General features: G+C 45.6%; 89 protein-coding genes and 1 pseudogene (2 of these 90 only partly in view). 44 read left to right on the top strand and 46 right to left on the bottom strand.

From position 1 onward, the window contains the following. A protein-coding gene (locus L5M51_RS06565) for a lipoprotein-releasing ABC transporter permease subunit (RefSeq protein WP_219234114.1) crosses the window boundary here: on the bottom strand, positions 1 to 472 show its start. The gene continues 761 nt to the left of window position 1, outside the view; the window shows 472 of its 1,233 coding nt (coding positions 1-472); the start codon lies at positions 470 to 472; the stop codon falls past the left edge of the window. Positions 473 to 566: 94 nt separating this feature from the next. Here L5M51_RS06565 and L5M51_RS06560 point away from each other — a divergent pair, with 94 nt between their 5' ends. From L5M51_RS06560 to L5M51_RS06550, 3 genes are all read left to right on the top strand, one after another. Further along, positions 567 to 1,208: a hypothetical protein gene (locus L5M51_RS06560; protein ID WP_263172021.1), complete on the top strand. Its 642-nt coding sequence runs from the start codon at positions 567 to 569 to the stop codon at positions 1,206 to 1,208. A gap of 85 nt (positions 1,209 to 1,293) precedes the next feature. After that, positions 1,294 to 4,779 carry a transcription-repair coupling factor gene (gene mfd / locus L5M51_RS06555; RefSeq protein ID WP_263172141.1) on the top strand — a complete coding sequence of 1,162 codons (3,486 nt, stop codon included), beginning with the start codon at positions 1,294 to 1,296 and terminating at the stop codon, positions 4,777 to 4,779. Next, positions 4,779 to 5,780, top strand: a complete 1,002-nt coding sequence (locus L5M51_RS06550; protein ID WP_263172020.1) for a peptidoglycan binding protein CsiV — start codon at positions 4,779 to 4,781, stop codon at positions 5,778 to 5,780. The genes mfd and L5M51_RS06550 overlap by 1 nt, the downstream gene beginning before the upstream one ends. A 48-nt stretch (positions 5,781 to 5,828) precedes the next feature. Here the strand turns inward: L5M51_RS06550 and L5M51_RS06545 are convergent, their stop codons facing one another. The 3 genes from L5M51_RS06545 to L5M51_RS06535 all read right to left on the bottom strand — a co-directional run bounded on the left by L5M51_RS06545 (position 5,829) and on the right by L5M51_RS06535 (position 10,651). Beyond that, positions 5,829 to 6,104 carry an acylphosphatase gene (locus tag L5M51_RS06545; RefSeq protein ID WP_028759808.1) on the bottom strand — a complete coding sequence of 92 codons (276 nt, stop codon included), beginning with the start codon at positions 6,102 to 6,104 and terminating at the stop codon, positions 5,829 to 5,831. Positions 6,105 to 6,702: 598 nt separating this feature from the next. Then, positions 6,703 to 8,403: a toxin-antitoxin system YwqK family antitoxin gene (locus L5M51_RS06540; RefSeq protein WP_263172019.1), complete on the bottom strand. Its 1,701-nt coding sequence runs from the start codon at positions 8,401 to 8,403 to the stop codon at positions 6,703 to 6,705. Between the two features lie 10 nt (positions 8,404 to 8,413). Beyond that, on the bottom strand, positions 8,414 to 10,651 hold the full coding sequence (locus L5M51_RS06535; protein WP_263172018.1) for a hypothetical protein: 2,238 nt from the start codon (positions 10,649 to 10,651) through the stop codon (positions 8,414 to 8,416). A gap of 873 nt (positions 10,652 to 11,524) precedes the next feature. Between L5M51_RS06535 and L5M51_RS06530 the strand changes: the two genes are divergently transcribed. Beyond that, positions 11,525 to 13,294: a hypothetical protein gene (locus L5M51_RS06530; protein WP_263172017.1), complete on the top strand. Its 1,770-nt coding sequence runs from the start codon at positions 11,525 to 11,527 to the stop codon at positions 13,292 to 13,294. 403 nt (positions 13,295 to 13,697) lie between these two features. After that, on the top strand, positions 13,698 to 14,213 hold the full coding sequence (locus tag L5M51_RS06525) for a hypothetical protein (protein WP_263172016.1): 516 nt from the start codon (positions 13,698 to 13,700) through the stop codon (positions 14,211 to 14,213). A 229-nt stretch (positions 14,214 to 14,442) separates the two neighbouring features. Here the strand turns inward: L5M51_RS06525 and L5M51_RS06520 are convergent, their stop codons facing one another. Beyond that, on the bottom strand, positions 14,443 to 15,033 hold the full coding sequence (locus L5M51_RS06520; RefSeq protein ID WP_263172015.1) for a hypothetical protein: 591 nt from the start codon (positions 15,031 to 15,033) through the stop codon (positions 14,443 to 14,445). Between the two features lie 27 nt (positions 15,034 to 15,060). On the opposite strand from L5M51_RS06520, the pseudogene L5M51_RS22825 reads away from it, so the two are divergent. Next, positions 15,061 to 15,819 (top strand): annotated as a pseudogene (locus L5M51_RS22825) (EAL domain-containing protein); the annotation flags it as partial. A 490-nt stretch (positions 15,820 to 16,309) separates the two neighbouring features. Here the strand turns inward: L5M51_RS22825 and ycfP are convergent. Both ycfP and nagZ read right to left on the bottom strand, forming a co-directional pair. Further along, a complete protein-coding gene (ycfP, locus tag L5M51_RS06510; protein ID WP_105252628.1) occupies positions 16,310 to 16,849 on the bottom strand; it encodes an alpha/beta hydrolase YcfP in 540 nt (179 codons plus the stop codon). Between the two features lie 79 nt (positions 16,850 to 16,928). After that, positions 16,929 to 17,957, bottom strand: coding sequence for a beta-N-acetylhexosaminidase (gene nagZ, locus L5M51_RS06505; RefSeq protein WP_263172013.1), 1,029 nt, complete (start codon positions 17,955 to 17,957; stop codon positions 16,929 to 16,931). Positions 17,958 to 18,342: 385 nt separating this feature from the next. Here nagZ and L5M51_RS06500 point away from each other — a divergent pair, with 385 nt between their 5' ends. Further along, positions 18,343 to 19,719, top strand: a complete 1,377-nt coding sequence (locus L5M51_RS06500) for an L-serine ammonia-lyase (RefSeq protein WP_131524458.1) — start codon at positions 18,343 to 18,345, stop codon at positions 19,717 to 19,719. A gap of 138 nt (positions 19,720 to 19,857) precedes the next feature. On the opposite strand, the gene L5M51_RS06495 is transcribed toward L5M51_RS06500, so the two are convergent. The 3 genes from L5M51_RS06495 to L5M51_RS06485 all read right to left on the bottom strand — a co-directional run bounded on the left by L5M51_RS06495 (position 19,858) and on the right by L5M51_RS06485 (position 22,933). Next, the gene (locus L5M51_RS06495) at positions 19,858 to 20,583 is read right to left on the bottom strand and encodes a hypothetical protein (protein ID WP_263172011.1); all 726 of its coding nucleotides are present in this window, start codon (positions 20,581 to 20,583) and stop codon (positions 19,858 to 19,860) included. 201 nt (positions 20,584 to 20,784) lie between these two features. Beyond that, positions 20,785 to 21,627, bottom strand: coding sequence for an S-formylglutathione hydrolase (fghA, locus tag L5M51_RS06490; RefSeq protein ID WP_131524459.1), 843 nt, complete (start codon positions 21,625 to 21,627; stop codon positions 20,785 to 20,787). Between the two features lie 166 nt (positions 21,628 to 21,793). Then, positions 21,794 to 22,933 carry an S-(hydroxymethyl)glutathione dehydrogenase/class III alcohol dehydrogenase gene (locus tag L5M51_RS06485; protein WP_006081880.1) on the bottom strand — a complete coding sequence of 380 codons (1,140 nt, stop codon included), beginning with the start codon at positions 22,931 to 22,933 and terminating at the stop codon, positions 21,794 to 21,796. Between the two features lie 176 nt (positions 22,934 to 23,109). On the opposite strand from L5M51_RS06485, the gene L5M51_RS06480 reads away from it, so the two are divergent. After that, positions 23,110 to 23,988, top strand: a complete 879-nt coding sequence (locus tag L5M51_RS06480; protein ID WP_219252648.1) for a LysR family transcriptional regulator — start codon at positions 23,110 to 23,112, stop codon at positions 23,986 to 23,988. 45 nt (positions 23,989 to 24,033) lie between these two features. Here L5M51_RS06480 and L5M51_RS06475 read toward each other — a convergent pair whose 3' ends face one another. Beyond that, the gene (locus L5M51_RS06475; protein ID WP_263148093.1) at positions 24,034 to 25,323 is read right to left on the bottom strand and encodes an NAD(P)/FAD-dependent oxidoreductase; all 1,290 of its coding nucleotides are present in this window, start codon (positions 25,321 to 25,323) and stop codon (positions 24,034 to 24,036) included. A 490-nt stretch (positions 25,324 to 25,813) separates the two neighbouring features. On the opposite strand from L5M51_RS06475, the gene L5M51_RS06470 reads away from it, so the two are divergent. Beyond that, positions 25,814 to 26,461 (top strand): class I SAM-dependent methyltransferase, encoded by a 648-nt coding sequence (locus L5M51_RS06470; protein WP_263172009.1) that lies wholly within the window; start codon positions 25,814 to 25,816, stop codon positions 26,459 to 26,461. 33 nt (positions 26,462 to 26,494) lie between these two features. Here L5M51_RS06470 and L5M51_RS06465 read toward each other — a convergent pair whose 3' ends face one another. Continuing rightward, the gene (locus tag L5M51_RS06465; protein ID WP_263148089.1) at positions 26,495 to 27,073 is read right to left on the bottom strand and encodes a nuclear transport factor 2 family protein; all 579 of its coding nucleotides are present in this window, start codon (positions 27,071 to 27,073) and stop codon (positions 26,495 to 26,497) included. A gap of 432 nt (positions 27,074 to 27,505) precedes the next feature. Here L5M51_RS06465 and L5M51_RS06460 point away from each other — a divergent pair, with 432 nt between their 5' ends. Both L5M51_RS06460 and L5M51_RS06455 read left to right on the top strand, forming a co-directional pair. Then, complete coding sequence (locus L5M51_RS06460) at positions 27,506 to 29,494, top strand: TonB-dependent receptor domain-containing protein (protein ID WP_263172008.1); 1,989 nt, start codon at positions 27,506 to 27,508, stop codon at positions 29,492 to 29,494. A 536-nt stretch (positions 29,495 to 30,030) separates the two neighbouring features. Beyond that, positions 30,031 to 30,321, top strand: coding sequence for a cytochrome c3 family protein (locus L5M51_RS06455; protein WP_028759787.1), 291 nt, complete (start codon positions 30,031 to 30,033; stop codon positions 30,319 to 30,321). Positions 30,322 to 30,558: 237 nt separating this feature from the next. On the opposite strand, the gene L5M51_RS06450 is transcribed toward L5M51_RS06455, so the two are convergent. Then, positions 30,559 to 32,568 (bottom strand): ATP-dependent DNA helicase, encoded by a 2,010-nt coding sequence (locus L5M51_RS06450; RefSeq protein ID WP_263149268.1) that lies wholly within the window; start codon positions 32,566 to 32,568, stop codon positions 30,559 to 30,561. Positions 32,569 to 33,000: 432 nt separating this feature from the next. On the opposite strand from L5M51_RS06450, the gene L5M51_RS06445 reads away from it, so the two are divergent. The 13 genes from L5M51_RS06445 to L5M51_RS06385 all read left to right on the top strand — a co-directional run bounded on the left by L5M51_RS06445 (position 33,001) and on the right by L5M51_RS06385 (position 48,639). Then, a complete protein-coding gene (locus L5M51_RS06445; protein ID WP_158683085.1) occupies positions 33,001 to 33,501 on the top strand; it encodes a GNAT family N-acetyltransferase in 501 nt (166 codons plus the stop codon). A 976-nt stretch (positions 33,502 to 34,477) separates the two neighbouring features. Then, the gene (hisG, locus tag L5M51_RS06440; protein WP_263148440.1) at positions 34,478 to 35,377 is read left to right on the top strand and encodes an ATP phosphoribosyltransferase; all 900 of its coding nucleotides are present in this window, start codon (positions 34,478 to 34,480) and stop codon (positions 35,375 to 35,377) included. Positions 35,378 to 35,380: 3 nt separating this feature from the next. Further along, the gene (hisD, locus tag L5M51_RS06435; RefSeq protein ID WP_263172007.1) at positions 35,381 to 36,703 is read left to right on the top strand and encodes a histidinol dehydrogenase; all 1,323 of its coding nucleotides are present in this window, start codon (positions 35,381 to 35,383) and stop codon (positions 36,701 to 36,703) included. Between the two features lie 60 nt (positions 36,704 to 36,763). Further along, a complete protein-coding gene (gene hisC / locus L5M51_RS06430) occupies positions 36,764 to 37,960 on the top strand; it encodes a histidinol-phosphate transaminase (RefSeq protein WP_263148436.1) in 1,197 nt (398 codons plus the stop codon). Between the two features lie 113 nt (positions 37,961 to 38,073). Beyond that, positions 38,074 to 39,165 (top strand): bifunctional histidinol-phosphatase/imidazoleglycerol-phosphate dehydratase HisB, encoded by a 1,092-nt coding sequence (hisB, locus tag L5M51_RS06425; RefSeq protein ID WP_263148434.1) that lies wholly within the window; start codon positions 38,074 to 38,076, stop codon positions 39,163 to 39,165. A 31-nt stretch (positions 39,166 to 39,196) separates the two neighbouring features. Further along, positions 39,197 to 40,006 (top strand): imidazole glycerol phosphate synthase subunit HisH, encoded by an 810-nt coding sequence (hisH, locus tag L5M51_RS06420; protein ID WP_263172005.1) that lies wholly within the window; start codon positions 39,197 to 39,199, stop codon positions 40,004 to 40,006. Positions 40,007 to 40,076: 70 nt separating this feature from the next. Then, on the top strand, positions 40,077 to 40,814 hold the full coding sequence (gene hisA, locus L5M51_RS06415; RefSeq protein ID WP_173244593.1) for a 1-(5-phosphoribosyl)-5-[(5-phosphoribosylamino)methylideneamino]imidazole-4-carboxamide isomerase: 738 nt from the start codon (positions 40,077 to 40,079) through the stop codon (positions 40,812 to 40,814). Then, positions 40,796 to 41,569, top strand: a complete 774-nt coding sequence (gene hisF / locus L5M51_RS06410) for an imidazole glycerol phosphate synthase subunit HisF (RefSeq protein WP_006081894.1) — start codon at positions 40,796 to 40,798, stop codon at positions 41,567 to 41,569. The genes hisA and hisF overlap by 19 nt, the downstream gene beginning before the upstream one ends. 134 nt (positions 41,570 to 41,703) lie before the next feature. Then, on the top strand, positions 41,704 to 42,345 hold the full coding sequence (gene hisIE / locus L5M51_RS06405) for a bifunctional phosphoribosyl-AMP cyclohydrolase/phosphoribosyl-ATP diphosphatase HisIE (RefSeq protein WP_173244587.1): 642 nt from the start codon (positions 41,704 to 41,706) through the stop codon (positions 42,343 to 42,345). 777 nt (positions 42,346 to 43,122) lie between these two features. Continuing rightward, the gene (locus tag L5M51_RS06400; RefSeq protein WP_263168988.1) at positions 43,123 to 44,310 is read left to right on the top strand and encodes an aromatic amino acid transport family protein; all 1,188 of its coding nucleotides are present in this window, start codon (positions 43,123 to 43,125) and stop codon (positions 44,308 to 44,310) included. A 305-nt stretch (positions 44,311 to 44,615) separates the two neighbouring features. Next, complete coding sequence (locus L5M51_RS06395) at positions 44,616 to 48,047, top strand: YdbH domain-containing protein (RefSeq protein WP_263172003.1); 3,432 nt, start codon at positions 44,616 to 44,618, stop codon at positions 48,045 to 48,047. 13 nt (positions 48,048 to 48,060) lie between these two features. Then, on the top strand, positions 48,061 to 48,279 hold the full coding sequence (locus L5M51_RS06390) for a YnbE family lipoprotein (RefSeq protein ID WP_028759774.1): 219 nt from the start codon (positions 48,061 to 48,063) through the stop codon (positions 48,277 to 48,279). A 24-nt stretch (positions 48,280 to 48,303) separates the two neighbouring features. Further along, positions 48,304 to 48,639 (top strand): YdbL family protein, encoded by a 336-nt coding sequence (locus L5M51_RS06385; protein ID WP_173244577.1) that lies wholly within the window; start codon positions 48,304 to 48,306, stop codon positions 48,637 to 48,639. A gap of 1,539 nt (positions 48,640 to 50,178) precedes the next feature. On the opposite strand, the gene L5M51_RS06380 is transcribed toward L5M51_RS06385, so the two are convergent. The 13 genes from L5M51_RS06380 to L5M51_RS06320 all read right to left on the bottom strand — a co-directional run bounded on the left by L5M51_RS06380 (position 50,179) and on the right by L5M51_RS06320 (position 70,941). Beyond that, the gene (locus L5M51_RS06380) at positions 50,179 to 50,712 is read right to left on the bottom strand and encodes a cell division protein ZapC (protein WP_263162720.1); all 534 of its coding nucleotides are present in this window, start codon (positions 50,710 to 50,712) and stop codon (positions 50,179 to 50,181) included. A 200-nt stretch (positions 50,713 to 50,912) separates the two neighbouring features. Beyond that, positions 50,913 to 51,932, bottom strand: coding sequence for a quinone-dependent dihydroorotate dehydrogenase (pyrD, locus tag L5M51_RS06375; RefSeq protein ID WP_113940562.1), 1,020 nt, complete (start codon positions 51,930 to 51,932; stop codon positions 50,913 to 50,915). Between the two features lie 63 nt (positions 51,933 to 51,995). Continuing rightward, positions 51,996 to 56,840, bottom strand: coding sequence for an NAD-glutamate dehydrogenase (locus L5M51_RS06370; RefSeq protein WP_263172002.1), 4,845 nt, complete (start codon positions 56,838 to 56,840; stop codon positions 51,996 to 51,998). A gap of 264 nt (positions 56,841 to 57,104) precedes the next feature. Next, positions 57,105 to 59,420 carry an efflux RND transporter permease subunit gene (locus L5M51_RS06365; protein WP_113940560.1) on the bottom strand — a complete coding sequence of 772 codons (2,316 nt, stop codon included), beginning with the start codon at positions 59,418 to 59,420 and terminating at the stop codon, positions 57,105 to 57,107. A 36-nt stretch (positions 59,421 to 59,456) separates the two neighbouring features. Further along, positions 59,457 to 60,473 (bottom strand): WD40/YVTN/BNR-like repeat-containing protein, encoded by a 1,017-nt coding sequence (locus L5M51_RS06360; protein WP_263172001.1) that lies wholly within the window; start codon positions 60,471 to 60,473, stop codon positions 59,457 to 59,459. A 54-nt stretch (positions 60,474 to 60,527) separates the two neighbouring features. Continuing rightward, complete coding sequence (locus L5M51_RS06355) at positions 60,528 to 61,892, bottom strand: DUF1329 domain-containing protein (RefSeq protein ID WP_105252650.1); 1,365 nt, start codon at positions 61,890 to 61,892, stop codon at positions 60,528 to 60,530. Between the two features lie 13 nt (positions 61,893 to 61,905). Next, positions 61,906 to 63,948, bottom strand: a complete 2,043-nt coding sequence (locus tag L5M51_RS06350) for a DUF1302 domain-containing protein (protein WP_263172000.1) — start codon at positions 63,946 to 63,948, stop codon at positions 61,906 to 61,908. A gap of 338 nt (positions 63,949 to 64,286) precedes the next feature. Next, positions 64,287 to 64,502 (bottom strand): DUF2835 domain-containing protein, encoded by a 216-nt coding sequence (locus tag L5M51_RS06345; RefSeq protein ID WP_028759764.1) that lies wholly within the window; start codon positions 64,500 to 64,502, stop codon positions 64,287 to 64,289. A 43-nt stretch (positions 64,503 to 64,545) separates the two neighbouring features. Then, on the bottom strand, positions 64,546 to 67,095 hold the full coding sequence (pepN, locus tag L5M51_RS06340) for an aminopeptidase N (RefSeq protein ID WP_263171999.1): 2,550 nt from the start codon (positions 67,093 to 67,095) through the stop codon (positions 64,546 to 64,548). Between the two features lie 86 nt (positions 67,096 to 67,181). Then, a complete protein-coding gene (gene prc, locus L5M51_RS06335) occupies positions 67,182 to 69,227 on the bottom strand; it encodes a carboxy terminal-processing peptidase (protein ID WP_263171998.1) in 2,046 nt (681 codons plus the stop codon). Between the two features lie 28 nt (positions 69,228 to 69,255). Beyond that, on the bottom strand, positions 69,256 to 69,885 hold the full coding sequence (proQ, locus tag L5M51_RS06330; protein ID WP_028759761.1) for an RNA chaperone ProQ: 630 nt from the start codon (positions 69,883 to 69,885) through the stop codon (positions 69,256 to 69,258). A gap of 280 nt (positions 69,886 to 70,165) precedes the next feature. After that, complete coding sequence (locus L5M51_RS06325; protein WP_028759760.1) at positions 70,166 to 70,624, bottom strand: GAF domain-containing protein; 459 nt, start codon at positions 70,622 to 70,624, stop codon at positions 70,166 to 70,168. A gap of 17 nt (positions 70,625 to 70,641) precedes the next feature. After that, on the bottom strand, positions 70,642 to 70,941 hold the full coding sequence (locus tag L5M51_RS06320; RefSeq protein ID WP_105252655.1) for a YebG family protein: 300 nt from the start codon (positions 70,939 to 70,941) through the stop codon (positions 70,642 to 70,644). Positions 70,942 to 71,148: 207 nt separating this feature from the next. On the opposite strand from L5M51_RS06320, the gene L5M51_RS06315 reads away from it, so the two are divergent. From L5M51_RS06315 to L5M51_RS06305, 3 genes are read left to right on the top strand one after another with little or no spacing between them, the layout of a single operon-like run. After that, positions 71,149 to 71,781, top strand: coding sequence for a paraquat-inducible protein A (locus L5M51_RS06315; protein WP_131523341.1), 633 nt, complete (start codon positions 71,149 to 71,151; stop codon positions 71,779 to 71,781). Between the two features lies 1 nt (position 71,782). Further along, entirely contained in the window at positions 71,783 to 72,400 is a 618-nt protein-coding gene (locus tag L5M51_RS06310) for a paraquat-inducible protein A (RefSeq protein WP_263171996.1), read from the top strand. Continuing rightward, positions 72,387 to 75,026 carry a PqiB family protein gene (locus tag L5M51_RS06305; protein ID WP_263171994.1) on the top strand — a complete coding sequence of 880 codons (2,640 nt, stop codon included), beginning with the start codon at positions 72,387 to 72,389 and terminating at the stop codon, positions 75,024 to 75,026. Before L5M51_RS06310 ends, L5M51_RS06305 begins: the two co-directional genes overlap by 14 nt. Positions 75,027 to 75,168: 142 nt before the next feature. Here L5M51_RS06305 and L5M51_RS06300 read toward each other — a convergent pair whose 3' ends face one another. Continuing rightward, on the bottom strand, positions 75,169 to 76,395 hold the full coding sequence (locus tag L5M51_RS06300) for a nucleoside recognition domain-containing protein (RefSeq protein ID WP_263171992.1): 1,227 nt from the start codon (positions 76,393 to 76,395) through the stop codon (positions 75,169 to 75,171). A 223-nt stretch (positions 76,396 to 76,618) separates the two neighbouring features. Between L5M51_RS06300 and rsmF the strand changes: the two genes are divergently transcribed. Further along, positions 76,619 to 78,064 carry a 16S rRNA (cytosine(1407)-C(5))-methyltransferase RsmF gene (rsmF, locus tag L5M51_RS06295; protein WP_263171990.1) on the top strand — a complete coding sequence of 482 codons (1,446 nt, stop codon included), beginning with the start codon at positions 76,619 to 76,621 and terminating at the stop codon, positions 78,062 to 78,064. Positions 78,065 to 78,333: 269 nt separating this feature from the next. Here rsmF and L5M51_RS06290 read toward each other — a convergent pair whose 3' ends face one another. The 9 genes from L5M51_RS06290 to apbC form a co-directional block, all read right to left on the bottom strand. Continuing rightward, positions 78,334 to 79,122: a TatD family hydrolase gene (locus L5M51_RS06290; protein WP_263171989.1), complete on the bottom strand. Its 789-nt coding sequence runs from the start codon at positions 79,120 to 79,122 to the stop codon at positions 78,334 to 78,336. Between the two features lie 133 nt (positions 79,123 to 79,255). Then, positions 79,256 to 79,582 carry a PilZ domain-containing protein gene (locus L5M51_RS06285; protein ID WP_028759752.1) on the bottom strand — a complete coding sequence of 109 codons (327 nt, stop codon included), beginning with the start codon at positions 79,580 to 79,582 and terminating at the stop codon, positions 79,256 to 79,258. A 6-nt stretch (positions 79,583 to 79,588) separates the two neighbouring features. Beyond that, complete coding sequence (holB, locus tag L5M51_RS06280; RefSeq protein ID WP_263171988.1) at positions 79,589 to 80,545, bottom strand: DNA polymerase III subunit delta'; 957 nt, start codon at positions 80,543 to 80,545, stop codon at positions 79,589 to 79,591. Next, positions 80,539 to 81,165 (bottom strand): dTMP kinase, encoded by a 627-nt coding sequence (gene tmk / locus L5M51_RS06275; protein ID WP_263171986.1) that lies wholly within the window; start codon positions 81,163 to 81,165, stop codon positions 80,539 to 80,541. Before tmk ends, holB begins: the two co-directional genes overlap by 7 nt. A gap of 22 nt (positions 81,166 to 81,187) precedes the next feature. Continuing rightward, positions 81,188 to 82,225, bottom strand: a complete 1,038-nt coding sequence (gene mltG, locus L5M51_RS06270; RefSeq protein ID WP_263171984.1) for an endolytic transglycosylase MltG — start codon at positions 82,223 to 82,225, stop codon at positions 81,188 to 81,190. Beyond that, positions 82,222 to 83,031, bottom strand: coding sequence for an aminodeoxychorismate lyase (gene pabC / locus L5M51_RS06265; RefSeq protein WP_263171982.1), 810 nt, complete (start codon positions 83,029 to 83,031; stop codon positions 82,222 to 82,224). The genes mltG and pabC overlap by 4 nt, the downstream gene beginning before the upstream one ends. 5 nt (positions 83,032 to 83,036) lie before the next feature. Beyond that, positions 83,037 to 83,618, bottom strand: coding sequence for a dCTP deaminase (gene dcd / locus L5M51_RS06260; protein WP_006081925.1), 582 nt, complete (start codon positions 83,616 to 83,618; stop codon positions 83,037 to 83,039). 31 nt (positions 83,619 to 83,649) lie between these two features. Next, positions 83,650 to 84,288, bottom strand: a complete 639-nt coding sequence (gene udk / locus L5M51_RS06255; protein WP_011846994.1) for a uridine kinase — start codon at positions 84,286 to 84,288, stop codon at positions 83,650 to 83,652. An 11-nt stretch (positions 84,289 to 84,299) separates the two neighbouring features. Beyond that, the gene (gene apbC / locus L5M51_RS06250) at positions 84,300 to 85,415 is read right to left on the bottom strand and encodes an iron-sulfur cluster carrier protein ApbC (RefSeq protein WP_263171979.1); all 1,116 of its coding nucleotides are present in this window, start codon (positions 85,413 to 85,415) and stop codon (positions 84,300 to 84,302) included. A 160-nt stretch (positions 85,416 to 85,575) separates the two neighbouring features. Between apbC and metG the strand changes: the two genes are divergently transcribed. Together metG and L5M51_RS06240 are read left to right on the top strand one after the other, a co-directional pair. Next, positions 85,576 to 87,645, top strand: a complete 2,070-nt coding sequence (gene metG, locus L5M51_RS06245) for a methionine--tRNA ligase (RefSeq protein ID WP_263171978.1) — start codon at positions 85,576 to 85,578, stop codon at positions 87,643 to 87,645. Positions 87,646 to 87,916: 271 nt separating this feature from the next. Continuing rightward, positions 87,917 to 88,873 (top strand): AEC family transporter, encoded by a 957-nt coding sequence (locus tag L5M51_RS06240; protein ID WP_263171976.1) that lies wholly within the window; start codon positions 87,917 to 87,919, stop codon positions 88,871 to 88,873. A 153-nt stretch (positions 88,874 to 89,026) separates the two neighbouring features. On the opposite strand, the gene L5M51_RS06235 is transcribed toward L5M51_RS06240, so the two are convergent. Continuing rightward, a complete protein-coding gene (locus L5M51_RS06235) occupies positions 89,027 to 89,779 on the bottom strand; it encodes a Nif3-like dinuclear metal center hexameric protein (RefSeq protein ID WP_263171975.1) in 753 nt (250 codons plus the stop codon). Positions 89,780 to 89,849: 70 nt separating this feature from the next. Next, a complete protein-coding gene (locus tag L5M51_RS06230; RefSeq protein ID WP_028759742.1) occupies positions 89,850 to 90,320 on the bottom strand; it encodes a glycine zipper 2TM domain-containing protein in 471 nt (156 codons plus the stop codon). Positions 90,321 to 90,374: 54 nt separating this feature from the next. On the opposite strand from L5M51_RS06230, the gene aat reads away from it, so the two are divergent. The 3 genes from aat (at position 90,375) to infA (ending at position 92,086) form a co-directional block, all read left to right on the top strand. Continuing rightward, the gene (gene aat, locus L5M51_RS06225; protein WP_113940541.1) at positions 90,375 to 91,088 is read left to right on the top strand and encodes a leucyl/phenylalanyl-tRNA--protein transferase; all 714 of its coding nucleotides are present in this window, start codon (positions 90,375 to 90,377) and stop codon (positions 91,086 to 91,088) included. After that, a complete protein-coding gene (locus L5M51_RS06220; RefSeq protein WP_263171974.1) occupies positions 91,075 to 91,785 on the top strand; it encodes an arginyltransferase in 711 nt (236 codons plus the stop codon). The genes aat and L5M51_RS06220 overlap by 14 nt, the downstream gene beginning before the upstream one ends. An 82-nt stretch (positions 91,786 to 91,867) precedes the next feature. Further along, positions 91,868 to 92,086, top strand: coding sequence for a translation initiation factor IF-1 (infA, locus tag L5M51_RS06215; RefSeq protein WP_006081934.1), 219 nt, complete (start codon positions 91,868 to 91,870; stop codon positions 92,084 to 92,086). Between the two features lie 116 nt (positions 92,087 to 92,202). On the opposite strand, the gene clpA is transcribed toward infA, so the two are convergent. Together clpA and clpS are read right to left on the bottom strand one after the other, a co-directional pair. Further along, a complete protein-coding gene (gene clpA, locus L5M51_RS06210) occupies positions 92,203 to 94,470 on the bottom strand; it encodes an ATP-dependent Clp protease ATP-binding subunit ClpA (RefSeq protein ID WP_105252671.1) in 2,268 nt (755 codons plus the stop codon). Between the two features lie 43 nt (positions 94,471 to 94,513). Further along, positions 94,514 to 94,822 (bottom strand): ATP-dependent Clp protease adapter ClpS, encoded by a 309-nt coding sequence (clpS, locus tag L5M51_RS06205; protein ID WP_263171973.1) that lies wholly within the window; start codon positions 94,820 to 94,822, stop codon positions 94,514 to 94,516. Positions 94,823 to 95,016: 194 nt separating this feature from the next. On the opposite strand from clpS, the gene cspD reads away from it, so the two are divergent. Further along, positions 95,017 to 95,223: a cold shock domain-containing protein CspD gene (gene cspD, locus L5M51_RS06200; protein ID WP_006081937.1), complete on the top strand. Its 207-nt coding sequence runs from the start codon at positions 95,017 to 95,019 to the stop codon at positions 95,221 to 95,223. Positions 95,224 to 95,540: 317 nt separating this feature from the next. On the opposite strand, the gene L5M51_RS06195 is transcribed toward cspD, so the two are convergent. Continuing rightward, positions 95,541 to 97,766, bottom strand: coding sequence for an NADP-dependent isocitrate dehydrogenase (locus L5M51_RS06195; RefSeq protein WP_263148400.1), 2,226 nt, complete (start codon positions 97,764 to 97,766; stop codon positions 95,541 to 95,543). A gap of 343 nt (positions 97,767 to 98,109) precedes the next feature. On the opposite strand from L5M51_RS06195, the gene rluE reads away from it, so the two are divergent. From rluE to L5M51_RS06165, 6 genes are all read left to right on the top strand, one after another. Next, on the top strand, positions 98,110 to 98,895 hold the full coding sequence (rluE, locus tag L5M51_RS06190; protein WP_263171972.1) for a 23S rRNA pseudouridine(2457) synthase RluE: 786 nt from the start codon (positions 98,110 to 98,112) through the stop codon (positions 98,893 to 98,895). A 45-nt stretch (positions 98,896 to 98,940) separates the two neighbouring features. After that, positions 98,941 to 99,435 (top strand): NUDIX hydrolase, encoded by a 495-nt coding sequence (locus tag L5M51_RS06185; protein WP_212600198.1) that lies wholly within the window; start codon positions 98,941 to 98,943, stop codon positions 99,433 to 99,435. 324 nt (positions 99,436 to 99,759) lie between these two features. Then, entirely contained in the window at positions 99,760 to 100,878 is a 1,119-nt protein-coding gene (mnmA, locus tag L5M51_RS06180) for a tRNA 2-thiouridine(34) synthase MnmA (RefSeq protein ID WP_263148399.1), read from the top strand. 3 nt (positions 100,879 to 100,881) lie between these two features. After that, complete coding sequence (hflD, locus tag L5M51_RS06175) at positions 100,882 to 101,499, top strand: high frequency lysogenization protein HflD (protein WP_113940535.1); 618 nt, start codon at positions 100,882 to 100,884, stop codon at positions 101,497 to 101,499. A 29-nt stretch (positions 101,500 to 101,528) separates the two neighbouring features. Further along, complete coding sequence (gene purB, locus L5M51_RS06170; RefSeq protein WP_113940534.1) at positions 101,529 to 102,899, top strand: adenylosuccinate lyase; 1,371 nt, start codon at positions 101,529 to 101,531, stop codon at positions 102,897 to 102,899. A 152-nt stretch (positions 102,900 to 103,051) separates the two neighbouring features. After that, on the top strand, positions 103,052 to 104,191 hold the full coding sequence (locus L5M51_RS06165) for a cupin domain-containing protein (protein ID WP_263148398.1): 1,140 nt from the start codon (positions 103,052 to 103,054) through the stop codon (positions 104,189 to 104,191). Positions 104,192 to 104,369: 178 nt separating this feature from the next. On the opposite strand, the gene L5M51_RS06160 is transcribed toward L5M51_RS06165, so the two are convergent. Next, complete coding sequence (locus L5M51_RS06160; protein WP_263148397.1) at positions 104,370 to 104,819, bottom strand: DUF4826 family protein; 450 nt, start codon at positions 104,817 to 104,819, stop codon at positions 104,370 to 104,372. A gap of 280 nt (positions 104,820 to 105,099) precedes the next feature. Here L5M51_RS06160 and L5M51_RS06155 point away from each other — a divergent pair, with 280 nt between their 5' ends. Next, positions 105,100 to 106,134, top strand: coding sequence for a Glu/Leu/Phe/Val dehydrogenase dimerization domain-containing protein (locus L5M51_RS06155; protein ID WP_028759730.1), 1,035 nt, complete (start codon positions 105,100 to 105,102; stop codon positions 106,132 to 106,134). 211 nt (positions 106,135 to 106,345) lie between these two features. Beyond that, positions 106,346 to 106,690: a hypothetical protein gene (locus tag L5M51_RS06150; RefSeq protein ID WP_011789104.1), complete on the top strand. Its 345-nt coding sequence runs from the start codon at positions 106,346 to 106,348 to the stop codon at positions 106,688 to 106,690. 136 nt (positions 106,691 to 106,826) lie between these two features. Here L5M51_RS06150 and L5M51_RS06145 read toward each other — a convergent pair whose 3' ends face one another. The 4 genes from L5M51_RS06145 to ppsA form a co-directional block, all read right to left on the bottom strand. After that, positions 106,827 to 107,243 (bottom strand): MarR family winged helix-turn-helix transcriptional regulator, encoded by a 417-nt coding sequence (locus L5M51_RS06145; RefSeq protein WP_028759729.1) that lies wholly within the window; start codon positions 107,241 to 107,243, stop codon positions 106,827 to 106,829. 144 nt (positions 107,244 to 107,387) lie between these two features. Continuing rightward, the gene (locus L5M51_RS06140) at positions 107,388 to 107,861 is read right to left on the bottom strand and encodes a DUF1285 domain-containing protein (protein WP_113940533.1); all 474 of its coding nucleotides are present in this window, start codon (positions 107,859 to 107,861) and stop codon (positions 107,388 to 107,390) included. A 123-nt stretch (positions 107,862 to 107,984) separates the two neighbouring features. Next, positions 107,985 to 111,026 carry an FAD-binding and (Fe-S)-binding domain-containing protein gene (locus L5M51_RS06135; protein ID WP_113940532.1) on the bottom strand — a complete coding sequence of 1,014 codons (3,042 nt, stop codon included), beginning with the start codon at positions 111,024 to 111,026 and terminating at the stop codon, positions 107,985 to 107,987. Between the two features lie 98 nt (positions 111,027 to 111,124). Continuing rightward, positions 111,125 to 113,494 carry a phosphoenolpyruvate synthase gene (ppsA, locus tag L5M51_RS06130; protein WP_028759726.1) on the bottom strand — a complete coding sequence of 790 codons (2,370 nt, stop codon included), beginning with the start codon at positions 113,492 to 113,494 and terminating at the stop codon, positions 111,125 to 111,127. Positions 113,495 to 113,618: 124 nt separating this feature from the next. Between ppsA and L5M51_RS06125 the strand changes: the two genes are divergently transcribed. Together L5M51_RS06125 and L5M51_RS06120 are read left to right on the top strand one after the other, a co-directional pair. Next, entirely contained in the window at positions 113,619 to 114,431 is an 813-nt protein-coding gene (locus L5M51_RS06125) for a pyruvate, water dikinase regulatory protein (RefSeq protein WP_028759725.1), read from the top strand. Positions 114,432 to 114,613: 182 nt separating this feature from the next. Beyond that, positions 114,614 to 115,343: the 5' portion of a 3-deoxy-7-phosphoheptulonate synthase gene (locus tag L5M51_RS06120; RefSeq protein WP_028759724.1), read on the top strand. 335 nt of this gene lie beyond the right edge of the window; the window shows 730 of its 1,065 coding nt (coding positions 1-730); the start codon lies at positions 114,614 to 114,616; the stop codon falls past the right edge of the window.

Genomic DNA, 115,343 nt, shown 5'->3' with positions numbered 1-115,343 from the left:
TGAGTTGCCGTGCGAGCTCAGATCCTAAAATCACCTTGAAGTCGCCACTCGCCAACTGTTCAAATGCACCTGAGTAAGTGTGCTGCGCAACGGAGGATAACTTTTGCGCTAATTCGGGAAACACCCCATAAACCTGCACAGCACGAATATTCGACGCAGATTGCACCATGGCCTGCGTCGATACGCTCGGTGTCACGCCTAACACACCCGGTAAGGCTTTAAGCGCACTCGCCTGCTCAGTCCAATCGACTAACGGCGCTTCGCTATAAATAGTTAATTGCGGTACTGCACCTAAGATACGTTGCTTAAGTTGGCCTTCAAGGCCATTCATCACTGAGCTGACAACGATCAGGGCTGCAACGCCTAAAAAAATGCCCGAAACGGCAAATAAGGTAATGAACGACGCGAACGCGTTCGCTTTTTTGGCCCGCCAATAACGGTAACCAATATAGAAAGGGAATCCTGGATTCATTGAAAGAGGGTTGCGTCCTGTGTGCTGAACTTGCTAAATCATGAAGATGGGCACGATAATAGGGGTATTGGTCCTATAAATAAAGAGGCAAGCCTTGTTCACTGACACCAATCCGTATTTTAGTGTGCCTCACCACTTTACCGCCTACCTAAGCCAATGGCCGAGTTCCCAGCCATTACCCTCAGAAATGGCTCTGAGATCAATGCAATCATTAGGCATTCAACTGCTCAGCGAAGTCAAAACACTCGAAGCTAACTGCTTGCTACAGCTGCGCCATTTAGATAACGAGGCAAAAGTTGTCGTGGATTTTTTAAAGCTGCAATCCCGCAAAGTAGATCTAGTGCTGCAACATGTATTAGAAAAAGAAACCCAAGAGGGCGAAAAATGCTTTGGTAACCAATTTGGTGGCAGTGGCCTGAGATTACTCACCCCAACAGCCTTAGACATTGGCTCCCACTATAAAATTACTCTGTTTATTCACGACGAATTAGTTGCCATTCTCTGTTTTGGCAAAGTCATTGCCACTCAAGCACAAAAAATAGCACAAGCCGAAGGCAATATGAGTCGTAATGACAGTACAGAGCAACATACTCAACCTGAACATCTACAATGGCAAACCGACTTTGAATTCAGTCAAATTCTTGAATCTGACGTGGAGCAATTAGTCAAAGCCAGCCTCAATGTGCAACAGAAACAACTCAAGTTACGCAAACTCGCCAGAGACGAGCGTCAATAGCCGCTGACTTTTCTCTGGCACCTACGCCATCAAGTCTCTACAATGTCTGCAACTCTTTGTGAATGAATCAGTTTATCGCACGCCAATGACTCACATATCAGCCCTAACGCCGCCAGCCGTCAAAAATGGCACTCAAATTCAGACTCTGTCCACCGTGGGCGGCGTTTGCCAAGCCGTTACACTCGCCAATTTAGCGCGTCAACATAAGGGAACGACCTTAGTCGTCACCAGTGACACGCCAAGTGCCTTAAGCTTAGAGTTAGAGCTGAGTTATTTGCTCAGTAAAACAGGCATTAAGGTCAGATTATTCCCTGACCGCGAAACCTTGCCCTACGACAGTTTTTCGCCCCACCAGGATTTAATTTCCCAGCGACTCGAAACGCTATCGCAGTTGTCTCAGATTGAGCAAAATATCGTTATCGTGCCCGTCACCACCTTAATGATACGCCTGCCACCTAAGGCCTATTTAAGCGCCAACGTGTTTGTGCTCAAAAAGGGGGATAGCTACAAGTTACACGATGTACGCCAGCATTTAACCGACACTGGCTACCATTCGGTGGAGCAAGTGTATGAACATGGCGAGTTTGCCATTCGCGGTTCGATTCTGGATATCTTCCCAACCGGGATGAATATGCCACTGCGCATCGAGCTATTCGATGAAGAAGTGGAAACCATTCGCCATTTTGATCCCGAAACCCAACGCTCATTGCAACCTGTCGACTCGATTCGCCTATTGCCCGCAAAGGAATTCCCCACCGACAGTTCGGCCATCGAAGGTTTTAGGCAAAGATACCGCCGCCGTTTCGAGGTCATAGTCAAAGAGCCGGAATCGGTTTATCAGCTAGTGAGCCGTAACTTGATGCCGGCGGGGATCGAAAACTACCTGCCGCTATTTTTTGATGACACCGCCACCCTATTCGATTACTTGCCCAAGGACACTCAACTCGTCACCTTAGGCGATATCGAAAAGTCGGCGCGCGCCCATCTGCAAGAAGTCGAACATCGCTATCAAGACAGACGCGTCGATCCGCTGCGGCCATTACTGGCACCTAAAGAGCTGTATTTACTCATAGAAGAGTTATTTGCCGCCTTTAAACCGCTGCCACGTTATCAAATGCAAGTGCCAACAGATGGCACTGAAACAACGAAAGCGGTTGTTATTGCCGCCAGTACCCTGCCCGACATCAGCGCCAATCATAAATTAAAGCAACCGCTGCTAGCGTTGCAAGATTATGCCAGCAACGCCAAACGCATGTTGTTTAGCGCCGAGTCCGAGGGTCGCCGTGAAGCGCTGCTTGAATTACTCGCTAAAATTCAGTTAAAACCTGCACTGTTTAACCATTTTGATGAATTTATTCAAAGTGATGCCAAGTTAGGCCTTATCGTGTCGCCGCTGTCACGCGGTTGTTTGCTGCATATCAGCGCCAAAGAAAGTATCAGTATCATTTGTGAGACTGAACTCTTCGGCCATCGTATTTCCCAGCAACGTCGCCGTGAAAAACAGCGTCAGATCAGTAATGATGCCCTGATTAAAAACTTGGCCGAACTCAAAGTTGGCCAGCCCATAGTGCATTTAGAGCACGGCGTTGCACTTTATAGGGGCTTAGTCACCCTAGATACGGGTGGACTGGTCGCAGAATACTTACAATTAGAATACGCTGGCGGTGACAAACTGTATGTGCCAGTGTCTTCATTGCATCTCATCAGCCGTTACAGTGTTGGCGCCGATGAAGACGCCCACTTAAATAAACTCGGCAACGAGACGTGGGCTAAAGCCAAGAAAAAGGCGATTGAAAAAATCCGCGACGTCGCAGCCGAGCTGCTCGATGTCTATGCCCGTCGCCAAGCGCGTCCCGGCGAAAGCTGCGCAATTGACGAAGAAGAATACGCTCAATTCGCCCGCGGCTTCCCCTTCGAAGAAACCGTTGATCAAGAAAGCGCCATCATTGCCGTGTTAGCCGATATGCAATCGCCGACCGCAATGGACAGATTAGTCTGTGGCGATGTGGGCTTTGGTAAAACCGAAGTCGCTATGCGCGCCGCCTTTGTGGCCGTCAACGCTGGTAAACAAGTGGTCGTGCTAGTTCCGACCACATTGCTTGCCCAGCAACACTATGAAAACTTTAAAGACAGATTTGCCGACTGGCCCGTGGTTACTGAAGTGATGTCACGCTTTCGTACCGCCAAAGAGCAGACTCAAGTGCTGCAGCAATTGGAAGAAGGCAAAGTCGATATCGTGATCGGTACCCACAAGTTACTGCAATCTGAGGCTAAGTTTGAAAACTTAGGCCTGTTGATCATAGACGAAGAACACAGATTCGGTGTGCGTCAAAAAGAGAAAATCAAGGCGCTGCGCGCCAACGTGGATATCTTAACCCTGACCGCGACGCCCATTCCGCGCACCTTAAACATGGCCATGTCGGGCATGCGCGATTTGTCGATTATCGCCACCCCGCCCGCCAAACGTTTAGCAGTGAAAACCTTTGTACGGGAATCAGATCCCGCGACTGTGCGCGAAGCCATTTTGCGGGAAATTCTCCGTGGCGGCCAAGTGTATTACCTGCACAATAATGTTGAAAGTATTGAGAAATGTGCCCAAGGCATTATCGATTTATTGCCTGAAGCGCGAGTCGTCGTTGCCCACGGTCAAATGCGTGAGCGCGATCTAGAACGGGTAATGTCAGACTTTTACCATCAAAGATTCAACGTGTTAGTCTGTACCACTATTATCGAAACCGGTATCGACGTTCCGAGTGCCAACACCATTATTATTGAGCGCGCCGATACCTTTGGTCTGGCACAGTTACACCAATTACGCGGCCGCGTCGGACGCTCGCACCATCAGGCCTATGCCTATTTGATGACGCCGCATCCCAAACGTATGACCCCAGATGCGCGCAAACGTTTAGAAGCCATTGATGCTCTTGAAGATCTCGGTGCGGGCTTTATGCTGGCGACCCAAGATTTAGAGATCCGCGGCGCAGGTGAACTCTTGGGCGATGAACAGAGTGGCCATATTTCGAAAATTGGTTTTAGCTTGTACATGGAAATGCTCGAAGCGGCAGTCAAAGCCTTAAAACAAGGCAAAGAACCGTCACTGGCGCAAATGCTCAATCAGCAATGCGAAATTGAACTGCGTATCCCCGCCCTACTGCCTGAATCCTATGTGAGCGACGTAAATATTCGTCTGTCGCTCTATAAACGCATCGCAGGGTGCGAAACACAGGCGGCGCTGGATGAGTTAAAAGTCGAATTAATCGACCGTTTTGGCTTATTACCTGAACCGACGCGTAACTTAATGGAAATGACCCTCTATAAACATGAGGCGACTCGCTTAGGTGCGACTAAAATAGAAGTGCACAGTAAAGGTGGCAGCATCGAATTTAGTGATGATCATGTCATAGATCCTGTGTTTATTATTGGATTACTCCAAAGCCAGCCACAAATCTATCGAATGGAAGGACCGAATAAGTTAAAGTTCAGCCTTGCAGCCGAAACCAGTAAAGACAGGCTCGCTTTAGTGAAACTCTTGCTAGAACAATTATCGCAACATCGTCTTGGAGATAAATAGTGTTACGTAAACTCGCGGTCTCTATCGCTACACTCATTGCACTATCACACAGTCAGGTCGTCCAAGCAGAAGCTTGGTTCGAGGTTGAAGTCTATGTGTTTGAACGCCAAAGTCAGTCAAGTGAACAATGGCCTGATACGCCGAACAAGACGAAAACCGATAACGCAATAGACTTAATCTCCCCCGCTATCGCGCAAGCAATCACGCCGATACCCAGCGCATCTGCGCCTTGCACACTGGTCTTTGATGCCGATGCAAATAGCCACTGCGCTGAAACCTTAAACGGTACCTCGACGTCAGAACCTATGCCTGCTGTGCCTGCGAGTGTGGAATATCGTTACCCGCCGGTGATCCCATCAGAAATCAGCAGCGCACAGATCAGTTATCCTACAGCCAATGGCAACCCAGTATTGTTAACCCGCAGCCAAAGTCAGTTCGCGAGCATTATCAATAGTATTTCCCGCGAACGTGGTACGCGCAGTTTACTGCACATGGCTTGGCAACAACCTATGCGTGGTAAGAGTGGCTCAGTACCCATACGCTTATTTGCGGGTAAAGATTTCTCAGGTACTTATCACTTCGATGGCAGAAAAATCATTAAGCAAGCTCAAGCAGAGCCTATGACTAATGCCGATGGCACGCCAATGCTTGCACCTGCTGTATCACCGGTATGGGAATTAGATGGCACGCTGAATATCTATTTAAGCCATTATTTGTATATTGAAACCGCATTGCACTTGCGCAAAGAAGGCAGAAAATTAATGCCAGCCGTACCCAGTGATGCGGCCGATACCAGCGCAACACTCACGGCGCCCAAAGTCATGACACCATTTTTAATGTCTGTGCCTTTGGAGCAAAACCGCCGCGTGAAGAGTGAAGAAATCCATTATTTAGATCATCCCGAAATGGGCATGGTTATCCAAATCCGCAAGATGGCGCAACCCAGTGCAATGCAAAATAATCAGAATGCCGAATCAATACAGACTGTTGGCCAATACTGAACAAACGCACAACCCGCACAATTCTTAAGTTAACACGGTATGTTTAAATTAAGACTGAACGATGGAGAAATCGAGGTAGATATCATCAGCCTCGTCTTCTCCTACCGTTACTGTTAATCCCTCGGTACAAGGCACACCTACTTCGCACCAAGCAATTAAAGCATTAACGGCGATGTCACTGCCTTGGGCGAGTACTTCAACACTGCCATCACGGCAATTGGTTACATATCCTGTCACACCAAGGGCTCTGGCCTTAGTCAAGGTCGCATGACGGCAACCAACACCTTGCACTTTTCCCGTCAAATTAATTAATACTCGCTTCATCTCACGCTCCTTTTTCACGGAACCTTGTTATAGAAATAAGCATAGCCGCAATTATCCAAAGGCTAAGTGTTAACCTATGGATTTGTAGAACAAAAAACAAACAATATTTAAATTTAGGCAAAAAAAACAGCTAACAAGACTGCTGCTAGCTGTGTCGGGCGACATACGCAAAGGGATATCCAATAAATGGACAAATAAAACAGCAACTCTGTATCATTTTGTTACAAAATAGCAAGGGTCGCTACTTTACACAATAAATAATTATTTTCAAGAGTTTGAAAAGTAAAACTATCCATCACGAATGAATATAATGCTTTTAGCTGAAAATCAGCTCGTACACCCATCTACATTGTTCATGTTTAAAAACATCCCCTGTGATAGCCGAAGAAGTATAAAGGCGTGTTGACGTTTAACGCTGAGATTGTGTTTGTTCTGGCAAGTTAGTAAACGCGAAACGAGGGTTTGAGAAGTGAGCCCTCTAATGACAAGCGGTGCGTATGCCTGACGATAAAGCAAGGCAGCAAACTAGATGCAAAAAAGCAAAAAACCGACCTAATTAGTCGGTTTTTGCTTGATTGTGTGGTTAGGTGATGAAGTGCTACTCGCTGATCATCTGACCATTTTGATAGCGATACTCGGATGACGGTTCACCATTAAAGTAGTACACCGACCTGCCGTGCAGTTGATTATCAAGATACTCATCACTTTGCAGCAGGCTGCCATCTTCATTAAAACTATAGCCTTTACCTTGCAATTGACCTTTATCATCATACTGGGCCTGCCCTAATAAATGGCCATTGACGGAAAAGGCCTGCCAGTGACCCACTTCGTGTCCAGCTTTATAGTTGCCATGCCAGAGCTTAACCATGCTGTAGCTGCTTTCATCTTGCAGCAGCCATTGGCCTTCGCGCTGACCGTTAACATACTGACCTTGGGCTTGAAGTTGTTTATCAAAGCCACGCAGTAAATACGCGCCATGTAACTTAGCGTTTTTATAAAACTCTCGACGCATTATCGTGCCATCGGCTGCGATTTCTGTTTGTTCACCACTCAGCTCACCTTGTTGGTTAAACTGCTCATTGCGCGTCGTATCCACGTTTTTTGTGACCCACTTGCCGGACTTTAACCCTAAGTGATATTGGCCGCTGACAAAACCGCCGTCCTCGGCCTTATCTTCTCGATATGCACCGTGCATTTGACCTTTGCGGTAGTTTATCCGCCTGATATAACCATTCCAGCCAGCACCGATATACAAGCCATCGTATCGCCCCTTGAGTTGTTCATCACGTTCAATCAGCTCACCTGCTGCATCAAAACGTTGACGTAAGCTCCAGTCTTTTACAGTATCTTGCTGATATTGATAAGTTAACTTTCCCGCAGAATCGAAGCGCTGTTCAGTGCTAGTCTGACCTTTAGCGAGGTATTGCGTGTCGGTTTGGGTCGCAACGTTACTGGCATTATCATAGGTAATATGTTGAATTTCACGACCATCCTTATCATACTTTTGCAGCTCTGCTAACCGCCCTTGTTCATCAAAACGCTGCTGGTTTCCCACCTGCTTATCATGCTCATAGTGTTTAATCTCTTGCAGCACATCGGCAGCTCGGTAAATCAACACTTCGCCGTGTATTTTCCCCTTAAGATAAAACTCTTTGGTGTATAACCAGCCGTCTTTTGTCCAATACAGTCGCTCGCCTTCTCTTTTTCCCGCCACCATATTAACGGTTTGCTCCGGCTGACCATTGTTATGAAAGCTTTCATATAGCCCTTCCATACCGTTAGCGCCGTAGGTTACGCGTGTTTGCAACTGGCCATTGTTAAAATAACTTTGCGATAATCCTAATTCAGCGCCATTCACACGATGCTGAAGCTCCCTTAATTGACCATTAGTATGGTAACTTTTCTGATCTCCATGCAACTGGCCATGCTGGTAGTGGTACTCTCCCGAGAGCGCTCCGTCTTCCCAATAATGCAGATGCGTGCCCTGATAACGCCCTTGTGCATCGCTACTGCCCTTGCGAGACAGTTGACCATCGGGGTAGAAAAACTCGAAATCACCAACGATAAAACTCTCGGCTAAATTGGGACTGTTGACGCTGCCCTTAAAAACGGTTTTATCCGTCTCCAGATAAAAGAGTTGTAGCGGCCACACGCCATCTTTCTCTGTTGGTGCTTGCTCCTGATAATAAATGGCTTCACCTGGCACATCGCTAAGCCGCCATAGTTCGTCGAGTAAAATTCGCTCAGCCGACAGATTAAACGACATAAGTAGCGCAGATAATAGTAATAAGACTCTCATATTCTGCTCCTTAAGGTAACGCAGGGAATGTATTAACCCACTGTTTATTGACCGGTTCGCCGCTTATCGTCAGCTGCTCTATCTGTGCTGCGCGCCCCGCCAGTACAAACCAGCGTTCCTCACGTAATACTTGCTGCAACGGACGCTGATAAAAATCACTGCTGTCACCTTGAATAGCAGGAGCTAGCTGTAAATTTTGCGCATTTAAAAAACGATAGCGCCGCATAAAGTCGGCCACGGTTTGATGGGTATCAACATTCGGCAACTGAGTGATATCAATCAACCAGCTTTGCTCGGGTTGATACGCTAGCGCTTGCCATTTGGGCGTACCGGTACAGGCCAAAGTGCTGCTGACATTGATGTCGTAAAAATTGCGGCGGATCCCATCGGCGCTAGTCAGTTGGTACAGCACAAACTTATCCAGCCCTCCACCAAAACCCGTGTTGTTAGTGCTTGTGTTTGTCCATTGCAGTGTGTGCCCGTTGACCTTAGGTGCATCGACAACACTGAGCGTGCACACTGCTGCTTGCTCGGAAGTTAACAGCAAACTGACGCCGTATTTGGCCACGACTTGCGGCTCAAGTAAGGCGGGGTCTTCAGGTGCAGTAACTTGCGGCTGATTAACATAGGACGCATACATATCATCACTATAAAGCAGTTGTTGCTGCGCCGGCGGATAGGCGACATTTTGCGCGTAATCTTGAGTCGGAATAAAACGAATGTTCTTAGTCAGTTCACCACTGTCAACCACAGTATTCACATAGAGTGTCAGCGTCGGCGGCGCTGCGGGAAAGGTAAACAGTGTGATCGATTCATATTGTGCCGCTGAGGCCAACGCCACCATATTTTGCTCTGCCGGGGTTAACCAATCCGGCCCAGTGGGCGGCGGTGAAAGATATTTCACCATAGCGCCTTCGGCACCGTCAAAGCGCCGGTATAACCAAGATTTGTCAGTGCTGCCTCGCGATTTCAGCAAATAACTGAATGATTTATCTGGGATTGGCGAGAGTTCCAGCTGTATATCTTCATACTGCAAGACCACAGTTTTGCTGGGATCGGGGGTCAGGTTAAGTTTGACTAATTTCGCGCCGCGATAATGGGCAGTCGCGCGAAACTCAGCAACCTGAGCTAAGAGGTCATTCGGCGCATTCCAACCGATAAGCAAATTCTGCTGCTCAGACTGATGGAAACCATCCTGTTCTGGATAACTATAACTGCCTACCTTGCTCAATTGCAGCGGCAGTACTGTGCCATCCGCACTGTGTGCTGTGATATCGGTTAAGCTAAACCCGCCTTCGGGTTTAAAACCTGAAAAGTCATACTGATAAGTCAGCTTTAATAAATCATCTTGCTGGTAAAAGTAGCCCGCATCATAGGCAAATACAGCATCTTGGGTTAAGGTCTTATTGACGTTATCCAACACAACGTCAGGTTGTTTTTGATACTCAAATACTGGGAAATCATAAAAACCTAAATACTGCGTCAGATCGCCCAACTGGCGCTCCTGCGGCAACATAATAACGTTGCTGCGCACAGTGCCCTTATAGCCGTAGCGCTCAAACGGCGCTTCCGCCACTAAGGCTAACTGCGCTAACCAACCCCGCTCACGCTCTAACATCAACTGACCGTATATTTTGGCTTGTTCGCCGCCACTTTCAACTTTGGCTAACACATGCGTATCAGTGACTTGCAATACAGTAAGCTTGGCATTGGCGTGGTCTTGATAGGCAGGAAGCGCGACGACCGCCCCTGCTTTGGCGGGTATGGTGCTAAGGAAGGCCGATGAGCTAAAGAGCTTTTTCAGTTCCTGCTCAAGCTCTGCGCCGCGTTCAGCCAGCAGGGCCTGCCATACCGGTTTGTTCAATGCACTGAATTCTTTAACGCTGCCATCGTCTAGATTTAACGTAAATTCAAACCCCTGCGAGAAAATAGCGTGCATTTCTGGATTACGATCGGCCCGCTGGCCACTACTGACGCCGCTCCCTTGGCCATCGCGCATGTTCATATAATCGACATGCACTTGAAACCGACTGTTTTTGCCTGTTTCGAGGACCTTATAACGCAGCAATTGATGTGACGTGGCGTTAACCGTTTCGGTACGCTGACCATTGTCTACAGTGATGTTAGTTGTGCTATACAGCTGATACGAGCGCTCTTCCCCTTTTTCAGGCGTAAACTCAACATCAGCATCCCCAAAAGAACAGGCCGATAATAAACAGCATGCAACTACGCTAACCAAGTACTTCATGGTTATTCCTTGTATCTCAAATAGTAAGCGCCGCATTATGCCCTTTCATGCCCAGTAAATAAAATGCTTTGGCTATTTATGCCAGTTCAGCACAACACCTTAATGCGCGACTAAAGCATCCTTTTTAGATAGTCACAGGTACTGCAATACCAATCTTAGGTAAGTTTTTAATGACAAATTCCGGCATCAATAACTGATGCAAAAAGCTAGCTGTGCGGCATTAATTGTCATTGTTTCCCAGTGACTCGCCGATTTTTTATTTAATAAGAAGTATCCCTATAGGCTCGACGGCGACACCCATCATGTCAACTATCACTGTAGCTGCAATGCCAATCCTAACTATCACTTTCGCAGTTCGTTTAGCTAAAAAGCTATTGCCCCAAAGCTTGCTAGCATTTATTTAGTGAATCGAAAATTGACGAACTATTTGCCCTAACAGTTCTTATCGATGAACCTTATTTTTAGTGAGTCTTCATGAATGAGCGGAACTGGATGGGTATACAGTCATATTTAAATTTAGATGCTTTTGAGTGTTTTTACACTCATTAGTTTGCGCGTTTATCCAGCCTAAAATTAACAAAACTCTTTAAAATCATTTGTATATACTTTTCCAAAATTAGTTAATAGGTTTGGAAAACGCGCATGCGCGTTTTTCCAGGTGGTGTATTTGATAGAAAGCTGATAAGTTCTTTGTATACAGCTAGTTAACTGTGCGCGTTTTCACTGGTCTAATGAGGTAAACGCGCATGCGCACTAATAAAATGTTATGTCACAAGGTTCACTGCAATAGTCGTAATTATTGATTGTTCTCATATATGAAACAGTGTGAACTGTTGTATAGTTCCGATGCATTATTCAATTCGGGTGTCAAATATGAGTATAGATGATTTGTGTATCAGTAAGAATGCACAGTTTTATAAACTAAATAAAAGCTTATCGGCAGCATCGGTTAGAAAGGCGTTTCGAAGTCTTTCTGAAGATAGAGTGGGAAATTACCTGTTCAACATAGTTAGGCAGCAGCATACAACTATAACAGGGAATGATGCGACATATTCTTTAGTTGCTTATAAAGTGCAAGCTGAACCATCTTTCTTATCCGGTAGTGGTGTTACAGAGGATAAGTATGCTTACTTATTGTTGTTAGAGTGTGATGATGCATTAGTCATACTAAAGAAATATGTAGACTTGCCTGAAAAGCTATTTGAAAAATGTATTAAAGAGTACGAGTACGATAAATTTTGTCATTTTTTTGGTAGTCAGCATCCTGAATATGAACGCGTTGCAATGAAAAACATGAGTATATCTAATGCTGTAATACGTTCTAGATCCCTCGAAGCAAAAAGCTTAAACGGTATTATTCCTATCGCATCTTCAAGTCGCTCCATACCGACTAACTTCAGAATGAAAATTGGCACAGAGGTATATACGTTAACACCTAGCACCTCTCGTGTGAGCCATCGAGATAAGAAATCGTCTTTAGATGGTTTAATCGATTGGGCAATTGAAACTAAAAATGAACTCAATATAACTACTAACGCAAGTGAGTTTTTGAATAATTTTGCATCTCCGATTTGCTTAGAGGACATCATAAAGTCAGGGCATGTTGTGGTTGGCTTATTTCTCGACGTAAGTGAAATTGAAGAGAAAGTTACTACTGGGACCGCCACTTTAAAAACTACAGATGGCACAGCTCTTACTAACATACAAATTAAGAGACTATTCAATCAACTGAGATCACCTATTCGAATCATAAATAATGAAGCTGATTTTCGTTGGGTAAAAATTCCTCTAAGCATTACTTGCGCAAAAACTGTAATCACAGTGAGAAGTTCTTTGTTGAATTCAATTATTGTTGAAGATTCAAATGAAGAATATACTTTGACTGGTTATCTGAATAAGGAAAAAACGTTCTCTGCAATATTCGATACTCCTACCTATTCGTACTACTCACGTTCATGTTTTGAAGATGGTAGCTTGCTAGATAGCATTGATTATATACTTAATGTGTTCGACGACAGTTTTAATTTTGGTAGTGTCGCTAGCGAGAAAGAAAAACCACATTCAAACACGCTGGATCGTTTTCCTACCTCATCTTTGTTTAGAGCTGTTGAGGACGGGTATTGCCAAAGTTACGACATCACTATTTGTGACGATATGAATGACGAGTGGGCTGATCATATAGCAATTAAAAATAATGGAGCGGTATCAGAAATTGCTTTTATTCACTCAAAATTTGTCAAAAAAGATACTTATGGAGCAAGTGCATTTCATGAAGTAGTTGCTCAAGCTTTAAAAAATATCGGTCGAACTCAAGCTGATAAGAAGCTTTTTAAAACTAAGTATGAGAATGAATGGGACCAATGCTATGAGTCTACACAGATCCCTAGGGTGATGGGTGCTACTAACTGGAGTGACCTCGAAAATGCGTTAGATAATTTAAATCAAAACCCAAATGCGATAAAGAAAATAGTTCTTGCTACTCCATTTTTGAGGAAAAGTAAGCTTACACCAGAGCTAAGGAAAATCGGTAACCCTAACTATAAATGTAAGCCTCATTACGTACAGTTAATCTGGCTTATTAATACATTTGTTAGTTCGTGTAGAGAGTACGGCGTTCAAGCTCATATTCTATGTAAACCGTAATGTGACATAACAAAGCATTTAAGAGTGATTCGCAACGCTTGGCAGTTTCGCTTCGCTCAAGTATAACCAAGAGTCGCTCACACCTTAATGCAGCGTTAAACCCATAAAAATTTTAATCCGAAACTCACAAATTAGAGTTAATAACCTAACTCATTTTTGTCCAAAAATTAGCTAGTGAATCAGACTTTCCTAGTCTGGTTCATAGGGTAACATCCAGTCATAGATATCAACTAATTACCTTTCAAACGGAATAAAAACCGCTACCGCAAAAAAGCAAATTCCTATAGCATCATTTATACCAATTGACACGGATGTGGCAGCGGCCATGTCCGACAAGCGATTTATGCCCTGCAAACAGCGCAGCGCATAAATACTAAGACGTTAGCTTTTTGTAGGGATAACAATGTCAGCAACAGCATCATTAAAGTGTAAGTATTGTGAAAAATATAATGAAGTCGACGCGTGTTTTTTTGATGGCTTTATGACCAGTAATGAAATTAATCTTTCATTTCATTGCGGAATATGTGGTAAAAATAACATTTATAGCAATCTCACACAGTCAGAACTGGAAGAAATAATTAATCCTTCAAGTGAATTAGAAAGACAGGCGGAATTCTTAGGTATCTCTGCTGCAAAACTTAGTGCATATGTTTATCCTCCGGATGTAATGAAGGAGGCAGACTTAGATAGAAGAAAAATTCGTGGTTTGTCTATAAAAGAGTACCTAAAATCATGTCGTCAGAGCTACCCAAAAAAGGAAGGGCAGAATTGGTGGCTCGTTTATCAATTAAAGACATTAGATGCTGTTGTGTTCTTTCGTAGAGATTTTAAGTCATATAGGCTTCTAGATGGGAAAGGTATATATCTTGAATTTGGAAACATCATAGAATTAGGAGATTACGTACGTGAAAGAATCTAAAAGCACTGCGGGGGCTGGCTGTCTAGGAGCTGTTCACCGTGGTTCTAGACAGTTGCTATGATATTACCAAGTCATCAGCATTGTAATGGTCAATAATCTGTGGGTATTGACCTGCACACCAAGAACCTTGCCCAATATGTGTCCCGCATCAATATGCGCCTACAAAGTTGAGGGATGGATATACAAACAAAATTATGCCGAGGATGTTTAATAACCTCTTCGGCATTTATTATTTAAGAGATAGTGGTTTAAAATCAAGAAGGGAACTATCAAACTCCACAGACAACAATTTATCTTTGAAAGCTTCGGATATTATTATATTAAATGCACCACCCCACTCATACAAACGAAAGGCGTCTAAGTTTTCAGGTATTTTGTCCTTATAGACAACTGGTTCAATAAAAAATCGCCCACGCTTTGATTCCCAAACTTCTGGAATGTAGCCCAGAGGCCAGCGTTCAATTTTAGAATATTCCCAATCAACGCAGTCAATATAATTAAATACATGCATCAACACATACTTTAAATTGTTATGCCTATTTATAAATGGTATTAACTGGACACCACTAACATTAATATCGCCCTCAAAAAAGACATCCTCATTAAACGCCAACAACCTGGTTCCAACCGAGACAACCGGAGGTGATTTACCTTCGTTTAAGGCATTGAAATATAAAACACCTTTGAATCCAGATTGAATCGCAGATAGTTTCACATCACTTAATTCATTTCCTTCGCCATCTATAAAAAATGAACTAGGATTCATATAATTCATCCATTTTTTACTTTCCGAATTTATACCTAATTTATAGTAATTCATTACTTGTTAACCTTCGTCAATATGTCAGTGCCAGCAGTAGTATCATTAAACTAGGATCCTATCTCTAAGCGCGGCGCCGCCTTCATTAAAGAAGGGAGATATTTATTAGACTCCTTTGTACAGCCGAATGTGTTTCCCAGCGCTGTTATCAATGTCGCTTTATCCATAACTGGCAACACGATCCCTGAATCACTCGAGTTTATAAAAAATAAGGTGATAACACTAGATTCTGAAGAGAACAATTTTTCAGTGTTATTAGAAATGTCCCCCGCATTTTTCTGGCATTTCTTATGGATATTTCTGGCCATTTCATGGCCAGTTAGCATCGTCTTACTTACGGGCTCTATCCTATTTGTACTCGATTCAAGAGTTACTCGCCATTCCCTCACCGATGACATTGTAGTGGAATAGAGAAAGAAGAGTTTTTCTTAGTTTATCAGCCAGTGATGTGCCGAGAAAGGTAAAGCTAAGGGAGTCGAGGCATTAGTACGTTGGCAGCACCCGCAAATGGGCTAGTGCGACCTGATTTGTTGATTCCCATTGCCGAAGAGGACAAATTAATTGTTCCATTAACTAACTATATTTTTGAGCAGGCATTAAAAGATTTTGCCGATATGAAGGTTGACTCGGGCTTTAGGATTGCGTTTAACGTGGCGCCAGCGTATTGAAAGCTTATGCCAGTTGCGGATTTTAGTGGCTATCGATGACTTTGGTACTGGGCAAACAACCTTATCTTTGTTACAAACCATGCCATTGTATTACTTGAAAATCGATAAGACGTTACTCCAAGAATAGCTAATCCGAATTTGGCTAAAAAGAGCCAATTATCTAACAAGGTTTTGTCCAAAAGTGTGTTGCGTATGTCTTTTAAATCTACAGGTTACGTGAATGCACAAAAGGTGCGCCATGGTGATTAGCGAGACGACCGTCCGCCCCATGGACGGGGCGGTCGAGCATCCAAGGATGGACTAGCTGCGCGTCGGTGAGTCAATGCCATGGCAAGCCTGTGCAAGTAGATACCAGCCAACGCTAATCCCCTAAAAACAAAACCAAAAGTCGCAGCCACCCTAGACTACTTTCCTACACATTTAAGTCCAAAACCAATACAGTCGATTTTATAATCTAGAGCCCTCAATATGCCCTACTGAAATATATACCCATAGTCACAATGTGCGCGGTTTGAAGTATTAAAAGCCAAAACCATAAGGCGAAATAGCCGATGAGATAAATCCACTCCCCTCTTAAATATAAAAAGAGGAGTGATACTTTTATTCAATCAAGCCAACTTAAAGGCTTTTATTTTGGGCAGATGGGCAGCGAGTTGGGGGAATTTGTGGGGCTGAACGTCATCCCAATCAATCGAATAATAGGCGCTTAATTCACTGGCGAGTTGCTGATTATCGAACATCTCATCATTCACAGAAAATATGCACATGGCCTTGTGAGTATTCTTTTCACGAAATTGCGACACGCACTTATTGGCAATATCGGCATATTCTTCTGGGCGATCAATCTTGCCCTGCATATTATTTTCTGGGTGCAAATTAGGATTAATCAGTACTGATTTAAGACCATTCAAAAATCCAATCCGTTCGGCCCAATAAGCGCCGAGTCCCACGCCAACCATTAACGGCGCGGGATCGTCGCAATGCTGCATTTGCTTAGCGACTTCCTTGAGCAAGTGTTGCATGTCGTGCTTAGGGTGCAAAGTGCTGTAACTGATCAAACGCACATCAGGGTCAATAAATTGCAACTGACGCATTTTTTCGTGATTACCTGGGCTAGTAGCATCAAATCCATGAAGATAGAAAATCATATCAAGGCCTTTTAATCATTTTTAATCACAGTGAATTAACTAACCCTAGCAAAAGAGTGATCTCACACCTTGCGCTACATCAAACTTTCGCCTGTTGGGCCAAACAAATTTGCTCGGCAAGCTGTTTGGCATTTTCCCAACGGGCCGTATTATCGAGCGCCGCTGCCGTTTGCGAGGCATTGGGTTTAAGTAAACTCGCAGGATACTGTGGCGCGCTCGCAGGCCAAGTAAAGCCATCGAGTAGCGACATTACGCCCGCATTGTCATTACACACTAAAATCATGTCGCAACCTGCGGCTAAGGCGGCGCTGGCCCTTGCACGGTAATCGCCCGCAAATCCTGCGCCTTGCATGCCGAGATCGTCAGAGAAAATCACCCCGTTAAAGCCAAGTTCTTTACGCAGCACTTGTTTTAGCCAATATTCAGAGAAGCCAGCAGAGTTGGGGTCGACTTTAGGGTAAACCACGTGCGCGGGCATCACGCCTAATAACTTTTCTTTTGCGATCAATTCTTTAAACGGCAGGATATCCTTTGCAAAAATCGCCTCGGCATCACGTTCATCAATGGGTTTCTCGTAGTGCGAATCCGCCACTACACTGCCGTGCCCGGGGAAATGTTTACCCACGGCGCCCATGCCAGCTGCGGCCATGCCAGCAATAAAGCTTTCGGCCAATGTAATCACCTCGGCGGGCTCTGGGCTAAAGCTGCGTTTACCTATGACTTGGCTCACGCCGTTTAAGTCCAATACGGGCGCGAAACTTAAGTCGATATCGCAAGCCAGTAATTCGATTGCCATCAAGAAACCGAGCTCACAGACCCAACGCTTGGCCAATACCATATCGCCCTTTGCTGCGGGTAAAATGTCGCCCATGGCGGGAATAACGGTAAAGCCATCGCGGAAGCGTTGTACTCGGCCACCCTCGTGATCTACGGCAATTAATATTTCTGGGCGGATTTGGCGTATCTGTTGTACCAGACGGATCAACTGATCACGGCTCGAAAAATTGCGGGAAAATAGGATTAAACCGCCCACCTGTGGATGGCGTAGCATCTCAGATTCAGCCTCACTGACGTCCAACGACAGTAAATCCAACATTAAATAGCTCATACTTCTCCCTAAAAATATTCATTAATACTCAAAAAATAACCACTCAAGCCATAAGTAGTCCACGCTCACAAAAAAGCTAAAAAAAGCGAGCCACCTACCCTTGTAGCGCTATCGAAGCCTGTATTCTTGGCCATAAAATGGCCTGTAAAAAAGTCCCAATTAAGTTCAGCTTATCCGAACTATTACGAATAAAAAAAACTAATGTGAATTGTCACACTAATCTATGGGATACTGGCGTTAGAGTATCACACAAGCAGATTTCGCATGAAAGAACGCCGCCACTGACCAGAGTACACGCGCAAGATTAGCGTGCTTCAATCTGCAGAGCGAGCAATCCCATGCACTCAGACTAAAATAATAAACAAGACACAACAGGACTTCTATCATGATTAGCGTATTTGACATGTTCAAGATCGGCATAGGTCCATCGAGTTCACATACCGTCGGCCCAATGAAAGCGGGCAAAATCTTTATGCAAAACCTGACTGACTCAGGACTCGTGACCCAGATTGATGAATTAAGAGCCGAACTCTTTGGCTCCCTCGGCCAAACAGGCAAAGGCCACGGCACGGGCAAAGCAGTGATTTTAGGCTTAATGGGCGAAGATCCCGAAACCGTGGACACTGACAGTATCGACGGTATTTTAGAACACGTCTCCAAGGACGAAACCTTAACGCTGCACTGTGGCAAAGTAGTTAAGTTTACCCGTGAGCAAGGCATTACCTATCACAGACGCAAAACGCTACCCGCACATGCTAACGCCATGACCTTGTACGCTTACTGTAAAGGAGAATGCATTTTTGATCGCACTTACTACTCAGTGGGTGGCGGCTTTATTTTAGATGAAGATGAAATTAGCCAACGTAATGCATCGCCAGCCTCACAAATTGAATCGGCTCCTTTTGATTTTGTGAGTGCGGCTCATTTACTGGAATTATGCGGCGAGCAAGGTCTCAGCATTTCTTCTTTAATGATGGCGAACGAACTGAGTTTAGCCACTGAAGATGAAGTCAAAGCCAAGCTGTGGAATATTTGGCAGACGATGAAAACCTGTATCGAACGCGGTTATCAGAAGGAAGGTATTTTACCTGGCGGCCTAAAACTGCGTCGTCGTGCTCCTGCACTGTACCGCCGTTTGAAAGCCGAAGGCCGTAACAATGTCGATCCATTAACCGCTATGGATTGGGTCGATTTATTCGCCCTGTCGGTCAACGAGCAAAATGCGGCCGGTGATCGCGTCGTCACTGCGCCAACAAACGGTGCTGCGGGAATTATTCCTGCCGTATTATGCTATTACGATACCTTCGTACAAGAAGTGGATATCGATGTCTGCGCCCGTTATCTATTAACTGCCGCTGCGATTGGTATTTTGTACAAGAAAAATGCCTCAATTTCGGGCGCCGAAGTCGGTTGCCAAGGTGAAGTGGGCGTGGCCTGTTCTATGGCAGCTGGCGCACTGACTGAGATCATGGGCGGTACGGTTGAGCACGTTGAAAACGCGGCTGAAATCGGCATGGAACATAACTTAGGTCTAACCTGCGATCCTGTGGGCGGCCTAGTGCAAGTGCCTTGTATCGAACGTAATGCCATGGGCGCGATCAAAGCCATTAACGCTTCTCGTATGGCCCTACGCGGTGACGGTAACCATAAGGTTTCACTAGATAAAGTGATCAAAACCATGATGGATACAGGCAAAGATATGCGCAGCAAATACAAAGAAACTGCCAAAGGTGGTTTAGCGGTTAACATTGTTGAGTGCTAAGTGCTGAGTGCTGAGTGCTGAGTGCTGAGTATTAATTCACTCCCGCTAATTGCTTAAATTGCACCATAAAAAATGCCGCAACTCAGTGAGTTGCGGCATTTTTTAGTCAGTATTTGAATTCTTATTGCATTAACTGGATTACGATTTTTTCTGGGAATACTGCGAAATAATACCCGCCCAAGCTTTTTCTATTTCAGGGATTAACTGCGTAAATGCCGTTTTTTCGGTAATCACCCGCAAATCATCTACCGCTTCAGACGTTCCCCATACGCTAGCATTTCCCGTCTCTTTCGCGGTAGATTCGGCAAGTCCATAAAGATATTCAGTCCGAACATCAAAAAATGCAGCAGAAACAGTCGTCGTTACACTGATCTCTTTATTCTTTAAGAAACCCAAAGACACCACATTGAGTGGAGCAAACTGTTGTTCACCCGCATGGAATGAAGTATCGAAGGTATAGATAAGTAAGATATCCGCTTTTAATCTCGCAGCGGCTTCTCGTAAGGATTTTATCGAGTCCAAATTCTCAGGGAGTAAAATGCGATTTAATGGCGCAATACCTGACACTTGTGGCATTTTAGCTAACCGAGCAAAGTCAGCTTCCGTCTCAACTTCGCGGGTCGTCACCACGCTATAACGACCTGTACCAAAACTGCTTACTCGATAGGATAAATAACCGGGAGCTTGAATACGCGCTACCGAAATATTTGCAGGAAACACCGCAGCAGGCTCTTTGGACATAAGTAAGTTGATATCCGATTCAGCTAACGAACTCAGCTGCACACTACCACCAGGGGTGGTGTACGATGCACATCCCCCTAATATCAACAATGTGCCTAACATGGCAAGTTTAACGATCCTCATCAAATCTCCTGTAAATACGTTTCAAATTCCTAAATATTGAATACTAACTTACTGTTGATAAATGTTTTATTCAACCAAATTAATGTTCAAGCGTGACATGTTTCTAAGCTATCCAACGACCAAGAGACAGTATTGGGTAAACAAAAGGCGCAGTGATAAAACAATATCACTGCGCCTTTTGTATCAATATCTTAAATGGGTTTAAGGCTTAAAGTACAAGCTATGGAACTTAAGGTGCTCTTCAATAAAGCTCGCGATGAAGTAGTAGCTGTGATCGTACCCCGCTTGCATCCGCACATCCAAGGGATAACCCTTGGTATGGGCGATATCCACCAGCGATTGTGGCATCAATTGGGTATCTAAAAAGCTATCGGCTTCACCTTGGTCAATCAGTACTGGCACTTCGCTAATCGCGAGCTTAAGCAACTCACAGGCATCATACTGGCGCCAATGTTCACGATTTTCACCTAAGTACTCGCTAAAGGCTTTAATACCCCAAGGTACATTACTTGGATTCGAAATCGGGCTAAAGGCCGAAATTGAGCTGTATCTGTGTGGATTACTCAGACCAATCACCAAAGCACCATGACCGCCCATTGAATGGCCGGAGATGGCGCGCTGGGTAGTGACAGGAAAATGCGCTTCAATCAAGGTAGGTAGCTCATGGACTATGTAATCGTACATTTTGTAATGACGATTCCAAGGTGCTTTTGTCGCATTGAGGTAAAACCCCGCGCCTAAGCCTAAATCGTAAGCTTTATCTGCTGCATCGGGCACATCGTCACCGCGAGGACTGGTATCAGGGGCGACAATCGCCATCCCAAGTACCGCTGCCATGCGCTGTGCACCCGCCTTCTGCATAAAGTTTTCATCGGTACAGGTTAGACCTGAAAGCCAATACAGCACAGGCACTGGTTTATTCACCGCCTCAGGCGGCAGATAAATGGCAAAGCGCATCTCGCAGTTTAATGACTGAGATTGATGGCGATACTGCTTATGCCAACCGCCAAAACTCTTGTTACAACTGATATTTTCTATGGTCATACAAGTCCTTTTAAGCTCAATCTGTTAGCACTTAGTCATAGCGTTTGTCTTAGCATTAAGTCATGACGCTTATCGTCTGCTCAGTTGGCAACACAGCAGACAGATTTGCACCTGTCTGCCGGTTTGTCACATCAAGCTGAAGCATCAACTTAGCGTGCAAAATCGCTTATTTATCAAAATGGATCACGCTACGGATGCTCTTACCTTCGTGCATCAGCTCGAACGCTTCATTGATTTGCTCCAGCCCCATAGTATGGGTGATAAAATCATCGAGCTTAAACTCACCCGCCATGTAACGCTCAACAATGTGTGGCAGTTCAGAACGCCCTTTCACACCGCCAAAGGCAGAACCGCGCCATACTCGGCCAGTAACTAATTGGAATGGACGGGTTGAAATCTCTTGACCAGCACCGGCAACACCGATGATCACCGACTCTCCCCACCCTTTATGGCAACACTCTAAGGCGCTGCGCATCACGTTGACGTTGCCGATACACTCGAATGAGTAATCTACGCCGCCATCAGTCATTTCAACGATCACCTCTTGGATAGGCTTATCGAGTAATTTAGGGTTGATGCAATCGGTCGCGCCGAGTTTTTTGGCTAACTCGAACTTAGATTCGTTGATATCAATCGCGATAATGCGACTGGCTTTGGCCATAGTAGCACCGATAATCGCCGATAAACCGATACCGCCGAGGCCGAAAATCGCCACGGTCGCACCTTCTTCCACTTTGGCCGTGTTCATCACAGCGCCCATACCAGTGGTCACGCCGCAACCCAGCAGACAAATTTCTTCTAATGGCGCGCTCTTATTGACTTTCGCCAATGAGATTTCAGGCAGCACAGTATATTCAGAGAAGGTCGAGCAGCCCATATAATGGAAAATAGGCTTGCCATCAAGATAAAAACGCGTGGTGCCATCGGGCATTAAGCCTTTACCTTGGGTCGCACGGATTTTTTGGCATAGGTTAGTTTTGCCCGATAGGCAGAACTTACACTCGCCGCACTCTGGGGTATAAAGTGGGATCACATGATCGCCCACTTGTACACTGGTCACACCCTCGCCAACTTGCTCAACGATACCGCCGCCTTCGTGGCCTAGAATCGCCGGAAATACCCCTTCTGGATCATCACCGCTCAGGGTAAAGGCATCCGTGTGGCAAACACCCGTAGCCACAATGCGCACTAAGACTTCGCCCGCTTTAGGTAACATCACATCCACTTCTTCAATCTTAAGTGGTTGTCCTGGCCCCCAAGCAACAGCGGCCTTTGATTTAATAAACTGCGGTTTTTCGTTCGACATTGTTACGTCCCTTGAATAGGTAATAGGAGTAAGTCATTGGTGTATCATAAATTCAATTCAGGCCAAGCAAATTCTTGCACCCATTGTACTGATGCTACTGAATAGGAGGATTGTATTTGTTTCTCAGCGAGAGACAATCTAGTATTCAAGCAATTCATTTTTACCGAGTAACAACAATGTATCTCTGGGATGGCATTTCTGAATTTGTCGCCGTGGCCGAGGCCGAAAGTTTTACCCTAGCGGCGCAGCGGCTAAATATCTCCACCGCCCACGTTAGCCGCCAAGTGAGCACCTTAGAAAATCGCCTCGGCACAAAACTCTTTTACCGCACCACCCGCAAAGTGTCGTTAACCGAAGAAGGCACGATTTATTATCGTCATTGCCGCCAATTACAAACTGGGTTAGAAGAAGCCGAGCGCGCCATCTCAAACCTAAAGGACTCACCCCAAGGCTTAGTCAAGCTCACGGCGCCAGTCGCCTATGGCGAGAAATTTATCATGCCGTTACTCAATGATTTTATGGTGCAATATCCCAGTGTTGAATTTAGCGTCGACTTGACCAATCGCACCTTGGACTTGATTGAAGGCGGTTATGATCTGGCGATTCGCCTCGGAAAACTCGCCGATTCGAGTTTGATGGCCAAACCGCTCAGCAGCCGTACCCACTATGTCGCCGCCTCACCAAGCTATGTGGAAAAATACGGCCAGCCCCATACCTTATCTGAACTTAGCCAGCACAATTGCTTGATTGGTAATCATAATTACTGGCGCTTTGTAGAAAATGGCCGCGAGCGCAATATTAAAGTCCGCGGCAATCTTAATTGTAACAGCGGCTACGCATTAAGGGATGCGGCACTAAAAGGCATAGGGATAGTTCAACTGCCTGATTATTATATTGAAGAAGATATTCAAGCCGGACGGTTGCTCTCCTTCCTTGACACTCACCGCGAAGCCAAAGAAGGCATTTGGGCACTCTATCCGCAAAATCGCCACCTGTCGGCCAAGATCCGCGTATTGGTTGATTATCTTGCCGAAAAACTCGCCGAGCAGGATTAAATACTGTTTGAGCAAATTGATTGGTAGCAGACAACACGGCGCAAACTAGCGCCAGTTTTCTCGCAAAGTGTAATACAACATGCCTAATGCAAGCGCTTGATTGCCGAACCATTCATTTAACGGAATGCGGATATGGCGCATGGCCGCAAACAAATCAAACTCACGCAATTCCCCGTCCATCGCATTGGCCATTATCTCGGCCATAATGTGCGATGTCGCTACTCCGTGCCCAGAATATCCTTGGCAATAGAATACATTAGGCGACACTTTGCCGAGCTGCGGGATACGGTTAATCACAATTCCCGCCATTCCCGCCCAGGCAAATTCGATATCAACGCCCTTTAATTGTGGAAACGTACGCTCAATCGCAGGCCGTAATTCTGCAGCCACATTTTTAGGATCGCGGCCGCTGTAATTAGTGCCGCCGCCGAACATCAGCCGTTTATCCGCGGTCAGGCGATAGTAATCCAGTACAAAGCGGCAATCGTACACGGCTAAATCCTGCGGATTGATTTGCAAAGCGACATCATCGGGCAGAATCGCAGTGGCGCAATTGCCTAAGGACGCCGGAAATAACATACCGCGCAGTTTTGGACGGGCGAGTTTATGGTAAGCATTACCCGCGATCAGCACACTATTGGCGCGCACTTTTCCCTTGGCAGTGACAACAGTCACCACATCGCCTTCTTCAATATCAAGTACGGGTGAGTGTTCAAAGATTAACGCCCCAAGACCTGCTGCCGCGCGGGCTTCACCAAGGCATAAATTAACTGAGTGCAAATGCATATTGCGCCGATTGACTAAGCCGCCGTGATACAAGGGCGAGCCTAAATAGGCGGGCATTTCATCGGCGGATACCAGCGTCATAAATTCACCCATGCCGCGGCGCTGCGCTTCATCATGCATAGCCCTAAGCTCTTGCATGTGCTTTGGCTGGTAGGCGGTTTGGATATGACCAAACTTTAAATCACAGTCTATGCCGTACTTGGCCACCCGGTTTTTAATAATGTCATGACCGCGCCAACGTAAATTCCACACATAATCTTCAGCTTCATTGCCAATTTGGCGGCGCAGCTGTTTTGTCATCGCAACATCGCCGGACAAACTGCCCGTCACCTGCCCACCGTTGCGTCCGGTCGCGCCCCACCCAATTTTATTGGCCTCAATAAGCGCCACTTTGTAGCCCTTCTCAGATAATTCCAACGCCGTTGCCACGCCGGTAAAACCGCCACCCACAATCGCCACATCGACTCGAATGTCGCCTTCAAGCGCAGGATAATCTGACTCTTGGTCAATGGTGGCATTGTAGTAGGAGGCGCAACGCTCTGCTGGCATGGTCATTCCTTGATGTTGAAAGTTAACTGTTGAAAGTTGATAGCTGAAAGTGAGTGTTAAGTCTTAGTTCTGGGCTCTCAGTTCTTCTGGACACTCAGTTTTGGAGACTCGTTTTAACACGGCATCATACCGACGTTGTTTTATATTTTTTACAAGCGTTCAGAATTTGTGAGTATATCTAAGTTGAGATCGAGGTCAACAGTGAATTGCGATAACTATTTTTGCAGGACATGACAAAGGAAGTTGAGCTGGCTGCTGACTCCTTCTTGAAGAACCTGAAATGGAGGTGCTTGAGATGGAAGCTTCTGAAATGGCGGTACCTAAAATTAAGGCACTAAAATTAAGGCACCTAAGATTAAGTTATCTAAGATAGAGACTCCGAATGTTAAGGCGCGGCTCATTTTATCTTTTAAGCCTTATACTTTTTGCTGGTTTAAGATAGGCTTGTGCGGCGTCATCCTCTTTTAATCTCAGCAACCTAGAGTCCATTATGCCACTAATGCCAATTGCCCAGCCACTTGTCCAATTGCCGTTTTCCCAAGCGTGCGAAAACAACAAAGCGCCGATTTTAGCGGTATTAACACAAGCATTCTCACTCAACCAACATGTGCTCGAAATCGGCAGTGGCACAGCGCAACATGCTGTGTATTTTGCAGCAAATCTTCCCCATTTAATCTGGCAAACCAGCGATCAAGCTGAATATATTGAGGTCATTACCGCAAGGTGTATGCATGAAGGCAAGCTACCCAACGCAGCGGCAAACCTACGCTTACCACTTACCCTTGATGTCACTGTGCCATGGCCGGTGAAGGGATTAACACCTGATATTGATGGCGTATTTACTGCAAACACTTTGCATATTATGAGCAAAAATATGGTTGAAGCGTTTTTTACTGGTCTTGGTCTGTACCTGCCCCAACTCAAGACCCTGTGTATTTACGGCCCCTTTAACTACCAAGGCGAATTTAGCAGTGACAGCAATCGCCAGTTTGATACTTTTTTAAAACAGCGCGATCCCGCCAGCGGCATTCGTGATATTGAATGGATTTGCAGTTTAGCTAGCGAGCAAGGCTTAACACTGAAGCAAGATGTGGCTATGCCCGCCAATAATCGACTACTGCATTTTGTTAGAGACTAGCTTTTTGTTAAAAGCTAGCTTTGGTTGAGTGGTTTAGTCCGTTTTGGCCTCGGCGGTTCTGTGTCCATAGCTCAGTACTCGGGTAGCTTTCCACTGCTCGTCCTGTTTGCGCCACACAATGACAAAGTCGGCTAGACCTTCACAATTGCCGGTTTCAAAGCTGCAAAAACGATGAACGCCTTGCTCTATCGCGCCAAACTCTTTCACCGGAAACACTTTCAGCGTGCCCGCAACTAACTCGCGGCGGTAATGGCCACAGGCATATTTTTCGGTATTAGCGATCATGTCCTTGCGGTTCCACGTCACGCCACCCGTATCGTGGTAAAACTCTACATCTTCAGTGAAAAACGCCGCGTGTTTATTGAGTTCAGCAGGGGCGGCGCACTTATTGAAACTGTCGAACAAGGCAAAATCCACCGCTGCAATTTGGGTAGATAAAGTGTCTGTAAGTGCAGCAGCGGGCTGCGCAATGTCAGTTTGTGAAGCACCAGCCGTTTTAACTGATGCTGCTTTAGCTAATGTTGGCGTATCTGTGGCAACAGCAGGTTCGGTAGTGGCGAGTGACAAAGTTAAAACAGTGACTGTGGCTAGGCTATAAAATGCTGGATTCATATTCTCTCCGTAAATATTGGCAATACATTTTGTATGGCGACGATTCACGTCACAAACATGAATGCACCACGAAACATAAAGTCACATCGCCAGCAAAGCTTATGCCAGTTAAAATGTCCATATTAATCATATTGATATAGTTTCATATTACGTTATGCAGTTTTGTGCGGTGATAGTTTCTGATTATTCTCACTATTTTTTAGTGATTTATCCGACGACAGTCAGACTCAGATCGTCATACTCAGTGCCTTGTGCTCAATGCGCTCAATCAGAATGACCATGCCAGCGAGCAACACGTCGAATATACGGGCTATCACACTGTTATTAAACACTAAAAATTTACACTGCCTTTACACAAAAGAGAGACATCCAAGCTTGAAGCTATAATTAAGAATAATTATCATTCGCCAAAATTACCGAAGGAAGAATGATATGCCCCGCTTTATCCATCGCACTCGCCAAACCTCGCATCTATCTCATGCAACACAGACACCTATGTTGAGCCAGCTATCACGCGCTATTGGTTTATGTTTGTTATTACCTGCAGCATGGGCTAGTGCGGCAAATACGCAAGATACCACTCCAGAAATGGAGCGCATGGTAATCACAGCAACACAAACTAAACACTCGGAGCTTTCGGCGCCCGCTTCGGTGTCCGTGATTAACCGCAGTGAACTTGAAGCTCTCGTCATAGACGATCTCGCTAGCGCAGTCCGTTATTTACAGGGTGTGAACATCAGCGAAGGCACGCCCTATGGCCGCAATGAGATCAGCCTGCGAGGCTTAGATTCAGATTACACTTTAATCTTGATTAATGGCCGCCGCATTAACTCCCGCGAAGCATTAACCTCTGGTTATGGCAACGATTTTGACTTGTCCTCTATTCCAATGTCTGCCATTGAACGTATCGAAGTTGTGCGTGGGCCTATGTCATCCCTCTACGGCTCAGAAGCTTTAGGCGGTGTGGTTAACGTCATACTGCGTCAACCAACTGAGGACTGGCAAACCAGCGTTGGCGTGCAATACGATGCACCTACCAGTGGCAAAGGTGGCGATAGCACTAAGTACAATTTCTACAGCAGTGGCGCGCTGATCAAAGATAAATTACTGGCAAACTTAATCGTCGACAGCAATAAACGCGATGCATGGCGCTCGGACTTAAAACCCACTATTGATGCGCTAGAAGACAGAGATGAAATCAGCGCCCTCGCCAATTTACAATGGCTGATTGATAACCAGCAAGATCTGCAATTTGACTTAAGTTACGCCAACGATGAACGCGAGTCTGATTGGAATAACTACGGCACGATTCTCACCAATAACCAACAAGCGGAGCGGATAAGTTCAGGTCTGACCCATAATGGCCACTGGAACTGGGGCGATACTCGCCTGCGCTATTACTATGAAAATGTTGAGGTGACTGACGACTCAGCGTTAATCGCCGAGATTGGTAATATCACCCAAACCAACCACAATCTCGACGGTCAAACCACTGTCCTGCTTGGCGATCACATGTTAACCAGCGGTGCAGAATACCGTTGGACCCAGCTCGAAAATAGCCGCAATATTTTAGGTGATGGCACCTTAGACGACAGCCAATCGGCATTGTATCTACAAGATGAATTTAGCTTAGGCGAACTCAATATCACCTTAGGCGGGCGCGTCGATCACCACGATGTGTACGGCACCGAATTTAGCCCACGCTTGTATTTGGTGTATAACTTAAGCTCTGAATGGGTCATTAAAGGTGGTGGCGGCAAAGCCTTTAAAGCGCCAAATATGGCGCAATCCCAAGCCGATTATATTATCCCCGCTTGTCGTGGCGCCTGTACCGTTGCGGGAAATCCTGATCTACAACCCGAAACCTCAGTGAACTACGAGTTATCGACCCAATATCAAACCACGGATTTTGGTGGCTCGATCACCTACTTCCATAACGATGTTGAAAATAAAATTATCACCGAAACTTGGAATAGAGTCCCTGGTACAGTATTAACTTACCAAAACGTGAACGAAGCCAAGATCACTGGTTGGGAATTACAAGCTTGGTACAATTTAACTCAAGATCTCAGCCTAAACGGTAATTACAGTAAAACCGATGCCGAAGATAAGCAAAATGGCGCGCCTTTTACCTTAACACCGGACGACAGCTATAACCTGAAACTGCAATGGCAGGCATTCGATGGTTTATCCACCTTTATCGCCTACCATTATACTGGCGAGCAGTATTTGCGAGCCAATGTCAAATCAGAGGGTTATGGCTCGCTCGATATAGGTGCGAATTATCAAATTAATCCTATGTTTAGACTGAAGCTTGGCGTGACTAACCTAACGGATTCTGAACGTGACCAAGTTGCCACCGACCTTGATTATATTCAAAAGAGTCGCAGTATTTATGCTGGGGTAACTGCAAGTTTCTGAGCTCTACAAGCCAGAAACTAATGTGTAATTGCAGCTCTGCTACTCAACATTAAACATCATAGGCGAAGCCCGTTTTGGCTTCGCCTATTGTTTTAAGACCAAAATAAATATCACACATCCGACTAGAAAAAGTAAAATCAATATATTTTCTAAAATATAGAATTTTTAAATAAACATCAAAAATATAAATTACATAATCCAGATTTAAATCATTAGTCTTTTACATTCCGCAATATAACCTTGATCATACTTTAACGCTAAAAAATAACTCACCCGTTAACCTTTGATAACGATCAAGGTTTTGTCATATTAAAAAACTATTATACACACGCAAGACTGCTAAAGCTTGAGGTGTAAAATTCTCGATTATTAAACTTACGCACCAAGCAAAAGCAATATTATCTTTCCGTTTATATCACTAATAAAACAGCGAGAAAAAATACAGTTCCAACTTCAAGTTACATATTTCATAGCTAGATATGTGATTTACTCGCTTCAGAATGATGATTTAACCAACAATAAAAAAGGAAAATAACATGCTTAAAAAGATGATGCTAATGTGCGCACTGTGCTTTTCAACTAATTTAATGGCGGTATCACTTGCCGACAGTCATTCTGAAAGATCTGACTGTGAATCCTGCCATAAAGATAAAAAACCTTCAGCGGATTATGTTTTTGAAAATCAGCAATGTGTATCATGCCATGGAGAAATGAAAACACTCGCAGGCGAAGCTCATACTAAACATGATGGCGTTTTAACATGCACCAATTGCCATATCGCTCATCAAGAAAAAGCACCAGCAGATGCTTGCAAAGAATGCCATTAATTCACTAAAAATCTAAAACCAAAGGCCGAAGAATTATTTATTTTGAATGGAACCATTAGGCAGGATGCCACTTGACCCAACCTCCAAGGGTGTTTGCCATCTATTGCTCACAGGTGGCAATTTTTACCTCCGTTTTTATATCCTTACAATATGTTTAACGGCTCAATACTTAGCTCAGAATCCCATATCCGGCAAATAGGACAAGTTTACGTATGCTAGGTAAGCCATAGACGACTCTCAGGGGATTGTTCTCAAGAATGCCAATGCCTTTTCTAGGTCACGGGTGCGCGCCATCGGTGGCAGCGAGTTTAAAAAAGCTTGGCCATAGTAGCGATTCACAATGCGATTATCGCAAAGGATCAGCACACCACGATCTTTTTCATCACGAATAAGACGGCCAACACCTTGTTTCAGCGCAATAATCGCCTGCGGTAACGACACTTCAGTAAAAGGATCGAGTCCCTGACGACTCACATTGTCGGCTCGGGCGCGATACAGCGGCTCATCGGGCGACACAAAAGGTAATTTGTCGATAATCACGCAGCTTAACAATTTGCCGCGCACATCCACCCCTTCCCAAAAACTACTGGTACCGAGCAATACCGCATTGCCGAGTTGGCGAAACTTAGTCAGCAGACTCTGTTTACCCGCTTGGCCTTGTACCAGCAGCGGATACTGAGTGCGAGTTCGCAATGCCAGCGCCGCTTGTTCGAGCATTTTATGGCTGGTAAATAAAATAAAAGTCCGTCCCTGCGCCGCATCTATCGCTTGCACGCACACATCCACCAGCTGCTTTAACGCTTGCTGTTGATTGGTCACGCTCCCAAGTTGTCTCGGCACACAAAATACCGCTTGGCGGGGATAATCGAAGGGACTGTCGAGAATGCTTTGCTGCGCATCGACGATACCCATTTCTCGGGCAAAATGAACAAGACTGCGGTTAACCTGCAAAGTTGCCGAGGTAAATATCCAGCTGGTTTCGGGCACAAATAACTGTTGGCACTCACGGGCAATATTGATTGGTGAAATTCGCAGCACCACAAAGCGACTACCAAATTCGATGCTGTAGGCCGCCAGATTATTATCGCAGTTAAAAAACACACTGAGCTTGTTATTCAGCTCAGCCAACTTAATGGCGATATCATCTAACAATTCACTGCGGCCAATATGGGCCATTAATAAATTCTGCAGCGCAGTTAATTCCGCTAATAAATCCCATGACGCCCCTGCGAGCGCTTTATTGCCCAGCACTAAACGCCAATCGGATTCGCCGCAGGAATATAACTGATTATGCCAATCACTTAATTTAGCGAGGCAACGCTGGCAAAATTGGGCGAGTTGCCCAGTATCACTGAGTTCAGTCTGATAAATAGCGAGTAGCTTTTGAATGAAATCATCGATAGTACGACTCGAACATTGCTGGCCAAAATAGTTAACGCAAATATCGGGTAATAAATGCGCTTCATCGAAAATCACCATATCAGGATCGGGTAATAACTCGGCAAAGCCCGTGTCTTTCAGTACGCTATCGGCGAAAAATAAATGGTGGTTAACCACAATGATTTTAGCATCCAGAGCACGGCTGCGCGCCTTGCGGGTAAAGCAGGCATCGTAAAAATCGCAGCGCTTACCAATACAGCTTTCCTTAGTGCTGACCACAAGTGGCAGCGCCGAAGAATTCTCAGGCACTGAGGTTAAACCGCCAATATCACCATCTTTACAGGTGCTCGCCCACTGATTGATTTTCAACAAATCATCCAACAAACGCGCATCGATATGTGTCGCCTCGCTCATTTGCTTATCGAGTCGCCACTGGCACAGATAATTATTGCGGCCCTTTAGTAGAGCCAGTTTAGGCTCAATCCCCAACATGGCGACCAGCGCGGGTAAGTCTTTAAAAAACAACTGCTCTTGCAAGTTTTTACTGCCCGTACTGACGATGACTTGCTTACCGCTCAATATCGCGGGGATCAAATACGCAAAGGTTTTACCTACCCCCGTACCCGCCTCAATTACTACATTCCCCTTCGCCGCTATCGCCTCACTCACTTCCTGTGCCATCTGCATCTGGCTTGTTCGCGCACTAAATCCTTGAATATGTTTAGACAATACTCCATCGGGCAAAAATGCGCGTTGCACTTCGGACGCGAGTCGACTCACCGCAGCGGCGCCTTTTAAAGCAGAAGGCTTAGCGACAGTTTCTTTAGAGGAAACATGCTTTGATGTCGGTTGGCGGGAGCGAGTCAAAGGGAGAATCAATCCTTTATCAAGGTGTTAGGAACGTCAGTGAAAACAGTACTGCAAGTCCACACAATAAATTACTGAGCGAATGCATAGTGAAACTTTATAAGCACAAACAATGGTTAGTACCGCATGCCACTGCCGTAAACAATAGCGTTAAGCTTAACAGCTCGAAGCATTATGCTGATTTGAGATAAGACTACAAGTTAGCCGCGTAATTAACGCCAATTTAAACGTCGGTATTTGCTAGCATCCGCCAAAGCATGTGCGCTAGCTGTAACGGTTCGCAAACTTCTGTCGATTTCAGCCTGCCACTAACCATTTGAAATAAATAAGCTACCTCAGCAAAGCAAAACTCTATACCATTATATACGCTCGATAACAGGATGTTTCAGTGCCCAAGCATCAATACTAAGACGCAGGTAATCAGGATGAATGATGTCAAACGTTAGTCTTATCAATTTAAAAACAAGTGACACCACAACGCTACAACGTCTGCTCCAACTTTATTATTTTGATTCAACATCTTGGAGTAAAGAAGATATAGGCATTGATGGGTTATATGATGGCTCTACAGCCTCAGATCTTGAATCCTATGTTAACTCACAAGAGGCAAAAGCCTACCTCATTTGGGTAAATGAAGTATTGATAGGCTTTGTTCTACTAGAATGGGTTGAAGATGAAAAAAGGCTTATCTGGGAACTGGCTGACCTCTTTATTCTTCCTAAATATCGCGGTGGTTGGATTGCGCTCGAAGTAGTCCGTCAAATATTTGAGCAGATTAGCACACCAATACTGGTCGCTACGTTCAAAGAAAATGAACTGGCTTTGCGCTTTTTTAAAGCGGTATCAAAACGATTACAGCTTAATTCAGTACGTGAGTTAATCGAGGATGAAACTACGCCGTTTTATACATTCATCATAAATGAACACATCTAACAATCGATGTTATTCAAGTTTTTCTAAGCCACCCATTGTTTGTAGTGGTACGGTTAATTTGGCCATCTAGTTAGAATTGACCTCAGCAATGTCTACGTTTTTTGACCTTCGCCATACTTACTTATCGTAATGTGAACTAGACGATTGTGAGTAATAGATCTTCCGCGCTTTTGTCCAAAAGCGTGCTGCGTGTCTCCTTAAAACCTATAGTTTATGCTAATGCTAAAAAGGTAGGCCATGGTGATTAGCGAGACGACCGTCCGCCCCATGGACGGGGCGGTCGAGCATCCAAGGACGGACTGGCTGCGAGTCGGTGAGTGAACACCATGGCAAGCCTGTATTAATGAATATCAGCAAATGCTCACAACTCAAGTTACAGTTCCCCTGCACGACTTCCAACACATTTCCATCCACTTTCAACATCCCCCCAACAAAAATGCTCAATAACTTTATTTAACGATAACCCTCTACCTTTCACAAAAACGCATAAATATTCTCATTTAATTCAAATTGACTGTTGCAAAGGCTCATAAAAGCGGTTAGTTTAAATCCACTTATACGGATAGACGTCCGTAACAACGAATTCAGCGCTTCACTGTATTTCGAGCAGTTAAGTCAATAAAGTTAAATACCGAGAAAGTAAAATGAGCCCACTACTGAACGCTATCCACCACCATCACCACCATATGCGGTAGCCTTCGGACGCTCACTGCCGGAGGACTATATCCTTCTGGCGGACTGATTCAAGATGATCATAAACCCCTGGAAGGAATTCCGGGGGTTTTTGCATTTAGGCGTTAATTTGGGTTTTAATTTAAATAAGCAACTTTAGATATTTAATAAATTATCAATACGTTAGCTAGAGCACTTAGCTAGATTCCTTAGCTAGGACCCGTTGAATGGCAAGGCGTATTAAACCGATTGAACAACACTTTTTGAATCTTTTAATTTTGATACTTTTGAGCGAGATAACACTATGACTGAATCGAAACGTTTACGCATCGCCATCCAAAAATCTGGCCGTCTTTCTACTGACTCTCAGCAACTGCTAAAAAGCTGTGGTGTTAAATTTTCCATTAATGAACAACGTCTTATCGCTCACGCTGACAATATGCCTATCGATTTACTGCGCGTTCGTGATGACGATATCCCAGGATTGGTGATGGACGGAGTGGTTGATATGGGGATCATCGGTGAAAACGTGCTCGAAGAGGAACAAATCGAGCGTCAAACTCTGAACAAACCCGCAGATTGCCTCAAACTGCGTCAGTTAGATTTCGGATCATGTCGCCTCTCGTTAGCCGTACCAACAGAATTCAGTTACGCCGATGCCTCCTCGTTAGAAGGATTACGCATCGCCACTTCTTACCCGAACCTGCTACGCCGTTTTATGCAACAAAAAGGCATAACTTATCGCGACTGCATGTTAAAAGGTTCGGTTGAAGTCGCCCCGCGTGCCGGCCTTGCCGATGGGATTTGTGATCTCGTGTCGACGGGCGCCACCTTAGAGGCCAACGGTTTATACGAAACCGAAGTGATTTACCGTTCAATGGCCTGCATCATTCAATCGACCCAAACCCAATCACCGACTAAACAAGCACTCATCGACAAAATTCTATCCCGCGTCAATGGCGTTATCCGCGCCCGTGAGAGCAAGTACATCCTGCTACACGCGCCAACCGAAACCTTAGATCAAATCGTCGCCCTGCTGCCAGGCGCTGAAAACCCAACCGTATTGCCATTAAATGATGATACTAACCGCGTGGCTATCCACGCCGTCAGTACCGAAGATTTATTCTGGGATACCATGGAACAGTTGACCGCACTAGGTGCCAGCTCGATTCTGGTAATGCCAATCGAAAAAATGATGGGGTAATGTATGGAAATCCTAACTTGGTCAACCTTATCAACCGCCGAGCAGAAAACGGCGCTGAAACGCTCGCCCTTAATTGGTGATAGCGGCTTAGAGCAAAGCGTTCGCGCCATTATCGATGCAGTGGCAACGCGGGGTGATGCCGCCATTGCCGAATTTAATCAAAAGTTTGATGGCTTCAATAGCGCGACCAAAGATTTAAATGGACAAGGAAGTGGCGAGCTGCGCATGGGTGAAGCCGAGATTGCAGCGGCAAGCGCACAGGTATCACCAGAGCTGAAAGCGGCGATCGTCAAAGCCATGGCGAACATAGATGTGTTTCACAGCGCCCAGCAATTTCGCCCGATTGCTATGGAAACCGAGGCGGGAGTACGCTGCGAGCTACGTAACGAACCGATTGAAAAAGTGGGTTTATATATTCCTGGTGGCAGTGCGCCATTAATTTCTACCGTGATGATGCTCGCCCTGCCCGCCAAGATCGCCGGCTGCGAACAAAGAGTATTGGTCAGCCCACCGCCGATCAACGATGCCATTATCTATGCAGCCAATGCCTGTGGGATCACTGAGATCTATCAAGTGGGCGGCGCACAAGCCATTGCGGCACTGGCCTTTGGCACAGAAACGATTCCCGCGGTCGATAAAATTTTTGGCCCAGGTAATCGCTACGTGACTGAAGCTAAACGCTTAGTGTCACAGGATGGCCGCTGCACTGTGTGTATCGATATGCCAGCTGGTCCTTCTGAAGTGTTAGTGATTGCCGATAGCGACGCCAATTGCGAATTTATCGCCGCCGATTTGCTTTCGCAAGCGGAGCACGGCCCAGATTCACAAGTGATTTTAGTGACAGATTCGCAAGCTATCGCCGATGGCGTCAATAACGCGCTGACAAGACAGCTCGCCGCCCTGCCGCGTTGTGATATCGCAGCAACGGCGCTCCTCAGCAGTCGCACTTTTGTTGTGGACGATATGCAGCAAGCCGCGCAGGTTTCTAATCAATATGGGCCTGAGCACTTGATCATTCAAACGCGCTTTCCCCGTGAGGTACTGAAAAACATTCGCGCCGCGGGCTCGGTATTTTTAGGCGCTTATACACCTGAATCTGTTGGCGATTATGCCAGTGGCACCAACCACGTGCTACCGACTTACGGTTACAGCCGCGCCGTGTCGAGCCTGTCATTAGCCGATTTTAGCCGCCGCTTTACCGTGCAGGAACTCAGCGCTAAGGGCTTAATCGGATTGGGGCAAGCAGTCATGACGTTAGCCAGTAACGAATTGCTCGATGCGCACAAAAATGCCGTTGCCATTCGTCTAGCTAGCCTAGAGAAATGACCCACCTAGATCTTAAGTGATTAGCCCTTAAGTTTATAAAAATAGAGCTGAGTGAAGAAAATGAGCCAAATGAGCAGCATGGAAAAGACAGCAGAACCCACAGCATTAACGGCATCAAAGTTAGCACCATCAACGTTAGCGCAATCGGCGCCGCTAAATTTAGCCGAGCGCTTAGCGCGTCCTGAGTTACTGGATTTAACGCCCTACCAGAGTGCCCGCAGACTGGGCGGTCGTGGTGATATTTGGATCAATGCCAACGAATCACCCTTCAATAATGTCGATACGGCAGCGCTCGATTTATCGAAATTGAATCGTTACCCAGAATGCCAACCGCCGCAGCTTATCAGTGCCTACAGCGAATATAGCGGCGTGAGCACCAGCAAGATAGTCGCCAGCCGCGGCGCCGATGAAGCGATTGAACTGTTAATTCGCGCCTTTTGTATACCAGGCGTCGACAGCATTGCCTGCTTTGGCCCGACGTACGGCATGTATGCCATCAGCGCGAACACCTTTAATGTGGGCGTTAAAGCGTTAAATCTCAGCGCGGAATATGGCTTGCCGACAAGCTATGCCGAGGACGTTCGCGGCGCAAAACTGGTGTTTATCTGCAATCCCAATAACCCGACTGGCACAGTGATCGACAAAGCCATTATCGAGCAAGCAATCAAAGCCCTGCCCGACGCGCTTGTGGTCATTGATGAAGCTTATATTGAGTTTTGCCCCGAATACAGCGTGGCGGATTTGCTGGAAAGCCATCCGAATCTAGTGGTACTGCGCACCCTGTCAAAAGCCTTCGCACTCGCCGGCGCACGCTGTGGTTTTATGCTGGCAAACGAGGCCGTAGTCGAAATAATTATGCGCGTGATTGCGCCCTATCCTGTGCCGCTGCCCGTGAGTGAAGTCGCCACGCAAGCGCTATCAAGCGCTGGCATTGCGCGGATGAAAGTGCAAGTCGCACAATTAAATGAGCAAGGCGCCAGACTCACAGCGGCGATCAGCGCTTATTGTTCAAAATCGAATAGTTCAGAGTCCCGCGCCCGCGTGCTTAAGCCTAACGGCAATTATGTGCTGGCTGAATTTGATGATGTCGCCAAGGTCGCTGCGTTACTACAAAGCAGCGGTGTTGTCGCCCGCGCCTACAAAGACCCAAGGCTTGCTAAGGCCATCCGTTTTAGCTTTAGTTCAAAGGCGGATACCGATGTGTTAGTGAATTTATTTGAATCGCAACGCACTGAGCAGCCATCAGAAAATGAATGATAAGTCACTGATAATAAATCTCTGATCATAAAAAACTAATAAAAAGCAATGTAACGCTGAAAGTTAAATCAGCTTAAGCATTAGCTAAACGAATTGAATTTGAAGGTAGAGCCATGAACCCACAATTTGTCCCGAACGTTGCACAAAAAATTCTGTTTATCGACCGCGATGGCACCTTGATTGAAGAACCCGTCACCGACAAACAGGTCGATAGTCTGGCTAAATTAGTGTTTGAGCCACAGGTGATCCCCGCTTTGCTACGTCTGCAAAAGGCAGGGTTTCGTTTAGTCATGGTCAGCAATCAAGACGGCCTTGGCACACCGTCTTTCCCGCAGGAAGATTTCGATGTGCCCCACAATATGATGATGCAAATTCTCACAAGCCAAGGGGTTAACTTTGAAGATGTGGTGATTTGCCCGCACTTTAACGATGAAAATTGCAGTTGCCGTAAACCTAAGCTTGGGCTAGTAAAAGACTATCTCACCCAAGGCTGCATCGATTTCACCCAATCGGCGGTGATTGGCGATCGCGAAACCGATGTGGAGCTGGGCAATGCCATGGGCATTAAAAGCCTTAAATATCAACGCGACACTTTAGGCTGGAACGCCATCGCCGATGCGCTGCTGAATAAAGGCCGCACCGCAACGGTCGTGCGTACCACCAAAGAAACCGATATTCGTGTGGCTGTTGATCTCGACAGCCCCGTTAAAGGCAAAATCGACACTGGCATTGGCTTTTTCGACCACATGCTCGATCAAATTGCCACCCACGGTAATTTTAGAATGGATGTGAAAGTCGATGGCGATCTGGAAATCGACGATCACCACAGCGTCGAAGACACTGCGCTGGCCATAGGGGATGCCCTGCGCCAAGCGCTCGGTGACAAACGCGGCATTGCCCGTTTCGGCTTTAGCCTGCCGATGGACGAAGCCAAGGGCGAATGTCTGCTGGATATCTCTGGTCGTCCTTTTATCAAATTCTCGGCCAATTTTGAGCGTGAGCATGTGGGCGAAATGGCCACTGAAATGGTGCCGCACTTCTTCCGATCCTTTGCCGATGGCCTGCGCTGTACGCTGCATGTGTCAACCGAAGGCGATAACGATCACCACAAGGTTGAAGCCCTGTTTAAAGTGCTCGGCCGCGCGCTACGCCAAGCAGTTAAAGTTGAAGGCGATATTCTGCCATCGAGCAAAGGCGTGCTTTAAGGCATCAGCATAAATGGTTTAAGAGGTTAGGATGCAACAAGACACTCTATTAACAGCTGGCCAGCAATTAACAGCAAATGCATCACCAGATGCTGAAACCGTCATCATAGACACGGGCTGTGCCAACTTAAACTCAGTACGTTTCGCCTTCGAGCGTTTAGGCGTTAAGGTATTGGTCACAGACGATAAAGCCAAAATCAAAGCGGCAAAACGTGTGGTACTGCCGGGTGTGGGCACGGCGGGTGCCGCCATGGCGTCCTTACATGAAAAAGGCTTGGTCGAACTCATTCAAGGCCTGACTCAACCTGTGCTGGGTGTGTGCCTTGGCATGCAAATGTTGGCGGCAATTTCTAAGGAGCGCGGCGGAAAAGGTCAAGATTGCGAGTGCTTAGGCATAATCCCGACCGACATTTGCGAGCTGGATACGCAGTTACTCAAAGCTGAAGGCTTGCCTTTGCCGCACATGGGCTGGAATCAACTAAAGCTCACGACCAACTCACAAGGCGCCAACAGCCCTAGCGTTCATCCGCTGTTTGCGGGTATTGAAGATGGCAGTTATGTGTATTTCGTCCACAGTTACCGCGCGCCGCTGAGTGAATTTACCTTAGCCGAATGTTCCTATGGCGAAGGCTTTAGCGCCGCCATCGGCAAAGGCAACTTTATGGGCGTGCAGTTCCACCCCGAAAAAAGTGCCGCCGTGGGCGCGCAAATTCTGCGTAACTTTTTACTGATGGACGAGTTACAGATGAACGAGTTACAGATGAACGAAGCGCTGATGAACAAAGCGCTGCAAAGCAACTCTGCTGATGGCCAAGCGGATGTAAAGAAGGCTGACCAATGAATAAATTACTCATCAAAAAACCAGTTATTAATAAATCACTTATAAACAAATCAATCAAGGATCTGAGCTTATGATTATTCCTGCAATTGATTTAATTGATGGCAATGTCGTCCGCCTCTATCAAGGTGATTACGGCCAGCAGACCACCTTTGATTTAAGTCCTTTGGCGCAGCTGCAATCCTACGAGGCTCAAGGCGCGAAGTGGTTGCATATCGTTGATTTAACAGGTGCGAAAGATCCCGCTAAACGCCAAACTCTCCTTATTAGTCAACTCGTGGCGGGACTAAACGCTAATATTCAAGTGGGCGGCGGCATTCGGACAGAAGAACAAGTCACTGAATTATTAAATATCGGCGTAAAACGCGTGGTGATTGGCTCACTGGCGGTGAAAGAACCTGAGTTAGTCAAACAATGGTTTATCAAATACGGCAGCGAAGCGATTTGCCTCGCACTCGATGTCAATATCAACCAAAGCGGCGAGAAAATTGTCGCCGTATCCGGTTGGCAAAGTGGCGGTGGTAAGAGTTTAGAATCCCTTGTAGAAGCCTTTAGCGCGGTCGGCTTAAAGCATGCGCTAGTAACTGATATTAGCCGTGACGGCACCTTAACGGGCGCGAATACCGCGCTTTATCAAGAAATTGCTGCAAGTTATCCCGATATCGCTTGGCAAGCCTCCGGCGGTATTGCAACTCTTGAGGATGTTGCCGCCGTGCGTGATAGCGGCGCGGCGGGCATCATTATAGGCAAAGCCTTGCTTATCAATCAGTTTAACGTGGTGGAGGCAATCCAATGCTGGCCAAACGACTAGTCCCCTGTTTAGATGTGAAAGACGGTAAAGTAGTGAAAGGCGTGCAGTTTCGTAACCACGAAATTGTCGGTGATATCGTGCCCTTAGCCGCGCGTTATGCCGAAGAAGGCGCCGATGAGCTGGTGTTTTATGACATTACTGCCAGCGCCCACGAACGTGTGGTCGATAAATCTTGGGTGAGCCGCGTGGCGGAGCAGATTGATATTCCCTTCTGCGTGGCAGGTGGTATTAAAACCATTAGCCAAGCCCGTGAATTATTAGCCTTTGGGGCGGATAAGATTTCGATTAACTCGCCCGCCTTGACCGATCCAAGTTTAATCTCACGCCTGCAGGACGAGTTCGGCCGCCAGTGTATCGTGATTGGCATCGACTCCTTTTTCGACGCCACCAGCAACAGCTATAAGGTAAAACAATTTACCGGCGATGAAGCGGCGACTAAGGATACTCAGTGGTTTACCCAAGACTGGGTTGAAGAAGTACAAAAACGAGGTTGTGGTGAAATCGTGCTCAATGTGATGAACCAAGACGGCGTGCGCGGCGGCTATGATATCAAGCAGTTAAGTCTTGTTCGCGCCATCTGCGACGTGCCTTTGATTGCCTCGGGCGGCGCTGGAACTATGGCGCATTTCCGTGATGTGTTTATTGAAGCCAAGGTCGATGCGGCGCTGGCAGCGAGCGTATTCCACAAGGCGATTATCAACATTGGTGAGTTAAAAGCCTATTTAGCGGCCGAAGGCATTGCGATTAGGCGCTAGCTATTGCAATTAGCCGCTCGCGGTCAATCGTTTATAGCGAGCTAATGGCGCCTACCGCTACAGTAAGAGCATGAGTAAGAGCTAGCAACCACAATACGTCGCTAAAAAGCATCAACAAATTAAGAGTGAACACTATGTCAACGCAAACACACACTAAATCGGATTTTAGCGAGCTGGATTGGGACAAACAGGATGGACTTATTCCTGCCGTGATCCAAAATCACTTATCGGGCAAGGTATTAATGCTCGGTTATATGGATAAGGCCGCGCTGGAAAAAACCTTAAGCACAGGTGATGTGACCTTTTTCAGCCGCTCAAAACAGCGTTTGTGGACTAAGGGTGAAATCTCAGGCAATACGCTAAAATTGGTGGCTATTGATAAAGACTGCGATAACGACAGCCTGTTAGTTCAAGTGATCCCCAACGGCCCAACCTGCCACAAAGGCACCGAAAGTTGCTGGTTAGATGACAATGCGCACCCATTTTTGAACAACCTCGCCAGCTTAATCACCTCGCGTAAAGGGCAAAGTGCCGATTCCAGCTACACGGCGTCTTTGTTTGCGCGCGGCACGAAACGTATCGCCCAAAAGGTCGGGGAAGAAGGTCTTGAAACCGCCCTTGCCGCTGCGACCCACGATAAAGAAGAGCTAGTTAACGAAGCCTCAGATCTTATCTATCACTTGCTGGTATTGCTTGAAGATCAAAACTTAAGCCTCAGTGACATCACAGCAAATTTGCTGGCAAGACATGAAAAGGCGCTAGAGAGCAAAGCATAATCTGCTTACTGTTCCTGATGTCTTACTATCGATTTTACCGCTAAAAATGCCGCCCGCTTAAATCAAGTCGGCGGCATTTTTTATCGCGCGATTCCCTCAAGTGCCATTGCCGCAATGTAAACAATGAATATCTTGCGCCTTAATCCTGTGACAAAAAATAATCAAAATACTGTTGTAATGGTTGACAAGTACATTTCAGTTCCCTATGGTAACCTCCGTTGCCGTTAGGTTATTAAGGCAAGGCATCAAAACACTTATCCGTTTTTACTCAACACACGCTAAGGCAAGTTTTATGTGTTTCACACCCTTTTATACTCCCTATCTGTAGCCGCAATGGATATACCCAAGCTACCTGAAGATACGAGTTTCAGAGCGCCTAGGGGGCTTCAATTCAAGGCGCATCAATGACAGAATGTCGACCACCTTTTGAATTGATGCAACACGGGAGTGGAGTACCCTAGACGCTCCGTCCCGGCGGGTTTTAACGCACTTTATGCGGTGTTGGTTATTTTTAACTTAGCCCGCTAGGTCTGCAAATAACCGCCTTGCCTAAAGTGCGTTAAACTCCCTCTGAATCCTGCATCTTCAGGTTGTTTGGGTATAAAGGCACCTCGCCTGACCTTCCATTGTGGCCACATCCTTTCGGATCCGCTGAGCGCCACTGTCTCATTTGCTTAAATCATTTTGTGCTTGAATCGCATCAAAATCCTTTAAGACGGTTGCTTTAGGATCAAGTCTTTATCTCTTTTTCTTGCGACACGCTTTTGAGATCATGTTATGACACAGAATAAAATTTTCGGCAGTTTACTGCTTATCGCCGGCACCACAATCGGCGCGGGTATGCTGGCTTTGCCTATCGCATCGGCTGGACTCGGTTTTGGCACCTCCTCCGCCATTATGCTCATCCTATGGGCGCTGATGGCCTACACGGCACTGCTTATGGTGGAAATACATCAATTCGCCCCCAGCGATGCCAGCCTTAATCACTTAGCGCAGCGCTTATTGGGTCGTAAGGGCCAGTTGATCGCCAATAGCGCCTTGATGTTTTTACTGTACGCCCTCTGCGCCGCCTACATTGCTGGCGGCGGCGAGCAAGTGAACCAAAAGCTGAGCACTTGGCTAGGACTAAATTTGCCACCGCAGGCGGGTGCAATCCTATTCACCCTGCTGGTTGGCGCCATTGTGGGCATGGGAACCCACTGTGTGGATCTCATCAATCGCGGTTTATTTGCCCTTAAGCTATTGGCATTATTGCTTATGTTGGCATTGTTACTGCCGCAGGTTGAAAGCCCACATTTGCTCGAACTCCCGCTCAACCAAGGGCTGATTATCACGGCTATTCCGGTGATTTTTACCTCCTTTGGTTTTCACGGTTCGATTCCCTCAGTGGTGCGCTACTTGGGCGTTGAGGTCAAAGCCCTGCGAAGGATCATGTTGTTTGGCTCGGCTTTGCCATTAGTTATTTACCTTTTGTGGCAACTGGGCAGTCAAGGCGTATTGAACCAAAGTCAATTGCTCGAAAATCAGAGCTTATCGAGCTTTATCAATCAACTGGCAAGTGTGCTGCACAGTGAATACTTAAGTAGCGCTATTAGTCTATTTGCCGATCTCGCCCTTGCGACCTCATTTTTAGGGGTGAGTTTAGGTTTGTTCGATTTTATGGCCTCAAGCTTAAGGCAAGAAGATAATGCAACAGGTCGAAGCTTAACCGCGGCTATCACCTTTTTACCGCCCTTAGGTTTTGCCCTCTTCTACCCTCAAGGTTTTATCACAGCGCTGGGTTACGCGGCGATTGCGCTGGTGATCCTCGCCATCTTTTTACCTGTGGCCATGGTGTGGACACAACGCCAGATGCGAGACGCTGCCAATATGCCGACAGGTTACCGCGTTGCGGGCGGCAAGTTAGCCTTAATGCTCGCCACACTTTGCGGAATTGTGGTGATCGCCGCCCAGATATTTAGCTAGCCGCAATTAACTCACCAAGAGTGAGTGAACTAAAAGTTAGCTAGCCCGAATAACAGATTAAGTACAAGAGCCTGTAAAACCTCAACTATTGACATCAGGCTCTTGTCTATTCGATGATCCTTTCACATTAGTCAGCTAAGCCCTTGAGTGTTAAACTGCCTCAGGTGCTCGTGCGCGATATAAAAGCTCCGAAGTAACCGAACGAAGTAAAAGTGCCAATGAAATATACACATTCGTGTATTTTTGCACTGCTAAAGCACGAGTTTGATCAGGGCTCAGTCAATAAAGGATAAATATCAAACCCAATGCCAATCCACAACAAGCCAAGCCGTGGCAATGCCTCTGATAGCAACACACTTCAGCACGAGGCAACGCAGATATCCGCAGGCCCTCGCAGTGGTGCTTTAGGTTTTGGAACGGATACTCATGTTGCTGCGCAAAATCGCCGTCAATTCCCCCTAAAAAAAACCTTATTGGCGACCAGCTTAACGGGCATCTTGGCGGGCGTGGCGTTAACTGTTTGGATTGTGAATACCCAGGCTGAAAAACTGATTATGCAGGCGGCAAATTTTGCCCTCACAGGTATGGACAGCGAACTGATTAACATTGAATTAGGGCAAAGTCAGTTAGAACATTGGCGAATTACCTCTGCCAATCTGAGGGTACATGATAGCCATATCAGACTTAATGATTTGAATATTCAGCTAAAACTTGACTGGCCACAGAGTTTTGCCGAACTTAAACAGTTCAGCCAAGCCTCTTACCTCACTCAAAAAATCACCCAAATATCCACAGGTGATATTGAGGTCGAGTTAGGGCAATCACTGTTTTTACCCAATCGAAATGCCATCGATGAACAAGGCCCCGCATTGGCCTTAGATATCAAATCATTACCACTCATCGATATCGGAAAAACCAGTCTTATTCTCAAAGCCCAGCATCTCAACACCCAAAATGATTTACCCGCCTATCGTTTGGTGATGGACAAGTTGAGCCTCAACGGCGCGGGGGAAATCAACAGCGAGTTTAGCCACGCAGGCGAAAGCATCGCCACACTTAAAGCAACACTCGAAACCAACAAATGGCAACTCATGAGTCAAATCCAGCTCGCGCCGCTGCTTGCGAGCTTGCATCAAATAAGCCTGAGGCAAGCGCAGGACAGTGTACTGAGTCCGTTAACTGAGCTTGATAAAGAGTGGCAAGCGTTAGCAATTGATTTACAAGGCCAATTGGTATCCAACAGCAGTATTACATTAACCTCAGGCGAGCTTATCAGTGAGCATCAGTTAATCGAGCCAAAGCTGACCTTTAATCAGTTGGCAGCGCTAGAACTTGCGCCAAAACCTGAGCTCGCATTTAAGATTGCTGGGCATTTAGCCGAACTTGACCTAAAACTAGAGCCCTTTAGCTTAGCGCTGAGTCCAAATACAGAGCAGCAACAACGACTGATGCAGCTGCTCGATAAATCGCTGGCTAAGCCTTTAACACAGCCTTCAACTCAATCTTTAACCCAGCCGGCAGCCAAGGCTGCTTCGGAGCAAGTGCCTTATCCGCTAGCGAGTCAAATCGCTAAGCTGCTATCGGGGCTCAAAAGTACAGATACACCAGTGGGAATCGCACTGACATTGCCTGAAGCCCTGCATTACCCGCTGACTCAAATTCCGCAAGATGTGCACTTGGCTAATCCCCTTTCGATTAAACTTCCTCAAGTGAAGCTTAAAACCTTAGGCAGTAAGCTAGATACCCAAGTCGATTTGACCAATGTTGAAATCACAAAATCAATCGAAGCACTGTCCTTCAAAACAGATTGGCGCCTTAGTACGAGGCAAACAGGCTCAATGCAATTATCTGAATTGTGGGCAAATCCGCCGCAGGACTATAGCTGGAATAATAGTCAGTTAACGACAGCAGGCACATTTAACTTAGTTCAGACGCCAAGTTCAACCGATTGGCAATTTATCACTGCCGCTACCAAATCGACTGAACTGACTCAATCAACAAAACAAAATACTGGCAACACGCTACAGTTCGCCGTGGGTGAGCTTAAGCGTATTAGCATGCAAAATAAAAATGCGGCTAAACATGCAGAGTTTAGCCTTGGTAGTATCGCGATAAATGCCCTCGCGCCGCTGAACATAAGCTCGCAGCAAAGCACTCATACTCAGAGTTCTGGTATTCAAAACGCTAGCATTCAGAAAGTCAGTCCAGCGCAAAGCTCAGTGCCCACATCTGATACCGCAAACAGGTTAACCCTTGCCATACCACCTTTAACCTTAGCACTGGAGCAACTGTATTTTTCGCAGACCAAACAGACTTTAGTGACAGATGATGTAGTCACTGAGGCTAATGCGGATAAAAATGCTAGCACTAGCATCATAACGAAAACCGATATGAATGCGGGCAGTTTCTCGATTGCATTACAAAAAGCCATGTCATTTGAGCTTAAACCCGATATCGAAGCGCTGTTCGATTCACTACTCGCTACCACTTGGCGTAATCAACTCGCATGGCAAGCCAGTCAGCTAAATATCGAAAAACAGCTCAGCAGCAAAGGCCGCAGCCGCAAAGAAACCGTACTTAAGCTGGACAAGTTAACGCTGGCACAAAGCTTAGATTGGAAAAATAACACGCTCTTTGGTGATGAGCATTGGCAAGTGGGCACAGTTGAGCTGCAAAGCCAACACAAGTTGAACCTTGCCACCGCGAACAATCCCTTAGTGTTAACGGGCCAATGGGTAGTCAACACTAGCATGACCGAGGCGCTGGCCTTGCTCAATCAAACCCAACCCTTACCATCTGAGCTTAATGTCACAGGTAATAACCAATTACAGGCGCAGTTTAACCTAACGCAAAGGCGCGATCAGACCCAATTTGCCATGCAAATAACTCAATCGATGACAGAACTTGAAGGCTTTTATAAAGACATCATTTTTGAGGGGGGAAAACTGCAAGCGCAATGTGAGTTCACTTGGGGGCAATCTTATAAAAAAGAGTCTCATAACAAGCCGCAGGATAAAGGCTATTTTAGCAGCCTCAGTAAGCTCAATTGCCCGCAGACGCTGATGACCTTTAACTTATTTGATCCTGGCTTCCCACTGACTGATATTGAAGTGGAAGCCGATATCGTCCTTGGCAAAGATGCCGAGAAATTGCCCGACAATTGGATACAACAACTCACAGGCTTAAGTGACACCGATGTTTCCATGACCGCCAAAGGCAAAGTGCTCAGCGGCCAGTTTCTGCTGCCAGAATTTAATCTTAAATTGCAGGATAAATCCCATGCCTATCTGCTGCTGCAGGCCATGAGTCTGGAAGAGGTCCTGCGCATTCAACCACAAATTGGCATCTATGCCGACGGCATATTCGATGGCGTGTTGCCCGTCGATTTAATCAACGGCAAAGTGTCGATCACTGGCGGGCAATTAGCCGCGCGCGCACCCGGCGGCCTCATCGCTATCTCAGGCAACCCCGCCGTTGAGCAGATGCGCCAATCCCAACCGTATCTAGACTTTGTCTTTTCAACGTTAGAACACTTACAATACAGCCAATTATCAAGCAGTTTTGATATGGACCAAGCTGGTGATGCTAAACTACTCGTCGAAGTAAAAGGCCGCGGTGAAGGGATTGAACGCCCTATCCACTTGAATTACTCCCACGAAGAGAACATGCTGCAATTATTTAGAAGTCTGCAAATTGGTAATGACTTGCAGGACAGAATCGAAAAATCAGTGAAGTAACAAGGAAACCTCAGTGAAGATAATTCAATTACAGCAAATTAGCATAGGTACCCGAAGCGCACTTATCGCATTGGTAGCCCTAGCCTCATTGCAGGGCTGTACGCCCACAGTAAAAATAGAACCGCCGGATAAACCTATCGTTATCAATCTCAATGTGAAAATTGAACATGAGATACGGATCAAAGTAGATAAGGAATTAGACCAACTCCTGTCAGACGATAAGCTGTTCTAATTAAATAAGAATTGAGGAATCACCATGAAATCAATCCGACTAAAAACAAAGTTATTATTGCTATTAACCCTCAGCGTCTTAAGCCTAAGCGCCTTTGCCATGTCACTTCAAGAAGCTAAATCACAGGGCTATTTAGGGGAACAAGCCAACGGCTACTTGGGATTAGTGCAAGCCAATCCCGAAGCCAAAGTCGTGATGGACGACGTAAATAACAAACGTCGCGCACACTACGAAACCATTGCCAAGAAGAACAAACTCTCCCCTGCCGACGTCGCTAAACTCGCCGGTGAAAAAGCCATAGCCGCCACAGATAAAGGCAACTATGTACAAGATGCCAAAGGCAAATGGATTAAAAAGTAGTCCGCTTTCTAAGGCTCTAGCGCGTAAAAACAAAACGAATAGATATAAACAAAACGCCTGCAGTAGCAGGCATTTTTATGGGTGGATTTGTCGATAACTGGATAGATGATTTACTTAACTAAAAGCTAACTGACGACAAAATAATTAATATTAATTTTCATTGCTTCCCCAGTCACTCGCCTTCCTATTTCTAGTAAGAAGCATCCCACATTAATACAACAATTTTTCATGCCTGTAATTTGCCCACATGACATAACCTAAAACAATACAACCTGATAGCAAAAGAAAAACTCTGGTATTTTCGGTGTCAGGGATAGCTTGAAAGACAGAGTTTAGCCATAACGGGAAAAATATTCCAATAGGGATAACAGTGACGATGAACAATGCAGAAATAAAGTAGCAAATAAGAATGTTGCCGATGCCGCGTGGTTTAGGCCATCCAAAGCGCAAATTCATAGATTTATGCAATTTAACCAAAAATGTAATCGTGGCTAGGTAGATTATGATTCCTACAATAAACAATATATCTATCATGTTCAATTTGGCTTATAACGCCGCTATCAATTGCGGCAAAAAGTGGAGTAAGTGAAGCGAACGTAACTTTTTGACGTCAATTACATAGCTTGGTTAGGCTTCCGTCACTTCTAGGATTACACTGGTCTGAATTTTTGGGTTCCAGTAAAGTCCTCCACCATATTTAAAGTGCTCCTTTACTGCACTCAGTGTTTCTGTATGAGACTCAAATATCGTGAACCTAGAGCCTAACTTTGTATAGTGCGCATGCGCGTTTACCTCATTAGACCAGTAAAAGCGCGTATGGTTAACTAACTGTAATAAAAGGAACTTATCAGCTTTTGTTTAGATATACCATCAGGAAAAACGCGCATGCGCGTTTTCCAAACCTATTATCTCAAGCTGTCAAAAAATAAGTTGTTGATAATAAATGCTATATACATCGAAAAGACCGAACACCCACAGATTTTTTGCTTTTAGCGCTGCACAGACAACACTAAAAAATCAAAGTAAAAACCGTTAAATGTAATCTCTAATCTTTCAAATCAACAGACTACGCAAATGCTAAAAGGTGCGCCATGGTGATTGGCGAGACGACCGTCCGCCCCATGGATGGGGCGGTCGAGCATCCACGGATGGACTAGCTGCGAGTCGCCGAGTAAATGCCATGGCAAACCGATCTATGTGGATCAAATGAGCTTATTATCAATAAGGAATAAATTCACTTTAAAATGCTTGCAATCCATGACGGAATATTGCGATCTGTGTTCTTTTTAGCCTTTGCCTCGTCACTCTCCTTCTATTTGATAGAAAAAGCTGAGCCGAGTTTAGAGTAATAAGACTCACAAATTATCGTTGGGTAGCATTCGATAGAAAGGTGTTGAAGAGTCACGTGACTAATTTTAGATAAAAGCTTTCTTAGCAGAAAAGAGTACGGATAGCGCACTAATGCTATGGAGATTTAAGCGAATTATCGGCTAATAATAGATATCAAAAACCAATAATGACTATTGATCTACAACTACGCTATGCCGCAACCACGTGGCGCTGCGCACGTAGGGGGTGTAAGCGATTATGCATCACTTTGATGGTTTCAAACTGCACCATAGTTTTAGCACCGGATAAAACACATTCGGGCGATAATAACATCACTAAGGCCGATTGCAGGGTGTTTTCAACCACAAGCACGAGTGCCCTTTGCTTTTGGCATTTAAGTTCAAAGACTTTACCTACATCGCTATAAACACAGACATCACTGGTATCAAAAAACCATGATTTAGGCATTTGCGGTGTCAGCATAAAATGGGCTGCGGTGGCATTGAGGGCAATTTGAACAATAGCGGCATCGGACAAAGACAGGGTTTTAGGCAATCTATCGAGTAAGCTCATATAGAATTTGGCGTGCGCAATATTAAATTCCATGCTTGATAAGGCATCTGGAATGAGTAATTTTGCTTTATAAGACGTCAGAAATTCTATCTCGGAACCTAACGATACGCCTAATACACCATACGAATCGTTATATTTCCATTGCCAATCTTTTTGCGGCATTAATAACATAACGGTGACCCAATATTTGAACACTCGGACATAATAGTAGATATTTTATCCAATATCAAAATAAAAATAATAAAATACAAATTATTTAACAGTTACTTAGTCGATCTATTGTAAGATCTTAACAGCGATCTAAAGATCATTTTAGATCGCTGTTAAAGAATAAGATCTTATTTTAGATCGTTATATTGATCTTAAGATCATTATTTCAAGCGGTATGCATTCACTATTTCTTTAATTAACTTCGGACCTTGATAAATAAAACCTGAATAAATCTGAACCATAGTGGCGCCCGCATCGAATTTGGCTAAGGCATCTTCAGCGCTATTAATACCGCCCACACCTATGATCGGGATCTGCCCTTTCAAACAAATTGCCAATTGCTTAATCACTTTAGTAGACAGCTCAGTTAAAGGTTTGCCGCTTAAGCCGCCGCTTTCATTGGCGTTGGCAAGACCGCTAACACCATCACGCGTTAAAGTAGTATTGGTCGCAATTGCGCCATCAAATTTGTTTTTAATCAAAGCTTGCGCGATATTTTCAATTTCTTCGATGGTTAAATCTGGAGCAATTTTAAGCGCGATGGGCACGTATTTTTTATGCTTTTCGGCCAGCTCAAGTTGCTTGGTTTTAATTGCGCTCAATAATTCATCTAATAGATCGCCATATTGTAGCGATCGTAATCCTGGGGTATTGGGTGATGAAATATTCACCGCAATATAAGCCGCATGGAGATAAACTTTATCCATGCAGATCAAATAATCGTCTTTACCTTGTTCTACTGGCGTGTCTTTATTTTTGCCAATATTGACGCCAACCATGATATTGGTCTTTTTAGCGATCAAATTTTTGACCAGATTATCGACACCCTTATTATTAAACCCCATGCGATTAATGATGCCTTTGGCAGGCTTTAATCTAAATAGACGGGGTAAATCGTTACCAGGCTGTGGTCTTGGGGTAACTGTACCCACTTCAATATGACCAAATCCCATCGCATGAAAGGCATCAATCGATTCGCCATCCTTGTCCATACCGGCAGCAAGTCCCACTGGGTTAGGAAAGGTCAACCCCATAAAGCTGACAGGAGCAGGTGCAATCGTTTGTCCATATAGACACGTTAACGGGCTATTGGCGGTCATTTTTAAACTGCCTATAGCAAGATGGTGAGCTCGCTCAGGATCCATCTGAAACATGACTTTCTGTGCGATTTTATAAAACATGTACTTTCCTCGACCTAAAAAAAGCCCCGGCGATCGCCAGGGCTTCTGATTGTTATAATAAGTTTACTTTTGGCCTTCGCAATGAAGGATCAGAAGGTTAAGTTCACGTAGGGCGACAGAGAACTTAGCAAACTCATGGATTTGCGACGTTTTAAAGTCAGCTAGCATGTGGAACCATCTTTCCAATAAGCCTTGATTTATCTCAATCCACTGAGAAATCACACTTTCGGCATCACAGGTTGCACTGCAGGTTCTTAAGACCACTGAACTCAATGCACGTTGTTGCCAATCTAACTCTTCCCTAAAGGCGGCACGAGCCAGTGCTTGCCAATGGTTCGCTACAGGTTGAGCGCTGATCTGTTCTAAGAACCAATGCAGCTCAACGCGGGCGCCGAGTTTGAAGTAAGTTTCAGCCACTAATGCCACTGTCTTATCTTCTGTTTGCACAATTTGGGCAATGTCTAAGGCAGAGAACAAGGTGCTCATGTTAGCCACAATCGTTGCCACAGCTTGTGGTACGTTTTCTTTGACCAAGGCATTGATCTCAGATTGAATACCTTTCGCTTCTTCTTCGACCAGATATAAATGAACATTATCTTTAATTTGTTCAAATACCGGTTTGAAGAAAGCAACGGTTTGTTCGATGCTCCAAGAGCGGTTACGGTGACGTAGGAACCAGCGGCTAGCACGACGCATATTGCGGCGTAACTGATGCAGCATTTCACCTTGAACCACAGCCGGAACTATGCCGTTTAAGTCAGTGATCGATTTAGTTAATTCAGCTAAACCAAATACTTCGCGAGCCATAGTGTAACAAATTGCCGCATCGGCAACTGAGGCACCAGTCTCATCTTGCATACGTTGAACAAAATTCAAGCCCATGTCGTTGACGAGTTCATTGGCGAGTGAGGTCGCAATGATTTCGCCACGCAGTGGATGGGTTGCCATTTTGTCGCTGTATTTTTCCTGAAGTTTTTTCGGGAAATACGCGATAAGCAGTTGGCTTAACAGAGTATCTTCAGTGATTTCTGGCGTCACTAATTGCTCTTTCAGCACCATCTTCGCATAGGCAACCAATACTGATAGCTCTGGGCGCGTTAATGCACGACCACTGGCTAAACGTTCAGCTAGCTCGTCGTCAGACGGTAAGAACTCTAACGCTCTGTCTAACTTGCCTTCTTTTTCCAGATACTGGATAAAGCGGATCTGCTCTTTTAACTGCTCAGCACCGCGCACTTGAGTCACAGAGATAGTACGAGTTTGATCTTTACAGTCTTGCAGTACGATTTGGCCGACTTCTTCGGTCATTTCTTCCAGTAAACGGTTACGCTGCTTAAGCGTCAGTTCACCTTCAGTCACCATAGCGTTCAGCAAAATCTTGATGTTCACTTCGTTGTCTGAACAGTCCACACCACCCACGTTATCCACGAAGTCAGTGTTGATGCGACCGCCATTAGACGCATATTCAATACGACCTAACTGAGTACAACCTAAGTTACCACCCTCGCCGACTATCTTAGCGCGTAGTTCGCCGCCGTTGACACGTAGAGCATCGTTGGCACGATCGCCGACTTCAGCGTGGGTTTCCCGTGAAGATTTCACATACGTACCGATACCGCCGTTCCAGATCAAATCCACTGGCATTTTCAACAGTTCTTTCATCAGCTCAGTTGGGGTCATAGAGGTTTTCTCTGTGGCCAACATTTGCTTCATCTCTGCCGATAATGGAATGGATTTAGATGAACGGAGAAAAATACCGCCACCTTTAGAAATCAACTTGCTGCTGTAGTCTTCCCAGCTTGAACGTGGCAGAGCGAATAAACGCGCCCGTTCATCATAACTTAATGCCGTATCCGGATTTGGATCGATAAAGATATGCATGTGGTTAAAGGCTGCAACCAGTTTAGTGTGCTTAGACAACAACATACCGTTACCGAATACGTCGCCCGCCATGTCACCTATACCTAAACAGGTAAAGTCTGTGGTTTGGCAATCAATACCGACTTCGCGGAAATGACGCTTAACCGATTCCCAGCCGCCTTTGGCCGTGATACCCATTTTCTTATGGTCATAACCGTTGCTGCCACCCGATGCGAATGCATCACCGAGCCAGAAGCGGTATTCGAGGGAAATCGAGTTCGCGATATCAGAGAATGTCGCTGTGCCTTTATCGGCTGCTACCACTAAATATGGGTCATCTTCATCGTGACGAACCACATCCAATGGATGGACGATTTCACCGTTCAAAATGTTATCGGTAATATCGAGCAAGGCACGGATAAAGATGCGGTAACATTCTTGACCTTCGGTGAAGAAAGCTTCACGGCCGCCTTCAGTTGGCAATTGTTTACAAACAAAGCCACCTTTAGCACCCACAGGCACAATCACAGTGTTTTTCACTTGCTGTGCTTTTACCAAACCTAATACTTCGGTACGGAAGTCTTCACGGCGATCTGACCAACGCAGACCACCACGAGCCACTTTACCGTAACGTAAATGCACACCTTCAACCCGTGGCGAATAAACGAATATTTCGAATTTCGGCAGTGGACGTGGCATTTCAGGGATCAGTGAAGGCATGAATTTAAACGAGATATAACTCTTAGATTCGCCTTTGGCATCCAGTTGGTAGAAGTTGGTACGCAGAGTGGCGTTAATCAAGTCTAAATAACGACGAATAATACGGTCATCATCTAAGCTAGACACTTCGTCTAAACGTAAATTGATCTGCTCCAAAAACTTGCCCAGAGTACGAGTTTTCAGTTTAGGGTTAAATTTACGGATGAACATCTTCACCAACAAATCAGCGATTTGTGGGTAACGACCGAAGGTTTCTTCAATATATGACTGACTGAAAGTCGCATCGATTTGACGCATGTATTTCGCATACGCGCGCAATACAGAGACTTCACGGCCGGTTAAACCTGACGCCAGAATAATGCGGTTGAAGCCGTCATCTTCTAACTTCTTTTGCCACACTTGTGACAATGCAGTTTGGAATCTGTCTTGGCTATCAGCGATGTTGTCTGTGTTGACAACTTTAACTGTCATCAAGAAGTCTAAGATCCAGAAGGTAGAACCGTCTGAAGTCGTAACTTCATATGGACGCTCGTTGATCACGCGCAGACCAAAGTTTTCGAGCATTGGCAGCACGTCAGAAAGATGAATAGGCTCATCTTTATGGAATAGCTTTAAACGCACTTTGTTGTCGTTCAGCGCCGCTTCCTGCGGTTGATAGAACAACATGCCGAGCTTGTGTTCATCATCCAGTGCTTCGAGCTGTTGCATGTCGACGACGGCAGAACTTGGCAATACGTCTTCTTTATAGCTTTGCTCGAACGCATTGAAATAACGCTTAGTCAGATGAGTGCCAGCTTCTTCGCCGAGTGCACTGTTAAGCGCAGTGCTTAACTTATCTTCCCACGAACGTGCCGCTTCTATTAAGTTGTTCTCTATGGCAGCCACATCTACATCCATATTATTGTTATCAACTTTGACTATGTAGTGAGTGCGGGCTAGCGTCGACTCGGAAAAATAAGTCGTAAACTCTACATCTTCTTTGCTGTTAAAGTGCTGGGCCAGAATACGTTGAGTATCTTGGCGGAGTTTAGTGTTGTAACGATCCTTAGAAACGTACACTAAACAGGATAAGAAACGGCCAAAGCCATCTTTGCGTACAAAGAGTTTCAGCTTGTCTCTGTCTTGCATTTCTAACACGCCATGGGCCATGTGCGATAAATCATCAACATTGGCTTGAATTAGCTCGTCACGAGGTAAATTCTCAAGGATGTTTAGCAGGGCTTTATAGTCGTGTGAACGTGGGGTCAAGCCTGAACGATCTAACACACGCTGCACTTTTTCATTCAGCAGTGGGATCTCACGTGGGCTACGGTTATACAGGTTTGACGCATATAAACCGATAAATCTATCTTCGCCAATCACATTGCCTTTCTTATCGAAACGCTTAATACCGATATAATCGACATAAGCTGGGCGATGCACGCGGCTCTTAGCACTGCTCTTAGTGAGGATCAGTAAGCTGTGGTCTAAGGCTTCTTTGCGGGCACTATCGGAGAAGCTAGATAACAACAAACCTTGCTCAGGTTGTGCTTTAGTGTGCTTGTTCATCAAACCTAAACTAGAGGCGATATTAGGCACTAACTCAACATCACCTTCGACACGTTTCAAATCGTATTGACGGTAACCTAATAGCGTAAAGTGATGATTATTCAAGTAAGTCAGGAAGTTAATCGCTTCTTCTAACTCTTGCTTATCGCCCGGGAACGGACGTTTTGGCAATTCCTTGATCATCTCAGCCAACTTGGCAGACATGGCTTCCCAGTCGTTGACTGATGAAGCGACATCGGCAAGCACAGACTGAATTTCGCGCTCTAATGCTTTGATATCAACCGTACTGCTTTGACGGTCAATTTCAATCAAAAATACAGCGACATGCTCAGTGCTTTCAGGGCTCTGATTAAGATAAGTGACATTCGTCACACCACTTTCTGAACGCTCAATCGCCAGTGGAGTGTGCAACATCATGTGAGCAGTAATACCCATTCGCTTCAATGCCATACCAACTGAATCGACCAAGAATGGCATGTCAGGTTGGATAACTTCAATGATCGAGTGAGTAGATTGCCAGCCGTGTTTGGCTTGGCTAGGATTGAACACTCTCAGATGAGTGTTACCTTTTGGTGTTTTGTTCAGGGCGTTCCATAAACTGAGAACCGCACCGTATAAATCACTGTCATTACGCGCATTAAGATCATCTTTCGACATGTGGGCATAAAGGCAGGTGGCGAACTGTTCAACTTGCTTGGCTTGTGAATTAGGGACTTTAGCGTGAATTAAACTGACTACATTTTCAAGTAGTACTGAAGGCATTGCATCTTTCAAGGCCATGTTGCTGTTTCCTTAAGCGTCTATGGCAGCGCTTTTTTCATTATTTGGATGCTTCGGCTTAACAATCGCAGATAAATTAATGTGATCTAGATCGTCGCGCGAAGTTTATTACTAAAACCGCTGTATTTCGAGGAAAATTTTAGTGGTACATCCTCTTGAAATCCAGTATTGGCGTAAACAAGGAATGACAAATGACCAAACAATCGATAAAGCAGACTAAGTATTCAAAAGTAAATGGGGAGCTTAGCTCCCCATTTGTAGACTCTACTTAGGTTGGCGCCAGAAAATGGCGGCCAATGCAGGTAGGATAATTATGGCACCGAGCATATTTACCACAAACATGAATGTTAACAATATTCCCATGTCCATTTGGAATTTAAGTGCTGAGAAGAACCAAGTACTGACACCAATCGCCAATGTAAGGCCAGTAAAGATCACCGCACTACCCCGTTCGACCAACGCCTCATAGTAAGCCTGTTGCACTGGCATACCATTTGATAGCTTAGACGACATAGTCGAGAGGATATAAATACCATAGTCCACACCAATACCAACCCCCAGCGCGATGACAGGTAAGGTACTGACAGCTAAGCCAATATCGAGCTGAGTCATCAAAGCCTGTGCCAGTGTCGACACGACATATAACGGAATAATGACCGCCACAGTGGCTTTAAAAGATTTAAAGCTGATTAAGCAGAGTACAAACACGGCACCATAGACGTATATCATCATAGGTAACTGCGCCTCGGCCACCGCTTCGTTAGTCGCTGCCATTACACCCACAGGACCCGACGCCAGTTTAAACTGCAACTTCTCGTTGTCCATTTTCGCGGCGACGGCTTTGACCTTAGCGACCACAGTTTCTATGGTTTCGGCCTTGTGATCTTTCATAAACAGATACACAGGCATGACAGAACAATCGCCATTTAATAAACCTGAAGTCGTGGGAATTTGGCCAATAGCCTGTACTAAGCTCGCCGTTGTACGCGGCAACACTTCCCATCTTGGATTACCTTCGTTGAAGCCAGCATTCACTTTTTTAGCGACCGACGCCAGACTCACAGTCGACTCCACCCCAGGAGTATTACGCACTAACCATTCAAACTGATCAATTTGAGTGAGCACATCGTGGTAAGTACAGGCTTCAGGTGCTGCCTCAACAATCACAGTCATCACATCTGTGGTGATAGAGAAATGATCTGTGATGAAGAAGGTATCGAGGTTATAACGCGAATCTTGATGTAACGCTGGCGCGCCGCCCTGTAGATCACCAATCTTCATCTGATTGGCTTGTTGCAGACCCACAAAATACAACACCACAGTGGCAATAATGACTACCACAGCATATTTAGGCGTTGCAAAACGCGCCATGAAGCGCCAAATAGCCTCAGTTCGCACTTCTTCAGCGGTCGGTTCTGCGTGTTTATTGACTTTGATTTCAGTAAAAGAAATCACCAAAGGCAACAGGATAAGGTTAGTGAAAATGATCACGCCAACACCGAGCGAGGCAGAAATCGCCAGCTCACGAATAATCCCAATATCGATAAATAACAGGGTAATAAAACCAACAGTATCGGACAGTAATGCCACACCACCCGGCACTAATAAACTACGAAATGCCGACGCCGAAGCCGCTTTTGTCGTTTGCCCGTCGAGCACTCGGCGCCGTACAGCATTGATGATCTGCACCCCGTGGCTCACACCGATGGCGAAGACTAAAAACGGTACCAGAATCGACATAGGATCGAGACCGAAACCTATCACAGTCAATAAACCAAGCTGCCAGACCACAGCCGTTAAACTGCAGACCAGTGGCAGCATGGTCAAGATGATTGATTTAGAAAAGAGGTAAACCATGATGGCGGTGACCAAAATCGCGATCACGAAGAACAGCAACACGCCCTTAGCGCCATCAGCCACATCCCCCGCCATTTTGGCAAAACCTATGATGTGAATTTTAACCTTATCGGTTTCGAACTTGCCCCTAAGCTCTTTTTCTAATTGTGCAGCAAAAGCAATGGTATCAAGCGGTTTACCCGTCTGTGGATCAAAATCCATTAATTGAGCCGACACCATAGCCGCACTGTAATCGTTGGCAATTAATCGGCCGACAATCCCTGCTTTTTCAATATTATCGCGAACCGTTTCTAACCCAGACACTGAAGTTGAAAAATCCGCTGGAATAACAGGCCCGCCAGCAAAACCATCCTCAACGACTTCAGTAAAACGAGTGGAAGGCGAAAAAATTGATTTCACCTGCGCACGGTCAACCCCTGGAATAAAAAACAGCTGATCATGCACGTTTTTTAAGGTATCAAAATAGTTAGCATTAAAAATATTACCGCTGGTATCCTCAACCGCCACCATGATGCTGTTGGCACCACCAAAATCTTTTTGGTGTTTCAGGTAGGTCTGCATATAACTGTGCTGCAGTGGAATATTTTTGATAAAAGCCGCATCCATTTTGAGTTGACTGGCCTGATAGCCAAAAAACAACGTCAAAAACACAAAAATGCCGACGACCCATGCGCGATTGCGAAACAAAAATGACTCAAATCCGTTGACCAGTTTTTCTAACATCTTCTCGGCCCTATTATTTATTGTAGTTTTAAAATTTTATGGCTTAAGAATAAACAGCCCTTGGCTGCCGGATAACCACATATTCCCTTGATTATCCTTCGCAATAGACACTAAGTTTTCCCCTTGGCGACGAGTCACGATACTGCTAGTGTCATCCTCATTTAGCTTGATCACTATCCCCGCATTTCCCACTAAATATAGCGCGTCGTCAGAAACAACCATGGCACCGTTGATTGAGGATTGCACCGGCAGTTCTATTTGATTCCATTGGCTTAAACTCACATCAGCTTTGAATATATGACCGCGAAGGCCCATCACATACACAGCATTTTTCGTTTCTACGGCGTTAAACATAGAACCATCGTAATCAAAATTGGTACGCGTAAATGTTTTACCTTGATCGCCAGAAACAGCGACTAAGCCCAGCTCGCCAACCAATAATAAACGTCCATCGGTTAAGGTTAAAATACGATTAAAGTGCGGCAATAATGAAGCGCGCGCACTCAAATAGGCCGATTGATCGCTGCCTTTTAACTCCGCCAAATAAGCCACATCTTCTTCAGCTAAAAGCTCCTCATGGAACTCCTCGCGCCACTGGGCACCGCCATCATTGGTACGATAAAACAAACCGTAAGCACCAATGGCAATACCATTGTTTTCGTCTAAAAACACCACATCGAGGAATGGCTTTTCAATCTCGGGCGAATGCATCTGCTGCTGCCAAGTTTGACCGCCATCCTGAGTCTGTAAAATGGTTGCATCATGACCTACAGCCCAACCGCGTTTTTCATTGAGGAAAAAGACTTTGGTCAGCTGTGAACTCACGGGCGTTGCCACTTGATGCCAACTGCCGTCATACACCAGAGCATGACCACGTTCACCCACAGCCACTAAACCTGCGCCTACGTTGGCAATATCTAAAATCAAAGATGAAACAGCAAGAGGTTGAACTTGAGAAAAAATCGGATCAGAGGGCGTTGCAGATAACGTAGAAGGAAAAAAAGCGCCACCGAAACTTAATACAGCGACACACTGAAGGATGCGAAACGACATACAAACTTCCTTAAACTAATGAGGGGCGCTAAGCGCCCCTTTGTACGTGGCCTATTAACGGATACCTTCACGACGCAATGCATCGGGGGTAAAGTTAGCTTCAGTCAGTTTGGCATCGAAGTTATACATGCCACTTTGGTTGTCTAAGCCCATGGCGAGATAACGACGGGATTGCAAATCATGGAAGACTTCTAAAGTATCCCACTGAGCAGGTACTTCGTAGTAATTCAAGCCATGTGCAACGGCCACACGATACAACTGATCACGGTTGTCGTAGAGATCGGCGATTGACACTTGCCATGAATCTTCATCAAGGTACATATCGCGCACTTTATAAATGTGGCGCATACCATCTTTCAGCGTCGCCCTCACTTGCCATACGCGGTGTTTTTCCCAACGAACGTATTCAGGATTCACATGACCAGGTTTCAATATTTGGTCATATTTCAGCTTATCTGAATGCAGTTTGTAATCGTTGTACGGGATATAAATTTCTTTTTTGCCAACCAGTTCCCAGTTGTAACGCACTGGAGAACCGTTAAACATATCGAAATCATCTGTCGTACGCAGACCATCTGACACTGTACCCGGTGTATCAAAAGCCACGTTTGGCGCTTTACGGACTCGACGTTGACCTGTGTTATAGGTCCAAGCTTGGCGGGGAAGCGCCTCTTGATCCATGGTTTCTTTAACCAATAAGGCTGTACCTGCTAAACGTGCAGGCTGAGTCACCACTTGCTTAAAGTAGAACAGCGTATTGCTGGCTTTAAGCTGATCTAAGGTAATTTCTGGGCGAGAATATTCGAAGCGAATTTCCTCAGCCGTTTCGACTAAGCTATAGCTACCATCGGCTGTCGGTGCAGCTTGGCTACGGGAAGTTTCGATATCGATACCACGAAAACGCAAAATGTGGTTCCAAATTGCTTCTAAACCATTTGCAGGGATCGGGAATGGAATACCAATAGCCGCGCCAGAAATACCATTGCCCTGTGCAATCAGTTCAGCACGAGTCGCGTTAACTTTAGTCGCATCGTAAACGAACTGTGGTACAGAGGCGCTACGGCGAGTCTTATACACATTCATCTTGTAGGTATCAGGGTAAAGTTCGAACAACTTCATCTGACCCGGCGTTAAGAAATCTTTATATTGCGCTTTGTTAGCATTGGTAATAGTAAATTCTATCTTATCCTCAGGGAAAGGATCTGGGTGATGCATCCCTTTGGTATAACCCGCCACAGGCTGAGTGATACCACCATCCCACGCAGGAATAGAACCATCAGCATTACCTGCTTTTTCAGCACCTAAAGGGGTAAGTTCATTGCCAAGTTTTGCCGCATCAGCTTCTGATATCTTAGCCATAGCGACTGGCGCTGCGAACGCCAGCATGACTGCACTCGCCAATATCGTCAGTTTCTTCATTGTTTGAGTCCTTTTAGATCGAATACTTGATATTGAATGAAACATAATCACGATCTGCCATCGCATTCGTCGTACCGACACCGCCAAAGAAATTGTTATAGGAGATATCTGCACCCCAACGGTTTTGATAGTCGAAGTTAACGCCTAGCGCGACAGACTTACGTCCTTCCGTGAACAGGAACATAGGATCAGGTGTAATACCATCAACGTCATGGGAGAAAATCACCCGTGGAGACATATTGACCCCAGCAAATATGTTGTTGAAATCCGCCTTTCCAACTAAACGGTATCCCCAAGCAAAGTCGGTTGGGAACGGGTTAGTTTCAGGACCGTTGTGCAAGGCTTGAATGATGCCGAGCATATCTGGGTTGCCGCCAGAACGTGACGTACCAGGACCATTGAGACGTAGCTCATCAAAACCTGGCATATCATGGATCCACACGCCACCCACTTCGGCCAACATAGTCAAGTTATCTAAACCTAACGTTGGACCAAATAAATGGGTGAAAGTCATCTGCGCCTGAGTGGTATCAAGACGGATAAAGCCATCCACGGTTTCACCCGGCTTAACATCTTTAATCTGTGAAATACCATCGAGATCTGGACGAAGACCAGCGTTAGCTAACTGCTGTGGCATACCGGCAAACAATAATTCTACGTCATCGATTTGCAGTGGTTCATCCTGACGATGGGCAATTTCAGCCGCGACAGAGGTATCACCAACCAAGGTATTGAAACTGAAACCATAAAGCTTGATATCTTCTGGATAAACGATTTGCGCCTTAGAGAAACTCTTCAAATTGAGCAGCAATTCACGATCAATGTTACCCGAGTTTTGACCTATGGTCGCCAGATCAGACAAAAGTGCACCCGTGCTAAAATCGGCGGCAGTACCACTGATAAGAGGACGACGGCTATGGTAATTCATGAAATAAAAACCAAATTCGGTTTCACCCAGTGAAGGCGCGTAATAGCCCAGCTTAATACCATATTGGCCATCATTGCTTGGCTCTGCCTCATCCTGCACTAGCGTCACTTTTGTTGGGTAGGCTAAGGCCATAGAAACCAATTGCTGTGTCGGAATAGATTGGCCGCTGGCAATCATGCCCGCTAAACGCTCGTATTCTTGCATCACAAAGTCTAAATTGATGTCAGGGTTAGCATTAAACCCAAGCTGAGCGTTTTGAGCGTAACCACCGAAACCCGCAAAATCGTTAGTCGCAAAAATAGAACCCGGCGTTGGTACCCAAATAGGTTGCCAATCATATTGATAGAATGCTTCTACCGTTAATGAATCCGTCAAACCAAGGGAAGCCCACACCATACCTTGAGGTCTGAACGCTTCTTTGAGTTCAGCACCTGGCGCATTAAGTATGTTCAAGTCAACGGCGTTGATTTCACTGATCCCATGGGCAATCAGTGTACTTTCACCCCATGACACCACTTGATTACCTACACGAATAGATAATGGATTAGCGCCATCGTTAAGATCAAAGTTGCCATACACAAACGCATCGAGTAAGCGAATATCTTTACATTGAACTTCTGAAGCACGGTTATCTTCGCAAGGGTCAAACTCTTTGCCCGTTATCGGATCATTAAAATCATAATTACCGTCATTGAGTTTGCGATCATAGAAATACATACCACGAGCGAATAAACCGTAGTTTTTGTATTTCAATGACAATTCATGCAAACCTTTAACGATTTCGGATGTGGTATCGCCTTGAGAATAAAGTAAATTACTTAAGTCATTGTTACTGGAATACGATCCGGGCTGGGCCCAAATCTCAGCAGAAGTATATTTAGTATTGCCAAATGCGCTGTAATTAGACCAATCGAATTGGGGTTGATTAACCTTACCAATTTGACCTTCCCAATCGCGCTCCCCTACACGCCAGCTCGCACCAGCAGTCCAAGTTGAGTCAAATGTGCCCTCAACCTCTCCCCAATTAAAAGATACTGCATTAACGCTTGGGATCATTAACAAACTCAATGCCGACGCCACCCCCAAAGCAAGCGCCGATTTGTTAAAACTATTTTTAACAATTTTCATTTTAGCTCTCCGTACCCTGCTGGATTCTTTGTTTTAGGAATTACAACCAACATCTTGTTAGCTCACAGGTAACATCATTGTTACAGCAATTAATCCCCTTGAGCAAGGCGCAGTTAGAGAAAATTTTCTAAAGAATTAAGCATGTAGGTACATTTGTACCGTTAACTAAAAAGGAGAGATTTAAATTAGCGAAAAGCGGAATAGGAATGAAACATAAAAACACATTAAAAAATCATATAATTCATTAACATATTTAAAAATAAAATATCACAAAGCGAGCTTAGTAATCAGCCGACCGTTTAAAGTAATTGCTCTAAGTAAAGATAAACAAATTAAGACTAAACTCGATTTAATGAAACAAATTGTCCCTTGTCATCTAAAACCAATTTGAAATAGCCTTGAATGCCATTTTCGGTTAAAAAACGCCTAAAATGACGGCCATTAATCCACAAAATCCGCCCTTGAGTTTCACGAACCTCGACTTTATCGGCAAGCCCTTGATAATAAGGTAAGAAATCTCGATAGCTGATCGATAGTTTGAAATACAGTTCCATAATATCAGGGCAGCACAGACTGCTGCCCTCCTCCTACAAACTGCTATTTTGCCAATGCTTTAGAGACTTTTTCGTACATATCCTTAGATAAGTCAGGCAAAGCCAAAAGTTGTCCTAAACAGGCTTTTATCAAGGTTTGGCGGCCTAAGTCGAATTTATGATACTGGATCAATGGCGTCACCATACGGGCCGCAACCTGCGGATTGAGCTTATTAAGGGTCATTAAGCATTCGGTTAAGAAAGCATAACCCTTACCGTCTCTATGGTGGAATTGATAAATATTACCGGCAGCAAAACTGCCCACTAAAGCACGCACTCGGTTTGGATTGCTCATACTAAAGCACTTGTGTTGCTGCAACTGACGCAAACACTCAATCACATCATCTGCATCACGGGTCGCTTGCAACATAAACCATTTATCCATCACCAATGGTGTATCCTGCCAACGTAGCTCAAATGTCGTCATCAGTTCATCACGACAAGGTAAATTCCCAACATTGGCTGCCGTCAACGCACCAAGAGAATCCGTCATATTACTGGCGTTATCGAACTGAGAAATCACTAACCCCTCAGCCTCATCCGACACCCGAGCTAACCAAGTTAAACACTGATTTTTAAGGGCTCTTGCCTGCGTACTCTCTACTGCGACTAAAGAACGATATAGCGCAATCAATTCATCTTCACTATGTGAAGCGAGCTCTATTAGTACAAATTCACGTGCTAAAGCTAACGCATCTAGATCAACATTCTCTGTTTGCTCAATCAAAGCCGAAGCCGTAGGTATCGCTAATATTTCGGCGATCAATGCCGGATCAAGCTCAGTGTCTAACAACACACCTTTAAAACTATCGCGCACACGGGGATCGAGAGCCATAGCTTGTTGCTGTTGTAAACTCGCCACATTTTGCCAAATAGCTTGACTCACTAGGGTCACAGAGGCTTCCCAACGCGCCACTTCGCTGCTAGCAAAACGCATCAAGTGAACGAGTTGATCCACATTGAATCGATATTGTAATTTGACGGGAGCGGAAAAGTTTTGCAGTAACGAAGCGACGGGTTTATGAGTGAGTCCATCAAAGCTAAACACTTGTTCAGTTTGAGTAAAATCGAGAATCTCATTCACTAAAGAATGGCCCTTCGCATCTAAGAGCTCTAAGCTAAACGGAATATGCAGCGGTGATGCACAGTTCACTAGACTTTGTTTAAGGGTCAATTGATAAACGCCCGTTTGCGCATCAAAACTGTCCATCGCAGTCACAATCGGCGTACCGGCTTGGCTATACCATAAACGGAATTGGGTTAAATCCACTCCGCTGGCATCTTCCATTGCCGCCACAAAATCATCACAGGTGACAGCTTGGCCGTCGTGGCGTTTAAAATACAGTTTCATTCCCGCCTGAAACTTTTCTTCGCCGAGCAAAGTGTGCATCATGCGGATGACTTCAGCGCCCTTGTTATACACAGTCACAGTGTAGAAATTATTCATCTCAATGACAGATTCTGGACGAATAGGATGGGACATAGGGCCAGAATCTTCTGCAAATTGCTGATTTTTGATCACTTTAATTGCGTGAATTCGATTCACAGCACGAGAGCCTAAATCTGAGCTAAATTCTTGATCGCGAAAAACCGTTAAGCCTTCTTTTAAACTTAATTGGAACCAATCGCGGCACGTTACGCGGTTTCCTGTCCAATTATGAAAATACTCATGGCCTACAACCGATTCAATGCCGTGATAATCCTCGTCGGTGGCCGTTAAGGTATCTGCAAGCACATATTTAGTGTTAAAGATATTTAAGCCTTTGTTTTCCATCGCACCCATATTGAAAAAGTCGACGGCCACTATCATGTAAATATCTAAATCATACTCAAGATCAAAACGGCTCTCATCCCATGCCATGGATTTCTTAAGTGATGCCATCGCATGGTGTGCTTTATGTAAATTACCTTTATCAACGAATACTTGCAGGATCACTTTACGGCGACTGCGGGTAATGAACTCATCTTGCAACAGATCAAAATCGCCAGCGACTAAGGCAAACAAGTAAGCCGGTTTTGGAAACGGATCTTGCCAGCAAACATAATGGCGACCGCCCTCTAATTCGCCTTGATCAATCAAATTACCGTTACTCAGTAAAAACGGGAATGCGGCTCTATCGGCTTCGATGCGCACAGTATATTTGGCTAATACATCGGGACGGTCGAGGAAATAAGTGATCCGTCTAAAGCCCTCAGCCTCACATTGCGTGCAGTAGGCACCATCGGACATATACAGGCCTTCAAGGCTCGAATTGACCTCGGGATCGAGCTTAGTGACGATGTTCAGCTCAAACTCATCAAGCTCAGTTTCTAGAACTAATTGACCTGCACTAACATGGTAAGGCACAGCATCACCATTAATAGTCAGTGAAACAATGGTCAAATCTTCGCCATCCAACACTAAGGCTTGTGCATGTTTTGAAGTGCGTTTTATACGACTGATCGCCTGCACTTGGGTTTCATTGCCTGCCAAATTAAAAGCTAAATCGATAGTCTCTATCGTAAAAAGTGGCGCTTGATAATCTTTTAAGTATTTTGCTTGAGCTTGTGTCATTTCGATCCCTTTAACGCTGATCTAAATAAGAAAAAACGCGCCATAAGCGCGCGTTTTGATATCGGATAAATCGACTCGACTAGCGCCTACTTAGCACTAGTTTTAGCCATTTTTTGCACATCAGCCATATCTAAGGTGATATAAGCGGTTTCGTCTAAAAATGCATCTGGCAATTCAGCGTCGTCTTTAATGTCTTCCATTGATTTAACCGGTGCCAAACCATTGGCGACTCGACGCTCGTTTGTTCTGTCGAGGACTTTTTTCTCATCGGCTTCACGGGAAGCAATACGCTCACTTTCAACCAGAGACACAGTTTTCTCTTTATGATGCTTTTTAAAATCGGCAATATCTTGATTGATATAGGCAAACTCTACGCTGTTTTTTATACGGTTAAGGTGCTTAGATTCAAGGCTAGTCACTAACTCAGGCGTAACATCATTAAGCGTGCCATATTGCGCCATAGGCACTTTATCCCAAGGTAAAGCATTTTTCTCTTCAGCTTCACCGTACTCGCCCGGCTCCAACGCACTTGGGTAAGCAATGTTGGGGGTCACACCTTTAATCTGTGTACTACCACCATTAATACGGTAGAACTTTTGAATCGTATACTGCACATGGCCAATTGGCTTCTCATACATGTCGTAGATACGGCCTAGGCTCTTATGCTGCTGTACTGTGCCTTTCCCAAAACTTGACTCACCGACGATCAGTGCACGGTCATAATCTTGCAATGCGGCAGCAAAAATTTCAGAGGCTGAAGCACTGTAACGGTCAACCATCACAGTCAATGGTCCTGCATAACTGGTTTTACCGTCGTTATCACGATGCGCAGACACTCGTCCATCGGCATCACGAATTTGCACTACAGGGCCCATATCGATAAAGAGTCCCGTCAGCAGCACGGCTTCCGTTAATGCCCCCCCACCGTTACCTCTAAGGTCGATGACAATGCCTTCTACTTTGGCGTCGTTTAACTTCACTAGCTCTTTTTCAACGTCCTGCGACAAATTCATATAGAAACCAGGAATTTGGATCACGCCGACTTTGCGATTAGCATACTCGCCGTCTTTAGGTTCAATCACCTTAGAGGTTGCAGCTCTGTCTTCAAGGCGAATTTTATCGCGAACTAAGGTAACGTCGAATGGCTTCGCATTCGAACCACCTTTCTTCGGTAAAATTTGCAGTACAACTTTACTGCCCTTAGGCCCTTTGATCAGATCAACTACGTCGTCTAAACGCCAGCCAATCACATCAACAATTTCACCGCCTTCTTGACCGACGCCGACAATCTTGTCTTCCGGCGACAGTTTTTCACTGCCCGCAGCAGGGCCGCCAGTAATTAAACTTTTAATGACAGTGTAATCGTCTTCGAGTTGCAGTTGAGCACCAATGCCTTCAAGACTCAAGTTCATTTCCATTTGGAAACGTTCAGCATTGCGTGGTGAAAGGTAACTTGTATGTGGCTCAATGCTACGGGAGAAGGCATTCATCACGCCTTGGAACACGTCTTCACTGTTAGTTTGAATCAACCGTTTAATAGCGTTGTTGTAACGCTTTTGGAGGATATCAACAATCTCAGGCCATTGTTTACCTGTGAGTTTAAGATTTAGTGCATCGTATTTAACACGTTGACGCCATAACTCATTAATTTCTGTCTGGTCTTTTGGCCATGCGGCCTCATCGCGATCGTACTCATAGGCATCACCGGGCGCAGAAAAATCCATCTCTTTATCTAATAGAGATAAAGCATAGACAAAGCCTTCATAGCGGCGCTTTTGGACGATATCAAACATTTTATAGGCAGGCTCAAGTTCACCAGAACTAAGCATGTCATCGAATTGGGTAACATAAGGTTTAAAACTATCGACATCCGCTTGGGTTAACACATTGCGGCGATAATCCAACTGCTGCAGATAACGATCAAAAATTTGCGCAGAAAAGGCGTCATCGAGATTGAATCTATGATAGTGCGAACGAGTGTATAAGTCCGTTACCCTTTTGCTCGCAACCTTATGTTGCGCTTCCTGCTTGAGAGTGGGTAACTCGCTGATTTGAATAGTGGGTGGTACGGCCCAAGCCGAGAATCCGACAAAAACAGTGGCGATCGAGGTAGCCAAAGTGAGTTTTCGCATCAACAAGTTACTCCGTTTTAATAAATGATTACAGCAGGATATGTTCTGCTCTAACTTTAATCGTTAGGCCACTATCAAGCTGAACATGAATATCTTCCTTGTTAATGTCAGTAATCACACCGGCTACGGGTGTCATACCTAATTTAACATTGACGCGTTGTTTTTTCGTTAAATCAGTCAATTGTGCTTGAACATAATTGACGACTGGCGCTGCAGCTTTTGGTGCAGGCTTAGCAGGACGCTCAGTTTTAGGACGCTGAGGAACGGCCACCTTTTTAGGTGCTTTCTTCGCCGCAGGCTTAGGTGCAAGTGCTGCACGTTTCGCTTTGGCCTTATCCTGACTCTCTTTCAACATGGCTTGAGCATGATCAATGTGCTCTTGCTCTAACTCGCCGCAAGGTTCGCCATCCAGGTTTACGCGTTGTGCGCCCGCTTTAACGCACTTTAAATAGCGCCAGCTGCTGGTGTAACGTCTCAAGGCAACTCTGAGCTGAGTTTTACTGACTTTAGAATCATCAGCCAACCTTTCAGCCAAATCTTGAAACAATCCGATTTTTAATGGCTTAGTTTCACCTTCAGCAATAAAGCACAAAGGAAATGTTTCATACAAATACGCCAAAATTGCATTGGTGTCGGTCAACTTTTCTGTTGATTCCATCATTACTTCCACAGTCAAAAAGGGACATCGATTCGAGGTGATATATATCAGCTTCTTACATGTCGTTTATCTTCGTTAAACTCAATATTGAGTCAACGTACAAATTAGCATCCTAGCCGCGTTTACTAAAGTTAAAAAATATACCTTAACAAATTTTGACAGCTCAAAACACTAAGCTTATTCATTGCATGCCAATCAAACCAGCTTAATGCGTGCAGGCGCATATTATAAGGCGCACGCCACCGATTGCGACTATGAATTATGCGTTATTGTACGCAAATTAATCAAATAGGCAGTTTTCAAAACTTTTAACCAGTAATTCCAGCCCCTTTTGGTCTTCTTCATCGAAACGATCGAAGATAGGACTGTCAATATCGAGCACGGCAACCACGTTACCTTGCGCACGAACTGGCACAACGATTTCAGAATTACTGGCAGAATCACAGGCAATATGACCATCAAATTGATGGACATCGGCCACTCGCTGAGTTTGATTAGTGAATGCTGCTGTACCACACACACCTTTTCCTAACGGAATGCGTGTACAAGCCACTTTACCTTGAAACGGACCAAGAACCAGTTGTTCACCACGCATGACGTAGAATCCCACCCAGTTCAGCTCAGTTAAATTATCATTGAGCAAGGCTGAAAAATTCGCCATCGCCGCAACAAGGTCGTCTTCCCCTTCCAACAAGGCCAAGGCTTGACGGTTAAGTGACTCATAAAATTTCGATTTCATTACATTTCCTAACAATTTTATTCTGCTGCTTCGGTCTTTTTAGCCGCTTTTTTCGCTGCAGGCGGATTCGTTGGCGTACTATTAACCTGAACGGCGCCTTTAAGCAAGTTCGTCAGCTCATCTTTATTGTTAGCAAAATAGAATGCGAGCTTTTCACCCACACTTTCATCTATACCCAAATCAGCTTTTTGAATGAAGGGGATAAGGTTATCGGCGATATCGAGCATCTTATCGTAGGCATCAGCCTCCTTCTTAGATGTGAATGTCATCTTTTCAACCCCTTCTCTGACCACGACAAACTGTGTTATTACTGCCATGACTGCCCTCGCACTGTTTTTATATACAGTAACTAGAGTGACATAGATTGAACTTGTGATGCAAGTGTTCTGATTAATCTGATATTATTAGCGTACTTTCGTTGCCAAGATTATAAAAGCGCTAGACGTGGCTGAACAGCTAACTAGCACGACACTTTGCACCGATCTCGCTGTTATTACTCCTATTAGGCTAATATATATTTTTATATGCATGAAAACGCAGCAGAAAATTCAGTAACCCTATGCCGTTCCTGCGATTTAGCGATCCGCAAACGTGCCTTGCCTAGCGGCGTTAGAGCACTCTGTCCTCGTTGCAGCACTGCACTTTATGACACGCCATACTGCTCTGTGAATGGTATGTTAGCCCTATGTATTTCGGCATTAGTGTTTTATTTCCCTGCCAATTTTTTACCCGTACTCGAGATCCACTTTTTCGGCAGTATTCGTACTACTACGGTTTTCCAAGGGGCATTTGCAGTATTTGACCAAGGCTATTGGGTTGTAGGTGTCGCCGTACTTGCCGCAGCTGTGATAGGTCCAGGCTTATTACTGTTATCGATATTGACACAGATTTTAATTGTAAAATGGGGGTTGAGTAGCCTTTTTTGGCGTAACTCATTGAAGCAGTTATTAAAATTTCATGGTATCTTATCGCAGCTCACTATGCTGGAAATTTATGTGATCAGCTTTTTAGTTTCATCATTTCAGCTATCTGATTTTTCGGACATTTATTTTGGTATGGGCACATTTTGCTTCACTATGCTGTTTCTCGTGACCTTGTTTCTACAAAGAGAATACGACTTAGAACATATGTGGACGTTATTGGAAGGTCATAGCTGATATGAAACAACAAGGTAAAGATATCGGCCTATGTCTCTGTAAAGTGTGTAGCCAACTCAACAGCAGTGAACTCACGCACTGTCAGCGCTGTGAAACTGAGTTGCACGTCAGAGACTATTCCAGCCTGCAAAAAAGTTGGGCTTTGTTGATTACCGCTGCCATCTTGCTGGTGCCAGCCAACATTTACCCTATCACTATGCTGACCAACCAAGGCCAAGTGCGGCACGACACCATTTTTTCAGGCATTTTGCATTTAGTACATTCAGATATGCTGCCTATTGCCATCATAGTGTTTACCGCCAGTATTTTAGTACCATGGATTAAAATCATCGGCTTATCCATTTATCTGTGTGCGATAAGCTTTGATATCCCGATTTCAAAAAAGAAATTGATGGTGGGTTTTCACATCATCGAATGGATTGGCCGCTGGTCAATGCTCGATTTATTTGTCATCTCAATCACAGTGGCATTAGTGAACATGGGACAATTACTCGACGCGAAACCCGCGCCTGCGGCTACCGCATTTGCCTTGGTGATTCTGTTAACTCAGTTAGCCGCAAAAGTTTTAGACACTCGTTTACTCTGGGATCGATTGGAACCTCAAGATGACACAAATTGAATCGCCGAAAGTTATAAAGAAAAAACTCTTTTCGCCCATTTGGCTGCTTCCTATTGTCGCGTTGGCATTAGGTGCTTGGCTGGGCATTAAGAGCATTAAAGAATCGGGGGTTGAAATTCAAATTCACTTTCCGAGCGCCACAGGGATTGATGTGGGTAAAACCTTAGTCAAATACCAAGGTTTGACTGTCGGTAAAGTTAAAGACATTGGCATAGATGACGATCTCAAAGGCGTGAACGTCAAGGTCATGATGGACTACCGCGCTAAGCCTTTCTTGAATAAAGAAACCCTCTTCTGGCTTGTCACACCTAAAGCAAGTATTACAGGTGTTGAAGGCTTAGATGCGCTGTTTTCGGGTAACTATATTGCTATCCAACCAGGGAAAGGTAATGCCTCGACCTTTTTTGAAGCAGAACGCCAACCGCCGCCGATGCAAATCGGCTCAGAAGGTGTGATGGTCGAATTGACCTCCGATAAACTCGGTTCACTCGATGTTGGCTCGCCAATATTTTTCCGCCAAATCCCCGTGGGTAGCGTGGTCAGCTATCGTTTAGATGGCAATCAAAGAGTCATTATCAGCGCTTTCATTCAAGAGCAATATGCGCGGTTAGTGAAGAAAAATTCTCACTTTTGGAATGTTTCTGGCGTCAAAATTGATGCTTCACTAACTGGAGTTAAAGTCAGTTCAGAGAGTTTGGCATCCATTCTGGCTGGCGGCGTGAGTTTCAGCTCTGACGATAAAGCAGACATAGCTAAAAACGGTGACGTTTTTTCGCTTTATGATTCAGAAACCACTGCCCTTGGCGGCATAGAAATAAACCTAACCATGGCTGACGCTAACGGTATCGACAAAGGCACCCGCATCGTTTATCGCGGCATGAGCATTGGCAGTATTTTAAGTAAACAACTCACGTCCAATGGTGTTACAGCCGTGGCTAAGTTTGAACCTCAATACGGTTCACTGTTAACTAACGACGGCGTGTTTTGGCTTGAAGGTGCTGATATTTCCCTCTCAGGTATTAAAAATCCAGAACGTTTACTGACAGGTAGCGTGATCAACTTCCTGCCAGGCATCAACACCAAAAGCGCGGTACCAAGCAGCTTTGCCTTACAATCAAAGGCACCTGATTTACTGCAATCAAAGAAGCGTTTCTTGACCTTAACCTCAGCCGAAAACATGGGCATTTCAGCGGGCGCTCAAGTTCGCTTCAAGCAAATACCCATCGGTTCAGTGCTTGCGGTTAAGTTAACTAAAGATTTATCGGCGGTGGAATACCAACTCGAGCTACAACCTGAGTTTGCCAGTCTAATTCGCAGCGACAGCTATTTTGTGCCTGAGTCGGCATTAACGGTAAACGCATCGTTAGACGGTGTCTCAGTCAAAGCAAGGGATTTTACAACGCTCACTCAAGGTGCAGTTAGCTTGATCCAAGGTCAAAGCGACACACCTTTAGCTGCTAACAGCGCTCTGACCCTCTTTAGCTCTGTGGATGCCGCGACAGCTTTTTATGATCGTCAACAGCAAGTGCATTTAACGTTAATCAGTCAAGATGGCGCCGATGTCAGCCAAGGCTCACCGATTTACTATAAAAAAATGCAAATTGGCACAGTTGACTCAGTGAACTGGCAAAGTAAGACCGAAGACTTTGCTATCAAGCTCGCTATCGACAAACAATTCCAGCCCTTGCTGAAAAAGCCGAATGTGTTCTGGCGTAACAGCGCCGTGGATATCAGTGCCAGTCTTGCCGGTATTGATGTCGCCGTTGCCCCGCTACAAGGGGCATTAAAGGGCAGCATCAGTCTGGGACTGCTTGATAGCAATGACAAAGCCAGCAATGCAGCTAACTTAAAACTCTATGAAAGCAAGCAGCTGGCATTAACTCAGGCGCAGGCGATTCGCCTCATATTACCCGCCTCCAGTAAGCTTACGGCCAAGGCCGCGATTCGCTATCAAGGTCATCAAGTGGGTGAAGTGTCGCAGGTGAAGCTCAATGCGGATCTCGATACACTCACAGCTAGCGCATATCTCTACGGGGAATATGCCGAACATTTCAGCCGCAGTGACTGTGAATATCATTTAGTGGATGCACAAATTTCTCTGGCGGGGATCAAAGCGCCAGAAACGCTGATCACAGGTCCTTACATAGGAGTCTTACCGGGTAAGGGCAGTCAAAAAGCGACCCAGTTTGTTGCCAACCTCGCTGCCAGCAGCTATGCCAATGTTGCCGAAGATGCGCTGAAATTCATTCTAGAAGATACTAGCCTAGGCTCAATGAAAGTCGGCACACCTATCTTCTTCCGAGGGATTAAAGTCGGTCAAATCGACGGTTATAGCCTATCGACACAGGGTAATAGTGTATTGATGCAGGCCCATATCGAGGCTCAGTACAGTCACTTAGTGAATCAAAGCAGTCAGTTCTGGGATGCCTCAGGGATTAAAGTCGATGTCGGCCTCTTTTCAGGTGCACAAATCGAAGCGGGCTCGCTGGAAACCTTACTCGCTGGCGGCATCAATGTGGCGACTAAGGACACGACTCAAGGGGATAATCGTTTAGCGACTGGGACAGTATTAAGATTACAACACAAAGCCGAAAACGAATGGCAGCAATGGGCACCAGCCCAGTAATTTTTTTCATCAAAATACTTACACCAACGCACTAATATTAAAGCTCTTATAAATAAATCAGGCGCATAATGCGCCTGATTTATTTTTAGCTTCTCTCGCAATGTTATTGAGACATTCTAGATCGCTCAATACTCTAGCCCCCTTATCCATAAAACCAATAACAAACAGCAATCGCGGCGCTGATCCCCGCAAAGTCCGCAGTTAAACCGCAAGCCAAGGCGTGGCGTCCATGGCGAATACCCACAGAACCAAAATACACAGCGAGAACATAGAAAGTGGTTTCAGTGCTACCCTGAAAAATCGCCGCTAATCGACCCGCAAAGGAATCTACTCCGTGGTGATCCATTGTCTCAAGCATCATGGCTCTGGCACCTGAGCCACTAAAAGGTTTCATCAGCGCGGTCGGCATAGCATCGACAAAACGCGTATCAAAACCTAATATCCGCACACCAGTGGCAATCAAGTGCAACAGATAATCCAAGGCGCCGGATGCACGCAGTAAACCAATCGCTAATAGCATGGCGAGCAAATAAGGGATCAATTGGATGGATTGGGCAAAACCCGCCTTCGCCCCATCAATAAACTCATCATAAACCGCCACCTTGCGAATGCCCGCAACAATCACGAAGGTAAATATCAATAACAGCAAAATACCATTGCCCATTGCCGTCGACACAGTGCCAATGGCCTCAGCACTTAAGGTCATCAGATAAAAACCACTCGCCACTAATCCTGAGAGCATCAAGGCGCCATAACCGAGCACCACTGAGTTTAATAATGAAATTCGCTGCACTAACGCCACAACCAGCAAGCCCGCCAATGTCGATGCCGAAGTAGCCAGTAAAATCGGCAAGAAAATATCCGCAGGCGCAGCGGCACCTTGCTGGGCACGGTAAAGGAATACCGTCACAGGCACTAAGGTCACAGAGGAAGTATTGAGTACTAAAAATAAGATTTGCGCATTGGTCGCCACGGTTTTTAGCGGATTTAAACTCTGTAAATCATGCATCGCCTTTAAACCAAGTGGTGTGGCGGCATTATCTAACCCAAAGATATTCGCTGTTAAATTCATCGTGATACTGCCAAAGGCCGGATGCCCCTTGGGCACTTCAGGCATCAAACGGCGCAGTAATGGCTCAAACACAAAGGCAATAGCGCCGACAACGCCAGCCTTTTCTCCTACCTGCATCAATCCCATCCACAGGGAAAGCACGCCAATCAGCCCAAGGGAAATTTCAGCAGCAAGCTTAGCACTCGCAAATAATGCGGCGACCGAAGCCGATAGGACTTCTATGTGCCCATTGAACAGTTGCACTGCTATTGCAAGCAATGCTGTGATAAAAAAAGCCAACCACACGCGATTCAGCACGCTAATCCCCTTATTTTTATTTGTTTTTATTCTATTAGCTCATGGCTACTGAGTGCTAGCTTTATGGCGACTCATTCCAATATCGCTCAAATCGTCAAGCATAAACATTAAATCACAATAGCAGCCTTGGCTGCTCGGGAGAAAATCTCAGACCCAATAAGGGATTATGATATACTCGCGCCAGTTGATACACAGTCTATTTTCCTATGGTTCAATGAAATCAATGGTCCAATTAAATCAAAATTTTATCGATACAATCACCCAAGAACTCCCCGCCCATTTATCCATGGACGAGTTTATTGCCGCTTGCGACAGGCCGCTTAGACGTTCAATTCGGGTCAATACCTTAAAAATTAGCAGCGACGACTTTAAGACCCTGATGCAACCTAAGGGCTGGACGTTCGATCCTATTCCTTGGTGTGAAGACGGATTTTGGATCAGTTACGACGAAGAAGAACAGCTCGGCAATGCCTTAGAGCACATTCAGGGTCTATTCTACATTCAAGAAGCCAGCTCTATGTTGCCGCCGACCGCACTATTTACGCCTAGTGCAAAGTGGCAGTGCGTACTCGATCTCGCCTCCGCACCCGGTTCAAAAACCACTCAAATGGCCGCATTGATGCAAAACCAAGGCTTATTGGTGGCTAATGAGTATTCGGCGAGCCGCGTAAAAGTATTGCACGCCAATGTGCTGCGCATGGGTGCGAGCCACTGCGCCCTCACTCATTTCGATGGCCGTGTATTTGGCGAATACCTGTACGAAAGTTTTGATGCCGTGCTTATCGATGCGCCCTGTGGCGGTGAAGGCACAGTGCGTAAAGACGCCGATGCACTAAAACACTGGAGCCTAGACGATGTGCTGGCGATTAGCGAAACCCAAAAAGCCTTAATCGAATCGGCGTTTCTCGCCCTGAAACCCGGTGGCATTTTGGTCTACTCAACCTGCACCTTAAACCGCCTCGAAAACCAAGGCGTGTGCGAGTATTTAAAGCAAGTCTACGGCGATGCGGTGCAATTTGAATCCTTAAGCGATTTATTTGATGGCGCAGATCGAGCTACAACGCCCGAAGGCTTCTTACATGTCTGGCCACAGATTTACGACAGTGAAGGTTTCTTTGTCGCTAAATTGACAAAAACGGCCTCAGTGCCGCGTTTACAACCAGAGCCTAAACTACAGAAAAACTTTCCCTTCACGCCCGCATCAGCGAAACAAGCCCAAGGGATCAAAGACTATTTTCAGCAGGATTTAGGCATCAGCTTACCGGACGAACTCATCATGGTTCGCGATGATGAATTCTGGCTATTTCCGCATGAATTCAACGCTTTTATCGGCCGTATGCGCTTTCAGCGCATTGGTATTAAACTCGCCGATAACAGTAAACACGGCTTTAAAGTCCGCCATGAAGCGATTATTGCATTAGCAGGAAAACAGCTCAGCCCAACCGCAAAAACGGTCGATGTGAGCGATGTTGAAGCGAAAGAATATTTGATGGGGCGAGATATTGCCCTAAACACCGCAGTGAAAGCTCAAGGTGAAGTGATCGTCTGTTATGGCGGAGCACCATTAGGCATGGCGAAACATTTAGGCAATAAGTTAAAAAACAACCTACCCAGAGACTTAGTGAAAGATAAAGTGTTACTGCTACCAGAACAGACAAAATCGTTATAATTTCGCTGTTTTTTAGCGATAAATAACCTAAAAAAGGGGAAAGTGAGCGCGACTACAAGACAAAAGCTCGACTACACTGAGTCTATTGTAAAGCGCACTGCATGGCGCTTTCACCTGTAGCGCACGGCTCTTCAACGAGCCATTCCCCTAGGCCCAAACAGCTTTCATCGTTTTGGGCCTTTTTTTATGCCTGAGCCTTTTTGCTTGAGTCTTTTTGCCTCAGTGTTGGCAATCATGAAATCGCATAACGTGGGTCAAAGCACTTGCTGCTAACGGCCAACTAAACGCGCTGCATCTTTGAATAAATTAAAGAAGTTATTGCTGGTGTATTCAGCAAGATCTTCGTAACGCTCACCTCTAAGCTCTGCCACAAACTCAGCCACATCGCGCACATAGGCTGGCTGATTTTCTTGTCCACGGTGTGGGATCGGCGCCAAATAAGGCGAATCAGTTTCAACTAGCAGACGATCCTGAGGCACTTTACGGATAACGGTTCGTAGATCACCCGCATTTTTAAAAGTGACTATGCCTGAAACCGAAATATAAAAGCCAAGATCAATCGCCGCTTTCGCCATCTCCCAGTTCTCGGTAAAGCAATGCAGCACGCCGCCAACGTTATCCGCGTTGCCCTGCTTAAGCATATTGATCGTATCTTCACGTGCATCACGGGTATGGACAATTAAAGGTTTATTCACTTCGACCGCAAGGGCAATCTGCTGCTCAAAACATTGCTGTTGCAACAGCTTAGTGTCGTCGGCATAAAAATAATCTAACCCCGTTTCACCAATCGCGACCACTTTAGGATCGGTGGCAAAGCGGCGGATTTGCTCAACATCGAGGCCTTCTTTAACGTCTAATGGATGCACACCTAATGACAAAAATACCTGTTCGAAGGCTGCAACTTTATCTCGCATCGATTCAAATCCTTGCTGGCGTACATTCACGCACAACATATAGTCCACGCCACGGGCTTTAGCATTAGCAAGAATCTGTTCTAAGGTTTGTTGATCAGGCGCCGCTTTGAGGCGATCGAGATGGCAGTGTGAATCAATAAGCACAAGGATTTCCAAGCAGAGTAACAAAGGACGACAAGGATACCCAGCCAAGAGATCGAGGTCAAATTCAACAGAAGTAAATAGCCAGTTTAGGCAGTGAACAAACGTTTAAACCAGATCAATAATGCAGGCTAAGCTACATAGTGCAGGTTAGATCGCCGGAGGCGAGTTCGCGGGACAGTAACTTTTCGATATGGTGTTTATGGCTATCTGGCTCAGAAATAATTTTAATGCCAATCCCCACAGGGCGGCCACCCGACGCTCCTAAGGGATTAATCCACACCACAACACCACGAAATTCATTAGTGAGAGTTGCGCCGGGTAAACGATACGCAATCGTCAGCGGTTGGCCAAGATAATGACTTTCACTGGTCGCAATAAATAATCCTGCCGGCTTAATGAAAGGCATATAGGCACGATATAACTGATGTAAGGTATCAAAATTAACGACGAGATCTACCATGGCTTATTACTTATTTGTTATCTCTCTATATTCTAAGACATAACTTTGACACAGGGCCAGATAATTGACGCTCGGCATTGTGCTTAAGCTATGACACATTCCCATGATCTTAGCCGCCAAATTCCCGAGCTGCGCATGAACAAACGCATCTTGATGGCTATTTTTCAGTAAAACCTGTCGTATAAGTAGGTACAAAACCTTAAGAACATCAATTATTTGTTGTTCACTTATTATTAACAAACTAGCACACAGATGACCAGACGACAAACTTTGTGCCCAATCTTTGCGAAATTGTAGCAAGGATTGATACCGACTCTGTTGACTACTCTCAGACAGCAAGCTCTCAGCCAACTTTAACGGCCCACCCACGACACTCAAACACCAAGTTACATCCTCTTGAATACCACATCGCTGGGCAAGCCAGTTTTTGATGACCTCTCGACTCGGAACGACAAAAGGAATGCGTTGACAACGACTGCTAACCGTCGCCATCAAACGTGCTGGCGTATCCGACTGCAAAATCAGTAAGGTGTCTTTACCTGGCTCCTCAAGGGTTTTAAGGAGTGCGTTCGCGGCAGCGGAGTTAAGACGCTCGCTGTGGTGGATAATAGCTACACGCCTGCCACTTTGCTGTGCGGTGGCTGTCAGACGCGTACACAGCTCACGAATTTGATCAACTTTAATTTGATTGCCATCGGCGGCGATATGATAAAAATCAGGATGATTGCCAGCATCATAGAGCTGACAAGACTTACAAAAACCGCACGCGCCCACAGGCGTTGGCTGCAAACACATAGCCGCGCGCGCCATAAACACACTCAGCAACTCACCGCCATAGGCTGAATCAATACCCACGAGTTGTGCGTGAGGTATTTTTTGACGCGCTAATTGAGCTAAAAATGCCTGTCTTGGCCCTTCGAGCCAAGGTAATTGCTCAGCCGTAAATCCGGACTCGGCTACCATACCATCGCCTGAAGCACGGCTAAGATATCTTTGTGCACTTCGGCCATAGTTTGGCTCGCGTCTATAACCACAATACTGTCGTCTTCGCTGGCAAGTTTGAGATATGTAGCGCGTGCTCGCTCAAAGAAATCAATCGCTTGTTGCTCAATTCTATCAAGCTCACCACGTTTAGCTGCACGGGTAAGCCCAAGCTTAGGATCTAAATCTAAGTACAAAGTAAGATCGGGTTTAAATCCCTTTAGTGTTGCAGTGCTCACCGCTTCCACTAACGGCATTAAACCTCTGCCACCACCTTGATAAGCTAATGACGATAGATTATGTCTATCACCCAATACCCATTGCCCTTGCGCAAGCGCGGGCTTTATGACATTGGCAACCAACTGAGCTCTGGCAGCATAAATGAGTAAACACTCGGCCTCATCACACAGGGGATCGTTCGCATCGGCAATCTTAACTAAATCACGGATACGTTCAGCCAATGGTGTACCGCCCGGTTCGCGGGTGCAAATCGGCGCTTGACCCGTATGCTTTTCAATAAAGTCGCGAATAAGGTTAATCGCACTCGACTTACCCGCGCCTTCTAAACCTTCAATAACGATAAATTTTGCAAAAACTGACATTGGATTTTCTTTCTCTGCATTTTTACTTTGGTGATTTTTCTGGCGTCGCTGGTTTTGTCTTACGCTGATAGACGTCTACAGCATGATTGTGTTCTTCAAGCGTGGTTGAAAACACATGGGTGCCATCGTTGCGCGATACAAAATAAAGGTAACTCACACTGGCGGGCTTAGACACGGCCATCAATGAGGCTTTACTCGGTGCAGCTATCGGCGTCGGCGGTAATCCAAAGATGCGATAAGTATTAAAAGGCGTCTCTTCAACTAAATCTTTGCGGGTGATATTGCCCTTATAGCGATCGCCCATACCGTAAATAACGGTCGGATCGGTTTGCAGACGCATACCTAGGTTAAGACGATTAACAAATACACCGGCGATTTGCTCACGCTCATGGGCTTGGCCGGTTTCCTTTTCAACTATCGATGCCAAAATCAGCATTTCATAGGGTGATTTTAACGGTAAATTCGGCGCCCGTTCCGCCCACGCTTTGGCAAGCTCCTGCTCCATCATTTTATAGCTTTGAGTCAGCATGACTTTAGCATCCGCCTCGGCGGTATAATGATAAGTGTCGGGGAAGAATTTCCCCTCAGGCAAACCAGAATCATCGCCTTGTGTCATCAATACTGCTGCAAATGCTTCTGGTGACATTTGTAAATGCGGAGCACTGGTAAGTTGTTGTTCCCATTCCACAATAGTTTTACCTTCAACTAAGGTCAAACTGAAGGTTTTTACTTTGCCGGCAATCAAATCATTGAGTAAATCAGTAATCGTTTGTGAAGGTGATATTTCATAAAGTCCCGTGCGAATTTTGGCAAGCTCAGGACGAAACTTAAGTAGCCACTTGAGTTTCCACGTATCTTGAATAACGCCGTCATCGGCAAGTTGCTGTGCCAGTTGATTCACACTGGTGCCGCGCTCAACCTTCAACTCTTTAGGCTCGCTGAGGCTCAGCGGCGTTTGACTGTATTCGACAACTGTTTGATAGCCCCAAAAGGCACCCAAACAGACTAAGGTTAGCAAGGTCAACAGGGTTGAACTGGCGATAATAATAATTTTTTTCATAGAGTGAGTGAAAGTGTCTGTCTAAGTTGCGCGGTAATCGGAGCACGGGTGAACTTGAGCGAGTCTATCGCCAGTACATCCACAATCCCTAAAACGCTGTTAGTGATAAACGCTGAGTCAAATTCGATTAAACGCTCGGCGCCAACGGGCAAACATTCGATATTCATGTTCTGTTCAAGCAAGGCCAACATTATCTGTTCGCGCATCACACCCGCCACGCCACACAGGGCTAATGAAGGCGTGATAATGCGATTATCTTTGATAAAAAACACATTCGCCATCGAAGATTCAATCACATTCTCCTCGATATCTTTGACTAACCAGTCATCAAATCCCTGCGGTAAAGAGTGTGATTTAATCAAAACTTGTTCGAGTCGATTTAAATGCTTCATCCCTGCCAACAGAGGCTGCAAACCCAATCGTACCGACGACGTTTTAAGGCTAATACCCTGTTGCTGCCACTGAGCATAATGGCCGGGGATAGTATGAACTGAGACGATTTCAGTAGGATTAACCGTTTCTGGCGGTGTATAGCCACGACCACCAACACCACGGGAAACGATTAACTTAATGCAATGATGAGGATATTCAATGGCTAAGGTATTCAGTTGCTGTTGCAATGCTTTACTCATTTGCCATTGAAATCCAAGCCTTGCGGCGCCTGCGGTTAAACGGGCTTGATGGGCTTCAAAAAACATAATCCCCTCAGCGTCCGTTCGCATCGTTGCAAACAGACCATCACCGTAGGCAAGCCCTCGATCGGAAGGGTCGACACTTGCCTGCGATGCGCCATTCACCCAGAACACGTGTGTTAGTCCTGACTGATACGGCTAGCCACCGCTTCTTGCTGATCTTTGTACTTGGCACTTTTACGGGTGTTATAAGGACGTGCAACCGCATGATTTAAGCGTTCAAAGTTAAGCGCACCTATAGTCATGCGTGGACGCAAAGCTAAAGGCAACTTGCCGCTGTTATAGAACTCGAGCACGATTTTACCCTGCCAACCTGGATCGATACGGTGCGCAGTCACGTGCACCATCAGGCCTAAACGCGCCAATGATGAACGACCATCGAGCCAACCGACGATATCGGCGGGCAGCGTCACGCTCTCGTAAGTCACCGCCAAGGCCAATTCGCCAGGATGCAGGAAAAACGCTTCGCCATCAGGGATTTCGATAATTTCACTCATCACCCGATCAAGCGCAGCTTGCATCTCGACGCTTGGACCACTCAAGTCGATATAAGGCGCAGTATGATCTTTAAAGACGCGAAACTGTCCACCTAAGCGCACATCAACACTGACGCCTGAAATAGCTTCTATGCCTGGGCGAGGTTCTATTACGATAGTGCCGTTATCAAGGGCCTGTTCAATTTCGATATCGGTTAAGCGCATCTTGCCTATTACTCCTTGAATTTTTATGTCGTTATTTTGCCAGTAAATGTTGGATACGAGTTTTTAAAATATCGGTCGCAATACGATTCTTACCGCCACGGGGAACGATAATATCGGCGTATTGTTTCGACGGTTCGATAAACTGTAAGAACATAGGACGCACAGTTTTCTTGTACTGAGAAATCACAGATTCCATCGTACGACCGCGTTCTGCCACATCACGGGTTAGGCGACGTAGGAAACAAATGTCCAGCGGTGTGTCCATAAACACACTCGCGTCCATCAGCGCACGTAACTTAGGATCGGTCAGCAGTAAGATACCTTCTAAAATGATCACCTTTTTCGGTGTCATCGTCAGAGTTTCTGCTGTACGAGTGTGCTCTGTGTAGCTATAACAAGGGATATCAACAGCTTCGCCAGACTTAAGCAACTGTAAATGGGTGCACAACAGTTGATGGTCCAACGCTTTAGGATGATCGTAATTCGTTAATACCCGTTCATCCATGGATAAATGACTCTGATCGCGATAGTACGCGTCTTCATTAATTACCCCAATTTGATCTGTGCCTAAATCGCGGCGTAATTCGTCAAAAATCGTTTTGGCAATTAAACTTTTGCCCGATGCTGACGCGCCAGCAATTGCAATAATGACACACTGCTGAGAATTCATACCCTTAAACCTTACTCGTCATCTGAAACACTAATAGAAACTGTTTTCTGGCTTTGCTTTAAAGCCAATTCTGCGCCCACTTTACGGGCAATTTCCCGATAAAGAGCTGCGACTTCACTGTCAGGATCGGCAACGACGGTCGGCGCACCATTATCCATGGCTTCACGGATATTGATGTACAGCGGCAAAGCGCCTAACAGTGGAACTTGATAGCGTTCAGCGATTTTACTGCCGCCGTGAGTTCCAAATGGATGTTCTTTATGACCACACTCAGGACATAAATGGAAACTCATGTTCTCAACAATACCCAGCACAGGAATGTTCACTTTCTGGAACATATTGATGCCCTTCTTGGCATCGGCCAGCGCGATATCCTGCGGTGTAGTCACGATAACGGCGCCGCTCACAGGAACTTTTTGCGATAACGTGAGCTGAATATCCCCTGTGCCTGGTGGCATATCAACGACTAAATAATCCAGTTCTGGCCATTGGGTTTCATTCAGTAACTGGGCCAACGCGCCCGCGGCCATTGGGCCACGCCAGACGGCAGCTTCATCACCACTGAGCATAAAACCAATCGACTGCGCGGCAATACCATGGGCACTGGCGGCTGTCATATGTTTGCCATCGGGGGAAAGCGGTCTGAAATTAGGAATACCTAACATCATAGGCACTGACGGGCCGTAAATATCCGCATCGAGAATACCCACCTGCGCACCTTCAGCCGCTAATGCCAAGGCTAAGTTCACCGCTGTGGTTGACTTACCCACGCCGCCCTTACCTGAGGCTACGGCAATCACTTGCTTCACATTGGCAATCGGCGCAATAGAAGATAACGCTGAGTATGCTTTAGGTTGAAAATCGATTTCACACTCGACTTCATCAATAGCATCGAGCACCGCTAACTTATTCGTCAGCGCCATGACAGTGTCGCGATACTGAGTCATACAAGGGTATGGATAGACTAAGCCAAGCTGCAAACGCTTACCTTCCAATGCCAGCTTATTTACGCATCCTGCGCTCACTAACCCTTTCGCGAGATACGGGTCAACAAATGAATCGAGAATAGCCAGAACTGGCCCGAGAAGATCGTCATTCAGACGATAATCAGTTTGAGTTGAAGACAAAAGAATTACCCCCACCAATAAATTTGCCCAAGTGTACCAGATAATGCAGAAAACATTAGCGCAGATTTAGCTCAATTGGCTCAGGTTTTGATGAAAATCATCCTGTAATCGGTTAGTATCTCTACCAATATTTTTGGCCCACCACGATATTTGAGACAAGATGGCAACTTCACAACGTAAAATTCTCGTGACCAGCGCACTTCCCTATGCAAACGGACCGATACATTTAGGTCACATGCTGGAATACATACAGACAGATATCTGGTCGCGTTATCAAAAGCTTCGTGGACATGAGTGCCACTATATTTGTGCCGATGACGCCCATGGCACGCCAATCATGCTTAAAGCACAGCAATTAGGCATAGCGCCAGAAGACATGATTGCCCAAGTGAACAAAGAACATCAGCAGGATTTTGCCGATTTCAATATCGCCTTCGATAACTATCACAGCACCCACAGCGATGAAAACCGCGTACTGGCGAGTGATATTTATCTCAAGCTACGTGCGAATGGCTATATCAAGAGCAAGAGTATTTCTCAGCTGTTCGATCCTGAGAAATCCATGTTCCTGCCAGACCGATTCGTAAAAGGCACTTGTCCTAAGTGTAAGTCACCGGACCAATACGGCGATAACTGTGATGCCTGCGGCGCGACTTACAGCCCAACTGAGCTCATCAATCCAAAATCAGCGGTATCGGGTGCGACACCAGTGATGAAAGACACTGAGCACTTTTTCTTCGACCTGCCCGCCTTCGAAGGCATGCTAAAAGAGTGGACTCGCTCTGGCGCACTGCAAGTCGAGATGGCCAATAAACTCGACGAATGGTTCGAGCAAGGTCTGCAGCAATGGGATATCACCCGTGATGCACCGTATTTTGGTTTCGAAATTCCCGATGCGCCAGGTAAGTATTTCTACGTTTGGCTAGATGCGCCTATCGGTTATATGGGTTCGTTCAAAAACCTCTGTGACAAACGCCCTGAGCTGAGCTTTGAGGAATTCTGGGGCAAAGATTCAACCGCCGAGGTTTATCACTTCATCGGTAAAGACATAGTCTACTTCCACAGTCTGTTTTGGCCAGCCATGTTACACGGCTCAGGTTACCGCCAGCCAAACAGCGTCTATGCCCACGGCTATGTGACGGTCAACGGCGCTAAGATGTCAAAATCCAAAGGCACTTTCATCAAGGCGCGAACTTATTTAGATCATTTAGATCCTGAATATTTACGTTACTACTACGCCGCCAAACTCAGCAGCCGTATCGACGATTTAGATTTAAATCTCGAAGATTTCGCCCAGCGCGTGAATTCAGACTTAGTCGGTAAGCTAGTGAACTTAGCCTCGCGCACCGCAGGTTTTATCACTAAACGTTTCGATGGCAAGCTAGCGAAAATTAACGACACCACACTGACTGAGGCGTTTCTAGCCAAGCAAGAGGTGATTGCCGAATTTTACGAAGGCCGCGAATACGGCAAAGCAATGCGCGAAATCATGGCACTGGCGGATATTGCTAACGGTTTTGTAGCCGATGCAGCACCTTGGCAAATGGTGAAACATGACGACCAACAGGAAGCGGCACATCAAGTGTGTTCAAACGCCTTGAATCTGTTCCGTATTTTAGTGACGTATCTAAAACCTGTATTGCCACGTTTAGCCCAAGATGTGGAAGCCTTCTTCCAACTGCCGCTCACTTGGAATGCATTGAACCAAGATTTAGCGGGTCATGAAATCGCGCCATTCAAAGCCATGATGCAACGTGTTGAGCTGGATAAAGTCAATGCTATGGTTGCCGACTCCAAGGATAACCTGCAAGTCACGGCCGATGCACCAAAGACGGCTGCGCCTGAAAAAACGGTTGAATCATCTAATGTCAGCAGTGAGCCTCTGGTTAACGATCCTATCAGTGAGACCATCAACTTTGATGATTTTGCGAAAATCGACCTGCGTATCGCTCGTATCGTGAAAGCCGAGCATGTTGCTGACGCCGACAAGTTACTCAAGTTACAACTCGACATCGGTGGCGAAACACGCCAAGTGTTTGCAGGGATCAAATCGGCCTATTCGCCAGAAGACCTTGAAGGCAAACTAACTGTGATGGTGGCTAACTTAGCACCACGTAAGATGCGTTTTGGCATATCAGAAGGCATGGTTTTGGCCGCTGGCCCTGGTGGCAGCGATCTGTGGATTTTAGAACCCCATGAAGGCGCACAGCCTGGCATGCGGGTTAAGTAATCTGCGCTAGATAACGCTCGAAAAATCAATAAGGCCGCATTTTATGTGGCCTTATTTGTTGGTATCGATTGTTTGAGCCGATTCGTGGTCGCAAGTGTCACTCAGTCTTTTAAAAGACTGAGTTTAAGTCATTTAATTTTAACTGAGTGGTTTAAGAGACCGAGTTAAAACTCGTATTTCTATCGACAAGATATTCACGGCAATGTGACATTCATATCAGTGACAAGTCTAAAATCGACGCAGTGCTAAATGAATAACTCGAGGAGTCGTTATGGGAAATATCGTTGAGCAGTTGCTGTTTTCGGCCTCGATTACGGGCCCCATCTGTTTGATGTTAGCGCTCGGTGTGATCCTAAAACGCACCCAAATCATCAATGAAAACTTTATTGATGTCGCATCAAAATTAGTCTTTAACGTGACGCTGCCAGCCTTGCTGTTCCTTAGCATCATTAGCTCAAATCACGATCTCGCCTCCAGTGCACCCTTGATTGGCTATGGTTTAGCGGCCAATTTCCTGTTTTTTATACTCTCCACCTATGCAACTGGGCGGCTATTTCCCAAGCACAAAGACCAAGGTGTGATCATTCAAGGGGGTTTTCGGGCCAATACCGCCATTATCGGCTTAGCTTATGTTTCCAACGCCTATGGGAGTTCTGGTGTTGCCTTAGCCGCGGTCTATGTTGCCTCGATGACGCTGCTGTATAACATTCAAGCGGTTATTTGCCTAAGCCCTAAAGGCGAAGAATCCAGCCAACGTGCATTTGGCGTGATCATCAAGACCATCACCAAAAACCCGTTGATCATTGCCATTATGGCAGGCATGTTGTTCTATTTGCTTGCTATTCCAGTACCGAAAATGGTGCTCGATGCGGGACAATACTTTGCCAATATGACCCTGCCATTAGCGCTACTGTGTACCGGCGGCTCGCTCGATATTGGTTCACTCAAACATGAAAAGCATACAACTTGGTTCTCGACCGCATTGAAACTGATCTTTGCCCCGCTTTTTATCACTATTGGGGCCTTGCTGTTGGGTTATCGAGGGATTGAGTTAGCACTGGTTTTTTTAATGAGTTCTGCACCCACCGCAGCCGCAAGCTATGTGATGGCGCGCGCCATGGGTGGCAATGCGCCCCTTGCGGCCAATATTATTGCGCTAACCACAGTCTGCTCGCTGATCACGTGCACCTTAGGCATCTTTATATTGTCCACTTTGGAGCTAATCTAGCAGCAGCTAAGAGCTGATTGCACAAACGCTAGAGGAACGGATTTGAGTGACTATAAGTAACAATAAAACCACAATAAAAAAGGCGAGCCATGCTCGCCTTTCGTTTAGGAATAAAACAGTTAGATGGTCATCATAAGCCGCTTTATGAATGGATTAGACCGGATTGATGATATCCACAAAATGGTGCACGAGATCAAACTCGCGGGCGAGATAACGACCTAAGGCTTGAATACCAAAACGTTCTGTCGCATGGTGTCCCGCCGCAAAATAATGTATGCCCTGCTCTACCGCACTGTGAAACGTTCGCTCGGACACTTCACCACTGATAAACGCATCCACACCTAAACTCGCCGCAACATCGATATAATCCTGTGCGCCACCAGTACACCAAGCTACATGTTGGATCTTTGCATCGCTATCACCAATGTGCAGTGGGGCTCTGCCTAACGCATTCTCAAGGGTGTGAGAAAATTCGCTAGCACTGACTGCAAGATCAAGTTTTCCACGCCACAGTAGCCCCTGAGCCACCTCTTCGATGGCTTCTGCGTCAATGATCCCAAGCTGTCTCCCCAAAGTCGCGTTATTACCGAGCATTGGGTGGGCATCTAAGGGTAAATGATATCCAAACAAGCTAATATCATGCTTGAGCAGCGCCTTAATTCGGCGTTGTTTCATGCCTGTGATCACTTCAGGCTCATTCTTCCAAAAAAAGCCGTGATGAACCAATATCGCATCGGCGTTTAATCGAATCGCTTCATCGATCAAGGCCTGACAAGCTGTCACGCCCGTGACTAAGGTTCGGATCTCATCCTTGCCTTCTACCTGCAGCCCATTGGGTGCGTAATCCTTAAAGGCCGACACATGTAAAAAATCGGCTAAATATTGGCTTAGTTCTGTCCGTGTCATTGCATTACCGTCCGTTACTCTAGATGACCATTTACTGAAGATGAGCACTTATTCAAGATGAGACAATCGCTTACATCGCGATATCAACACGCACGCCACCTTGCAGGTACACCACTCGAACTCTGTCACCCGCGTTAAACGTCATGCCAGCATCGTAATCTTGGATCACCATGACCTGAGTACCATCTTCTTGATTGATCATCAGTTCCACCAGCTTAAACGATTGCACGCTAGTACCGCTGCCATAACGGTTACCGATACCCCCACCAATCAAGGCACCTAAAATCGTCGCAACATCTCGACCCGACCCGCCACCAAACTGATTACCAATCACCCCACCCGCTAAGGCGCCACCGAAGGTTTTCCAACCTTGATTACGGTCTTCAATTAACTGGGTTTCGGTGATATTACGTACCGAAGTGATATCGCCATAGAGTACTTTCTCAACTGGCACGGCTTGATTGCGATCATAGCCAGCATTAGCGGGGCTGATGATAAAAGCAAAAATAAACATAAAGCTTGCTAGAGTAGGTTTCCACATATCTGAATTTCCGCTAACTTAATAATAAGGTCTATAACTAAATCATACTCAATTGTGAAGTCACTGTCTTTCCTGAATCACGAATTTGACGCTTTTCCTTCGCCCGAGCACGCCTTAACCGATCCTAATGGTTTATTGGCTATCGGCGGCGACTTACGTCCTGAACGTTTACTCTCTGCTTACTACAACGGTATTTTTCCTTGGTTTAATTCTGACGATCCCATCCTATGGTGGTCACCAGATCCCCGCGCCGTGTTTATTCCAGGTGAAATTCATATCAGCACCAGCCTGCGTAAATACTTAAAAAAACAACCTTGGCGGATCACAATCAATCACGCTTTCACCGATGTGATGGCTGGATGCGCGCAGCCAAGAGAAAAACAGAGCGGCACTTGGATCACCCAAGAAATTCAAATGGCCTATCGCGAATTGCATCACACAGGTCATGCCCACTCCATTGAAGTGTGGGAAGGTGAACGTTTAATCGGTGGGCTTTACGGCTTAGCGATCGGCCAAGTATTTTGCGGCGAATCCATGTTTCACCGTAAAACCAATGCGTCCAAGGCCGCCGTTGCAGCACTGCAACAACATTTACTCAAGATGGGATTCAAACTCATCGACGCACAAGTGATGAATCCCCACCTAGAAAGTTTGGGAGCTAAAGCTATTAAACGCATTGATTTTATAACGTTACTGAGCGAACTGAGAAACAATCCCGTGGACCCAAATACTTGGGCCACTAAAGAGGTCATCCTTGAACTCGAGTAAAGCATCGATCGCTATCGGTATCAGTCAAATATTTCCCTGCAGCTACCTTGATGGCCAGCAGGAGCAGCTACTCGTCATCCAAGAAGATACGCTCGATCCCATTTTATTTGAGCGTTTGCTCGCAGTGGGTTTTCGCCGCAGTGGTAGCTCTATCTACAAACCACGTTGCCCTAGATGCAGTGCATGCCAACCAATCCGTGTACCAACGCATGAATTTGTCCCATCGAAACGCCAAAAACGCACTTTAGCAAAAAACCAAGATCTGACCTGGCGAATAACATCGGAGCAAACCGCCGAGCAATATACGCTATATGAACATTACATTCGTGGGCGACATTTTGACGGCCCCATGTTTCCCCCGAGTGAAGATCAATATAATCACTTTCTTTTTTGCCATTGGTTACCGCCAACATTTATCGAAGTCTATGATGGAAATAAATTATTGGCAGTTGCGGTCACTGATTGTTTGCCCAATAGTCTTTCGGCAATTTACAGCTATTTTGACCCCGACGAAGAACATCGCTCCCTCGGCGCACTGTTAATTTTAATTCAGTGTCGACTGGCGAAACTCATGAATAAAGAATTTGTTTATCTCGGATATCAAATAGATGAAAACCGTAAGATGTCTTACAAGCGTTTGTATCGCCCTTATCAAATTCTGACACCGACGGGCTGGGAGTATTCCCAAGTTTGCTAAGTACTTCCCCTTTACAGCGGGGGGAATTTGGGGCATGATACGCCCGTTTTTTATATTCGAAGGCTAATGGGATAATTAATTAATGGCGAAAGAAGACAACATTGAAATGCAAGGCACTATCCTTGAAACCTTGCCAAACACAATGTTTCGTGTAGAGCTTGAAAATGGTCATGTGGTGATAGCCCACATTTCAGGCAAAATGCGTAAAAACTACATCCGGATCCTCACTGGCGATAAAGTTACCGTCCAGCTGACTCCTTATGATCTGACCAAAGGTCGCATTGTCTTCCGCGCACGCTGATATAGCCTCTTAGATTTAAAAACCCGGCAAGGCCGGGTTTTTTTGTTTGCGAAAGATGAAAAAAATGGCTGCAATTGCAGCCATTTTTATGTCTAAAACTAACGGATAATCAAGCATTAAGCTTTTGTTGTGGCTTTTTCGTGACGTTCGGTACGAATGACAATCTCGCCCTCCTTCACATCCACATACGCAACACCGCCTGACTCTAAGACACCAAATAAGATCTCGTCTGCCAATGGACGTTTGATCAATTCGGTCACGACCCGAGCCATTGGACGTGCACCCATGTTCTTATCGTAGCCTTTCTCGGCCAACAAGGTTCTGGCTTCGTCGCTGACTTCCAAAGTAACGTGTTTTGCATCCAACTGTGCCTGCAATTCCACCAAGAATTTATCGACCACTTTGGCGATAATCGTCATATCCAAATGATTGAACCAAATGATGGAATCGAGACGATTTCGAAATTCTGGCGAAAATACTCGATTAATTTCAGATAATGCATCTTGGGTGTGATCTTGCTGGGTAAAGCCAATAGACTTACGAATAGTCTCCTGTACACCCGCGTTAGTGGTCATCACCAAAGTCACATGTCTGAAGTCAGCCTTACGACCATTGTTATCGGTCAAAGTACCGTGATCCATCACCTGCAACAGCAGGTTATAGACATCACGGTGGGCCTTCTCAATTTCATCCAATAGCACGACACAGTGCGGATTTTTAATCACAGCATCGGTGAGCAAGCCACCTTGGTCATAACCCACATAACCAGGAGGCGCACCAATCAGGCGTGACACTGTATGGCTTTCCATGTACTCAGACATGTCAAAGCGCACCAGTTTCATCCCCAAGCAGTTGGCCAGTTGGTTAGTGACTTCGGTTTTACCCACACCGGTGGGACCCGCGAATAAGAAGCTCCCCACAGGTTTTCGGTCAGCACCTAAGCCACTGCGCGATAAGCGAATGGCCGAACTCAGACTCTCAATGGCCTTATCTTGGCCAAAGACCACCATCTTAAGGTTACGCTCAAGGTTACGCAGTAAGTCCTTATCAGTAGCGGATACCGACTTCTCAGGGATACGTGCCATTTTCGCCACAATCGACTCAATCTCGGCTTGGCCTATGGTCTTTTTACGTTTACTCATAGGCAGCATCACCATACGCGCACCCGCTTCATCAATCACATCGATGGCTTTATCGGGTAAATGCCTGTCGTTGATGTGCTTGGCCGACAATACTGCAGCGCAGCTGATCGCGGCCTGAGTATAACGAACCCCATGATATTCTTCGTATTTAGACTTAAGCCCCATCAAAATCTTAGTGGTTTCTTCCACTGAAGGCTCATTAATATCCACCTTTTGGAAACGACGTGCAAGTGCGCGGTCTTTCTCAAAAATACTTTGATATTCTTGGAAAGTTGTCGAGCCCATGCAGCGCAAGTTACCGCTAGATAGCAAAGGTTTCAGTAGATTAGAGGCATCCATTACGCCGCCAGAGGCCGCGCCCGCACCGATAATGGTGTGGATCTCATCGATGAATAGGATGGCATGCTTATCCGCCGCCAGTTCTTTTAACAGGTTCTTAAAGCGTTTTTCAAAGTCACCGCGATACTTAGTTCCCGCCAGCAGTGAACCTAAATCTAAGGAATACACTGTCGCTTCAAGCATTACATCGGGTACTTGTTTATTGACAATGCGATACGCCAACCCTTCGGCAATCGCCGTTTTACCTACACCCGCCTCACCCACTAACAGTGGATTATTTTTACGGCGACGGCACAGGGTTTGAATCGCGCGCTCAATTTCTTGGTCGCGACCAATCAGTGGGTCGATGATCCCTTGCTTTGCAAGTTGATTTAAGTTGGACGCAAATTGCGACAACATACTGCGCTCTTCGCTGCCTTCGCCCTGATCTTCAACACGTTCTTGATCTTGATGTGACTCAGCATCATCATTTTTGGCGAAACCATGGGAAATAAAATTCACTACGTCTAGGCGACTAATGTCGCAGCGGCGCAGTAAATACACAGCTTGGGATTCTTGCTCACTGAAAATGGCGACTAACACGTTAGCGCCGTTCACTTCATTGCGACCCGATGACTGCACATGGAATACTGCCCGTTGCAGCACTCGCTGGAACCCAAGCGTCGGCTGAGTTTCTTTGTCATCATCAATATCGGCAATGATTGGGGTTGTTTGTTGGATAAAGCTTGCCACTTCATCTCTGAGTTTATCTAGATTCGCTCCACAGGCGATTAACGCTTCTTGAGCCGCAGGATTGTCGATCAGAGCTAATAACAGATGTTCCACTGTCATATACTCGTGACGCGCGTCTCTGGCTTGCTGAAACGCCAGATTTAAGGTGACTTCCAGATCTTTGTTCAGCATAAGCACCCCCAAAATTAACAACAGACTACAGAGTAAAGCGGTTTTACGCTTTCTCTAACGAACACAGTAACGGATGTTGGTTTTGTCTTGCAAATTGATTTACTTGTATCACCTTAGTTTCTGCAATCCCAAACGGGAAAATACCGCAAATTCCTTTTCCTTGGTGATGGATAGTCAACATGATATCGGTCGCTTCCTGCTCGTTCTTGCGAAAGAAAACCTGCAAAACTTCAATCACAAAATCCATTGGGGTGTAATCATCATTATTGAGTACCACCTTATACATCGAAGGCGGCATTAACTCTGATTCGACACGTTCTTCAACGTGTTCAATATTTCCTATCTTTGTCATTTTTTAATACTAGCCTCTCGTGTTGGCCTCTTCCAATTGATCCGTTCAAATTAATCAGTTGTTACCCCTTTGTTAATTTTAGCTTGACTTCCGCTTTTACTCCTTACATTCTGTTGTGCAGACGGTGAACGAATACCCGTCTATACAGGTTTTACTATCTTACTGGTAAGTAGACAACAGAAGGAAGTGGAAGTATGGCAAGCGGAACTGTTAAATGGTTCAACAACGCCAAAGGATTCGGGTTTATTTGCCCTGATCAAGGTGGTGAGGACGTTTTTGCACACTATTCTACCATTGAAATGGAAGGCTATCGAACTCTAAAAGCAGGCCAACCCGTTCAATTTGAAGTAGAAGCCGGTCCAAAAGGGATGCACGCTTCAGCCATTTCACCAACAAAATAACGTTTGGTGAGGCCAATGATCTAAAAGGCAGGGACTTGTCCCTGCCTTTTTATTGCTGCGTGTTTTATCAATCCCCACCACTTAATGCTCCATCGCTTGTCAGCATTACGCATGAATTTAATTCAAGATCAATCGCCGCAGACCATCCATTGCATCCCTGCAAAAAGTTTTTATCATCGGTCTCGACAGCAAATTTAGGGTATAAAAAAGGATCTGCAATGCAGACCCTTTTTTAAAATCAGTCTAATGACTTACAACTTTACATCAGCTTAGATGGCCCACACGCGCACACCATCTAAAAGTGATAATGAGCTAAATTAAGCAATCAACAGCTTGTTCAACGTCTCGCTTGGGCGCATGGCTTTTTCAGCCTTAGCCGCATCTAAACGGTAGTAACCGCCTAAATCGACTGGTGCACCTTGTGCCGTCGCTAATTCAGCCACAATCACTTGCTCATTCGCCGCTAGCGCATGCGCTAACGGAATGAAGTGAGCTTGTAACTGCTCATCGCCCGTTTGCGCAGCTAAGGCTTGTGCCCAGTACATGGCTAAGTAGAAATGGCTGCCACGGTTGTCTAACTCACCGACTCTTCTTGATGGCGATTTGTTGCCATCTAAGAATAGGCCAATGGCTTGATCTAAAGTATCGGCTAACACTTGGGCTTTTGGATTGCCTACGGTTTGACTTAAATGCTCTAAAGACGCCGCCAGAGCCAAGAATTCACCGAGCGAATCCCAACGTAAGTGGCCTTCTTTCTCAAGCTGTTGCACGTGTTTAGGTGCACTACCGCCCGCACCTGTTTCAAATAGACCGCCGCCGTTCATTAATGGAACGATTGACAGCATTTTGGCACTGGTGCCTAGCTCGAGGATGGGGAACAAGTCAGTCAGGTAGTCACGTAGAACGTTACCCGTAACTGAAATGGTATCTTTGCCTTCTTTGATGCGAGCCAAAGACAAACGCGTCGCGTCTTCTGGAGACATAATGCTGATGTCTAAGCCATCAGTATCATGCTCTGGCAGATACTGCTGCACTTTTGCAATGATTTGCGCATCGTGGGCACGTTTGCTATCTAACCAGAATACCGCTGGAGTATTGCTTAAACGGGCACGGCGCACGGCCAGTTTAACCCAATCACGGATTGGTGCGTCTTTAACTTGACACATTCTCCAGATATCGCCCGCTTCGACGTTATGGCTCATCAATACCTTACCGCTGGCATCAACAACGTTGACCACACCGTCAGCAGGAATTTCAAAGGTCTTATCGTGGCTGCCGTACTCTTCGGCTTTTTGCGCCATCAAGCCCACGTTTGGCACGCTGCCCATGGTTTTAGGATCAAAAGCGCCGTGCTCTTTACAAAAAGCAATCGTTTCTTGGTAGATACCGGCATAACAACGATCTGGGATCATGGCTTTAGTGTCATGCAGTTGACCGTCTGGTCCCCACATTTGGCCAGATGAACGAATCGCAGCAGGCATAGACGCATCGATAATGATGTCGCTTGGCACGTGTAAGTTGGTGATACCTTTGTCAGAATCAACCATAGCCAATGCGGGACGCGCAGCGTAAACGGCGGCGATATCGGCTTCGACTTCGGCGCGGCTATCAGCAGGTAATGTCGCGATCTTGGCATAAACATCACCAAAACCGTTGTTAACATCAACGCCTAATTCAGCGAAAAGCGCCGCATGTTTGTCAAATACTGGCTTGAAGAAGACCTTCACAGCGTGACCAAACATAATAGGATCAGACACTTTCATCATAGTGGCTTTCAGATGCAGCGATAACAGCACATCTTCAGCTTTGGCGTTTTCGATTTCACGCTCATAGAAGCTCACTAAGGCTTTTTTACTCAACACCGCAGCATCGATAATTTCGCCAGCCAGCAGCTTAAGACCCGATTTGAGCACCACTTCTTGACCATCTTTTTGGGTCAGCACGATATTCACGCTGCCCGCATCAGATAAAGTGACAGACTGCTCGCTGCCGTAGAAATCGCCGTCAGTCATGTGAGCAACATGTGACTTGGAATCTTTGGCCCATTTCCCCATGGAATGCGGGTTTTTCTTGGCGAAGTTTTTCACCGATAATGGGGCACGGCGATCTGAGTTACCTTCACGCAGTACTGGGTTTACCGCACTACCTTTGATCTTGTCGTAACGGGTTTTAATTGACTTTTCAGCGTCGGTTTTTGGCTCATCCGGATAATTAGGGATGTCGTAACCTTTTTGCTGCAGTTCAAGGATACAGGCTTTTAATTGTGGGATCGAAGCACTGATATTCGGTAACTTGATGATGTTCGCTTCTGGCTGATTCGCTAACTCGCCAAGCTCTGTCAGATGGTCGCCAATCTTTTGTGCTTCGGTCAGTTGCTCAGGGAAACTGGCAATAATACGGCCCGATAACGAGATATCACGGGTTTCAACCGCAACGCCCGCGGCGTCGGTAAACGTTCTGATAATAGGTAAGAGTGAGAGGGTGGCCAGTGCTGGCGCTTCGTCTGTTTCAGTGTAAATAATTGTTGATGAGTTATCTTTCATGTTACATCCTACATTATTGTAAAATTTAATATTTTTTATAATAATTTTATAGCATGGCGAACAAATCTGAGCACAGGGAAAATATCAATCAAGGCAATCGACCACGCCCTCATCTTTCAAATTCTCAATGCCCTTCTGTCTTTGCGCGCAAGCTAAAATTTGTTACAACGACTCATTAAAACCTAATAAACATTTAGGCACAGATCACATTTTCTGGCCGACATCATAGAGCATTCGCAATAATATTCAAATTCCACTAACGGCGAATGCCAAGTACACTATGACCACATTAACGACTCAATCAAGTCAGGTAAGCGTGTCTCAACCTCCTGTTAGCAAAAGTATGAACAAAAACAAGTTTCAACCTAAAGGTGCCAATGCCAGCGCAAGTTCCCCAGCCAAGAGCCCGATTAAACCCGCTAAGCCCGCCAGCAGAGGCCCTGCCAACCGCGCTACCGCCGTAGATAGCAAAGTGGCGCCAGCACGAAATGCCAATGGCAGTTTAAAGAAAGAACCCTTTAAAAATCCTAATCGACGCGCAATTGCGGCGGCAAAACCGGTGCAGAGTCAAACGCTCGCACCAATTATCGTGCTGTTTAATAAGCCTTTTGATGTACTTTGCCAGTTTACCGATGAACAAGGTCGTAAAACCCTAAAAGACTACATTCCCATTGCTGACGTGTATGCCGCAGGCCGCTTAGACAGAGACAGTGAGGGCTTGTTGTTGCTGACTAATGACGGTCAATTACAGACAAGGCTGACAGAGCCAAAAAAGAAAACCTTTAAAACCTATTGGGTGCAAGTAGAAGGCGTTCCGACGGAAGATGTACTGACAAAACTGCGCCAAGGTGTTGAATTAAATGATGGTATGACGCTGCCTGCTAAAGTCAAAATCATGGATTCACCCGACATTTGGCCACGTAATCCACCGGTGAGAGAGCGCAAAAATATCCCAACAACTTGGCTAGAAATCCAAATTCATGAAGGCCGCAACCGCCAAGTCAGACGCATGACAGCGCATATCGGTTTTCCGACCTTAAGATTAATCCGTTATAAAATAGGCCAATGGAGTCTAGATAATTTGCCATCGGGTGAGCACAAATGTATCCGTCTCGGTGATGAAGTCTAAATTTCAGCCTACTTTCTTCATTCAAATCCACTCAAAGGAGGCTCCATGAGTCAAAGATATAAACCCAATGTGACCGTCGCTTGTATTGTTCATGCAACTTCACAGGACAAATATCTGATGGTAGAAGAGTGGATTGAAGGCGAGCAACGCTTTAATCAACCCGCGGGTCACTTAGAAGCGAATGAAAGCTTGATCCAAGCCTGTGAGCGCGAAGTGTTTGAAGAAACGGGGTTATCACTCAAAGCCCAAGGACTCGTCGGCATTTATCAACTTAGCGCCAGTGAAGACTTAGCCTTTGTGCGCTTTACTTTTTTCGTGCAGTTAGATGATATGCCCTCACCTGCGCCGCAGGATAAAGCGATCCATAGTGCGCATTGGTTAAGTCTTGCGCAGATAGAAGCCATGCCATCTTTACTGCGCAGCCCCTTAGTACTCGATTGCTTAAAAGACTATCTCAATCAGGCACAAAATGGCCAAACTTATCCCCTTAGCTTACTCAATAGTGACCGCCTCACGATAGCCCAAGCGAGCAAGGCGTGATAGAATACCGCCCCGCATAAATGGCTGGTTAAGCTTAATGCGTGTGCTACTGCAGAGGCCTTGTACAGCAAATAAATAGTTGGCCGTAAATGCGAGGTTTACTGACAGTTTGCGGACTCATTTTATTTGATAGCGCTGGAAAAGTTTGATTTAGCAATCAGCAGCACAGCACCTAGATGTAAAGTGAGCTTGGATTTAAAGTGAGCTTGGTTTTTTAGTTAGCCCATATTTTTAGTTAGGTTAGGTATTTTTGTTACGCGCTCAATGTCGCGGCTTAAATTCATCCACCTAGCCAACACACATACTCAATGGTTTTTAGGATTTATGACATCAATCGAACCCACTCATACAGGAAAAAAAGTCATTGTCGGCATGTCCGGCGGTGTAGATTCATCTGTTTCAGCCTATTTGCTTATGCAGCAAGGCTATCAGGTTGAAGGCCTTTTCATGAAGAACTGGGAAGAAGATGACAACAACGAGTACTGCGCGGCCGCAGAAGATTTAAAAGATGCCCAAGCCGTATGCGACAAGCTCGGGATCAAGCTACATACAGTCAACTTTGCTGCCGAATATTGGGACAATGTATTTGAGTATTTCCTCGCCGAATACAAAGCCGGCCGCACGCCAAATCCCGATATCATGTGCAACAAAGAAATCAAATTTAAGGCATTTTTAGAATTTGCCGATGAAATCCTCGACGCCGATTACATCGCAATGGGCCACTATGTGCGCCGCCGCGATAATAGCGATGGCAGTACGCAAATGCTCCGCGGCGTTGATGGCAATAAAGATCAAAGTTATTTCCTCTACACCTTAAGCCATGAGCAAGTTACCCGAAGCCTGTTCCCTGTCGGTGAGCTCGAAAAACATCAAGTTCGTGAAATTGCGAAAGAAATGGGCTTAATCACCCATGACAAAAAAGACAGTACTGGCATCTGCTTTATCGGTGAGCGCAAGTTCACTGAATTTCTAGGGACTTATTTACCGGCGCAGCCTGGCAATATTGAAACCCCAGAAGGCGAAGTCATAGGCACGCACCAAGGACTCATGTACCACACCTTAGGCCAACGTAAAGGCTTAGGCATTGGCGGCATGAAAAACAGCAATGACGATCCTTGGTATGTGGTCGATAAAGATCTTGAGCGTAACGTATTGATCGTGGGTCAAGGCGGACACCATCCCCGTTTGATGTCGACCGGCATGACAGTTAACCAACTGCATTGGGTGGATAGAACTGGGCCTGTCGATGGTTGTCATATCGCAGTGAAAACCCGTTATCGCCAACAAGATGTGCCTTGTACATTAACCTACACAGATGAACACACCTTGCGCGTGGTCTTCGATGAACCTGTAGCGGCGGTGACGCCTGGGCAGTCTGCGGTATTTTATGATGGTGAAGTCTGCCTAGGTGGCGGCATCATAGATCAATTAATCCGAGGGTAACGCGTGAACGAGCAACTCATTAATCGGACTATGGCGTTTGCAGGCATACTGCAAGCCATTGCCCAAGTTCAACATTTAGCGCGCCATGGCGAATTGGATAATGCCGAGCTCGCAGCGAGCTTAAACACCATTCTCGTCACCAATCCTGACAATACGCCCGATGTCTACCAAGATAAAATCGTATTGCAAAAAGGCTATGAGCTGATCCTGAATCAGCTCGGTGACAGCAGTCAAAAAGATGTTGAAATCACCCGCTATTTAGTGGGCGTGCTTGCCCTTGAGCGTAAACTCGTGCGCTCTAACAGTGGCTTAGGCATGTTGGCTGAACGTATTAATCAAGTGAATCGCCAGCTACATCATTTTGCCATCACAGATGAGCAAGTCGTTGCCAATCTTGCCAGCATTTACAGTGACATCATCAGTAATTTAGGGCCAAAAATCCAAATATCGGGTAATCCTGTGTGTTTGCAGCGCCCTATTGTACAACATAAAATTCGTGCTCTGCTGCTTGCCGCTATACGCAGCGCAGTACTGTGGCGTCAGTTGGGCGGTAAACGTCGACACTTAGTCTTCGCCCGCAAAGCCATAGTCGATACAGCCAAGAAAAGTCTTACCCTATAATAAAATTAGCGTTCATCAAGGAGCTACACATGGATCTTTCCGCACTAACTGCTATCTCTCCGGTAGACGGTCGTTATGGTAGTAAAACCGCGTCATTGAGAGGGATTTTCAGCGAGTTCGGTCTTACCAAGTACCGTGTTCAGGTTGAAATCAATTGGCTAAAACTGTTAGCCGACTGTCCAGACATTAGCGAAGTGCCAACATTGAGCGCGTCAGCTATCGCCGTACTCGATGGCATTAAAGACAATTTCAACGAACAAGATGCGCTGCGTGTTAAGGCTATCGAAAGCACCACTAACCACGATGTAAAAGCGGTTGAATACTTCATTAAAGAAAAAATCGCAGGCAATAGCGAATTAGCCGCTGTGGGTGAGTTTGTTCACTTTGCTTGTACTTCTGAAGATATCAACAACTTAAGCCACGGTTTAATGCTGACTGAAGCCCGTGAGCATGTTTTACTGCCCTACTGCAATGAGTTACTGACGGCAATTAAAAAGCTGGCGATTGAATATCGCTCTGTGCCATTAATGTCACGTACCCATGGCCAACCCGCGTCACCTTCGACGCTCGGTAAAGAAATGGCGAACGTCGCAGTGCGCCTTGAACGTCAAATCAAACAAATCGCCAATGTTGAAATCATGGGTAAACTGAATGGTGCCGTAGGTAACTACAATGCTCACCTGTCAGCCTATCCTGAAGTTAATTGGCATGAGCTGTCTGAGCGTTTTGTGACTAGCCTTGGCTTGCACTGGAATGCCTACACGACGCAAATCGAGCCACACGATTACATTGCCGAATTGTTTGATGCGGTTGCCCGTTTCAACACTGTGCTGATTGACTTTGACCGTGATATTTGGGGTTACATCGCCCTAGGTCACTTCAAACAACGCACTATCGCCGGTGAAATCGGTTCATCGACTATGCCGCACAAAGTTAACCCAATCGATTTTGAAAACTCTGAAGGTAACTTAGGTATCGCTAACGCCCTGATGCAACATTTAGCGTCTAAACTACCGTTATCAAGATGGCAACGTGACTTAACTGACTCGACAGTACTGCGTAACTTAGGTGTGGGTATTGCCCATGCGTTGATCGCGTATCAAGCGACCTTAAAAGGTATCAGCAAGTTAGAAGTTAACGAAGCGCATCTGCGTGATGAGTTAGATCACAACTGGGAAGTGTTAGCAGAACCCGTACAAACGGTAATGCGTCGTTATGGTATTGAAAAGCCATACGAAAAATTAAAAGAACTGACGCGCGGTAAACGTATCGACGCGCAGCAACTGTCAGTGTTTATTGACGGACTTGAATTACCAGACTCAGTGAAGGCTGAACTGAAGAAAATGACGCCAGCCAATTACATTGGTCGTGCCGAAACGTTTGTCGACGAACTGAAGTAAGTTATTAATTAAAATTGGCGATTAACTAATATTAAGCTATTGACTGAAATTAGTTATTAACTGAAATTGGCGACGGACAATACTCTTTCTTAAACAGAAATAAGGATTAAGGCGACCCACATCACCGCGATGTGGTCGCCTTTTTTAACACTATGTATACACTCAATCTCGATATCGCCCAGTTTCTTAGTGAATACTGGCAAAAGAAACCCCTGTTGATCAAAAAAGCATTTCCGCAATTTGAAGATCCTATCAGCGCCGATGAATTAGCTGGCCTTGCCTGTGAAGAAGAAATCTCTTCACGTATCGTTGTCACCAAAGACAATGATTGGGAAGTGGTGCAAGGTCCGTTTGAAGATTACGACAGCTATGGCGAAACCCATTGGCAGTTATTAGTGCAAGCCGTCAACCATTGGTATCCAGATTCGCAGCCATTAGTTGAAGCTCTACGCTTTTTACCTGACTGGCGCTTCGATGACTTGATGGCATCATTTGCAACCCCAAGTGGTGGTGTCGGCCCGCACGTCGATAACTACGATGTGTTTATCATTCAAGGCGAAGGTGAACGTCGCTGGACTGTGGGTGACAATACCCCACAACAACGCCGTGGCGGCAATCCAAACTCGCCGCTGGTTGAAGACTTTACACCCATTATCGATGTAGTGTTAGAAAAAGGCGACATGCTTTATATTCCACCAGGTTTCCCACACTGCGGCGAAACCCTAACTGTGGCAATGAGTTACTCGATTGGTTTCCGCGCTCCTAGCCAGCAAGAATTGGTCAGTGAAGTCGCCGATTATTTGCTCGACAATAACTTAGGTCAGCAGCGTTTCACGTCGCAAACTGAGCCGAGTTCAGCCGGTATCGTCAGCCAAGATCATCAAGTGGGCATAATGTCACTCTTGAGTCAGCTGAGCCAAGATCCCAATAGCTACCAAATCGTGTTAGGTAAACTGCTCAGTCAAAACCGTTTCGAGCTTGATTTGTGTGAAGGCGAAGAAGCTTACAGCATGGAAGATTTACAAGATGCCTTCGCCCAAGGTGCTGGCGTCAGCCGTATCGGTGGTTTGAAAGTATTGCGCCTTGAAAATGACGCCACGCCGCGATTATTCATCAATGGTGATGTACACGAACTGCCCCAAACACCGGCAGACGTTATCGCACAGTTGAGCGATAACGTCTGCTTAAACGCCGATGAAGCGACTGAAATATGTCAGCATGAAGAAGTCCAAGCCTTACTGTTGAAACTCATCAATCAAGGTTTCTACTACTTGAGCGACTGTGAAGAATAAGCCCTATCGACTTTGTTCGATGACCTTGTTCTTAATATAAAGTGTAAATAAAACATCAATATAAAAAAGGCACTCAATTGAGTGCCTTTTTATTATTTATGCCGTTATTTTGAGCAATCAACACAAGTGACTGTATTAACTCAATACTATCTAAATACAATCCTCAACTCATTTGAGTTTAAGCATTCCACAGTTTATCGTCATTGTGCATACGATATAAACTCTCGGCACGCGATACTAATAATTGAGCAAATTTAGCCTGAGTGGCATCACGGGTTGCACCCGAACGCACTAAGTTTTCCGCCTGCATTTGCCACATCATAGAGAAATGACGCACGGCATCACGGGCCGTCACCGCCACTTTCACATCGACAAAATCCGACGGTAAATCACCTGACATCACCCAATAGGTTTTGTTGCTTGGACGCTTTGATTCCATCTTCCAAATCGCCATATAAGGCGCAAGATAACGGCTTTCATCGGCTAGGACTTTGCTTGGGATCACGCCTTTTTCAGCGAGAAAACGATTAGCTTTTTGAAATTGAGTTCTGACCCACTCTTGACGCAGCTTTTCTATTTCTTCAGCTGATAAATTTTGTTGAGTTTGGTCGACAGCTTGTTCAGTCATACTTCCGTCCTATCTTATTGTTATAACGCGAGCCTAATTCTTGGGATCAGTACGCGATTCATTCTATTCGTTACGTTAAATTCAGTACAATCCATTCTTAATCGCAAAGCTTACGTTTACGTAAAGTGGAAAGCTAAATTGCCACAAATAATGTATTTATTCGGTCATTATGCATGGTTGAGAGTATCGCTAAATGCTATGGTTCTGCAATAAATATAACAAGCAGTCGATAGAGGCTCACCTCGTCGGCTTTTTCATTGTGTATAGCGGAGAAATTCACGTGGCTGTATTTAATCATGTATCCTTTGACGAACATGAACAGGTTGTATTCTGTCATGATAAAGAAAGTGGCTTAAAGGCCATTGTCGCCATCCATAACACTAACCTTGGTCCTGCCGTGGGTGGATGTAGGATGTGGAACTACCAATCGGATGATGAAGCCCTTACTGACGTATTACGCCTCTCTCGTGGCATGACTTATAAAAATGCCCTAGCAGGTTTAACCATGGGCGGTGGCAAATCAGTGATCATTGCCGATCCGAAAAGACAAGATCGCGAAGCCCTATTCCGCGCCTTTGGCCGTTTGATTAACAGCCTAGGTGGCCGCTACTATTCAGCGGAAGATGTTGGCACTACTACAGCTGATATTATGATCGCCCATGAAGAAACCCCTTATATGGCGGGCCTTGAAGGCAAAAGTGGCGATCCATCACCGTTCACAGCCCTTGGCACTTATTTAGGCATCAAAGCTGCGGTTAAACATAGACTTGGTTTAGACAGCCTTAAAGGCCTTAAAATCGCCGTTCAAGGCGTCGGTCACGTTGGCTATTATCTGTGCAAACACTTGCATAACGAAGGCGCTGAACTGATTGTTACCGACATTCATCAAGCCTCATTAGACAAAGTCGCTACCGACTTTGGTGCCATTGTTGTCGCACCTCAAGAAATCTACGCGCAAGATGTGGATGTGTATGCACCTTGTGCCCTTGGCGCAACCTTAAACGATGCGACCTTACCGCAACTGAAAGCCAAAATTGTTGCTGGCTGTGCCAACAACCAATTAGCCGAAGTACGCCACGGTGAACAACTGAAAGAAATGGGCATACTATACGCGCCAGACTATGTGATTAACGCAGGCGGCATTATCAACGTGTCGTTCGAAAAAGATTACGACGCAGCAAAATCGACTGCTAAAGTAGAAGAAATTTACAACACGCTGCTGAAAATATTCAGCCAAGCCGATGCGCAGAACCGTACAACCGGCGCCGTGGCTGATGAAATGGCGAAAGCCATTATCGAAGCCGCTAAGCAGTAATTTTTCTACGCGTTTATTATTTTTATGCCCGCCAAATATTGAAAAAAGCGACTTCTGGTCGCTTTTTTGTTATCTAAAATTTAATCTATCACTAAGCTCATGGTTTAGCCGCGCTTTTAATTTCGACACAGAATATTCATTTAATCACGCTGGAAAACGTCATATTTGTCTGCTTGAATTAGTCTATCAGGTCCCAGCACAGGATAGCGCTATGATCCGTTTCAAGTACGATCTCAACCAAGATGTGGTAGAACTGCAAGCCAGCAATTGGAGTGGTTTAGAGCGGGTCTTCGTGAATGGCCAGATGGTGTCGCACAAGCTTAACTTTAAGCCTCAAAGCGAACATACCATTCAGCTTAAAGACGGCGCGCCTTGCAAGTTTGAACTACTTATCGATCCCCAAACCGATGAGCTCATGTGCCGAATTTATAAGCAACATAGACTCGTCGCTAGCCTAAAACAAGGTAAAGAAAATTTATTAGCTAGCCGGCGTTATTTACAGCACTCAGTGATAGCCGTAAGTCTGCTTTGCGTCTTTGCACTTTACTTGAATTAATCAAACCAGTTTAATCCCGCAAAGTGAGGCATAGTGGGTGGGATTAAACTGGGAAAATGATTTAGATAACCACATACAGATAGAAGTAAAAACGGCTAAACCACAGTTTTCCGCCATACCCATTAGATTCAAAATTTCAAGCCAAACGGTTGATTTTATTTAATAGTAAAATGAATGTCTGTTGTTCATCTTCACTTAGATTTGACAGGAATTTTTCATTGACCCGCTCAGCTTCGCAGATAAGATCTTGCTCTAATGCTTTGGCTTCATCGGTCAAAAAGATTTGGAAAGCACGCCGATTATCGACTTCTTGATGGCGAGTAATAAGACCTTGCACCTGTAACTGATCGAGTAAGCGCGTCATAGTGTAATTTGCCACATCGCAACGCTTAGACAATTCAGTTTGGCTTATGCCCTCTTCTTGCCACAAAGCAAACAGCACAGGCCACAGTTTTATATCGAGTTGATATCGCTTAAGATGCAGATCAAGCTCATTTTGCAGCTCGATATTTAAGTGGGATACAAGATAGCCTAAGCTTTCATGACGATTCAAACAGCACCTCCTACAGCAAAGGTTTAACGCGTTTTCACTTACTCTGCACGCCATCATAGGAACCCAGAGTTAGTTTTAATACTACCACTTAACCCATAATAAACTAGCTTAGACCACAGCAAATTATGCGATTAACCTACGAGCTCATTCCCCATCTAGATCAGATAAATTGAATTCATTCACAAAATTATAGTAACAGGCCCGACCTAATTTCCCCCATAAACCGCGCTCAAGCGGCAAATAAACACTGTCATCGGTGAGCTTCATCTGTTTTATATCGACTTTATGGTGCTGTGTTTCAATACTGGTTCTTACATTGAGCAGCGAATGGGGTTGCGCTCGCTTGAAATCGACAATCAGTAAGGGAGCATCTTCAACCCGCACTCGCACCTTCTCCACTGGAGTAATTAAGAAATACTCATCATCGATGCAATGCAAAATACTGGCGAACAACTTAGCAAACTTGGCTGGTAGCGATGTGCCTAGATAGGTCCAATCACCCAAGGCGTTAATGTCAAACAATGGGGCTTCACTGCACAATGGCACAACCGAGGTTAGCCTACTATCGGCGGCGAATTGTTTGAGCGTGTGTTGAATACTGTCAGTCATCTTTTCCATCTAGGCCTCCATCATCCATAAAAAAACCAGCCTTGCAGCTGGCTTTAGTGTGACATTCAATACTGGGATATTCCAGTGAGGATAATTACGATCTGACTAACGCAATCAAAACGATAAACACCACTAGATATTTACTAACTCGAGTAAGGCCTCAAGTGGATGCTTTGGCTTGTAACCGGCAAAACGTTTTACTTGGCTCCGGCACGAATAGCCAGACACTAACACTTGCGGCTGCTCAATTTTCGCTAGCGTTTGCTGCCAAGACATATCAAACAAGGCCTTAGAGCGCTCGAGGTTTTCCGCCTCATGACCATAGGTTCCCGCCATACCACAACAACCTAAATTGACTGCGGTTAACTTAGCGCCAAAATGGGCAAAGATTTTAGTCCACTCATTGGCGGTATTTGGCTTGGCCGTCGATTCGGTACAATGACTAAACCAAGTATATTGCTTATCTTGCGCAGCTTTTGCAGGTAAATCTTTGATGACATTCAGTAGCCATTCGTTGGCTAACTTAACCTCAAAATTACCGCGATTAGCCCCTAAAACTTCACGGTATTCATCGCGATAACACAAGACTAAGGCAGGATCGATACCGACCATGGGCATGCCCAGTTTATGGACTTGGTTCAGAAAGTCCGCACTCGACTGCGCCGTTTTAGCAAACTTATCTAAAAATCCCTTGATATGTGTTGGCTTACCATTGGGTTTGTAGGGCAATAACACCGGCTTTAAGCCGAGTTTTTCAATCAATTGGATAAAGCGCAGCACAAGACCTGAATCATAGAAACTGTTAAAGGGATCTTGTACCACCAACACAAACTGCGAGCGCTTCTCTTCTGGAATCGCTTGCAACGCAGCTAAGTCGTAACCGCGGCTTGCATGACCATCGAGTCTTTGCTTCAAAGTCGGCACAGATAACGCAGGCGCATCCACATAACCAATCGCCTGTTTAATCACCCATTGGCTCAATGGATTTTGTGCAACAAAGTTAGTGAGACGCGGTGCCGCAGCCATCAGTGGTAAGCTATCTTCAATCCCTGCAACGAGATAGTCTTTCGCGGGTCTTAAATAGCGTTGATAGTAAATATTGAAGAACTGCGCCCTAAACTTAGGCACATCCACTTTTACCGGACATTGTCCAGAGCAGGCTTTACAGGCCAAACAGCCCTTGAGCGATTCCATCACCTCGTGGGAGTAATCATAATCACGTTTGGCATTGATGGTATTTTGTATGCGCTGCAATATACCAAAAGGTTTCGCTTTTGCGAGGGCATTAACATCAACCCCTTCAGCCTCAAGCAGTCTTAGCCACTCTCTCATGAGCCCTGCACGCCCCTTAGGCGACTGCACTCTGTCACCCGTCACCTTAAACGATGGGCACATGGGCGAATAGCTACTGTAATTAAAACACAGGCCATTACCGTTACAATTCATCACATCGGGGAACGCATCACGCACATCAACGGGGATTTGTCGATCAAACTTACCGCGCTTAGCACTGTCAACATCGTAATAGAGGGCACCTGTATCTTTAGGCGCCACCAACTTGCCGGGATTGAGTCGGTTATCGGGGTCAAACAAACCTTTAATATCTTGCAACACACCGAAAAGTTCATCACCAAAGACAGCTGGACCGTATTCACCGCGCACGCCTTTACCGTGCTCGCCCCACATTAGGCCGCCGTATTTAAGCGTCAGTGCCGCGACTTGATCAGAAATGACTCGTAGTAATTTTTCATCTTCAACATCGCACATATCGAGCGCTGGACGAACATGCAACACGCCCGCATCCACATGGCCGAACATACCGTATTGCAGATTATGACCGTCGAGTAACGCGCGAAACTCCATAATGTAATCGGCGAGTTTTTCGGGCGGTACCGCGGTATCTTCTGCAAAGGCGATGGGCTTACGGCGACCTTTAGTGGCGCCGAGTAAACCAACGGCTTTTTTGCGCATGCCATAAATTTTTTCGATACTCGGCTTATCTTGTGTCACTTGGTAACCCAATACACCGCACTCGCCTTTGCTGATCTGCTCAGTTAACACAGCTTCCAAACTCGCGAGCTTTTGCTCAACTTCGACCGTGTCACCTGCAAATTCGACCATATTGAGGCCATCAATAACTTTACCAGGCACTTCTTGGATAAGATCAGCCACCGAATGCCAGACAATATCTTCACGGGCTAAGTTAAGCACTTTTGAATCGACGGTTTCGACCACAGTCGCCCGCGCGGCAACTAAGGATGGCGCATGACGCAATGCCGATTGGAACGAATCGTACTTAATGTTCACCATAGCGCGCTCAGTCGGCAGCGGGGTGAGATTAAGTTTGGCTTCGGTTATCACCGCAAGCGTGCCCTCTGAGCCCGTCAGAATTCGTGATAAATCGAATTGCGTCAGCTTGTCGTTCCACACATGTTTTAAGTCATAGCCAGTGAGGAAACGATTGAGCTTAGGAAATTGATTTTCAATCTGAGTGCGCTTTTCGCGGCATACCGCCGCCACAGCAGAAATCAATTTCTGCCCCAGCAGATTATCACTGACATTATCGGGGTTACACAGTAGTCCGGCATCTAAGGGATGCGTATCCAGCACACTGCCATCGATCAGCACACTGCGCAGCGCCAGCACGTGATCTGACGTCTTACCATAGACCAGTGAGCCCGCACCCGAGGCATCGGTATTGATCATGCCACCAATAGTGGCGCGGTTTGAAGTGGATAAATCGGGACTAAAAAAGAATCCATGGGGACGCAATGCATCATTAAGCGCATCTTTAATCACGCCAGCTTCAACTCGAACCCAACCTTGCTCAGCATTCACTTCGAGCACACGGTTCATGTAACGCGACACATCCAAAATCAAACCATGGGTCAGAGATTGTCCGTTGGTGCCCGTACCACCGCCCCGCGCACTGAAGGTCACGCTGCGAAATGCGTCCGTAGCAGCCAGCGTCAATGCAATTTGAATATCCTGCTGATTTTTAGGATAAAGCACGGCTTGAGGCAAAAATTGATATACAGAGTTGTCGGTGGCTTGCACTAAACGGGCGCTGTAACGTTTGTCTATATCACCGGAATACTCACTTTGCTCCAGTGCATCAAGGTATGCCAAATACACTGGCTCTAATGTTTGTTGATGTGATAGCAGGGGTAGCATAGATGGCTTCTGTCAATTATCGTTATGGCGCCATTATAAACAAAAAAAAGCCGCTAAAAAGCGGCTTTTTTAACAAGTTTATAAAATTACTATCTAGATCAACCGTGCGCTTCGGCTAAATACAACCAAGTATCAATCACAGTATCAGGGTTTAATGACACTGTATCTATGCCTTGTTCTACCAACCAAGCGGCAAAATCAGCGTGATCTGAAGGACCTTGACCACAAATACCTATGTAAGCGCCCTTCGCTTTAGCCGCTTTAATGGCTAATGAGAGTAGCATTTTAACGGCTTCATCACGCTCATCGAATAAATGGCTAATGATACCTGAGTCACGGTCAAGGCCGAGTGTCAGCTGAGTTAAATCGTTTGAGCCGATAGAGAAGCCATCGAAATGCTCAAGGAATTGGTCTGCTAACAGGGCGTTTGAAGGCACTTCACACATCATGATGACACGTAAACCGTCTTTACCACGTTCTAAACCTTGCTCTTTGAGCAAGCCGACCACTTGCTCAGCTTCTTTCACTGTGCGAACGAATGGGATCATGACTTCAACGTTTTTCAGACCCATGTCATTACGAACGCGTTTGATCGCTTCACACTCAAGGGCAAAACAGTCACGGAAAGATTCAGAGATATAACGGCTCGCACCGCGGAAGCCCAGCATTGGGTTCTCTTCTTCTGGCTCGTATCGGTCACCACCAACCAAGTTTGCGTATTCGTTAGACTTAAAGTCTGACATACGTACGATCACTTTCTTCGGATAGAAAGCTGAACCGATAGTCGCAATACCTTCAACCAGACGGGCAATGTAGAACTCAACAGGTGATTCGTAACCAGCAATCATTTCGTTGATTTCAGTTTGCAGCGCTGCATCCTGTTGATTGAATTCGAGCAGTGCTTTCGGATGAATACCAATCATACGGTTGATGATGAATTCTAAACGCGCTAGACCCACACCTTCGTTTGGCAAACGAGCAAAATCAAATGCACGATCAGGGTTACCCACGTTCATCATGATTTTCATTGGCAATGCAGGCAGAGAGTCAACACGGTTTGAAATCACTTCAAACTCTTGTTTACCTTCGTAGATAAAGCCAGTGTCACCTTCGGCGCAAGAAACAGTCACGATTTGACCATTCTTGATACGGTCAGTCACGTCACCACAACCCACCACCGCTGGCACACCTAATTCGCGGGCGATAATTGCCGCATGACAGGTACGACCGCCACGGTTTGTGACGATAGCACTTGCGCGCTTCATGATAGGTTCCCAATCAGGATCTGTCATGTCTGTCACTAACACATCACCAGGTTGGATTTGATCCATATCGGCGATTGAGGTTAATACTTTGGCTACACCAGTACCCACTTTATGGCCAATAGCGCGACCTTCACAGATCACAGCGCCACGGCTCTTTAAGTGATAACGTTCAATCAATTGCACATCTTCACGGCTACGAACCGTTTCTGGACGCGCTTGAACGATATACAATTTGCCATCATTGCCGTCTTTTGCCCATTCGATGTCCATTGGACGACCGTAATGCTTTTCGATCACCATGGCTTGTTTGGCTAATTCTTCAACTTCAGCGTCATTGATAGAGAATTGACGACGTTTGTCAGCAGTAACATCTTCAATTTTGACTTGTTTGCCGTGAGCAGCATCATCTGAATACACCATTTGGATGAGCTTGCTACCGATATTACGGCGCACAACAGCCTTGTGACCTAAGGCTAAAATAGGTTTATGAACATAAAATTCATCTGGGTTTACCGCGCCTTGAACAACCATTTCACCCAGACCAAAAGATGAAGTGATAAACACCACATCATTATTGCCAGATTCAGTGTCCATAGTGAACATCACACCTGAAGCCGCTTTATCTGAACGAACCATGCGTTGTACGCCAGCAGACAAGGCAACACCGTGGTGCTCATAACCTTGATGCACACGGTAGGAAATAGCGCGATCGTTAAAGAGTGAAGCGTACACATGCTTGATCGCTGTCAGTACGGATTCAAATCCTTTTACGTTTAAGAAGGTTTCTTGCTGACCCGCAAAAGAGGCATCTGGCATATCTTCAGCTGTTGCAGAAGAACGTACCGCGAATGACGCTTCGCTAGTTTCAGCGGCAAGTTTATCGTAAGCTTCACGAATCGCTTGCTCTAATGCTGGTTGAAATGGAGTGTCGATAACCCACTGTCTGATCTGTGCACCTACTTTAGCCAGCGCATTGACATCATCTACATCCAGTGTGGCTAGAATGTCATAAATCTTCTGGTTAACTCCGCTTTGTTCAAGGAACTCGTTGAACGCATGGGAAGTTGTCGCAAATCCGCCAGGTACTTGAACACCGGCATTGGCCAGATTGCTGATCATCTCGCCTAGAGAAGCATTTTTACCGCCAACCAAGTTGACGTCACCCATGCCTAATTCTTGATACCAGAGTACGTATTGCTGCACAGTTCTATCTCCGCAAGTTTATTTCAGTGGCCCCTTCACACGAGGGCAGCGGCATTTTACACTCCTGTCGAACACGCGTAAATCTATAATTTTATTTGTAATTTTATTACTACAAGAGGTCAGTATGGCACCAAAAGTATTCTATATCTCCGACGGGACAGCGATCACAGCTGAAGTTTTTGGTCATGCGGTTCTCTCGCAATTTCCATTAGAATTTGAGTCACTTACGATTCCATTTGTCGAAACATTGACGAAAGCGGAGCAAGTTAAGCGACAAATTAATGATTGTTTTATTACAACAGGTGAGCGGCCGTTAGTATTCCATTCCATCGTAAAAGCCGAGATCCGCGACATCATCTACTCGAGTGAAGGGGTTGATTATGATTTTTTGAATACTTTTGTGGCCCCACTCGAACAACATTTAGGTGTTTCTGCCTCTCCAGTTGTACATAGAACCCATGGAAAAGCGAATCACGGTTATGAAGCGCGTATTGATGCCATTAATTTCGCCATGGATAACGATGATGGCCAGACCATGAAACATATGGATCAAGCCGATCTGGTTTTACTTGGGGTCTCTCGCTGTGGCAAAACGCCATCGAGCCTGTATTTATCAATGCAGTTCGGCATAAAAGCGGCAAACTACCCTTTCACCGAAGATGATATGGATAACCTTAAATTACCTGAAGCACTGAAACGCAATAAGAAAAAACTGTTTGGTTTAACGATTGATCCCGTGCGTTTACATGAAATCCGTCAGAGTCGAATGGAGAATAGCCGCTATTCATCGCTCAAACAGTGCCGCTTAGAAGTCAAAGAAGTGGAAATGCTGTTTAAACGCGAACGCATTCCTTACATAGACACCACTAATCATTCCGTGGAAGAAATTGCCACTAAAATATTAGATGTCACGGGCCTAGAACGGCATATGTTCTAAGCCTAATAAGCCAAAATCAGCAAAAGAAACCGAGTGAATTTAGTCTAAAAGAAACTAACTTAAATCAAATTCATTGCACAGTTGCCGACAATTAACGCAATTGGCACTGTGCAACTCGGTTCGATTCGTTATAATCCGAGGCAATCTGGCGAAAAGCGCCGCACGCAAGCTCGGTATTTTGAATGACCATAAAAACAGACGAACTACGCACTTCCTTATTAGCAAAAGTCATCTCACCTGCGCAACTGGCATCTGAGTTCCCATTAACTCAAGATGCAGCCGATTATCTGGTTCAGCAACGTCGTGAAGTCGAAGCCATCATTATGGGTGAAGACCAACGTCTATTGGTGATCATAGGCCCATGTTCAATCCACGATACTAAAGCGGCATTAGATTATGCTCAACGCTTAGCCGCGTTACACCAAGAATTGAAAGATGACTTGTGTATCTTAATGCGCGTCTATTTTGAAAAACCCCGTACAATTGTCGGTTGGAAAGGATTAATTTCAGATCCCGATCTCGATGGCAGTTTCGAACCAAACAAAGGTTTACGCATTGCCCGCGAATTGCTGCAACAAATCACTGAATTAAAATTGCCTATCGCCACCGAATTTTTAGATATGGTGAACGGTCAGTACATAGCGGATCTCATTACTTGGGGCGCTATTGGTGCGCGTACTACGGAAAGCCAAGTCCACCGTGAAATGGCTTCGGCACTGTCTTGCCCCGTTGGTTTTAAAAATGGTACTGATGGGAACATCAATATTGCCGTTGATGCAGTTCGTGCCGCACAAGTGCCACATGTTTTCTATTCACCGGATAAAGATGGCGCTATGGCGGTCTATCGCACCCACGGCAACCCGTTTGGCCATATCATCCTACGTGGTGGCAAAAAACCTAATTATCACGCAC

The sequence above is a fragment of the Shewanella sp. SM73 genome, from assembly GCF_025653795.1.
Taxonomy (GTDB): domain Bacteria; phylum Pseudomonadota; class Gammaproteobacteria; order Enterobacterales; family Shewanellaceae; genus Shewanella; species Shewanella oncorhynchi.
Note: the sequence above shows the minus strand (reverse complement) of the source record. Positions and strands in the feature narration are given on the sequence as shown.

What these genes read in the sequence shown, in the direction of transcription:
- mfd (WP_263172141.1), top strand. Translation starts at nt 1,294, where the DNA reads ATGACTCACATATCAGCCCTAACGCCGCCAGCCGTCAAAAATGGCACT.
- L5M51_RS06545 (WP_028759808.1), bottom strand. Translation starts at nt 6,104, where the DNA reads ATGAAGCGAGTATTAATTAATTTGACGGGAAAAGTGCAAGGTGTTGGT.
- L5M51_RS06540 (WP_263172019.1), bottom strand. Translation starts at nt 8,403, where the DNA reads ATGAGAGTCTTATTACTATTATCTGCGCTACTTATGTCGTTTAATCTG.
- L5M51_RS06535 (WP_263172018.1), bottom strand. Translation starts at nt 10,651, where the DNA reads ATGAAGTACTTGGTTAGCGTAGTTGCATGCTGTTTATTATCGGCCTGT.
- L5M51_RS06530 (WP_263172017.1), top strand. Translation starts at nt 11,525, where the DNA reads ATGAGTATAGATGATTTGTGTATCAGTAAGAATGCACAGTTTTATAAA.
- L5M51_RS06525 (WP_263172016.1), top strand. Translation starts at nt 13,698, where the DNA reads ATGTCAGCAACAGCATCATTAAAGTGTAAGTATTGTGAAAAATATAAT.
- L5M51_RS06520 (WP_263172015.1), bottom strand. Translation starts at nt 15,033, where the DNA reads ATGAATTACTATAAATTAGGTATAAATTCGGAAAGTAAAAAATGGATG.
- ycfP (WP_105252628.1), bottom strand. Translation starts at nt 16,849, where the DNA reads ATGATTTTCTATCTTCATGGATTTGATGCTACTAGCCCAGGTAATCAC.
- nagZ (WP_263172013.1), bottom strand. Translation starts at nt 17,957, where the DNA reads ATGAGCTATTTAATGTTGGATTTACTGTCGTTGGACGTCAGTGAGGCT.
- L5M51_RS06500 (WP_131524458.1), top strand. Translation starts at nt 18,343, where the DNA reads ATGATTAGCGTATTTGACATGTTCAAGATCGGCATAGGTCCATCGAGT.
- L5M51_RS06495 (WP_263172011.1), bottom strand. Translation starts at nt 20,583, where the DNA reads ATGAGGATCGTTAAACTTGCCATGTTAGGCACATTGTTGATATTAGGG.
- fghA (WP_131524459.1), bottom strand. Translation starts at nt 21,627, where the DNA reads ATGACCATAGAAAATATCAGTTGTAACAAGAGTTTTGGCGGTTGGCAT.
- L5M51_RS06485 (WP_006081880.1), bottom strand. Translation starts at nt 22,933, where the DNA reads ATGTCGAACGAAAAACCGCAGTTTATTAAATCAAAGGCCGCTGTTGCT.
- L5M51_RS06480 (WP_219252648.1), top strand. Translation starts at nt 23,110, where the DNA reads ATGTATCTCTGGGATGGCATTTCTGAATTTGTCGCCGTGGCCGAGGCC.
- L5M51_RS06475 (WP_263148093.1), bottom strand. Translation starts at nt 25,323, where the DNA reads ATGCCAGCAGAGCGTTGCGCCTCCTACTACAATGCCACCATTGACCAA.
- L5M51_RS06470 (WP_263172009.1), top strand. Translation starts at nt 25,814, where the DNA reads ATGCCACTAATGCCAATTGCCCAGCCACTTGTCCAATTGCCGTTTTCC.
- L5M51_RS06465 (WP_263148089.1), bottom strand. Translation starts at nt 27,073, where the DNA reads ATGAATCCAGCATTTTATAGCCTAGCCACAGTCACTGTTTTAACTTTG.
- L5M51_RS06460 (WP_263172008.1), top strand. Translation starts at nt 27,506, where the DNA reads ATGCCCCGCTTTATCCATCGCACTCGCCAAACCTCGCATCTATCTCAT.
- L5M51_RS06455 (WP_028759787.1), top strand. Translation starts at nt 30,031, where the DNA reads ATGCTTAAAAAGATGATGCTAATGTGCGCACTGTGCTTTTCAACTAAT.
- L5M51_RS06445 (WP_158683085.1), top strand. Translation starts at nt 33,001, where the DNA reads ATGTCAAACGTTAGTCTTATCAATTTAAAAACAAGTGACACCACAACG.
- hisG (WP_263148440.1), top strand. Translation starts at nt 34,478, where the DNA reads ATGACTGAATCGAAACGTTTACGCATCGCCATCCAAAAATCTGGCCGT.
- hisD (WP_263172007.1), top strand. Translation starts at nt 35,381, where the DNA reads ATGGAAATCCTAACTTGGTCAACCTTATCAACCGCCGAGCAGAAAACG.
- hisC (WP_263148436.1), top strand. Translation starts at nt 36,764, where the DNA reads ATGAGCCAAATGAGCAGCATGGAAAAGACAGCAGAACCCACAGCATTA.
- hisB (WP_263148434.1), top strand. Translation starts at nt 38,074, where the DNA reads ATGAACCCACAATTTGTCCCGAACGTTGCACAAAAAATTCTGTTTATC.
- hisH (WP_263172005.1), top strand. Translation starts at nt 39,197, where the DNA reads ATGCAACAAGACACTCTATTAACAGCTGGCCAGCAATTAACAGCAAAT.
- hisA (WP_173244593.1), top strand. Translation starts at nt 40,077, where the DNA reads ATGATTATTCCTGCAATTGATTTAATTGATGGCAATGTCGTCCGCCTC.
- hisF (WP_006081894.1), top strand. Translation starts at nt 40,796, where the DNA reads ATGCTGGCCAAACGACTAGTCCCCTGTTTAGATGTGAAAGACGGTAAA.
- hisIE (WP_173244587.1), top strand. Translation starts at nt 41,704, where the DNA reads ATGTCAACGCAAACACACACTAAATCGGATTTTAGCGAGCTGGATTGG.
- L5M51_RS06400 (WP_263168988.1), top strand. Translation starts at nt 43,123, where the DNA reads ATGACACAGAATAAAATTTTCGGCAGTTTACTGCTTATCGCCGGCACC.
- L5M51_RS06395 (WP_263172003.1), top strand. Translation starts at nt 44,616, where the DNA reads ATGCCAATCCACAACAAGCCAAGCCGTGGCAATGCCTCTGATAGCAAC.
- L5M51_RS06385 (WP_173244577.1), top strand. Translation starts at nt 48,304, where the DNA reads ATGAAATCAATCCGACTAAAAACAAAGTTATTATTGCTATTAACCCTC.
- L5M51_RS06380 (WP_263162720.1), bottom strand. Translation starts at nt 50,712, where the DNA reads ATGTTATTAATGCCGCAAAAAGATTGGCAATGGAAATATAACGATTCG.
- pyrD (WP_113940562.1), bottom strand. Translation starts at nt 51,932, where the DNA reads ATGTTTTATAAAATCGCACAGAAAGTCATGTTTCAGATGGATCCTGAG.
- L5M51_RS06370 (WP_263172002.1), bottom strand. Translation starts at nt 56,840, where the DNA reads ATGGCCTTGAAAGATGCAATGCCTTCAGTACTACTTGAAAATGTAGTC.
- L5M51_RS06365 (WP_113940560.1), bottom strand. Translation starts at nt 59,420, where the DNA reads ATGTTAGAAAAACTGGTCAACGGATTTGAGTCATTTTTGTTTCGCAAT.
- L5M51_RS06360 (WP_263172001.1), bottom strand. Translation starts at nt 60,473, where the DNA reads ATGTCGTTTCGCATCCTTCAGTGTGTCGCTGTATTAAGTTTCGGTGGC.
- L5M51_RS06355 (WP_105252650.1), bottom strand. Translation starts at nt 61,892, where the DNA reads ATGAAGAAACTGACGATATTGGCGAGTGCAGTCATGCTGGCGTTCGCA.
- L5M51_RS06350 (WP_263172000.1), bottom strand. Translation starts at nt 63,948, where the DNA reads ATGAAAATTGTTAAAAATAGTTTTAACAAATCGGCGCTTGCTTTGGGG.
- L5M51_RS06345 (WP_028759764.1), bottom strand. Translation starts at nt 64,502, where the DNA reads ATGGAACTGTATTTCAAACTATCGATCAGCTATCGAGATTTCTTACCT.
- pepN (WP_263171999.1), bottom strand. Translation starts at nt 67,095, where the DNA reads ATGACACAAGCTCAAGCAAAATACTTAAAAGATTATCAAGCGCCACTT.
- prc (WP_263171998.1), bottom strand. Translation starts at nt 69,227, where the DNA reads ATGCGAAAACTCACTTTGGCTACCTCGATCGCCACTGTTTTTGTCGGA.
- proQ (WP_028759761.1), bottom strand. Translation starts at nt 69,885, where the DNA reads ATGGAATCAACAGAAAAGTTGACCGACACCAATGCAATTTTGGCGTAT.
- L5M51_RS06325 (WP_028759760.1), bottom strand. Translation starts at nt 70,624, where the DNA reads ATGAAATCGAAATTTTATGAGTCACTTAACCGTCAAGCCTTGGCCTTG.
- L5M51_RS06320 (WP_105252655.1), bottom strand. Translation starts at nt 70,941, where the DNA reads ATGGCAGTAATAACACAGTTTGTCGTGGTCAGAGAAGGGGTTGAAAAG.
- L5M51_RS06315 (WP_131523341.1), top strand. Translation starts at nt 71,149, where the DNA reads ATGCATGAAAACGCAGCAGAAAATTCAGTAACCCTATGCCGTTCCTGC.
- L5M51_RS06310 (WP_263171996.1), top strand. Translation starts at nt 71,783, where the DNA reads ATGAAACAACAAGGTAAAGATATCGGCCTATGTCTCTGTAAAGTGTGT.
- L5M51_RS06305 (WP_263171994.1), top strand. Translation starts at nt 72,387, where the DNA reads ATGACACAAATTGAATCGCCGAAAGTTATAAAGAAAAAACTCTTTTCG.
- rsmF (WP_263171990.1), top strand. Translation starts at nt 76,619, where the DNA reads ATGGTCCAATTAAATCAAAATTTTATCGATACAATCACCCAAGAACTC.
- L5M51_RS06285 (WP_028759752.1), bottom strand. Translation starts at nt 79,582, where the DNA reads ATGGTAGATCTCGTCGTTAATTTTGATACCTTACATCAGTTATATCGT.
- holB (WP_263171988.1), bottom strand. Translation starts at nt 80,545, where the DNA reads ATGGTAGCCGAGTCCGGATTTACGGCTGAGCAATTACCTTGGCTCGAA.
- tmk (WP_263171986.1), bottom strand. Translation starts at nt 81,165, where the DNA reads ATGTCAGTTTTTGCAAAATTTATCGTTATTGAAGGTTTAGAAGGCGCG.
- mltG (WP_263171984.1), bottom strand. Translation starts at nt 82,225, where the DNA reads ATGAAAAAAATTATTATTATCGCCAGTTCAACCCTGTTGACCTTGCTA.
- dcd (WP_006081925.1), bottom strand. Translation starts at nt 83,618, where the DNA reads ATGCGCTTAACCGATATCGAAATTGAACAGGCCCTTGATAACGGCACT.
- udk (WP_011846994.1), bottom strand. Translation starts at nt 84,288, where the DNA reads ATGAATTCTCAGCAGTGTGTCATTATTGCAATTGCTGGCGCGTCAGCA.
- metG (WP_263171978.1), top strand. Translation starts at nt 85,576, where the DNA reads ATGGCAACTTCACAACGTAAAATTCTCGTGACCAGCGCACTTCCCTAT.
- L5M51_RS06240 (WP_263171976.1), top strand. Translation starts at nt 87,917, where the DNA reads ATGGGAAATATCGTTGAGCAGTTGCTGTTTTCGGCCTCGATTACGGGC.
- L5M51_RS06235 (WP_263171975.1), bottom strand. Translation starts at nt 89,779, where the DNA reads ATGACACGGACAGAACTAAGCCAATATTTAGCCGATTTTTTACATGTG.
- L5M51_RS06230 (WP_028759742.1), bottom strand. Translation starts at nt 90,320, where the DNA reads ATGTGGAAACCTACTCTAGCAAGCTTTATGTTTATTTTTGCTTTTATC.
- infA (WP_006081934.1), top strand. Translation starts at nt 91,868, where the DNA reads ATGGCGAAAGAAGACAACATTGAAATGCAAGGCACTATCCTTGAAACC.
- clpA (WP_105252671.1), bottom strand. Translation starts at nt 94,470, where the DNA reads ATGCTGAACAAAGATCTGGAAGTCACCTTAAATCTGGCGTTTCAGCAA.
- clpS (WP_263171973.1), bottom strand. Translation starts at nt 94,822, where the DNA reads ATGACAAAGATAGGAAATATTGAACACGTTGAAGAACGTGTCGAATCA.
- cspD (WP_006081937.1), top strand. Translation starts at nt 95,017, where the DNA reads ATGGCAAGCGGAACTGTTAAATGGTTCAACAACGCCAAAGGATTCGGG.
- L5M51_RS06195 (WP_263148400.1), bottom strand. Translation starts at nt 97,766, where the DNA reads ATGAAAGATAACTCATCAACAATTATTTACACTGAAACAGACGAAGCG.
- rluE (WP_263171972.1), top strand. Translation starts at nt 98,110, where the DNA reads ATGAACAAAAACAAGTTTCAACCTAAAGGTGCCAATGCCAGCGCAAGT.
- L5M51_RS06185 (WP_212600198.1), top strand. Translation starts at nt 98,941, where the DNA reads ATGAGTCAAAGATATAAACCCAATGTGACCGTCGCTTGTATTGTTCAT.
- mnmA (WP_263148399.1), top strand. Translation starts at nt 99,760, where the DNA reads ATGACATCAATCGAACCCACTCATACAGGAAAAAAAGTCATTGTCGGC.
- purB (WP_113940534.1), top strand. Translation starts at nt 101,529, where the DNA reads ATGGATCTTTCCGCACTAACTGCTATCTCTCCGGTAGACGGTCGTTAT.
- L5M51_RS06165 (WP_263148398.1), top strand. Translation starts at nt 103,052, where the DNA reads ATGTATACACTCAATCTCGATATCGCCCAGTTTCTTAGTGAATACTGG.
- L5M51_RS06160 (WP_263148397.1), bottom strand. Translation starts at nt 104,819, where the DNA reads ATGACTGAACAAGCTGTCGACCAAACTCAACAAAATTTATCAGCTGAA.
- L5M51_RS06150 (WP_011789104.1), top strand. Translation starts at nt 106,346, where the DNA reads ATGATCCGTTTCAAGTACGATCTCAACCAAGATGTGGTAGAACTGCAA.
- L5M51_RS06140 (WP_113940533.1), bottom strand. Translation starts at nt 107,861, where the DNA reads ATGGAAAAGATGACTGACAGTATTCAACACACGCTCAAACAATTCGCC.
- L5M51_RS06135 (WP_113940532.1), bottom strand. Translation starts at nt 111,026, where the DNA reads ATGCTACCCCTGCTATCACATCAACAAACATTAGAGCCAGTGTATTTG.
- L5M51_RS06125 (WP_028759725.1), top strand. Translation starts at nt 113,619, where the DNA reads ATGGCACCAAAAGTATTCTATATCTCCGACGGGACAGCGATCACAGCT.